This window comes from Planococcus beijingensis (assembly GCF_016820615.1).
GTDB classification, from domain to species: Bacteria; Bacillota; Bacilli; order Bacillales_A; family Planococcaceae; genus Planococcus; species Planococcus notacanthi.
The window spans coordinates 1,146,244-1,261,586 of sequence record NZ_JADHDZ010000001.1; the positions used below are offsets into that span (position 1 = coordinate 1,146,244).

Genomic DNA, 115,343 nt, shown 5'->3' on the forward strand with positions numbered 1-115,343 from the left:
GACGTCACCAAAACCCCTGTTTCAAAGTTAAACCTAAACGCCAAAGTGCTGCAGTTTGATGCACCTGTGCAACGGGAGAAATTTGAAGACTGGCTGCGCGCGTTGCCGGATACGGTATTCCGCATCAAAGGCTATGTGCCGTTGGAAGGTGATAAGTATCCGCATGCGTTTCAGTTTGCTTATGGGATGGCCCAATGGCTTCCTGAGTACATCAAGATGCAGAATCAGATTGTTGTGATCGGTGAAGGATTAGAAGGAGTCGAGCTTCCATGATTGGATCGTACCGGAAACTGTGGCCGCAGCGTGCATCTGCTGAAAACATCACGACGCAGGCAGAGCTTGAAAAGTACATCCTGATCGAACTCAACGACGAATTGACGCATCCGCGTGTCCGGAAATCCAAACAGCAGAAATTGGAACTGGCGTTGGAACGGATCGGACAGTCGGATCTGTCGGAATCAGAAAAAAACGGCTTGGCTGCTTTATATAAAAACCTGGCCGATGAAAAGAGTAAAGCTGTTTTGGAAAAGGACAAAACGAAAGCAGGAAGAGAAAATCTTTAATTTTCTCTTCCTGCTTTTTTGATGTGTATTCATAAGGTTCATCGATTTTGAATCATCGGCGACCGGGCGGCGATTTTTTTCTGGATCAACAGCAGACGGATGGACAACGTGATGGCACCTGCTGTGAGGCCGGCAATAAGGCCGATCCAATAACCGAAAGCACCGAAATCAGTGAAATTGGCAAGCAGGTATCCGACAGGCAAGCCGATTACCCAATAAGAGACCAATGCCATAACGAACGTGATGTTGACGTCTTTGTAGCCGCGAAGAGCTCCTTGCACCGGAGCCTGTATGGCATCTGATAATTGGAACAGTGCGGCAAACAACAAGAATTGGACAGCCAGTTCGACAACTACTGGGTCTGAGGAATACAAGGCCGCAATGTCGCTGCGCAAGAAAAACAGAAGGCAGGCGGACACGAAACTTAAGGTGACGGCAGTGCCGACGCTCAGCCAACTGTACTGTTTGGCATCATGGAAACGCTTGGCTCCGACTTCGTAGCCAACCAATATGGTGGCGCCCATGGAAATGCTGAGCGGCAGCATATATAACAGGGAAGCAAAATTCAAGGCGATTTGGTGGGCTGCAATGGTGACAGTGCCGTAAACGGCCAGCATGAACGTCACCGCAGAGAAAATACTGGTTTCCACAAAAATCGAAATGCCGATCGGGACACCGATGCGGCTGATTTCATTCCAGCGGCTAAAGGATAATTTGGGCCATTTGCGGAAAATGCCATAAGAGTTGAATGGATTTCGTGTATGGATAATCCATATCGCAATCGCTAAAATCAGCCAGTAGGTGATAGCCGATGCCAGTCCGGCACCAGCTCCACCAAGCTCCGGAAAGCCGAACTTGCCGAAAATCAGCAAGTAGTTGAAGAAAATATTGATGGGTGCGGACAATAGTGAAATGACCATTGTGACTCGAGTAGCTCCAAGTGCATCGATATACGAACGCAATGCATTGTAGACGAATAACGGGATCAGCCCTATAGACATCGCAAAAATATAGCGGCTCGCCACATCAGCAACAACCGGTTCAAGGTCCATAAATGTCAACAAGTAGTCGAGTCCGAAATAAAAGAAGGCGAAGACGATCACAGCCAGCAGAATGGCCAAATAAATCCCTTGCTGCACGGCTTCTTTTACCTGTTCTTTTTTCTTAGCGCCCATCAATTGTGCTACAATTGGAGTGATGGACATCAGGATTCCTGCAAGCCCGATATAGACGGGCACCCAAAAGGAAGACCCGATGGACACGCCGGCAAGATCTTCTGTACCATAGCGGGCAGTCATGTAAATATCGAAAAAAGTCACCATATACATCGCAATTTGAGTCACGAGAATCGGAAAAACAATTTTTACTAACAATAATAATTTCTCTTTCATGGTTCTGGTTTGGTGCATATTTCTTTCCTCCCGCAATCAACTTCTGTAAATAAAAAAATGAACGATTACATTTAATGCCGATCAAGCATTGCTTGGTTATCGGCATTGATGGCCAATTCAAGAACAAGTTAATCTACCCGATTACAATTTAGCAAATAAAATCCAGTATAGCATAAATGGGTCTTCTAAAAAGCCTTGCCTGCTATACCAAATTATATAGATGAGAGTAGGACACGCAATGGACAACAAAACGATTTTATTGACCGGGGGCGGAACAGCAGGTCACGTCTCCCTAAACCAGGCATTGATTCCGGAACTGAAGAATTTAGGCTTCAACGTCGAATACATCGGTTCCAAAGATGGGATTGAAAATGAACTCATCCGGGATTCGTTTCCATCAGTTCCCTACCATGCCATTTCCAGCGGCAAGTTAAGACGCTATTTTTCAACGAAAAATTTCTCGGATCCATTCCGTGTGGGTGCAGGCTTGACACAAGCACTCAATATCATCCGCAAAACCAAACCGGTCGCCATTTTTTCAAAAGGCGGATTCGTATCGGTTCCTGTGGTTATGGCAGGCCGCATGATGTCGGTGCCGGTCATCATCCATGAGTCCGATGTGACTCCCGGACTCGCCAATAAATTGGCATTGCCTTTTGCCGACCACATTTTCACGGTCTTTAAAGAAACGTTGGCGCACGTGCCAAGCACTAAATCGACATGTACAGGATCTGTGATCCGCAGTGAATTGATGGAAGGTTCTGCTGAAAAAGGGCAGGAAATCTGCCCATTCAATAATGATTTGCCCGTATTGATGGTTATGGGCGGAAGCCAAGGCTCAGCCATGATCAACTCGGCTGTCCGCAATAACCTGGAGCGACTGCTGGAGCAATTCAACATCATCCATTTGTGCGGAAAAGGCAACAGCATGCCCGAACTGGATGTTCATTTGAATTACCGCCAATTTGAATACGTTACCCATGAATTGCCGCATCTATTGCATATGACCGATTTTGTTGTGTCCCGGGCAGGATCGAATTCCATATTCGAATTCCTGGCATTGAAAAAGCCGATGCTGCTTGTGCCGCTGTCTATCCAAAAAAGCCGCGGCGATCAGATACTGAATGCCAATCTATTCGAAAAACAGGGCTTTGCCCATGTCGTGGAAGAAGAAGAGCTTTCTGCCGACCGTTTTATGGAAGAACTGGAGCGCCTGCAACAAGATAAAGACCAGCTGATCGAAACGATGACTCAAACTGAATCTCCAATTACCGCTGCTGAAATGGCCAAATTGGTCACTTCGTACGCTAAATAATTCCCATTACTTTCAAGAGGTGACGAAAATGGAAATGACATTGATAAAAGTTCATGGTTCAATGAATACCTTCTATATGTTTGAATCGGCTGAGCGTGAAGATTTTGCGCAAATAGCTGTCCAGCTGTCGGAATTAGATCCGGAAATCGACGGAATTCTGGTGATTTTGCCTTCTTCTGTTGCGCATGCGAAAATGCGCGTCTTCAATAATGATGGTTCAGAAGCTTCCATGTGCGGCAATGGCCTTCGCTGTGTCGCGCGTTATGTTTGTGAACGCGACGGGGTGCAGGAGGCGGTCGTAGAGACGATGAAAGCTTCACTGCGCGTGAAAAAAGAAGAAACCTTGAACGAAGGCATCGAAACCTATGCCGTGGAAATATCACCCGTTTCTTTTTCATTGAGCAGTCTGCCGATGAAGCTGGCTAACCATACCGAGTGGATAGCGAAACCTTTGCCATTCGTATCGGAAGAGATTCCGTTTTCTGCAGTAGCGGTACCTAATCCGCATTTGATCGGCATCGTGCCGCCTGAATTGCAGAAAGATACCAGCCACCAGCAGAAGTGGGCGCAGTATTTCAACGGCCCCAATGATTATTTTTCTGATGGCGTCAACGTCAGTTACGTAACGCCTATGGATGATGGTATTTTTGTCCGGACCTATGAACGCGGAGTCGGCTTCACCAATGCCTGCGGAACAGCGATGACAGCTTCGGCGCTGATCAGCTGCATGGCAGGCCTGGTGCCGTATGGCGATGTGGCTGTTTACAATCCTGGAGGAATGGTCAAATGTGCGGTGGCTGTCGAAGGAGATGACATCCGCCTTCAATTGACAGGCAATGCGACTTATTTGTCGACAGCCAAATTCGACTGGCAAGGAGCCGGAACTGACAGTCGAATCCTTTCAAGCGAATCTTTAGAAGAACAGCGACGTTATAATGAATTTATTGAAGAGGTATCAACTGTCTCTAAACAATTCGTATGATGGAAAGCGGTGAAACGGATGCCCAACCCTTTTACAATAGAACAGCTGGATCTGCTCTACAGAAAATCAAAAGATCCGGTCTATTTTATGAAACAGATCGATGAGACGTTTGAGTATGTCTACGTCAATCCGGTATGTTTCAATATTTTCAAGAAAGAATTGGTGGGCACGACGCTGGAAGACAGCATGCCGCCTGAGCTGACAAGGGAGATCAAAAAACAGTACCTGATCGCATTGAAAGCGGGCAAGAACCATATATACCGCGATTACAGTTTATTCAGCGACCGTGAGACCGCGATGGAAACCGAATTGACGCCCATTGATTTCAAAGGGCAGCGATTTGTGCTGGCGGTAACGAGAAATGTAGCAGCGCAGAAGAAAATAGAAGAGGATTATTTATTCTACGAGTCACTGGTTCAAAACTCTGTGGATCCCATGATTATGATATCGGCCGAGTATATGGTCATTGACTTGAATCCGGCTTATGAAAAAGCATTTGGAGTGAAGAAGGATGAATGGGTCAACCGTTATTACGATGAGCTGTCTGATGACCATAAGGAGCTGTTCAGACCCGGCAAACTTTTGCTGGAACAGTTTAAACCGGGCGCAAAAAGCACTTCGCTGATTATGAAACGACGAAAGCAGGATGGTACGGTAGCGAAGTTTTCAGCCAGCTATTCACCCATCAATGAAAATGGCATCATTCGGGCATTTCATGTCGTATTAAGGGAATTGACCAGTGAACTGCTTTTGAGGAATGAACTCAAAAAAACCGAGAATATTCTGGAGAGCTACAAGGATGCACTTAATTACGCAGCACTTGTCGCGATGTGGAGTGTATCTGGTAACATAGAATTCGTTAATGAAAATTTTAGTGAACTCACAGGATACCAGCCGGAAGAATTGATCGGCGTCAACATCTCTACCATAGGAAAAGCGGTCATATCAACGGAAGAATATGAAAATATCCGCGCGGTTGTCTGGAAAGGGCAAATTTGGCGCGGGCAGATCCGCAGCCTGAAGAAAAATGGCGTTCTGTTCTGGGTAGATGCCACAATCATTCCGTTGATTGATGTGGAGGGACAAATTTATCAAGTCTTGTCGATTCTTTTTGACGTGACGGAACGCAAACAGCTGGAAGAGCAACTCCGTTATATGGCCTATCATGACGGCTTGACGAAATTGCCGAACCGGCGAATGATGGTTCAGCAATTTGAAAAGCTGAAACAAGAAGCGGCTGAAAAAGGAGAATACATTGCCCTTCTGTACATTGATGGAGACGATTTTAAATCCATCAATGACCAATTTGGCCATGACGTCGGCGACGATTTCATCTACCATTTCGGCCAGGCGATAAAAAACAGCATCCGCAAAGAAGATTTGGTTGCACGTGTGGGAGGCGATGAATTTCTGGTCGCACTGTTCGGCATGGCACCGGAAGAAAGCCAAGTGCTGATTGAAAAAGTCATCAGCCGCATCAATCACTCACTTTCAGAAGGCTGGAAAATCAATGGCCATTGGTTCACCCCGACTTCATCGGCCGGCATTTCCATTTTTCCGATGCATGGCAATAATTTTGAAGAATTGGTCAAAAAAGCAGATGCCGCCCTCTACTTAGCGAAAAGCAGCGGAAAAGGGAGTTTCTTCCTGTATTCATCCCTTTAACGGCAAGGTTCGGACGCAAAAAGGAACCTATAAAATGGATAAAAACAATTTAAATCAGACTGTGTGAAAATTTTCACGAAAAGCCTTGTTTTTTATTGGGGAAGTAGTAAGATTGATAGGGAATTTTAAACTTTTCTTGCTAAAACGCCTTCTGCTTTATGTCTAGTGGGATGCGTGATAATATAGACAAGACATATACAAATTAAGTGACTGCCGTCAAACAAATAGTTGGAGGTTTTTTTAATGTCTAGCAATTATTCAGATGCAAAATCCCCATGGAGTTCCATTACTGGTCCTAACTTAGGGTACATAATGGAAATGTATGACCTGTATCAAGAATCACCGGAATTACTTGATCCAGAATACGTTGAGCTTTTCAAACAGTATGGGCCACCTGTTGAAGCAACCATAGGTCAACAAACTGCAGTTGCAGAAACTGTTGAACCTAATAATTTCCCAAAAGTCTTGGCTGCTGTTCAATTGGCTGAAGCAATCCGCGCTCATGGCCATCTGGCATCGGATATCTATCCGCTGAAAGATCAGCCCAAAGATACTTCACGTCTGGAGCCTTCTACATACGGCTTGACTGAACAGGATTTAAAAGAAGTACCGGTATCATTACTTCTGACTAATGCACCAAACGGCATTGCAAACGGTCTGGAAGCGGTTAATTATTTGAAATCGCTTTATACGGATAAAGTCGCTTTTGAATTTTCCCATGTAATCCAGCCGCAGGAACGCAGCTGGCTGCAAGAAAAAATTGAAGCTGGGGAAGTCAAACCCAAGTTGGATGCAGACAAAAAGAAACAAGTCTTGGACTTGTTGACGCGTGTAGAAGGCTTCGAGAAGTTTGTACATCGCACGTTTGTCGGCCAAAAACGCTTTTCTATTGAGGGCGTGGATTCACTTGTTGTGTTGATGGATGAACTGGTCCGACTTTCTGAGTCTGCGGGCACTCAAGACATCATGATCGGAATGGCGCATCGCGGCCGTTTAAATGTGCTTACGCATATCTTGAACAAACCGTATGAAATGATGTTTGCTGGTTTTGCGCATGTTGGAGATGACGCATTCCTTCCAGAAGACGGCTCACTTCAAATCACCAAAGGCTGGTTTGGGGATGTAAAATACCATATGGGCGCAGCCTTTAAATCGGAAAAAGGGACAAGTATCAAACTTGCCTATAATCCTTCACACCTTGAAATCGTCAGCCCGATCGTTGCAGGACAGACACGTGCGGCGCAAGAGCTTACGGATAAACCTGGTGTAGCAGCTATGGATCCTAATAAATCCTACTCGATTCTTGTTCACGGGGATGCGGCATTCCCTGGCCAAGGCATCGTGACTGAAACGTTGAACTTCAGCCGTGTTAAAGGCTACCAGACAGGTGGATCAATCCACATCATCGCCAATAACCTGATCGGCTTTACGACAGAGCAGTTTGATTCAAGATCGACGCATTATTCTTCAGATCCTGCAAAAGGCTATGAAGTTCCTGTTATCCACGTCAATGCAGATGAGCCTGAAGCGGTTGTCGCTGTGGCACGGTTGGCGTTTGAATACCGTGAGAAGTTCGGCAAAGACATTCTGATTGATTTGATCGGTTACCGCCGTTATGGCCATAACGAAATGGATGAGCCGTTGGTGACAAACCCAACGATGTACCATGGCATCCACCAGCATGATACAGTCCGTGAACTTTACGGAAAACAGCTGTCAGCAGAAAACGTATTAGCTGAAGACGATGTTAAACAGCTTGATGCAGATATACAGAAAGAAATGCAGGAAGCTTACGATAGAGTCAAAGAAAATAAATCTGCGGATTTCCCGAAAGTCGAGATTCCTGACGGCGTCTTGAATGGCTATCCTGAAGTTCCGACAGGCATCGACAAAGATGTTCTGACGAAGATGAACGAAGAATTGCTGTCTTGGCCAAGTGATTTCTCTGCATTCGGCAAGTTGGCGCGCATTCTGAAACGCCGTGAAGATCCGTTCAACGGCAAAGGCAAGATTGACTGGGCACATGCTGAAACGCTTGCATTCGGTACGATCCTGCAAGAAGGCAATCCGATTCGTTTGACTGGCCAGGATGCGCAGCGCGGAACATTCGCTCATCGCCATCTTGTACTGCATGATGAAAAGAACGGCAATGAACTTGTGCCGTTGCATCACATCTCAGATGCTAAAGCATCGTTTGTCGTCTACAACAGCCCGTTGAGTGAAGCATCTGTACTTGGCTTCGAATATGGCTACAATGTTGAAAACGACAAAGCGCTTGTCATCTGGGAAGCCCAATACGGCGATTTCGCCAACATGGCACAGATGATGTTCGATCAGTTCATTTCAGCGGGACGCGCAAAATGGGGACAAAAATCCGGATTGGTCATGCTATTGCCGCACGGCTATGAAGGACAAGGACCTGAGCACTCGAGTGCCCGCTTGGAAAGACACCTCCAAATGGCTGCTGAAAACAACTGGACGGTTGCAAACCTTTCAAGTGCAGCAAACTATTTCCACATTTTACGCCGTCAGGCTAAAATGCTTGGAGAAGAGTCGATTCGCCCATTAATCATCGTTTCACCGAAATCGTTGCTTCGCCACCCTCTAGTTGGTGCGGATGTAGCTGATTTGACAGAAGGCAACTTCCAGACAATCATCGAACAACCGAACATGGGCAAAGATGCTAAAAAAGTGAAACGTATTCTATTTGCGAGCGGGAAAATGGCGATTGATTTAGCAGAACGGGTAAAAGATGGAAAAGGCTACGAGTGGGCGCATATTGTCCGCGTCGAGCAGCTGTATCCATTCCCATCCGAAAAAATCAAAGCCATCGTTGACCGTTACCCGAATGCCAAGGAATTGGCTTGGGTACAGGAAGAGCCTCAAAACATGGGTTCATGGACATTTGCGGATCCATACCTGCGTGAAGCGGCAGACGGCAAAGAAGTGAAATATTACGGACGTATTCAGCGCCAAAGCCCTGCAGAAGGCGATGGAGAAGCGCATAAAGTTGAACAAGCACGCATCATTGATGAAGCATTAGCTAAATTGTAAGGATAATCTAAGGAGGAATTTTTTGTGGCAGAGATCAAAGTACCAGAATTAGCAGAATCGATTACAGAAGGAACAATCGCTCAGTGGCTTAAACAGCCGGGCGAAACAGTTGAAAAAGGAGAATTCATCGTTGAGTTGGAAACAGATAAAGTCAACGTTGAAGTTATTTCCGAAGAAGCTGGAGTCGTTCAAGAACATTTAGCGCAAGAAGGCGATACAGTTGAAGTTGGACAAGTAATCGCAATCGTTGGCGAAGGTTCTGGCGAAGCTGCAGCACCTAAAGCTGAAGAAGCTCCACAAAAATCCGAAGAACCAGCTAAAACAGAAGCTCCTGCAACTCAAGAGCCTGTTGAAAAAGATCCAGCAGCTGAAGAGCAATCTTCTTCTGACCGGACAATCGCAAGCCCTGCTGCACGCAAATTAGCACGCGAAAAAGGAATCGACCTGGCTGCTATCACGCCAGTTGACCCAATGGGCCGTGTACGCGTTCAGGACGTAGAAGCTCACGGATCAAAACCGGCTGCAAGCGCTCCTGCTGCAAAAGCGGAAGCACCAAAAGCTGCAGCTCCTTCTTCTGATGAAGAAAATGGCCGCATCATCCGTGAAAAAATGACAAGACGCCGTCAAACGATTGCAAAACGTCTGCTTGAAGTAAGACAATCAACTGCCATGTTGACTACATTCAACGAAATTGACATGACAAACGTTATGGCATTGCGCAGCCGCAAAAAAGACCAATTCCTTAAAAACAACGACGTGAAACTTGGCTTCATGTCATTCTTCACTAAAGCCGTTACAGCTGCATTGAAAAAATACCCATATGTCAACGCTGAATTGGACGGGACAGATGTCCTTCTAAAACAGTTCTATGATGTCGGGATTGCTGTTTCAACTGAAGAAGGCCTTGTTGTACCGATCGTTCGCGACACGGACAAAAAGAACTTCGCTGAAATTGAAGCAACTATCGGTGAACTTGCGACTAAAGCACGCGATAAAAAGCTTTCAATTGCTGATATGTCAGGTGGTTCATTCACGATCACTAATGGTGGGGTATTCGGATCATTGATGTCTACACCAATTTTGAACGGAACACAGGTTGGTATTCTTGGAATGCACACAATCCAAAAACGTCCTGTTGCTATCGGCGACGAAGTCCAAATCCGTCCGATGATGTACGTTGCACTTTCTTATGATCACCGTGTCATTGACGGAAGCGATTCTGTAGGCTTCTTGAAAATGGTTAAAGATATGATCGAAAACCCTGAAGATTTGTTGCTTGAATCTTAAGAATTGATCACTCTGATAGTCCTGCATTGCAGGACTATCTTTTTTTTGTCATCATAAGGATAAGAACAGCCTAAAGGCGGTAGAAATCCATGGATATCTCATTTTTTATTGAATTAGTGAAGGAATACGGTTATTTCAGCATGTTCGTCTTTAATTGGCTGTTGCTGTTCGGACTGCCGATTCCCAATGAAGTGGCTGCGGCATTTTCAGGCGTGTTGACGGAAATCAGTTATTTTAAGCCGGTCTATGCTTTTCTCTCCGCTTATTTGGGATTGGTCACCAGTAATACGTTTGCCTACTTTATCGGCCGCAGTTTGGGGCACCGGCTGTTGAACCGGTTGAACAAGACGCCCCTGAATGGCCCAATCAGCCGCTTTAGTGCCTTTCTTGAAAAGAATGGGGAATGGGCGATCGCTTTCAGTTTTTTCCTGCCGGGAATCCGTTGGGCTATGCCATATGTCGTCGGAGCCAACCGCTTTCCTTTTATGCGCTATTTGATGTTTGCTTATACAGCCGGCTTTGTCTGGATGTTCATCTACTTTAATATTGGCAGGATGTTCCCTTATGCTTATCAGACCATTCTTGAACACCTCCAGGGTTTTCTGGTCTTGGTATCGGTCCTTATTGTAGCAGCGGCCCTGCTGCGCTATTTGTATAGCGCAAAGTTTACGAAAAAGTGAAACGTCTCGAAAATTAAGGTGTTTTATCTTTTAGGTATATCGGTGGTGCAGGAACAATAGATTTTCAGGAGCCGGTTTGAAATTAACCGGGGTTTTCCTTATACTGAAGGATAGACAGATAGAAAAGGATGAGGACGATGATTCACAACGAATGGCTGGAAAAAGAAACAATCAAAACGGTCACATGCAAACATACCGACGCAGCTAAGTTTTTGGTTTCCAATGTGCTGACTGTAGGCAAAGAATACGAAGTGAAAAACGAAACCGAAGAATTCATTTTTGTCGTGGATAACACGGGCAAAATTGGCGGATTCTACAAAACATATTTCGAGTGATCAAAAGAAATCTTCAGCAATAGAGAGGATTTTTTCCATTGCTGCCCGTTAATGCGGGACAACCGAATAGCGGCGACTTTTGCCGGTACAATTGGCTGCTGCCAGCCATAAAGAATGTCAAAAAGCCGATGGATTCACATCGGCTTTTTCTGTGGAAAGAAGGAATAGGAATGTCATTGATTGAACAGGATATCACGAAGCGTAAAGAACGGAGACATGAAGATTACACTAAATTAATCGGAAAGCCGGGTTATATTGCTCCCGATAACCATCTCTGGCAGGATATTCTATCAGCAGTGGTATTGCGCAAGCCTGTATTGCTGAAAGGACCGACCGGAGCAGGCAAGACCAAGCTGGCTGAAAGCATATCGGCTCTTTTCGGCCAGCCGATGCAAAGCATCAACTGTTCGGTTGACCTCGATGCTGAAGCGCTATTGGGCTTTAAGACTTTGGTGCAGCGGGATGGCCAAAGCGTCATCGAGTTTGTAGAAGGTCCTGTCGTAACTGCCATGAAAAAAGGCCATTTCCTATATATTGATGAAATCAATATGGCCAAAGCCGAAACGCTGCCGATTCTGCACAGCGCGCTGGATCATCGCCGCATGATGACCAATCCGTTTACCGGAGAAGTGATTGAAGCCCATCCGGATTTCGGCGTCATTTCAGCGATCAATGAAGGCTATATCGGCACGGCACCGATGAACGAAGCGTTGAAGAACCGCTTCATTGCGTATCCGATTCCTTATTTGACCGGCCAGCAGCTTGCAGAGCTTTGGAACCGTGAATTCCCGGATGCAGACGGAACTCTGAAATCGTTTATGCTGAATCTGGCGGAAGACTTGATGAAGCAAGTGAAGAATGGTTTGTTGTCGGAAGAAGCCGCTTCGATCCGCAGTTTGCTGGATGCTACGGCGCTGGCCCAATACATGGATCCGCTGCGCGCCGTGCGATACGCGATTGCCGAAAAGTTGGAAGATGAAAGTGAACGCGATTTGTTCATGGACTTGGCTCATACTTGGAAAAAGTAGGTGGAAAAGATGGCATCAGTCAATCGCTTTATCCAATTCAATAACGAAACCATCGATACGAAAATGCTTCATCAAATGGAGTTGCTTGCCGGTGCGTTGGCGGATGCCCCTTATTTGAAGGTGACGACACGCAAATTGGTGGAACTGCGGCCATCTGAATCCGCCATGTCCATCAGTGTGTTTTGGCGGCATCGCACAAAACGGATCGAGCGCAACGGTTACTTGTCGGATATCTATTTGATGGCAGCAGGCTATTGGCGCGATTTCAGCTTGGCTGCATGGCGCCGTTTCAAACAAGTGGATACCGCTTTGCCGAGTTTAAGGGAACAATTATTATTATGTGCAGAAGAGTTTCGGCTGTCCGAGAAGATAAAAGCGGCACGTCCTGGTACGGCTGCAGCTTTCGATACGCGGGAAGCTGTTTACACCGATTACCACGAAGATCAATTCCAGCAGAATCTGAAAAAAGGCTTTACAAGCGATTTGTTGATCAATGCGGCTTATTTGAGTTTGCGCGGTGTCGAAGTGAATGCTGGAGAGCGTTTTAATGCTTTATCATTCATCTGGACCGAGTTATTTGATGCAAGAACGACGATGGACTCCGTAAAAGTAGTGAATCGGATTATGGACCGGATTGAATTTCTGCTGGAGTCGGATGCTTTGCATACGTACTACACATTTGGCGAAGCAGTCGATAAAGCTCCGCCGTTTCATTATCACGAAGGCATTGATGCCGAAGAGTCAGATGAACCTGAAGAAATTGAGACCATTGAGGAATGGTTCCAAGCCTGGCACAGGGAAACTGAAAAGAGCGAGGCGCCAGCAATGGAGTTTGAGCTCGAACGTGGAGATTCCCAATTGGCAGAAGGCGGCAGGGAAGAAGAAGGCACAGCAGACGTCCAACAGACCGCCAAAGGAGATTCAAGCGGAGAACATTTGGAAGACAGTGATGCAGAAGATCGGCAGATGGCAAGCAAGCCGAAAAAAGCGGAAGGTCGATTCGGATCTGCCAATGATCAGGTCGTATACCACGAGTCCAGGTTGCTGGCAGAAAGGGACCATCGTCTGGAAATCGAAGCCTGGCGAAACAAACAAGCACCGTATGTGCGGGCTTTGCTGAAAGAATTGAAAAAGCGCATGACGCAAAGGCAGGAAGGCGTCCGCAGCAATTTGAACGCAGGCCGGCTGTCGAAAAAACTGATGCCGTTGGTGATTGAAGAACGGCCTAAACCTTTCTACCGGAAAACAGCGCCTTCCAAAGAACTGGATGCGGTTTTCTGTCTCTTGATTGATGGCTCGGCTTCCATGATCGACAAGCTGGATGAGACCAAGCAGGCTGTCCTGCTTTTCCACGATGTGTTACGAGGCTTGGATGTGCCTCATGAAATCGTCCTATTCTATGAAGATGCGTACGAGGCAAGTGATACTGAACAGCCGAATTATTTTCAGTGGATGCATAAATTCGAAGACCGGGGCAGAGACCATGCACAGGAAATTGCCTCATTGGATGCGCATGAAGACAATCGGGACGGTTTTGCCATACGCTGGATGAACAGCCGGCTGAAACGGCGGACCGAAAAACACCGCTTTTTACTGGTCTTTTCCGATGGGGAGCCATCTGCCTACAACTACGCTGAAAACGGCGTAGTAGATACGGCAAACGCTGTTTCGGAGGCGAAAAAGCAAGGCATTGAAGTGTTGCATCTGTTTTTGAGCGGAGATTCCATTACAGAAGAACAAGCGGCGTTTTACCGGATGATGTATGGCAATAAATCCGTCAGTGCCGATTCTCTCGAGCAGTTTGTCGAACAGACGCTGCGCCTGTTGAAAAGGAGTTTGCATCTGGTGATCCAGGCGGGATGATTTTTCATTATGTGCGGCTAATACGGGCCTTTTCGAAGATTGACTTCCAATATAAGGATTTACTTTCCGGCAAGCATAAAATACTTTCCAAAATGGCCGGAATACTTTCCATTGGCCCTCAAATACTTGCTGAAGCCGATGAAATACTTTCCATACAAATAAAACACAGAAAAAAATCCCCGGAAGCGATGGAGCTTCCGGGGATTTGCTGTTATTGATTGTTTTCATTGCCATCGTGGATCGCCAGAAGGCGCTGTTTCAAGTCTTCTTCCATGCGGCCGATTTCGAGCTCGGCGGCTTTGCGGTTTCTGCGGCCTTCCGCTTGGATCTTCAGTGTTTCTTCGATGGTTTCGAGCAGGTTTTCCTGCGTTTTCTTCAACGTATCGATTTCAACGATGCCGCGCTCATTTTCACGTGCAGTTTCAATCGAATTCATCTTCAGCATCTCAGAGTTTTTCAAAAGCAGGTCATTGGTGGTAGACGTAACTTGTTTTTGCGCTTCGACAGCTTTCATCTGTTTATTCAATGTCAACGCGATGGCAATCTGGTTTTTCCATAATGGAATCGATGTCATGATGGATGACTGGATCTTTTCCGCCAAGGTTTGGTTGGTCTGTTGAATCATGCGGATCTGCGGTGCGCTTTGGATGGTGATTTGGCGCGACAGCTGCAGGTCATACAGCCGTTTTTCCAGACGGTCGACATATTGCATCATGTCGTTGACTTCCTGATAAACCATTTGATCCTGTGAACTCTCTGCTTTTTTGCGGAGGGCGGGGATTGTTTCGCTCATAATTTCATCGCGCTTCAATTCAGCGGCAGCGATATAGACATTCAATGCCTGAAAATACGTTTTGTTCTGGTCATAAAGTTGCTCAAGCATCTGGACATCATCAAGCAGTCCGCGTTTGGAATGGTCGAGCTGGATGCTGATGCGGTCGACTTGTGTGCTGAGCTTCTGGTATTTGGTCATCATTTCCTGGACTGAATACTTGGCTTTCGAAAAAAGCTTGCGGATGCCTGATTTTTTCCCTTGCGTCAATTCTTCAGGATTCAGTTCTTCCAGTTTCTTCATTAGATCGTGGAGCACGTCACCGACAGGGCCGATGTCTTTGCGCTGCACATGATCGAGCATTTTATGCGAAAACTGGCTCAGCTGATTTTGGGCATTGGCACCGTATGTGAGAATCGCTTCGTTATTGCCGACGGGAATTTGCTTGGCGAGCTCACGTGCTTTCGCTTGCTCATCTTTCGTTAAGCGATCCATTAAAGCGACAGGGCGCCCTTCTGCCTGTTCAGCTACAGACTGCTCCTGCTTTTCCAATTGCATGCCAAAAGGCGATTCCAATAAATCATCCAATTCACTTCGAGTTGATGGTTTTTCTGTCATCTTCCACGTCTCCCTCGTGTTCAGGCTCTGGCTGAACGAGTAATTTCTGTTGCTTGTTATTATGCTTATCGACAGCCAATTGGGCGTAATCCAATTCCATCCGGAGTCTTTCGACATCGCTGGATAGCACTTGCTTCAGATCTTGTTCCATCACTTTATTGAGCGACAAAAGCATTTCCCGGGTGTCCTGCAAAGCGACGCGCATGTCGCGGTCTTTGACAGGCTGCCCAACCAATAATGTGTATTTCTCCGTCAATTCAATCGCTGAATCCAGATGGGAATAGAAGAACGGCTCAGCCAAGTAGAATTTTCTGGGGTTTTGTTGGACTACTGTAATGATTTTATTCGCAATCTTTGTCATATCCATCAATTGCTTGAAAGATGAAATGGAACGGACTTTATAATAATTGCTTTGAAGCTGTTTGATTTTATCTTTGCCTTCTTTTATCTGGTTTCTGACATTTTTAAATTCACTGCGGGTCATCCCGAGATTTTTGGAGTCTGATGAAAGTTGAACTTGCTTGATGGTCGTGTTGCTGGCAAGATAGGTTCCAGCTGCCACAGCTCCAGATGCGATCAATCCGATCTCTGCACCCAAATAAAGGACCGGAAACATCACAGTCATGAGAGGCAGGCTGACGGATTGCCTTTTGATGAAATTTTCAATCGGCTTTAAGGGCTTCATGCAATGGACCTCCTTTATTGCTACTTAACTATACGTCCTGGACACCGAAAAGTTTCGTTTCGATGCTTGCTCTACCTTATATTTTACGTGAAACTGCATGTCAATACAAACTTTCGAATCTCTTGAAAATATCATGCAAAACGCTTTACAAGCTGTAAAATATTTGGCAAAATGCTAATTAGGAAGAAATGGGGCTGGAACTATGCATGAAATCGTCTACACTCGAGCAGATTATGAACCTTGGTGGATGTTCGATGATTGGGAAGAAAAAATCGTTTCTCTTCAACAATTCTCTTCTGACGAGGAAGCACAGCGTTATTTAGAAGAACAGAAGCAGGCTTTCGGTCTGCAATTTGCCAATCATGAAAAACGGGATTTAGCTTTTGATGCTTACTGGAATGAGGAGGAAATGGAATATTGCGAAAAGTGCGAAGAGGATCTGCAGATTTTTCATAGTCTTATATGGCTAGTTGATGGGGTTCCAAAGATAAGTTTTTAGATTTATTTGACTTTTGTAGTCAATTTGCTATACTGATAGTAACAACATGAAATCTTGACCAATTACCGCTATTCACGCATTCCCAAAAGTGATCAGCAAGTGATGGTACTTTTGGGAATATGTGAATTTTTTTATTTGAAAAGATTCCATATTGAAAATTTTTTTACCACAGGAGGTAATTTACATGCAAGAAGGAACAGTAAAATGGTTTAACTCAGAAAAAGGCTTCGGGTTTATCGAAGTTGAAGGCGGAGACGATGTATTCGTACACTTCTCAGCTATCCAAGGCGAAGGCTTTAAAACGCTTGACGAAGGACAACGCGTTGAATTCGAAGTTGAAGAAGGAAACCGCGGACCACAAGCTACTAACGTAACTAAAGTCTAATGTCCAAGAACCACTCTCTCCAGAGTGGTTCTTTTTTTGCATCAATTCAGCGAAAATCCTGTATGCTTTTCCTGCTCCCGGTTCTATATTTCATTCTACTCCTTTCTTTAAAGAAGTGAGAGACGTCCATTTGTTCCGGCTTCTTGCCGTGAAGGTTTTTATTCAGACTTGTCAGGGTATAAATAAAAGACTGGATAACGAGAATATGGGAGGTTTTAAGTATGGAAGGCAAAGTAAAATCGTTTGATGAAACCAAAGGTGTAGGCATGATTACTGGAGACAACGGCGAAGATTTCTTTTTCGAAGAGATCAATATCAATGTAGATGGCCTCCGGAAACTGAATCCTGGGCAACCGGTGAAATTCACCGTCTATCAAGGCGTAGCCGATAAAGAGCGTGTAGCGACAAATGTAACATTAGTATTCTGATGGTCAAGCCAAAAGTGATAGTTGCATAGAAGTAAGATGGAGGGGGGACATTCAAATGACGAATGAATACTTAAAAAAACCGATGCCAAGCGAAGAAAAACAACAGGATTTCTACCAGAAGCTCCGGGCGAAAGTCCAGAAATGGGTAGACAATAAACCCGGAGTGGTTGGAACAGTCAGCGGATATGTTCTTTTCGCTCCAGACCTTTTTCACTTGCTGACGAAGATGATGCTGGACGGACGGATTGATGCGAAGAGCAAAGCGGCAGTTGGTGCCGGTATTATGTATTTTATCGCACCGATTGATTTTATGCCGGAAATTCTTGTAGGGCCAGGCGGATTCCTCGACGATGTTGTCGTGGCCGTATTTGTCATCAATACGCTTTTAAATAAATTCCCGACAGAAGTCATCACCGAGCATTGGGCAGGAGATGAAGATTTATTGGCGCTTGTCAAAAAAGTCTCCAACTCAGGAAATAAATACGTTTCCAAATTGCCTGCAGGCCGTTTAGTGAAACGTTTCACCAAATAAAACCAACAGGCAAAGCCAGGGATGTGAAGACATCCGCGGCTTTGCCTGTTTTTCTGTATTAAAAAAGCAACAGCCCTGCTCGTTTAACCGAGCGGGCTGTTGCGGGTAGTTGGATTAGTTGGTGATGCCTTGTGTATCTTTCCATTCCAAAAATTCATCATAAGTCAATTGCTTGTCGAGGATCGTTCCGTCTTCACGGATTTCAATCACGCGGTTTGCAACTGTCTGGATAAACTGATGGTCATGGGAAGTGAAGACCATGGCGCCTTTGAAGGCGATCATGCCATTGTTCAATGCCTGGATCGATTCAAGATCCAAGTGGTTGGTCGGTTCATCCAATAACAGGACGTTAGCGTGCGACAGCATCATTTTTGAAAGCATGCAGCGTACTTTTTCGCCACCGGATAAAACAGAAGGTTTCTTTTTCACTTCTTCGCCGGAGAACAGCATTCTGCCGAGGAAGCCGCGAAGGAAGGTTTCGCTTTCGTCTTCTGGTGAGTACTGGCGAAGCCAGTCGACCAATGACGTTTCGCTTCCTTCAAAATAGGACGTGTTGTCGATCGGCAAGTAAGCGCGTGAAGTCGTAACTCCCCAGCGAGCCGAACCGGATTCCGGTTGGTCTTCTTCTGCGAGAATACGCAGAAGCGCTGATTTTGCAAGCGGATCACCGATCAAGACGATTTTGTCGTCTTTGTTTAAGTTAAAGCTGATATTGTTCAATAATTTATTGCCGTCAACAGTTTGGCTGACATCTTTGACAGTCAACACATCGTTGCCGATTTCGCGGCCGATGGTGAAGTTGACGAACGGATATTTACGTGAAGAAGGGCGGATATCATCCAGCTCGATTTTATCAAGCATTTTCTTCCGTGACGTCGCTTGCTTCGATTTCGAAGCGTTTGCGGAGAAGCGGGCGATAAAGGCCTGAAGCTCTTTGATCTTCTCCTCTTTCTTAGAGTTTTGATCCGATGCTAAACGTGTTGCCAATTGGCTTGATTCGTACCAGAAGTCGTAGTTTCCTACATACAATTGAATTTTTCCGAAGTCAAGGTCGGCAATATGCGTACATACTTTGTTGAGGAAGTGACGGTCATGCGAGACAACGATGACGGTGTTGTCAAAGTTGATCAGGAATTCTTCCAGCCATTGGATGGCTTTCAAGTCCAGATGGTTGGTAGGCTCATCCAGCAAGAGAACATCAGGTTTGCCGAACAAAGCTTGTGCCAAAAGCACTTTCACTTTATCGGAACCGGAAAGTTCGGACATTTTCTTGTCGTGGAGGTCTTCAGAAATGCCAAGGCCCTGCAACAAAATAGCCGCTTCAGATTCAGCTTCCCAACCGTTCAATTCAGCGAATTCGCCTTCGAGCTCGGCTGCACGCATCCCATCTTCATCAGAGAAATCCTCTTTCATGTAGATGGCGTTTTTCTCGGACATGACTTCATATAATTTCTTATGTCCCATAATGACGGTTTCCAGAACCGCGTACTCTTCGTATTCGAAATGGTTTTGCTTTAGAACAGCAAGGCGTTCGCCTGATCCCATATAGACATTTCCGGATTGCGCTTCAAGATCACCTGACAGAATTTTGATGAACGTCGATTTGCCGGCACCATTGGCACCAATCAATCCGTAGCAATTGCCGGGGTTGAATTGAATATTTACATCTTCGAATAGTTTGCGGTCACCAAAGCGAAGACTCACATCATTTACAGCTATCATTTATACGTACCTCCTAAATTTCACAATAAGAAGAGTATACCACGAAATCCACGGAAATCGATAGCAATCGCCCGTGGTCTCGGATAAACTAAAAATATAAGCTTATTTTACCTCGTTTTGCGTTCCAAATAAGCTTCCAACAAGCCAAGTTCCTTGTTAAGCAAATACTCCATCCGAACATATTCGCGCCGCCCGGGAATATGTTCGGGGGTTAGGCCTTTCATCGAATAGATAAAGTAGTAGCCGCCGATTTGGCGGAACAGGACAACGACATGCGGAAACTCATCGAAAATCGCTTTTATGTTATAGCGTTTTGCGTAACTCCAGTTTACGAGCTTCATTGACTACCCGCCTTTCACACCTCCATTTTAAATGATGCGAGGGTGAGAACACAAGTTTGGCGTAAGGCATTAATTTGAAAACCATTTAAACAGTAATATGCCCGTTTAGTATAGTTAGTTGAGCTAAAGGAATAATATTTGAGACACCGCCTCGCGCTGAGAAAAAACGCTAGAGATACAGAGCCAAACAGCGGAGACTCCTTAGACAAAGCTAGCGCTGCGATGCAGGAGCACCGGTTTTTACGTAGCAGGCGAGAGGATTGGGCGCGAGCCCGCTGGGGGAAGAAGGAGTGGAAGGCAGCGGCCTGCTCCATGGAACAAGCTATACATATTTGAGTTAGTTAACAGGAGGAAAAAACGTGGTTGAAAAGCAAAAGAAATCAACATTGGGATTGATGATAGTGGCCATATTGTTCGTTGCCTTGAACCTGCGGCCAGCCATTTCGTCCATCGGCCCGATGCTCGAGCCTATACGTGCAGATTTAAATCTAAGCAATAGCGAAGTCAGTTTGCTGACGGCGATTCCGGTTTTTTGCATGGGGTTATTTGCGCCACTGGCTGTATGTTTTGGCCGGAAGTTCGGCTTAAAGCGTTCAATCGCATTATTATTAATGGCAATCGGACTGTTTACGCTAGTCAGAGGCTTTTGGCCAACTTATCCGGTTCTGCTTGGCACCGCTTTTATCATTGGTTTGGCGATTGCTATTATTGGACCTTTGCTGTCTGCCATGATTAAACGTGATTTTCCATTGCGTACTGCTGCATTGATTGGAGTCTATTCGTTCGGAATGGGACTCGGGGCGACTTTGTCCGCGGGTTTGACCGGTGTCTTTTACACGATTGCTGATTGGCCGCTGGCAATTGCAAGTTGGAGCCTTTTGTCGATAGCTGCTATCATCGTTTGGCTGCAAGTGAAACAGCCGATTGAAGTGAAAGTGGAGAGTATAGCAGGGGACAGCGCTGTCGCTTTATCGCCATGGAAAAATAAACGGGCTTGGTATATGCTGATCTTTTTCGGCTGCCAATCGGCATTATTCTTTTCTATGCTGACCTGGCTAGCGCCGATTGCCATTGAAAAAGGAATGTCGATCCTGGCAGCCGGTGGTGTACTGACATTAATGACTGCCGTCCAGATTGCAGGAAGCATCAGCATTCCGCAATTTTTCAATCGATTTCCTAATCGTTTCATGTGGACGGTAATTATATTGGCTTCCGGCACAATCGGGATACTGCTGCTGCTGTTCGGAAGTCTCGCCACGATTTGGATCGCGGCTGCTTTTATCGGTGTTGCGCTGGGGGGGCTATTCCCGATTGCCTTATTGATGCCTCTTGATGAGACCGCTTCTGCTGATGAAGCCAATCGCTGGACGGCTATGACGCAATCAGGCGGCTATATCATTTCGGCTTTCATGCCGTTGACGATTGGCATCGTTTATGACCAGACAGGCAATCACACGATTACGTTGTTGATGCTGCTTAGTTTTATTGTGCTGATGTTCATTTTTGCTTTCCTGCTCACAAATAAGAAAGAGGCTATTTCTTGATATCCGGGAGGAAGAACTCTTTGATCGCTTTCGGCTGCAGGATAAAGAGCCAGGAAAGATACAGCGAGATCAACGGGAAAATGATGCACCAGGAAGAAACCATAGTGAATGACAGTTTTGAATTCGGAAAAAATGAAGAGAAATACCAAAAATTATAACTTAAGATCAATAACATCGTAGTAATCGGACCGACATAAATTCTTTTGGTCAAGATAGCGAGCACAATGCCGATTCCTATAACCATTGTCGGTAAAATCACTAATTGCATCACAATCGGGTCGATGGATTCTATAAGCTTCAATCGAGTTCCTCCCTAATTCGAATGTAAATAGGCGATTTGACGGAATAATCCGTTAATAAATGAGGGGAAAAAAAGTTGACGCTTCAAGCGTCAACTTTTTCCCAGGCATTGGACAGAAATGCATCCCGTCCGGATTCTTCACGGTCTTTTTTGTAATGCTCGGCATTTTTCTTATAAAAATCCTGATGGTACTCTTCCGCTCTGTAGAAAGGGACGGCATCCATGATTTCTGTCACAACAGGTTTGTCGAAACGCCCACTGGCATCAAGGTCCTGCTTTGTTTTTTCAGCCAGCGCCCGCTGCTGATCGTTGTGGACAAAAATAGCAGCCCGGTAGGAGGAGCCGCGATCCTGGAATTGGCCCTCGTTGTCAGTCGGGTCGATCTGCTGCCAAAAGATATCCAGCAATTGTTCATACGGGAAGATATCCGGTTGGAACGTGATTTCCACGGCTTCCATATGTCCGGTAGTACCCGATTTCACCTGTTCGTATGTAGGGTTTTCGATATGCCCGCCAATATAGCCGGAAACTACCTGCTCAATGCCGTCAAACTGATCAAACGGTTTGACCATGCACCAAAAGCAGCCGCCTGCGAATGTCGCTTTTTCTGTCATAATTATGTCTCCTCTCGAATTAGTGATAACCTGTTTTATACTTTGCGGATGAGATTTTGGGCTTTTCGGCATCTTGCTGTTTATATAGGAAGAAAAGCTAATTTCTACATCATCTTTTAGTAGGTAAGAAAAATCTTACCACTCCGCTTGATTCACGACAATTAAAATGTTTTATTTACAATGAATTTACCATTGGAAATCAAAAGGTGGGCTTTTAAACGGCAATGGGCATTAATTTTTTTGTGAATTCAATGGTTTCATATGAGAAAAAGCCTATATTCCTGATTCTTTTCATTTATTTAAAGAAAATCTTGAAACTTAATGCATACCCGCGCGTCATATTGACGTAAAAGTTTAGAAAGGAGTAGATCTGTTATGGAAGAAGAATTACAACCTGTCAGAAGAAAAAGACGCAGAAAAAGAAGAGTACGGCTGCGCGGCATCATCTTCCTGCTAATGGTCGCTCTTATTGCAGTTGGTGCTTATGCATTCATACAATTTAAAAGTGGAGTAAGTTTAGCAGAAGACAATACCGAGCAAGAACCAGTAGCATTTGATGGAGATGAAGCAAACGGTGATTACGAGAATATCCTGGTATTGGGTGTCGATTCCCGTGGAGAAGAATTTTCACGCACAGATACAATGATGCTCGCTACACATGATAAAGTAAATGGGGAAATCAAGCTGACGTCATTCATGCGCGACATATATGCGGATATTCCCGGTTATCAATCCTATAAATTAAATACGGCCTATTATTTAGGAGAAAAACACGGTGAAGGCGGTGTGGATCTGCTGGCGGATACGCTGAGAAACATGTTCGGTGTGGAAATTCATCATTACGCAGTGATTGATTTTGAGAGCTTTGAAAGTCTGGTTGATGTGGCAGCTCCAAACGGCGTAGAAATCGATGTGGAAAAAGCGATGTCGAAACGGATTGGGGTCTCATTGGAGCCAGGTGTCCAGAACCTGAACGGCAAAGAGCTTTTAGGGTATGCGCGTTTCCGCGCAGACGATGAAGGCGACTTTGGCCGTGTGCGCCGCCAACAACAAGTGATTGCGGGCATGAAAGACGAATTGATCAGCATTTCTGCGATTCCGAAATACCCGAAAATGGCAGGAGCTTTGCAAGGCTATGTCCAAACGGATATGCCTTTGACCGATCAAGTGAAACTGGCGACACAGTTGGCAACCGGCGGAAGCGGGGAAGTGGGCCGTCTGACTTTGCCTGTTGAAAACAGCTATAGTTACGGGAATTACTCCCATGCAGGATCGGTTCTCGATATTGATGTAGAACAGAATAAACAGGCCTTAAGTGAATATTTGTCACAACCCTTAGACTAAATTATCAGATGATATGATAATATGAAGGTATATAGTCTATTAAGAAAAGGGGAAGCTTATGCAGCCAGAGGACAAGCCATCGTTTTTTGCTACAAATTACATTCGATTTTTAGGCGGAAGAAATACCATATTCACGCTGATTACGCTATTGCTGCTTGGCTTGGTGGTTTTCATTTTCAAAGAGGTTTCGTTTATTTTCCACCCGCTTAGCGTATTCATGAAAACCGTAGTCTTACCGATTGTGTTGGCATTGATCTTCTTCTACTTGCTGCGGCCGGTGTTGCGCATGCTGGAGAATTTTAAAATCCCGCGCATTTGGGGGATCCTTATCATCTTTCTTGGCGTGGTCGGACTGATCACATTATTGATCGTCTTGGTATTTCCATTTTTAAAATCACAATTCCAAACACTCATTGAAGAGTTTCCGACGTATTTTATGCAATTGCTGACGGATGTGGATGCCTTTTTAAGAACCTCGTATATCGGTGATTACTACAGTGAATCCAACTTTACAATCGACACCTTGCTTGCAACGTTGCCTGGCAATATTGCAGATACACTGCAAAATACCGTGACCAGCATCATTACAGGGGTGACTGGTTTAATTTCCACGATTACTGGCGTTATTTTATCGGTGGTCATCGTTCCGTTTATCCTGTTTTACCTGTTGAAGGACGGCGAGAAATTGCCGGAGTATTTCCTCAAACTCTTGCCGCCCAGATTCCGCGACGATACGCGTGAAGTATTCACGGAAGCGGATAAGCAATTGGGGGCTTACATACAAGGGCAGCTGATTGTAGCATTTTGCATTGGTGTCATGGTTTATATCGGATTCCTGATCATTGGCATGGATTATGCCTTGCTGCTGGGGGTTTTAGCCATGGTGACCAGCATTGTGCCCTATATAGGGCCTGCTATTGCCATCACTCCTGCCGCCATTATTGCACTTGTTACATCCCCATTCATGCTGGTTAAGCTGGCAATTGTCTGGACGGTTGTGCAATTGGTGGAAGGAAATTTGATTTCTCCTCAAGTTATGGGAAAAACATTATTTATCCATCCGGTGACGATCATCTTTGTGCTTTTGACAGCGGGATCGCTATTCGGTGTTGTCGGCGTCATTTTAGGGATTCCGATGTATGCGTTGCTTCGGGTCTTGATTTCCCATTTTTATAGGCTCTTTAAACGCCGTTACAACAAACATGAAACCAATTTGGAAAATCAATACGATTATACAGAACTATAAGATTGTTTTAAAACAGCATAATAGTGGTATATAAGGATTAACAAAAGTTGGGGGTTTCTACGTTATGAAGTTCAAAGATTTTTTATCATCAATCGGCATCGGGTCTTTAAAAGTCGAAACGGTAGTTGAAATGCCGCATCTCGAAGAAGGCGAAACATTGAACGGCACCGTGTATCTGGATGGTGGGGATGGCGATCAAACGATTGATTTCATCGAGTTGAACGTCATTAAACTAGTCGAAGATACACGGGACGACAGCGATTTCGATTTTTATGAAACGGTCATCGGAAAACAATCGATGGAGTTTGCAGGATCGGTCAAATCAAAAGAAACGGTCATGCAGCAGTTTGAAATCGTCCCGGATGAACGCTGGATGCTCGACAATCCAAAAGCAAAATTGATTTTGCGTACTGTCGTCCACGTCAAAAATGGCGTCAATGCACAAGATGAAGACGAAATCACATATGGAACATTTGAGAGCTGAAATCAGCTCTCTTTTTTTATGCTTGCAGATGAGGGCGAAACTGGAATTAATTAAATGAATAGATACGATGCTGAGATTAGTGGAAATTTTTTCAACAAAGCGGCATTAGTGTGCGCCAACGAAAATTTAGAAAACTTTGTTCTATATTCATTGATGATATTGATAATCATTCTCACCTGTGGTAAGGTATGTGAGAACACGAATTAGAAATTAAACAAGGAGCACAAGCCATCGGAAAAAAGCGAAGCTTGTGCTTGGGTGTTGCAATAGCCAGCTGGTTAACCTGCAGCAACAGGCCGTGACCCTGTATTTGTGGAAGGAACCGGTTAGGAAAAACGGGAGAATGCTGACATGATCGCTTTCGTCCTTTGTTCGGAATAGTTTTCAGACATTCCGTCTGGACGTGAAATTATCGGTTAGCAGAAGTGTAGAAGAGGCTCAGGCGCAATTATTGTTCAAAGGTGCTCTGCTCAGCATCTGTGGAACAGCAAATGCTGCCAGGAAGCCTCTATTATTTTTTTTCCTGCTAATGGTGCATTGCAGCTGGAGAACAAAGGAGTCCAGCTTACGGCTGATAGGAGCGGAGGCAGATGAAGAAAGCAATGTTGTTGCTGTGCTTGAGCCTGTTTCTATCCAGTGATGTTCAGGCTCATGTGACGGGTGGACAACTGGAAAATCGCAATCATGTGAAAGGTGATGTACAAACGGCTATTCTGCTCGAGGCTGTGCCGGATGCTTACCCACAAAAAGCACATTTGCCGGCAATTCAATATACAAGGCTCGAAATAAAGCTCGCTGATATGTCGTCAGCCGAAATGAAACGAGAACTGGTGAAGGCAGACTTGGATGAAGAAGCAGGACAAGTCGATTGGAAAACAGCCATCATTGTATTATGCGTCGCTTTTCTGGTTTACTGGATCAACAAGAGCAAGCGGCAGGATATCGATTAGAGCCGAGTGGAGCAAGCAGATACTGATGTCCAGTCCCTACTCGTCAAAATAAAATACATAAATACCCATTGCCTAAGCTTGCCTTTTAAGGACAAGTGTAAACAATGGGTTTTTTATAATCAGTTGAAAGTGCAGTGGCTGATTATGGAAGTGGTCACTTCAAAGGGATATCGTAGATCATCTTGGCGCCGAGGGCTTTAATTTCGATGTTGGGGGATGCTGTTTTCAGGCTGGCTATTTGCTCGGTTGCTGCCTTTTGGGCATCTTCGAAGTTCCGATGATTCTCAATGCTTCGGGTAGGCTGAAGTTCAAAGGGAGCAGAAGGCGATTCTTTAATAAATAATAATATTATGTAACCTTCTTGTATAGAAGTATCCATAAATGTATTGGGCTCAATCAATAATTCATTGTCAGGGAAGTAGCTGATTTTATCTTCACAGATGATCGCAATTTTTTTCAAGATCCATATTTTCGAGTAGCCGGAAGAAATGGTGGATTCGACTCGCTCAAGTACGGTTTCCAGATGCTGTTCAAACAACGGAAACAAATGCGGATGGTGAGGGACAAAGGTAAAGTAAATCCGGCTGTCTTGTTCATCGAGCAGTTGAAAGCGATTCACAGTAATTCCTCCCCGTCGATTCGAAATATGTAACTGCTTTCATTATAATCGATAGCAGCCTCGGGAACAAATGGCTGTTATCCGTAATACATGTAAAAAACTACATAAGGTTATCTTAAAAAGTTCAAAACACGCAATAAGAAGAAAAAATAAAAAGCGAATAAAAGACAGAAGCAAAACAAAAAGACGATTCTCGAATTAGCAATCGTCTTTTTATCAATCAGCTCATTATACAGGAGGATTTTCCACACCAAGTTTAATCCAATCTTCTTTTGGGGGACCGTAAACACCAAAAGGCTTGAGGCCAGCTTGGCGAATCAGCACCGTCATCTGCCCGCGGTGATGGACCAAATGTTTAATGAATCCCATCAGAATTTGAGCGTTCGTTTCCTGACGGCCAAAAGCGTTTTGCACTTGCTTTAAGGTTTCATCCGTCCATTGTTCTTGAAGTGCTTTCGAAGCTTTTTGGCTGAGGTGTTTGAATGTCTCAGCAATTTCCTTAGCAGATGACGGAACGGTTTCATTGTTGTCGACCTGTTCGATCTCTAAACCGAAATGAGCCAAGTAGTCGGGAATGCCAGTCGTGATGTGCCAGGCGATTCGGCCCAAAGACCGTCCTTCAGGATAGACTTTTTGTTCCAGCGATTGATCTGTTAAACCTTCCAGGACCTGTTGAGTCAATTCGGCTTCTTTTTGCCATTCATTGATGAAATCCGTTAATGTCACGTACATGCTGAATCCCTCCATTAGCGATAAATTAGCAATCACTGCTTCCACTTAAATTAACATAGCCGGCAGCATAATGGAAATACGTTGCCGGCAAAGTGCTAGCAGTCAATCACCATTTTGAAGGATGGATTTTATCAAAGATGTTCAATGATACTGAAAACAGCTTGAACATTTCAGCTCAGCCAGCTGCCGCCAATGCAACTGGCGAGCAGAATGACCAAAAAAACTCCGGACATCCATATATCGGTGCGACCGACCCTGACCGGCCGATAATAGGCACTTCTTGGCTCTCCGGTGAAGCCTCTTGCTTCCATGGCAAATGCAGAACGTTCCGCTTTTCGGACAGCGCCTGCAAGCATTGGAATCAAGATGCGGCGCATCTCGAGCAAACGCTGCCAACTGTATTTTTTCATTTCGGCACCTCGCAGTCGTTGTGCCTGCTGAATCTGGGTAAATTCGTCTTTCATGACCGGCAGAAACTGATAGCCGACCATGATGCCATATGCCATTTTAGGCGACAGCTTTAGCTGCTGCATCAGGCTCATGATGAATTTCACGGGATCGGTGGTGAATGCAAACAGCAACGACAAAGTGGAAAACGCCATGACACGTAAAGCCAATGACAGCGCACGAGCCCATTGTTCATCCGTCACGTCAATTCCGGCAAATGACCAGATGACAGTCCCGCCTGTGTCTGCACCGAATACCACAGTGGTCCATAAATAGCCGAAAGCGCCGATTGAAAAGGGCAGCATGAACAACAGCCAGAGTTTCCATTTTGTGCGGCTCATCGTCAGCTGCAGGAGGAGAATACCTAACCAAAACAGCAGCGGCGTCCAAGGGTTAAAGAAGAATGCCAGTGCGAGCATCGACACGGTAACAAGGACAAACTTGACGGACGGATTCATGTCATGCAAAAGATTCCGCAAGACGGGACACTCCTTTCGGCGCCAGCAAATGATGCTGTTCCAGCAGCTTATCATTTTGCCAAACATCTTTTGCAGCAAATTTGCCGGTCATTTTGCCGTCTTTAATAAGCAGCACCGAATCAGCCAAGCTCGCTGCAAATCCCATATCATGCGTGATGATCAAAAAAGTTGCCCCTTCTTTTGAGCGCTGGTCAATCAAAGCAAATAGCTCAAGCAACGCAGCTGTATCCTGTCCGGAGGTCGGTTCATCCATCAACAGCACTGGCCGTTTATCCGCGAGCATGGCAGCTATCGCTACGCGCCGTTTTTGCCCATGGCTGATGGCAAATGGATGGGCTTTCTGTATTTCCTCAAGACGCAGACTATCCATCAATTGGGTTAACTCGAACGGAGTGGAGGCCCCAGAAAAAGCGACTTCCTGTTGGACACTTTGGGTCAGAAACAGGTACTCCGGCGATTGCGGCACATAGCCGATGCCATCCGATTCTACCTTTCCGCTCGTCCGTTTATAGATGCCGCACAGCGATTTTGCCAATGTCGATTTGCCGCAGCCGTTCGGTCCGGCAATGACCACCACTTCACCACGGCTGACGGAAAAAGACACCGGTGCAAGCAGTTGCCGATCTTTGATTGTGACAGAAAGCTTTTCTGTCTGTAAGGCCACTTCCGACTGGCAACTGGACTGCCGTTCAGGAAATGAAACCGGCTGCCGCGGGATGAATGGGAGGTCTGCGTGAATCGTGCCGTTCCCGCCCAATTGGATTTCCCGCCCGAAAAACGAGCCCCAACTGTCGAGTCGGTGTTCGACTGCCAGGATGGTCAAATTGGAACTTTGCTGAAGCTGTTCCAGCCAATGGACGAATTGCTTAGCGGTATAAGGGTCAAGGTGAGATAAAGGTTCATCGAGCAATAAAACCTCCGGATCCATGATCAGTGCACAAGCGGTTGCCACGCGCTGTTTCATTCCTCCAGACAGCGACTGGATGACCGTATGGCGAATATCCACCAATCCTGTCAATTCCAAAACACCCTCGATCCGCGCTTCCATATCAGCAATAGGAACATGCAGATTTTCCAGCGTGAATGCCAGTTCTTCTTCAACGGTCGGCATGCAGAACTGGGAATCAGGATCCTGAAAAACAGTCGCGATGCGGTGATTGATTTCACCTGCCGCATATTCAACCGCAGGTTTCCCGAACAAACGGATTTCTCCCCCTACCAGACCATCGCAGTTATCGGGATAGAGGCGATTGAGCAAATACAGCAATGTGCTTTTGCCGCAGCCGCTTGGACCGGTTAGGACCAGCCGTTCGCCTTGCTCAACTGAAAAGGAGATGGCGGTTAAGGTTTTTTCGTCATCTTCCGGAAATTGGAAAGAAAGGTCCGTTAAAGAAAAAATTTCTTCAGGCATTCACATCACCTTTTTTCGTGCGTGCAATGGCATAGCCGCGGAGCGAACCGGTCGCAAGCAAAGCGTCGCCGATATACTTGCCGCCGATTCCGGCGATAATAGCCCCGCTGAGGACACGGATGGTGAACATCAACGCGACGAATGATGGATCCAGTGCCGCATAGCCCGATACGAAATAACCGTAGACAAAGCTGAAGACAGCTGATCCGATGCCTGCAAGCATAAGGATAAGGATGTTAAAATGCTTATAGCCGGTCAATGCAAACGCGGCCTCAGCCCCAAGCCCTTGGATAACGCCTGATAAGATCAGACGGGGACCAACAGCATTGCCGATCAGCACTTCAATGGCAGCTGCCATGGTTTCGGACAAAACTGCAGCACCGGGTTTCCGGATGATGTACATGCAGATAATCGAGACGATGAACCAGATGCCGAACATCCATTCATAGGCGAGCGGCCCGATGATTGCTGCCCAAATATTCGCAGCGTGGACAAACAGCAAGTAAACGATGCCAAAAACTACCGCAAACAGGGACATCAAGACCACTTCTTTTAATTTCCATGATTTCAGCACCTTACGCACCTCCATGGGACGGACTGTTGATGCTCATCGATACCGTCATCACCAGATGGCGATGTTCGTCTGAGCGGGAATTGGTGAATGCTTCCTCGTAAAAAGCGAAGACATCATGGATATCGCCGTGTATGCCGCTTGCGTAATGCATGGAATCGTTGAAGACCCCTTGTTTTTTGGCACGGTCGACTTCCCGGTAGATGACGGCCATATAATCCGGATTGTTCATCGGATACAGCGCAAACTGGGAAGACACGTATTGTTTGGTGGCATCGGTGTTCAACAATTCATCGTCTTTTTCCAAGTAGACGTCCCCTGATGAATCGCCTGGGCAGCCGATCGAGAAGGTGCCGGACAATGCGACATGTTTACCAGTTTTTGCAGCATGCAAAGCTAATGCCTTTGCGACATTGAATACGTGATTCTGTTTGCCGCGAATGACTGTCGAAACGTCATCGGTGTGCATCCAGACGTTTGAAGTGTCCGTTTCGTTCAATGCTCCTTTAATGACTTTGATGAAATCGCCGGTCATCGGATGAAGCGAAAAGCGAAATCCGACAATCGGGCTGGTACCGCATTGCCATGGTTCCATATCAACATTCCTCCTAAAAATTTGCACAAAAAAGACCGCATCCGTGAAGATGCAGCCATAATCTACAAATAACCAAAAGGAATTATTTCAGAAATGCGCCGCACTTCCTCACGCAGGTATTATCCTGATCGAGTTATAAGGGATCGAAGCTTGCGCTTGCATCTCAGCCATAATGGGCACCCCTAGTGCAGTAAACGGTATGCGGTTTTTGTGTTCGGGTTGTTCCCGATGGGTTCAGTGTAGAGGAAGTGGTGGAGGATGTAAAGGGGAGATTAGAAAGATGTGCTCATTAGTCATTTATGTTGGGATTCTGAAATCGCTTCGGTCGCTTTGGGCATGGCTCCCGCGTTGAACCAGGAAGAGCACCTGTTTCATCGCTCCACCCATGGACGCGCCGGCGCTTGGAGAGTTTGTGCAATTGAACGTCCTACAGATTTTGGTGGAGTTGTTTTCCTAGCTTCCGAGTTTAAGTGATAAGTAGATTTGAACTATATAAGATGAACTAATGATTTGGAGTAGCCGATATTCCGCAAAACAGCTACGCTTTCCAGCGGGCTCGCGCCCAATCCTCCTCGTCCGCTGCGCTCCCTGCGGTGTATCGGTCGTCTCGCTAAGCCGCAGGAGTCTTCGCTGTTTTGCTCCATACCTTTAGCGTTTTCTCTCAGAGTCGAAGTGGTATATAAAATGCTATTTCTTTAGTTCAACTTAATATAGAGTCTTTTCGAGAATTTCATTTCCAATATTTTCTTTTTAAGTTTATGGATTTTCGTTATACTGGAGTCATTATGACTAGAGGAGGCCAATTGATGAGTACCATTTCCCTTAAAAAGAAAACAGCGAGCATTGTGCTGGAGAAAAAACAATTGATCGGTGTTACAGCTAAAGTCGGCATTGTCTTGGACATTACAGGATCGATGCGGAAGCTGTATCGTGACGGCATTGTGCAGGAAGTTGTGGAGCGGGTGCTGGCAGTAGCGAGCCAGTTTGATGATGACGGCGAGCTGGATGTCTGGGTGTATGACAACGAATTTTCCCGTTTGCCGGCAGCGACAGAAGAGATTTTCATGGGCTACGTAGAAAAAAACATCCTGTCCAATGACAGTGTCTACAAGTTCGGGCGAAACGACGAACCGAAAGTCATGAAAGATGTGATTCAGAAATACACGAAAGAAGAGCCAAGCGATGTGCCGGTTTTTCTGGTCTTCATCAACGATGGCGGATGCAAAGCCGGCATTAAGAAATTCATTGTGGAATCGTCCACTCAGCCGATCTTTTGGCAATTTATCGGAATCGGGGATTCGAACTTCGATGTGTTGAGAAAACTGGATACGATGGAAGGCCGCTTCGTGGATAACGCGAATTTTTTCCATGTCCCGGACATCGACCAAGTGACGGATGAAGAACTGTACAATCAAATGCTGAATGAATTTCCCGAGTGGCTGAAAGAAGCGAAGGAAAAAGGCATCTTGCGTAAAAAGCGAAAATCGCCTTTGGACTTTATTTTCCCGAATCGAAACAAATGAGTGAAGCAAAAAGATCCCCGGTGAAATCATTTGATTTCACCGGGGATCTTAGTTACTTAAGTTAATTTTGCTCATAACTGGCATTGAGTTTCCGGTTGTCAGCTTTTTTTGCATTGCGGTTGATTGCCGGGCGCGTAAGCGAAAAGACGGCACAGGCAAGGGCAATCAAGACGATCACAGCGCCAACCCAAGCGGTGCTTGAGACGGAGCCGGTTTGCGTCAAGGTGACGCCGCCGATGGCAGAACCCAACGCAATTCCGATCTGTAAGGCGGAGTTATTGAAGCTTTGCTGAATATCTGATGTGGCAGGGTCGGTTTCAATCAAATAGCTTTGTTGAGGCGGAGCCAAACTCCAGCTCAGTGCTGCCCAAATGACCATCACCGGCAGGAAAATGATGAGCGAGAACGTTGTCAGCGGAAGCAGAAATAAGACAACCGCAAACGCTGAAATAACGATGATGATGCTTTTCTTTGAGCCGATCGAATCGGACATGGTACCACCGATCGCACCGCCGCTCACAGCTGCGATTCCGAACAGCAAGTAGCAAAGGCTGACCCAGAACGAACCGAGCTGCAGGTTGGTCTCCAAAAACGGTGTGAAGTAGGCATAAACGGTATAATGTCCGGCAAGCATGAACATAGTCGCGAGATGAGCGGAGCCGATTTTAGCGCTCGCCACTGCTTTTAACTGCTGTTTGAGCGGGATGGCTGTGCCGCCAGGAATTGGCTGGATATAGCGGGCGATGAGCACCATCGAGCCGACGGACAATGCCGCGATGCCGAGGAAAATCACACGCCAGCCGAAGGCATCTGAAACAAGGATGCCGAGCGGAACCCCAAGAACGAGCGAAGAGCTGATGCCCATGAAAATCAGGCCGATTGCTTTTGCGCGGTAAGGCGGTTCAACGATTTTAGCCGCAATGGTCAACGACAAGACGACAATGAGTGCCGTACTTGCTGCAGTCAACACGCGCGCAATCATCATCCACGTAAAGTCTGGACTGAAAAACGTCAGGATATTTCCAAGGAAAAAGATGAACAAGGAAATCAAATAAACTTTCTTCCGTTCGAATCGGCTGGTCGCCACCAGCAAGACGGGACCAGCAATGGCATAGATTAATGCAAATAAGGTGATCAACTGTCCGGCTGAACTCAGCGAGACGCCGAACTCTTCGGCGATTGTCGGCAAGATGCCTCCGACAATCAGTTCCACGAGTCCGACTGCAACTGTGGATAATGCTAGGATGTATACTTTCAAATTCATAGGTTCGTACGCTTCCTTTCAAAAATAAAATAGAATAAAAAAATGGCTTAAAGGTCCCATTCAGAAAACACAAAAAAATCCTGATTACAAAAAACGAACAGATCGTTTTCTGTAATCAGGATTTTGCGGTTCCTGGTAGAGACCCTTAAGCCATATTCTTAAGGTTATACAGACGCTTATGAAGTATTTACTTTGAAAATCTTACTACAGACTGCAGGATTCCGCAAGCCATCCGGATAGAAAATCAAATCACAGACTTAAAATCCAAACGGAAAGCGGTTCTGTCTTTCTGCAAATTTCAGCCAGTCGCTAGTCATGGAATGCAAAAGCCTGTATCGTAGATTCGGAAGGATTTTTTTCATCCCGTGGATATAAAAACAATGAAAATCAGATGATAAGGGGAAAGCCTATGAACATTTTAGTGGTCGAAGACGATCGCACCATCGCATCTGGATTAACGTATTCCCTTCAGCAAGAAGGCTACGGGACCATCCTATGCCATACAGCGGCAGACGCAGAGAAGAAAATCAGAGAACAGCATGATGCCATTGGTTTGTGTTTGCTTGATTTGTCGTTGCCGGACGGCAGCGGCTATGATTTATGCGCACTCGTAAAAGAACAGGGCGACATACCGGTCATTTTTCTGACAGCGTTCGATGACGAAGTGAATGTGGTGATGGGGTTGGATATGGGGGCGGATGATTACATCACCAAGCCGTTCCGCGTTCGTGAACTTCAGTCACGCATCAATTCGGTGCTGCGCCGTTACCAGCGGGACAGCCAGCCGAAAACGGCCATTCGAATCGGAGACGTTCAAGTGGACACGGCAAATGGAAAAGTCCATAAAGGACCCGATGAAATATTATTAACGGCTTTGGAATACCGGTTATTGCTGATCTTCGCCAATCATCTCGGGCAGGTACTCACGAGAGCGCAGCTGCTGGACCGGATATGGGATGTCGGTGGGGATTTTGTCAACGACAATACCTTGACTGTCTACATCAAACGATTGCGTGAAAAACTGGAAGACGATCCCCAACAGCCAACCTTGATTAAGACAGTACGCGGCATGGGCTATAAGGCGGGTGACTGACGGTGCTGCGCAACCGGGAAATCCAATTATTCTTGACAGCACTCCTTGCCATCAGTATGGCCGCCGTGATTGTTGCTGCTGTTTTCATTTCCGAAGCGACAGCTTGGAGCATCGCAGCTGTGTCTTTTTTATTGGTGGTGACCGCCCTGGGTTTTACGTGGTGGCGCTACCGGGAAATCGACAAGCTGTCGGGCTACCTGCAGAAAATCAGCAACGGCGATTTTCAGCTGGACGTCCGTGACAATACGGAAGGCGAATTGAGCCTGCTGAAAAGCCAAATCTACAAAGTGACGAATATGCTCTCTGAGCACGGCATGCTTCTTCGTGAAGATAAAGAAAAACTGACAGACGCCATTTCGGATATTTCCCATCAATTGAAGACGCCGCTGACATCGATGACGGTCATGGCGGATTTATTGCGTGACAGCCGTCTCGATGAAGCCAAGCGCAGTGAATTCACCCGCAGCCTTCGTGTTCAGCTGGAACGGATGGACTGGCTGGTGTCGTCGCTGCTCAAGCTGTCGAAAATCGATGCCGGTACGATTGCGTTTAAAAAAGAACCCGTTTCCGTGCCGGTTCTGATCGATAAAGCGGTTGAACCGCTGTTGGTGCCGTTGGATATCAAAGAGCTGCAGCTGGAGATTGAAGGAGATTCCCAAGCCGCTTTTTCAGGAGACCTGAACTGGACCGCCGAAGCGCTGATCAATGTCCTCAAAAACTGTGTCGAACATACTCCAGAGGGAGGCCGGCTGTCGATCGGCTTTACAGAAAACGCACTTTATACCGAAATTCTCATTGCCGACAACGGCAGCGGCATCCTGAAACAAGACTTGCCCCATATTTTCAAACGCTTTTATAAAGGCCAGAATGCGGGAGACGACAGTGTCGGAATCGGACTTGCGATGGCCTACAGCATCATCACCAGCCAGCAAGGTGACATCGAAGTGAAAAGCGAGCCTGGCATGGGGACCTCATTCCACATCAAATTCTACAAGCAGGTGATTTAATCCGTCGCCTGCTTTTTCACCTGTTTTCTTAAGTGACTGGATTGTCACTTGCCAGTCACTGGGCAGTCATGTGGCTTATCTATACTAAGCTTAGACATCGAATTTACGGAGGTTATCCCATGACAATTGTTGAAGTGAAAAATTTATCAAAAGTATACGGAACAGACGAGACAGCAGTGACAGCGCTGGACAATGTCTCGTTTACGGTGAACAAAGGCGAATTCGTCTGCATCATCGGCCCGTCCGGTTCCGGCAAATCGACTTTGCTCCATATGCTGGGCGGCGTGGACCGGCCAACAACCGGAAGCGTCTCGATCGACCAAACGGACATTTATAAGTTGAATGAAACCCAGCTGGCCATTTTCAGGCGCCGGCAAATCGGCTTGATCTACCAATTCTATAATTTGATACCGATTTTGACGGTTGAAGAAAATGTCACTTTGCCGATGCTGTTGGACGAACAACAAGTGGATCCGGCCCATTTCAACAGAATCATCGGTGTGTTGGGTCTCGACAAGCGGCTGTCCCATTTGCCCAATCAGCTTTCCGGCGGACAACAACAACGTGTCTCGATTGGGCGTGCACTTATCAGCAACCCAGCAATTATGCTGGCAGACGAGCCGACCGGCAACCTCGACAGCAAAAACAGTGAAGAAATCATGGAATTGCTGAAGCTGTTCAATAAAATGCATAAGCAGACTTTGATTGTCATCACCCATGATGAACGCATCGCGTTGCAGGCAGATCGCATCATTTCCATAGAAGATGGAAAAATTGCAAAAGATGAGGTCATCCGGCCATGAATATCATCAACAAAGTAACCATCCGTCATCTCCGGCAGAACAAACGCCGCTCATTGGTAACCATCATCGGCGTCATCATTTCTGTGGCCATGATTACAGCAGTAATGACACTCAGCGTATCGTTTCTTGATCTCATGGTCAGGCAGGAAATTTCAAAAAACGGGGAGTGGCATGTCCAATATGAAAATGTGACAAAACAACAAGTCCAGGACATCGAACAGGATGAACAAACCGAGAAGATGATGCTTTCAAGCGGCGGCTATGCCTACTTGGAAGGTTCACAGAATGATTACAAGCCCTATCTGTATTTCCAAAGCTACGACGAACAGGGCCTAGCGCAATTTCCCATGACGGTTTCGGAAGGACGATTGCCCGCTTCTGAAGAAGAAGTCGCCATTTCTGCGGTAATTCAGGACAATATTGAAACACCTTTTCAAATCGGCGATCAATTGACGGTTGCGATAGGGCAGCGGATTCATGAAATTGACGAGAAGGTGTTAATGCAAACCGACTCCCTGCAGATCAGCGACGGCCAGTCCTTGGAAAAACTCGACAACCTGAAAACAAAAACGGTGACGATTACAGGCATACTCGATCGCCCGGATTGGGAACCGGCCTGGTCGCCAGGTTATACGGTTGTTGGTTTTATAGACAAAGATAAGCTTGAAACAAGCGAGACGTTGGACGCTTTCGTTGTCGTCTCCAAGCTCGAAACCGAACTGTTCGACCATGCAAAAAGCTTTGCAGACCGTAATGGCATTGAAAAGGTCGACTTCAATTCGGATCTGCTGCGCTACTATGGCATGACCGGCAATGACCGTTTGCGGCTAACGCTGTTTTCATTGGCAACGATTATTATGGCAGTTATTCTCATCGGTTCGGTGGCATTGATCTATAATGCTTTCGCCATCAGTGTTTCTGAGCGGGCAAGGCATCTGGGCATGCTGTCGAGTGTTGGGGCAACGAAAAAACAAAAACGCAATTCCGTCTTTTTTGAAGGAGCGGTGATTGGAGCTATCAGTATACCCATCGGATTGTTGGCTGGGTTTGGTGGCATTAGCCTGACTTTTGTCTTCATCAATACGTTCATTGAAGACGCACTCAATATCTCTGAAAAGCTCGAGTTGGTCGTCACGCCATCTTCAGTGCTGCTGGCTTGCGGCATTTCGATTCTGACCATTTTCATATCGACTTATGTCCCTGCAAAAAAGGCTTCCAAAATCTCCGCCATCGATGCCATCCGCCAAACGGAAGACATCAAATTATCCGGGAAAAATCTTAAAACATCCAAATGGGTGCGGAAAATTTTTGGTTTGGAAGCGGAAATCGGCTTGAAGAATGCCAAACGAAATCGCAAACGCTATTTAGCTCTTGTGTTTTCATTGGTCATCAGCATCGTTTTGTTTCTATCGGTGACCTATTTTACCGACGGATTGAAAAAATCCATGGAAATGGTTCAAAACAGCTCCCAGTTCGATTTGCAAATCAATGGCACTGGCGTGGGAGAAAATGATCTGCCCAAATATCGCCAATTGCCGCATGTTACCGAAGCCACAATGATCAAAAGCACATGGGCAGAAGCGTTGATTGAACCAGAACAGCTGCCTGAACGCTTAGCTAAGCAATTGGAAACCGGCGAGGTGGCACTTGAAGATGGAAAGTTCCGATACTACGTCGATATCCACGGTCTGGACGATGCAAGTTTTGAAGCTTACACAAAAAAGCTCGGGTTAAATGCGGAATCTTTCAGCCAGGGCAGCCTGAAAGCGATCGTCATTGATCAAGTGTCTTATGAAGATGCCGCTTCCGGCCAGTTCGTTCAAACCAAAACGATCCTGAGTGATCTCGGGGATGCAATTGACTTGTATAACCAACCTTCTGATGAAACAGGAGAGCCGGCTGAAAAAGAGCCGTTAGGCACTGTTGAAATCGCAGCCTTGACCGATGAAGTGCCGATGGGTGTAGAGACGGCGGTTCTAGGAGGGCTGAATATCATCTTCCCTGAAAAAGCCTTAAATCAATTAGAGCTCACGGAAGATCAATTCATGCATTCGATTTATGCGATGAGCACAGATCCAATCGCTACACAAGATGCGATTGAAAAGCAGAACGACATGACGATCCAAGTTCAAAACGTTTACCGGCAGCGCCAGCAGGAAGAGCAGATGATATTATTGATGTCCGTTTTCACCTACGGCTTTATCACGTTGATTTCGCTCATCTCCATCGCCAATATCTTTAATACCATCTCCACGAGCATTTCGCTCCGGAGAAGGGAATTTGCCATGTTGCGGTCGGTCGGGATGACGCCGAAAGGATTCACAAAGATGATCCGCTATGAAAGCCTTTTTTATGGGGTGAAAGCCTTGGCGATTGGATTGCCTGTCAGCGTCGTCGTCATGTTTGCCATGCACCGGTCACTCGGCTATACGTTCCAGTATGGCTTTACACTTCCTTGGATGAGCATTCTTTTTGTTGTCTTCATGATTTTCCTGATTGTTGGAGCAGCGATGCTTTATTCAACCGCCAAAATTAAGAACGACAACATCATCGAAAACTTAAAGCAGGAAAATGTTTAGCTAATGTGAGATAAGTTCGTCCACGAAACACGAAAACCCCTTTCAAGTCTGAAAGGGGTTTTCAGCTTTTCCAGCCTGTCACACGACAGTAAATTTGCTGAAGAAATAAATCAGATAATTAATGAAATACATCAACTATTACTGGGTACGATGTGCTATTATATGTAAGATATTCCAAAATGAGAGGGAGTAAATGATGGACAAGAGCATGATTCAATCGAAAAGGGAAAACGTCTATTTTTTCATCAGTTTGTTATTGAGCATTTTTATCTACGCGGCAGCCATTGTGTCCATTATCGGGATTGCAATTGCCATTACGATTTTCATCATCCTGCTTTTCACCAATGCCATCATGCTCGGTTCAATCCGCGGCAATGGCGTCCGGATTCACGAGCGGCAGTTTCCGGATGTCTATGAACGCGTTCAGGTGTTGGCAAAGGAAATGGAACTGAAGAAAGTACCGGATGTCTTTGTCATCCAATCTGAAGGGGCGCTGAATGCGTTCGCCACTCGTTTCTTCGGCCGCGATATGGTCGTTTTGTATTCGGAAGTGTTTGAAATGGCGCGCGAGCAGGGACAGGAAGAACTGGACTTTATCATTGCCCACGAACTGGCTCATGTGAAGCGCCGCCATATCTGGAAAAACCTTTTGATCTTGCCTGCTGGGTTTATTCCGTTTCTCAGCGAAGCATACAGCCGGTCGTGTGAATACACATGTGACCGCCACGCGGCCTACACGATTCAAAATGCACCAGCCGCAAAACGCGCATTGACGCTTCTTGGAATCGGCAAGAAGACGTATTTGGAAGTGAACGAAGATGCATACCGCGAACAGATCGCCACGGAAACCAACGCCGTTGTCTGGTTGAGTGAAGTACTGTCGACGCATCCGCGTCTGCCAAAACGCATCCAATCCATCGAACAATTCGCTCAAGGGGATTCGAAGTTTTACGAACCGGACCACGGGAAAATCGTGCTCGGCGCGACATTGATGGTCGGAGTTATAGGAGCTGCCTACTTCCTGACCGTTGCTCTTTTTGCAGGAGGGGCATTGGCGTTTTCTCAGTTCCTGCCGGATGTAAATGAAACCTTTATTGAAGACGATTATTCGATTCAAGATGACTTTTCAATTGAAGGCGAGACGCCATTGATGGCTGCGGCATCGATGGGCGACCTCGCGGGTGTCCAAGAAGCGCTTGTGGATGGGGAAGATGTACTCGCCAAGGACTCTGAAGGCACAGATGCTTTGATGTACGCCGTCTATTCAGGTGACACGGCCATCATCAACGCTTTGATCGATGCAGGGGCTGATGTGAACTCGTCCGATAATTACTCAACGGCATTAGGTTCAGCCGTGATGTACGGGGAACATGAATCGGCCTTGCTGTTGCTTGAAAAAGGAGCGGATCCTGCCTTGCCGGGTCCCGATGGTCTGAGTGCAATGGATCATATGGGAGCAGAAAGTGAAGCGGAGTTAGTGGAGATGCTGGAATAAAGAAACCCGCCTTTGCGTGTCTCACGAAAAAGCGTCGATTACTTTAGTGGATCGACGCTTTTTAGCTGAATCCAACTAGATCAAAGGAGTGTTCCGATGTTCACAGTTCAAAATCTATTCATCGCTGTTTGGGTGATCGGGGGCATCTTATCAGTCATCGGTAACTTTCGAAAAGGCATTATATGGGTCGTTCCGACCTTGGTTTTAACCTTATTCATGCTATTCGGTTTCTGGTACGACTCGCAAGGGGACAGCCATTTCGCGCCAATCACCATGTTGGTCATCCTGTCTGTCAGCTTGTTGGATGATATCGTCTATTTCGCACTTGGCCGGATGCCTGCCGGGCTATTCAACCGGCCCGAGCCTGCAGAGCCGATTAAAGAATTGATCCGGAGGTTTCTGTCTTTTGCGGTGACCCTGGGACTCATTTTCCTCATCAGCTCATATTTAATGTAATTTCATCAAAAATGCCACCTTCGAAATCAAATGATTTCATAGAAGGTGGCGTTTTTTCGTAACGGGCCAATTGCCGATAATTATTTATAGAGTGTTGAACAGTTCCATCCGAATCCGTGATATATGCTTCTCCATCAGCTGCTTCGCTAAGTCGCTGTTGCCGTCGGCGATGGCAAGGTAGATTTCTTCGTGTTCTTTGAGTGTATCCTGATGCCGGTTTTTATCGGTGAACCGTTGGCTGCGGGTAGCCCTTATATTTTCTTCCATCCGTTTGGCGAGTGTTTCCATCAAATCGATCAAAAGTTGGTTCTTTGCAGCATAAGCGACCTGAAAGTGGAAATCCAAGTCTGCCTGGACGCCCATTTCCGGATCGTCTACGGCGTCAGCCATTTGCGACAGCACATGCCGAATGGCTTTTAGGTTCTGAGAAGTTGCCCGTTGTGCTGCCAGAGAAACCGCTTCCACTTCAAAAGCTCGGCGAAGTTCGAGCATGTCGTCGATCAATTGAGCTTGTGTCTCCTCTATGTGCGTGCGGAGTTCTTTGCCGAGCGTATCGCGTTTGGAAGCAGCGAGGAAACTTCCGCCCCCTTGGCGTATTTCGATAAATCCTTTGCTTTCCAGTCCCTTCAATGCTTCTCTCACTGAATTTCGGCTCACGCCGAACAGAACGGCGAGATCCCGTTCGGAAGGAAGCCGGTCACCGGGATGTAAATTTTGTTCCAAGCAGAGCATGTTTATCTGTTCGACAATCAATTCATAGGTTCGTTTCTTAGGATTCAAAAAGATTCTCTCCCCGCCAGCTTTATTCTACTTTTCATCATCATACAGAATATTTTTGTAAATGTCTGAACATTTCATTGTGATTTTCAGAGTATTATGTATAATTAGGTTAATTGGTTGGACCAATTCTTAAAGAAAGTATAAACCTTTCTTTTATTATAGTGAATTTTACTAAAGGAGCGATACAACATGGCAATCGACAATCAGGAAAAGATCCTTGAAAGCTTGAAGGAGCACTTGACACCAGAGCAGATCAGCGTCAATGAAACGGTAAAAGAATTACATGGAAAAGATGAATCCTATCACAAAATGGAATTGCCGGACATCGTCGTTTTCCCTGAAAACAAGGAGCAGGTTTCGGAAATTATGAAAATCTCGTCGCGGTACCGGATTCCCGTCATCCCGTTCGGACTCGGCTCCAGTTTAGAGGGCCATGTCATTCCGCAAAGCGGCGGCATCACCATCGATTTTTCATTGATGAACAAGGTCTTGGAAGTGTTTGAAGAGGATTTTCTTGTGACCGTACAGCCCGGCGTAACACGGACTCAGCTGAATAAGGAACTGAAGAAATACGGCTTGTTTTTCACAGTAGATCCAGGAGCGGATGCGACGCTTGGCGGTATGGCCGCCACCAACGCCAGCGGCACTACATCAGTGAAGTACGGAGTTATGCGTGATCAAGTAAGGGATTTGGAAGTGGTATTGGCGGATGGAACCTTTATCCATACCGGCAACAAAGCAGCAAAATCTTCCTCAGGCCTTCACTTGAATGGATTGTTTGTCGGTTCAGAAGGGACGCTCGGCTGCTTTACTGAAATGACGCTTCGTGTATACGGCATCCCGGAACACATCACAGCAGCCCGCGCGTCGTTCCCGACGGTTAAAGACGCCGTGGAAGCCGTCGTATCCATTTTACAGGCAGGCATCCCGATTGCCCGCGTCGAACTGGTGGATGAGCAATCCATGGTACAAGTCAACAAATACAACGAAACCGCTTATACAGAGGGGCCGACACTGTTTTTAGAGTTTCATGGCAATGAAGCGGGACTGCGTCAGGACGTGGAATTCATGCAGGAAATCGTCCAAGGGCATGCCTGCATCGAAGTGGCGTTTGAAACGGATACCGCAGCGCGCAACCGCTTATGGGAGGCACGCCATACCTTGGCTTATGCCTATATCCACGGGCATCCAGGCAAAAAAATGATGGTGACGGATGTCTGCCTGCCGATTTCTGAACTGGCAGGAGCGGTCAGCCATGCACGGGAAAATCTGATGGCACTTGAATTGCCAGGGGGCATCGTGGGGCACGTCGGCGACGGCAACTTCCATGCACTCATCATGATGGACATGGACAACCCGGAAGAAGTGGCCAAAGCGCAGGAATTCAATGAACGCATCGTCTTGTATGCACTTGAACGCGGCGGCACATGCACGGGAGAACACGGTGTCGGCATCGGCAAGAAAAAATACCAGCAACAAGAACACGGAGCTGCACTGGACGTCATGGCAAAAATCAAAGCAGCCCTGGATCCGAATAATTTGCTGAACCCTGGAAAAAATATCAATGTCGATCATAAGGAGCTGACCCAATGAAAGTTTTGCAGTCCATTAGTGCAGTCGCCGGAAAATACTTTGCCGTCTGGGTCATCCTGATTGCGTTGCTGGCCTTTTTCTTCCCAGCCGCGTTCCTGGGCTTCGGCAGCTACATCACCATTTTGCTGGGAGTCGTCATGTTCGGAATGGGCTTGACGCTGAAGCCAGTCGATTTCAAAATCATCTTCAAAAGTCCGCTCCCTGTCGTCATCGGAGTAGCGGCACAATTTTTAATCATGCCGTTTGCAGCATTCGCCATCGCTTATGTATTGAAATTGCCGCCTGAACTGGCTGCGGGACTCGTGCTCCTCGGCTGCGTTCCTGGAGGGACGGCATCGAATGTCATGGTCTACCTGGCTAAAGGAAATCTGGCGCTGTCCGTTGCGATGACGTCATTATCAACCTTGCTGGCACCGGTCATGACGCCACTGTTGTTATTGCTGCTGGCGGGCCAATGGCTTCCGGTAGATCCGTTATCGATGTTCCTGTCGATTGTTCAAGTAATCATTATCCCGATTGCGCTGGGCATTCTGGTTCAACGGTTTTTCCCGAAAGTAGTCGCAAAAAGCGTTACCATCGTACCGCTCATTTCCGTTGCCGCTATTTTGATCATTGTGTCAGCCGTCACAGCGGCCAATGCGCAGAATGTCATCAGCTCAGGTTTCATCGTGTTCCTGGCCGTCTTTTTGCATAACGGCTTTGGCTTACTGCTGGGCTATTTGACCGCTATGGCAATGGGGCTCAACGAAACAGACCGACGTGCCATTTCACTCGAAGTGGGCATGCAGAATTCCGGCTTGGGCGTCGCCTTGGCGACAGCGCATTTCAGTCCGCTTGCTGCACTTCCGAGTGTATGGGGTGCGATCTGGCATAATATTTCCGGACCGATTCTTGCGACGATTTGGTCGAAGAAATCGGCTGATAAGAAGGAAGTAGTTGGGGTGGATAGAGGGGTAGAGGTTAAGCCTTGGAAAGCTTGAGTCATATAGAAGTAATTTTTTTCTATAGGAATAAGTTGAACTAGTGTTTATGAATAAAAGTATTAGGGAGTGTCCATACTATCCTAAAATAAAACAGACGGAGAAAAAGGTCCTCTTTTTCTCCATCTGTTTTTTTCGTTTTAAGATGTTTTTTGAAAGCAACTACTGGAGGCAGGTTACTTTCAAGAGATTGTAAGCCGATGCTACAATCTCGAATTCCTTGAACACTTTTTCAAAAACCTGAAGATGAAATCTCAGATACAACCGAGTGCCATTGAGATGATCGAACGCACTTTCTACCTCAATTTTACAAAGCCGCTTTTACTGAAAGAATTCTGCGCAGAAAAAGAACCGACGAAATTAAAAAAAAATAAAAAATTGAATATTCTGTGTTATTATAATGAATACTTCGTAATACGTAATAAGTACGGTGTTAACGAATAATTCTAGATGCTTATTGAGTAGAATGAACACTAAGAAATCGGTATAAATTTATTGATTTACCTTACAAGATAGGTAGTTATTAAAGGAGGAGGTGAGGAAAGGAAAGAATTTTCCGAAGTGCAGGAAGGTAATCATATGATTTGTAATTCAGTCTGGAGGGAATTGAATGGACAAGAAGCCCGTGAATAGTTCTGAAGAAAAAGTAGTAGAATCGAAGGGGATAAATGCCTTTGTTCTCATTTTTGTTGTTATTATTATTGCTGCTATTTTAACTTATATTATGCCAGCAGGAACATATGAGAGATCAGAAATTGATGGAAGAACCGTTGTGGACCCTACAAGTTTCACTTTTACTGAATCATCACCTGTAAGTTTTATGGGAATTTTTAATAGTGTCCACTTGGGGATGATTGAAGGTGCGGGCATTATATTCTTTGTCTTTATGGTAGGCGGGGCATTTGGAATATTGAAAGCTACCGGAGCACTGGATGCCTTAGTAACATTTTTAACAATTAAACTGGCTAATAAAGCAGGTCTTTTAATTCCAATACTCATGTTGTTCTTTGCAGCTGCAGGTACCTTAATGGGGATGGCGGAAGAAACCTTAGTCTATATAGGTATTTTGGTTCCATTAGCGATTGCTTTGAGGTTTGATGCTATTACGGGATTTGCTATCGTATCTCTTGGTGCATCAGTAGGGTTTTCAGCAGCAGTTATGAATCCATTTACAGTCGGTGTAGCACAAGGAATAGCCGAATTGCCGACATTTTCAGGAATCGGTTTAAGGTTGGCACTTTTAGCTACTTTGTATATTACTGCTGTTTGGTATGTATGGCGATATGCGAAAAAAGTGAGAAATAATCCGAGTATCGGTTTCTATGGGAGTCATGATTCAAACACAAAAGTAGAAATGGATTCAACATACAAGATGCAAACTCACCATAAATTTGTATTGATTGTTTTTTTGATTAACTTTATCGTCCTCATCTTTGGAGTCTTAAATTATGGTTGGTATATTACAGAGATTGCTGGATTATTCTTGCTTTTCGGCATTTTAATAGGATTTATTGGAAAATTATCACCAAGTGAAATCGCAGATAGCTTTATAGAGGGAGCTAAACTTCTCGTTCCTGGAGCTTTAGTGATCGGATTCGCTCAAGCGATATTAGTTATTTTTCAAAGTGGAATGCTCATGGATACAATTTTATATTATGCCTCTGGAGTATTAGAGAACTTACCGGCAGCTTTAAGTGCTATTGGAATGTTTATTTTCCAGTTGTTTTTTAATTTCTTAATTCCTTCTGGCAGCGGTCAAGCAGCTCTGACGATGCCGATTATGGCTCCTTTGGGCGACTTAATCGGGGTTACTCGACAAACGACTGTATTAGCTTACCAATTAGGGGATGGAATCTCGAATATATTATTTCCGACCGTAGGTTTCTTTATGGCGGGTTTAGCCTTAGCGGGAATTCCGTGGGGCAAGTGGATAAAATGGGTATTTCCTTTTGCTTTAATGCAAGTGGGAATTGCTATCGTATTTTTACTAATTGCTCATTTCATTCAGTATGGACCATTTTAAGGAGGTGGCCTAATGAAATTGAATCAGCTCCGATCACTTTCAGAATGGAGTATCGTCCATAGACGGCTTCTTCACCAACAACCAGAAATATCAGGGAAAGAATATAAAACCCATGAATACATTAAAAAAATTATTAAAGATTTAAATTTGAAAATATTGGATTATCCTTATCCAAGTTTGATAGCGTATCTTCCGGGAACAGTTGGGAATAAAACTATCGCATTGCGTGCAGATATTGATGCTCTCCCTATTCAAGAAGAAGGGGATAAAGATGGGTATATGTCTCAAATTCCTGGAGTTTCTCATGTATGTGGTCATGACGGCCATATTGCGATTTTGCTGGCAGCAGCTAAATGGATGTCGGAGAATCGCGGCTTAATCGAACCTAACGTAAAATTCATCTTCCAGTCAGCTGAAGAAATTACGCCAAGCGGTGCGCAAGAGCTGATTCAGGCAGGAATTTTGAATGATGTAGATGCAATTTTCGGTATTCACCTGTGGCAAGGGTTGGAAAAAGGGAAGATTGGATTGAATTACGGACCAATGATGGCTTCAGTGGATGATTTTGAAGTAACAATCGAAGCGAATGGCGGGCACGGATCAATGCCTCACGAAACTATAGATCCAATCTATATTGCCTCTCATATAATCCAGTCGTTCCAGGCGATTACAAGCAGGCAAATCAATCCTATGGAACCTGCAGTTATTTCGATTGGAAAGATTATCGGTGGAACCAACTACAATATCATTCCTTCAACCGTGAAGATGTTGGGAACCATGCGAACAGTGACTCCTGAAACCCATAGGTTTATCCAAGAACGTATTGAGCAACAGGTTGCTGGAATATGTTCAACTTTTTCTGCTACACACAAAGTTGACATCATCAAAGGAACACCACCGCTAATCAATGATGAAGAGCAGAGCCGATATGTAGAGCAGGTCATAAAAAGCTATATGGGAGAGGAAGCTTTTGCGTTAATGGGAATTACTATGGCCGCAGAAGATTTTTCCTTTTATCTGCAAGAAAAGCCAGGAGCTTTCATTTTTGTTGGGATAAAAGGAGAGAAAAGCAGATTTCCTCACCATCATGCAAAATTTGATTTGGATGAAGAAGTTTTTGAATCTGCGATTCAATTATTCATCAACATTGTTTTAGACTATCCATCTAATTAACTTTTGAAATTAGGAGGAAACAGATGTTAAAAGCGACTTTTCAAGATGTATTGATGGCAGCCACCAGGCTGAAAGGCCGGATCAACGAGACTCCGCTTATTTATTCTGATCAACTTTCTAAAGACACGGGTGCAGATATTTTTATCAAAATGGAAGCTTTGCAAAAAACAGGTTCCTTTAAAGTTCGTGGCGCATTAAATAAAATGGATGCATTAACTGAAGAAGAACAGAAACGGGGTGTCGTAACTGCTTCAGCCGGAAACCATGCACAAGCTGTTGCATACGCCACTAAGCTCAAAGGGATTTCAGCAAAAATCGTTGTGCCGATGTCAACACCCGAGACAAAATTAGAAGGCATCAAACGCTATGGTGGAGATTTGGTGATTCATGGCGATCTATACGATGAGGCAGAAGAACATGCACTACAACTTGCTGAAGAAACTGGAAGAGTGTTTGTCAATGCATTTGAAGATGATTTAGTAGTGGCCGGACAGGGAACTGCAGGATTGGAAGCTCTGTTGGAGCAGCCTGACGCGGATATTTTATTGATTCCAGCAGGTGGGGGTGGCTTATTGTGTGGAGTAGCGCTGGTAGCTAAAGCCATTAATCCGAACATTAAAGTTATTGGTATTCAAACAGATACTTCCCCGCCCTGGTATTATTCCTTTCAAGCAGGGGAGTTGGTGGATGTCGAGTATTCGCCCTCTTATGCAGAAGGGTTGCACGGAGGTATTACCGAAGGGAACTTCAATCTTGCGAAAGGAATCGTTGATGATTTCGTGTTGGTTACAGAAGATGATGTCGCAAAAGCCATGTATTGGATGGCCAAACAGCATCATTATATGTTAGAAGGATCAGCGGTGGTGGGAATAGCAGCTTTGCAGAGAGGGCTCATACCGGATATTGCCGGCAAGAAAATTATCACTATCGCTACAGGCGGAAATGTGGATATCGGCAGGCTTGCACAATTTCATACTAAGTTTAAAGATCTTAGTATATAAAAAGGAAGAAAACAGAAAGTTGAAATCACCTTCTTTAACTCTACTAGCTTGTTAATTCAAGATAAGCCACCAGCTAAGCAAGTGGTCTGCGTATTAAAAGAAAATAGCGGAGAAATATCTATAAACTTAAGTTAAAGGAGTTGTGTTATGAAAATCGATAAAGTCGAATTATTTGGAATCAGATTGCCCTTACATGAACCGTTTATCGTTTCCTATGACAAATACGATGATATGCCTGCCATTTTAGTGAAAATAGAATTAGAGAATGGTGTCGTTGGGTGGGGAGAGGCAGTACCGGATCAACATGTGACGGGGGAGACATGGCATTCTGCTTTACAAGTTTTAGAACATGAGTTAGCCCCCTTACTTTCAGACTTAAGCCCTTTTCAGATTGAATTGATTCATCAAAAAATGAATAAAAAAATCCTGGGGAATCCCTCTGCTAAAGCAGCAATAGACTGTGCACTATACGATTTGATGGGGAAAATCACAGAGCAGCCGGTCTATCAGCTTATAGGGGGAAAAACCCATGATTTTCTCGTGATGCCTCAAGTCATCAGCATTAAATCTCCGGATGAAATGGCGTCTGATGCTCGACGGATGGTCAGGGAAGGTTTCAGGAATCTAAAGATAAAAGTAGGAACGGATATGGAGACGGATATTGAACGAATTCGTGCCGTTCGAAATGCTATTCCACCAGAAGTTAAGTTGCGTGTGGATGCCAACCAAGGATGGGATCGGACATCCGCCATCACTGTGATTGATCAGACAAAGGATTGTTTAGTAGAGTGGTACGAACAACCAGTTTTAGCAGATGATATTCTGTCACTTCAGGAGATTCGAAAGGTGTCCCCTGCAAAAATTATGATTGATGAAGGTATTCACAGCACTCATGATTTACTGAATGTCATAAAAACTCGTTCAGCAGATATGGTCAACATCAAATTGATGAAAGCAGGAGGGATTTATCCCTCATTGGCAATAGCAAATATGGCAGAAGCAGCTGGACTGCCATGCCAAGTGGGGTCAATGGTAGAGTCTGCAGTAGGAACAATGGCGGGGGCTCATCTCGCTATTTCCAGAGATATTATTCAATCCAATGAACTTGTGGGGCCGTTTATGATTTCAAAGGATATTGGGAAGGTCTCATTTGAGGGCGACGTATTGAAATTCCCTGAATTGCCAGGACTAGGTGTTGTAGTGGACGAATCGCTTGTGAAAGAGTTGTCTGAAGTCCATATTATTATTTCGTGAAGGAGCATATCTATGAAAATAAAACCGTTTGCGATAGAAGAGTGGATGAATGAGTATGAAAATGATGCTGTATATAACCTTGCAGAGACGTGTGTGGATTCCCTGAGTATTGAAGAATTAGTGACAATCGGAGGCCAGGATTACGATGCCTTCTTCCGAACAATTGCAGATAAGAAAATGACGTATGGCCATATCACCGGGTCTCCAAAGTTCAAGAAGAACGTAGCGAAATTATATGAAAAAATGGAACCCGAAAATATCCTTTCCATGAATGGAGCGATCGGCGCTAATTTTCTTGTACTTTATACATTGGTGGAACCGGGCGATGAAGTTATTTGTGTTGACCCAACGTACCAGCAACTGCATTCAGTGCCGGAATCTTTTGGAGCTGAAGTAAAACGATTACGTCTTACTCCGGAAAATAATTACTTGCCGGATTTGGGGGAGTTAAAGTCGCTGGTAAATCCTAAAACGAAATTGATTATCATCAACAACCCCAATAATCCTTCAGGCTCTGTTATGGATGCTGCTTATCTTTCTAAAATCGTGGAAATCGCACGCAAGCATGATGCTTATCTGTTATGCGACGAGGTATATAGAGGCTTGTGGCAAAATCCGGAGACGGACATTCCGGCGATGGCGGATCTATATGAAAAAGGCATCAGTACAGGCAGTATGTCCAAGGCACTTTCCTTGGCCGGTTTACGCCTAGGCTGGATTGCGGGACCGAAAGAGTTGATTGAGAGATGTTTGATTCGTCGTGACTACACAACCATCAGCAATGGACGTATCGATGATCTGTTAGCGGCTCATGCATTGGAAAACTACGATGCCATCATGTCACGTAATTTGAAAATCATTCGCGATAATCTGCAGATTTTGGATGAATGGGTGGAAACAGAAGAAAAAATCACATATTTTAAGCCGCAGGGCGGAACAACTGCAATTCTTCAATACAGTGTTGATATTCCTTCTGAGCAATTCTGCATCGATTTATTTAAAGCAAATGGCGTTTTTTTAGCTCCAGGGGATTGTTTTGATTTACCAGGTAGCGTACGTATCGGATATGCCTGTTCAACGAAAGTGCTACAGAACGGATTGGAGAAACTTTCGGAGTATTTAAAGACTATAAATTAAGCGAAAAAGCAGTGGGGCGGAAATTTGCCCCACTGCTTTTTATTTTTGTGATTCCAGATAAGTAGCTGCAAAAACCTTTGCGATCATTTCCATAGCCGGTTCGTGAAAGTCAAACTTTTCATGGTGGTGCGGAAACGAATTTTCACCGTTTGCTGGGTTTGCGCCAACAAAGAAAAAGGCGCCGGGAATTTTCTGAAGGTAATAAGAAAAATCTTCTACCGGCATGATGGGGGCGATGTCTTTAAAACTCTCTTCGCCAAAAGAATCATTGACGGCCTGTCGGACGATTTCCACTTGTTCCGCATGGTTCCATAGCGAGTCATATCCTTTGTCTATTTGAACATCGACTGTGCATCCGAGTGCTTGTCCAACTCCTGTGGCAACTTCTTTAATGCGTTTACCCGCTTTTATGCGCAAATTCTCATCGAATACCCGGATAGTTCCTTCCAATACTGCTTTTTCAGGAATGACATTGTCCGCGTCTCCAGCATGAAATTTGCCGATTGAGATGACGAGTTCCTTTAAAGGGTCCGCGTTGCGGCTCACAATCGACTGCAAAGCGACCATAATGTGGCTGGCAGCTAATATGGGGTCGATACCTGTATGTGGTTCAGCGCCATGAGTACCTGATCCATTTACGACGATTTTAATCGCATCTTCAGAAGCTTGGAGGTAACCTTCACGTCCGTATACATAACCACTGTCCATTTTCGATTGAAGATGAGCGCCATAAATAAAATCTACGCCTTCTAAACAATCGTCTTCTATCATAGCGGTGGCGCCGCCTGGTGATAGTTCTTCTCCAAATTGGTGGATCAGCACGATATTTCCTGCAAGTTCGTCTTTTATTTCATTCATGGCTTTTGCAAAGGCCAGCAATGCGGCGGTATGGCCATCGTGGCCACAGGCATGCATCACGCCGGGAACAGTGGACTTATAAGGTACGTCTTTGGCATCCTGGATGGGAAGAGCATCGAAATCGGCTCTGAAAGCGATGGTTTTACCAGGCTTGCCTCCTTCGATTTTCCCGACAACGCCTCGCCCACCGACGCCTCGACGAACCGGAATGTTTAGTTGTTCCAAATAATTTGCAATGAACTCAGGTGTTTCAACTTCTTGATGCGATAATTCGGGATGCATATGGAGATGGCGCCTTATATTTGTTATTTCAGATGAATCATTAGCAATGCTATTGAAAATTCGGTCTTTTAATGTCATTTCGGCATCTCCTTTTTACAAATTGTACTATAAAAAATTGTGAGATTGATATGGTTTTTCCAAATTAGTGATTAATGATGAAATTTTCTATTGGCCTTCGATACACTGATCGAATTCAGCTATAGTCTGGAACCAACTTGAAAGAAAAAATACAAAAAGGCTAGGAGAAGGATGTGAAATAAATAGAGTTTTGTGTTGTAGTTACTTTGATTTTAATTATTTTATAGTGATCTTGACAACGTCTCCATTTAAAAGTAGAGAAGCTGCATGTGATGCAAAGCACGGTGAAGTTTAGAACTCTTATTCAGTGGAGTTATTAGAGGCAGTAATAAATAAGTTAGATATGAATCTGTTCACTCCAATTTCCTCACTTTCAATAAACTAGCCGTAGCCTAATAAAAGTGTCATATTTGTGAGGAAATTGGTCAATCTTATTTGTGGAAACCTGCTCTGTCCTAATTGTGATAAATTGTTCTCTCTAGATTAGCGTTTACAAATAGCCATGCTATACGACTATAAGTATAAAATTATTTATAAAAGTAAAAAAGAACTTGATTTAGCAATCAAGCCAATTATTAGTGACAAACTTTTCGAAGTATTATACTTTGTTATTCCTGATGTCGAGGACGATAAAAGATAGTGTGGATTTATTAATGAAAGGGTGCGATTGAAGATATGAGAGATTTATTCTCGTGTCTTTTTTTATGTATAAAGGAAGAAAAAGAGGGCAATGTCAGCAGCAGTTAAATTGGTTAAATTAACATGCCATTAGATTACAATATTCTTTTACGAGTGTTTTCCATAAATATATCAATTGGTTATAATAATAGAGGATTGTCTAAACTTAAGAATCTAAACTAGCAAAGAAAATGATTTATGTTTTAAAAGTCTAGAAGTTTAAATTGCATTTAAAATTGTGTGATAAAAGATATAACACTTTCTCTACTAATTTATTTAAACCTTTGCGTAGAGAAATTGCTCGGGTAAGGTTAGTTCTCGAAGAATATTAAATTTTTTGTTCTTTAGCTTAACTGATAAAATCCCATTTTTATTTTCAGGTTCTACTGAAGTAGTATTAATGCAGTAAGATCTCAATTTTCTCAGACTTTCTCCCCTGTTGTGTATTTTATTTTCTAGCTGTTCAACTTAATATGAGAATCTACATAATAATTCTCTATAAATTTCTCGGTCATGCTTTCATCTCCCTAAATATAATAAATAGAAGATATACTATATAATTAATATAATGGAAAAAGATTCAAGTTATATAATGTTGGACGAGCTCCGTTTTATAGACTAAGAAGTAGAGGGAATCGATAATTGAAAAAGAAAGTAGGAGCTGTTATGAAACAAAAACTTTTTGATTTGAGTTATCAATTTAGATCTTCGATTGAACAAATGGGCATTGAAAAATTCCCTCAATCCTTATTTTTTGAGAGGTTTCCACAGGGCTGTTGTGGAGATACATCAGATTTGCTAGCTAAGTATTTAACAGAACATAATATTTATGCTGAATATGTGTGGGGTATTAACAGTAAAGGTCTATCACATGGTTGGTTAGAATATCAAGGTTGGATTGTCGATATAACAGCAGACCAATTTAATGAAATTCAACAATCAGTATTAGTTACAACAGATAAAACTTGGCATTCTAAATTCAAAGAAAGAGGTAGGGGAATAAGAGATTTTGAGCAATTCAATGAATACAATAAAGGGCGGCTATCTTTAATCTATAACTATATAAAAGAAAGTATGAGTACCGAAAATAGCTAGAAAACCAAGTAGATTCTTTTTAACACTTTACATTTCAAAATTTCTACTTGGTAATAGAAAGCTTTTTTTAAAAAAAAGAATAATTAATAAGACCATATTAATAAGAAAAACCATTTTAAAAGGTTAAAAAATATAATATACATCAAAGTTTGACTTTGTTGGATGAAGTGGAAAAGTAATTCAAAATGACAGAGTAGTAGGAGGAATACAATGACGACACCGGGTGGCGGAGATCCTTACTGGTATGAGTGGTATGTAGGTTTAGAACAATTGATAAGAATGATTAATCCAGATAACGAAATAACTTATGTAGTATTTCAATCTGATGTACATATTACTATAGATGATGTTGTAGTAGGTTACGGAGATAAGAAAGAAATATGTTACCAAGTAAAACATGAAGTTGGTGATAGCGGAAAAGGTAATCTAACTTTTTCAAAGTTAATTGAAACAACAACAAGAGCCAGCGGCAGTAAAAAAATGAGTCTGATTAGAGCATTAGCTTTAGGGTGGGAAGAAGCTAAAAAAAGAGACGAAAAGGTAATAACTCCGATTTTATATACTAATAGGAATTTAGGAAAGAACAAAACAACAAGAGATTTCGAAGGTGAAAATTATAAAGCTTTACCTTTAGACCAGTTTGTAGAAAAGATACAAAGCTATATTAAAAAATCAACTTCTGTTGAAAGTATTGAAAGTTTAATAGAAGACAAAGATTTAATGAATCAGTGGCAGGAATTAAAAGGAGCGATTGGGAATGATTCTATAGTAATTGATTTTCTAAAGGCTATTCAAATCAGAGCTAATGAAGGTTCTCTGGAAAATCTAGAAGATAGTATGATTCAATCTTTGCAAGATACTTTTAAATGTAATCAAATCGTCGCAAAAGGTTTATTTGATAAGCTTTGTTCAAGTTTAAGAATTTGGACCACAACTAGAAGAGGGAAATCAGCTAAAGTAGAAATTGAAGATGTGTTCGATGCCTTATCAATAAATAATGACAAAGAGCATGGCGAACATGAATTGCCCTATCCAATGCCTTTTTTTGAAAGCCGTCAAAAGTTTGCTGAGGACTTAATAATCGATATTAAAGAGAAAAATCAAAAAGTAATATGGATTTCAGGTGAGCCAGGGAGTGGGAAAACCAGTCTTATAAGTTATCTGCAGTTAAACTATGATTTTTTTTCTGCTAGATATCATACTTTCAAACCTATTTCGCCTATCCAAAGATTTTACAATTCAGATACAGGTCTATGTAAACAAGAATCATTGTGGAATGATTTGTTAATACAGTTAAGAAGGAAGTTCAGGGGAGAATTAAATAAATATGGAATACCTATAACTAATGCTTTATGCACAGTTGAACAAATGCGAAATGAAGTTCTCCGTTTAGCAAAGATACTTAATAAGAAAACGGGACAAAAAACGATTGTTTGTATAGATGGAATTGATCATGCTGCTAGAGCTAACAATGAAATTACGTTTTTAGGAAGTTTATTTAGTCCTGAAGAAATTCCGGAAGGTGTGGTTTTTGTAATTGTTGGACAGCCTGCGCAATTTTATGAACAATATCCTCTTTGGATAAAAACTCATACTGAATACGTGGAACATTTGCAAATGCCTTCCCTTTTAAAAAAAGATATTAGAGAACTACTTAGTCAGCAAGTGATTGATATAGATATAGAAGTATTAGTTGAATTTATTTTCGAAAAAACAAGTGGAAATAATTTATCAGTGGTCTTTTCAGTTGAAGAAGCTAAACAATGTAAAAATATTGAAGACCTTAAGAGGATTTTAGATAGTAAATATGTGAGTGCAGATATAACAAATTACTATAGTCATATATGGAGATATGTTTCAGAATATTTGAACCAAAAAGGTTTAGGTATTTCTTTCCCAGATAAGGTTATTGCAAGTGTGATTATTTTATTAAATGGAAGATTAAATACTGAAATGCTAAGTAAGGCAGTGAAAATAAATCTAATGAAAGAAGATTGGGATGAGGTATTGGAATTACTTTATCCACTAGTTCAAAAAATTCCTAATGAAAATGAATATACGCTGTTTCATAATGATTTTAGAGTTTTTCTAATTGCAAACAATAGCGAAAGTGCTAAATATAAGAGTATAGCTTTTCAATTAGCTAATTATTATATGGAAAATGAGTATAACTTAGAGAGTCTAACTAACTTAATACCACTATTGATAAGTGCCGATAAAAAAGATCTAATATCAAAATTTTTTAATGGAAGCTATATATTAAGTTCCTTAGCGCATGGAATATCTTTAAGAAATCTACAGGATTATGCAAAATTAGCTTACCAAGCTGCTCTTGAATCAAAAGATTGGAAACAATATCATAGTGTTTATTTTGCAATAAATACATTGCATCAACATCATCGTTATTATGAATATTATGAAAAAGAATATAAAACCCAGGACAAAACATATGCGAAAATGCTGAACAAGTTCGAATTAAGAGTAGAAGAATTGACTACAATCAATATAGGAATTTATTTAGATATGATAAATTTTTGCTTGGACTTACTGTCTTATGGAGATTCTATATCGATTCTACGAGCTCGTTCTACTTATATGCTGTGGATGAAAGACTTATCTCCATGTTCATTTATTAATACAATAATTTCTAAGGAAGGCAATACTATTCATGACCAGAATATGACTGATGAAATACTAAAAAAATGGGGAAGACTAGCAGCTATATTTGGAGAGCAATTTGTAGTAGTAGGTGATTCGGAATATTCGGATGAAGTTATTCGCGCAATATTGATATTTAATGATACTTATTTTGAGTATCTTCTAAAAGAAAATAAATCAGAAAAAGCTCTTGAAGTAGTCCATAACGGCGGGGTGTCGTATAGTTGTATTGAAAAAAATGTGCTGGAGATTTTATATAAGAAGCAAATTGATAAATATTACGATATATTAGAAAAAATAACTATTGAGAGAGAAATTTCAAATGACACGTTATTAGCAAATGTTTGTTTAATTTATGAAAAGAAAAAAATTTCAGATATTGAACTAGACAAAATAGAAAAGATTACTTACATAACAAGTGAAACTAGTCTACGAGCTATACTTTTTTCAATCATTATTGGATTTCAATATACTAACAAAGATTTTCTGATCGGTTTGAATGTAGTTAATGGATTTATAAATAAAATTGAAAGACAAGACAAAGATTTTCTATACTTAAAAAGTTTGGTGAAAAATGGATTCGTAATTGGAAGAACCATAGGAGAGCTAAACAATGGATTAGTAGATGGTAAGACTTCATATGGGTTGCCTAGTACTTATAAGGATTTGTTTACTTACAAAACTGCCGGAGTAAGAACCTATAATTTTCATGAGGGATTTAAAGTTCTTCTATTTCTATCATTAAATCAAAATGATCTTCTTAAGCAAGTTGATAATGAATTTATATCTGAGTTGTTAGAAATTCATTTATTTGAAAGAAGTCAATTAGGGATGCATTATAAAACGCATATTTTAGATTTTTTAGTAAAAAATCAGAAAGAGAATATATTAAACAAGTATTTGATTGAATTATATGGAGAAAATGGAAAAAAGCTTTTTTTAGAAAGTAACTACGAAGAAACCCATGAAATTTTTAAAAAATATGGAAAGCTAACAATACCGGAACTCATGGATGAAATTGACGAAAAAATGAAATGGGATGTTGTTAGCTATGTAGATCACAAGGAATATGCATTGTGGCCGCTACTAAATCACTTTAAAACTATAGGTAAGCAAGAACCAGGTGAATGGAAAACTAGAGGTTTAGACCTTTATAAATTATCAACATTGGTAAGTATAAAAGGTAGCAATAGAGCATCGAGTGAGATTCAAAGAGAAATTGGTACTGCTGCAATAAATAGTGGTATTCCAGACGTTTGGTTATTAAGGGAGCAAGACGAGGAGTTCCGTTTCTCATTAGATATACTGTATAGTCAGTTATTTGTTTTGATAGAAATTGCCAAAGATATAGAAGAAATTGTATCTATGTGGATATTTAGCTGTGGTGTATTATCTTGGTATCATAAAGACGATAGAGAAGGATTAAAGAATATCTACAATAAATGTGTAGAAAAAGGCAAAGAGATAGGAAACATAGAAATTGAAAGTCTTTTAGTAACACTAACTCCAGAGCATGCTAAGATTGCAATTCATAAGAGATCTAATGAATATTCAGAGTCACAACAAAATGAATTTACTCTCAAAAGAAAATCAGAAGAAACTGAATTGCAAATAGTCTTAAGTGAAATTGATACAAGAGAAATAGTTGAATTTTTAAAGTACGAACAGAATTTGATAATGAGATGGACCTCAGTGAATATTGCATGGGATATTATAGATAATCGAAATGAAATTTCAAATGATATTGCAAAAGAATTTAGTCAAATTGTATTAAAAAGGTTAGAGGACTATTCTTGGAATAATTCAGGATGCGAAAAAGTTATTGAAAAAATTTTAAATGTATTAGAAATAGACTTTTTGTGGGAATTAGCTGAATATAATTCAAAAAACATTAATCAACTTGATAATTATTATACTTTTAGCTCAAATATGGAATTTATACTACAATACGTAGGAAATTCACATTCTTTAGATTTCGTAAAAACTATGTTCGATGAAGAATTAAATGGTCACTATGGATGGATAACAGGAAATGGTCATCTGAAATTTGAATTTGAGGTTAGTCCATCGAGGAGTAATTTGATTAGTCCGAAGAATATTCAAGAGTTCATTTTTAATGTGTTAATGGAACAGATTTCTACTAGAAACATACACAGAATTGAAGTATCTCTACAAGGGCTAATGATATTTGTCAAAAAGTACCCTGAGATGTTTAATTTTATATCGGATTCATGGGAATTTTACAATATTGATCAGAAGGAATATTTGATTAAACTGTCTGAAAGATGGGCTCGCGAAAATACTCAAAACTTCAATACAATTTTTCCTCATATTTTAAAAGAATATGAAATAACCAATGAGTTAGATAAAAAATTTCAATTGTTTACAATTATAAAGACATACGAATATTTTTTAACAACCAAAAAGGAAAGACAAATTGAATATTCGGCTAAAGAAATAGAATATAACTTGTCAAAACACTACCCACCAATATTTGATAAATCAAAAATAACTTCTGTAACGAAAAATTTCTTGAGACTCATGGAGCGTTTAACTATGGAGACTCAGGATGATCTTGCCTATTATATTCAGAATGAGAAGTTAATTAAAAAAGATGAAACCTTGAAGAATACCTCAAGACCAGGGGATTCGATGCTGTATCCGAGGTCATATGCGGATTTAGAAATGCAAGTTTTGTATGGAGAAGAGAAAAAGAATAGATGGGATGACATTCCTCTGGCTTTAAAAGCGCAGTTTTTATTACAAACAGATGATGCTTGGATATTCACCAATGTACCTAAAGTAAGTTTTGAAAAAGAATGGCATATAGAAGAAGAGCTTAAATCTCATTTTGAAGAAAAGTCTTTGTTAAAATGTAAACCCTATTTAAAAACATTATTAGAAAAAGATGTGCCTGAAAACATGTATATAATAGGGGGAGGAATTTGGTATCCTATTGGCTCTAAAGATGGGATAGTATACACCGAAAGCTCTAAATTAATACAAGATGATGTATTAGTAAAAGATTTGGATATTAGCAGTTCAGTGAACCCGGGTATTATCGCGTCAAACTTATTAGAAGAAGATGAAGATATATTTATAATAAGTGAGGAATATCTTGATGAGAATGGAGTTTGTCTAACTAATGAGATAGTAGGAACATCAGTGTTTATTTACGGAAATACTCTAGTATATCCATCACTTTTCTTAAAAGAGGCTTTGAACCTTCATCCTTCTAAAGAAAATCCGTTAGTATGGTTAGATAATAAAGATAATGAAATTATGTATTTCGAAAGGTTTGTTAGTCCTTTTAGAGAAACTATTCAGGAAAATTACTTTAGACAGCCGTTAATGGGAAGATGGCTATGTAAAAAAACGGTTATAGATAAGTTAGTAGAAGAAGGCAGTTTTACATTTTATAAAGCAGATAAAATAGAAAAGATGCCAGTACTAGGATAATAATGGATAATATACTTTGTGCTACTGATGAAATTAAGATAACTTAACTTAGCTTAGTGCAGCAATAGATGTTTCTGGGTCAGAATATGCAACGGAGATAGGACGAGATATAAAACAAATTATTATTTGAATGATTGTCATTTAATGTCGAAAAAATAATGCGCGATTAATAGGAAAAACATTTAAATTAAAGAAACTCAATCTGAAGATACATGTTCTTCGGTTTGAGTTTCTTCTATTATATAGTCTTAACTGTTTCTTCTTCGAGCGCTTTTACTAATTTATAAAAACTGGTCTTTTTTACTCCAGCTTCCTGCATGGCTTCCACTGCTGTTAGTTCTTTAGCTTTCCATTTTCTATAAACCACTTTAAATTCCTCTGAAACAAAAACAGGGGTCCTGCCAAACTGAACGCCATTTTGCAATGCTAGGTCGATTCCTTCACGCTGCCGTTTCCGGATGCGTTCCCGTTCCTCTTCAGCCATCCAGGATAGAATCTGCAAAACCAAATCCGCAATAAAGGTCCCCATACTGTCTTTATATTGCGTCGTATCGAGTAACGGCATGTCCAGCACCACGATATCGGCTTCAATATTTTTGATGAGATCATTCCATTCCTGGAGAATCTCTTCTTTGTTCCGGCCAAACCGATCCAAGGAGTGGATATACAAAATGTCTCCTTTTCGGATAACCCGTTTCAATAATTGATAGTTTGCGCGCTCGAAATTCTTGCCGCTTTGCTTATCCAGATAAATGTCTCGTTCATTGATTCCCATTTTTCTCATGGCATCCAATTGCCGACCTTCATTTTGATCTTTGCTGCTGACGCGTATGTAACCAAATTTGCGATGTTCCATAATTCACCTCTATAAATGATTCTTTTCCTCTCATTATACCTAAAAAGCGTTCGTAAAAGTGTATGTAATTTTGCGAACGTTCGTAAAGTCGTTTGACACGTTTACGAACGCTCTTTTTGGCCATTTTTGGCCCTTTTTAAAGCGTTCGTAAAAGTGTACTTTTACGAACGCTTAAATTTAAACTGAATCGAGTGATTTTATATTGCTGTAAGAATATGTATTTTTAGAAATGAAAGTTCTTAGATTTATATGTGTATTAAAAAGACTATCAAAAATCTAAAAAACCAGTAACCTTAATTTCAGGCTATTGGTTCTTTAGATTCTGTATAAAATAAAGTTATAATTACTATTATTTTATCTCTGATAGGGATATAACTACCGGTAGTTATTTATTGGTTCATTAAAATTTAATCAATAAGGTACTGTTCAGTTCAAAACGTTCAGGTTAACTAGTGTGGACTCACTTATTATATTCTTATTTCTAAATATTCGCCTCAATATAATGAGCTACAAATTATAAAAATAAATGATTAGGTTTTTCAACCAATCTTACTTCTTGATTCTTTAGCAAATTGATATATTTTGCAATCGTCTTTATACCAAAAACTATTTGTGCTTCATCTACTTGTGAAATGCAGAGTCTGATCAAATTCTCTTTCTGAAATTCTGGCAAATACATTCGAGTTGCATCATCGACAAAGACATTTTCTTGCTGCAATGCAACCACTAATCGATTGGCTTGCACTTCTTTTGGCAAATAAATGCATAAATAGAAGCCCGTATCAGGCTTAGTGTAATTATAGCTTTGTGGCGAAAGATATAATTCACATGCAAGCTGCACCTTTTCCATTTTTGTGCTATATAATTTTCTAATTCTTTCTATGTGACCGTTAAACATGCCATTTTTCAGATAAAGTTCTAGCGCACCTTGAGAGATCGTTGCACTAAACAAATCACTGCTAAACTTATGACGAAGAAAGTTGTTTATTAACAATTCAGGTAACACGGTTACTCCGATTCTCAAACCAGGAAGCATAATTTTTGAGAAGCTTTTTATGTATATCACTCTTCCAGTTGGTTCATAGGTAAATATAGGGTCGGATTTGAAATTCGTATCTAGGTCGCCTAATATATCATCTTCCACAATATATACGTCGTACTTTATAGCTAATTCAACTATTTTCCTTTTTTCTTCATTAGAGTAACTATGGCCAAGGGGATTTTGAAATCTCGGTACTACGTAAAAAAATTTAATATCGTTATGACGGAATATGTATTCTAGTCGTTCCAAATTTATACCTTTCATAGTGAGCTCAATACCAAATGCTTTTACATTATGTAATCGAATGGATTCTACGATACCAAAGTAAGTAGGTTGTTCGATTAAAATATTCGATTTTCCATTAGGGAAAGGAAGAGGTACAAGTAAATGGATTGCTTGTTGCGATCCCGATAAGACAAATAATCTTTCTGGCGTAGTAAATACTTGCCTGTCTTGCAAGTGTTTTACAAGTTGCTTTCGTAATGAAAGAAAGCCTTGTTGGTGGGAATAAGAAAAAAGTTCTCCCTTATATAAATCTATTGCTTGATTTACGCAATGCTGAAAATCTTCATAAGGCATCGCTTCTTTATCTGGTCCTGCAGAATGAAAATCAACTCGTTGAGTAGTGGGGATATCTTGTGACGGAGTAACATCATTTACCACAAAAAATCCACTCTTTGGAATGGAATAGATGTAATGTTGTTTTTCTAATTCGTTATAAGCTTTAATTATTGTATTTTTACTGCAAGCGTATTTCTCTGATAAGTACCTAATTGAAGGAATTTTGGTTCCGGCTCTTAGTGTACCGTTCGTAATTTCCTCTTTTATCTCGTTCATTATTTGGCTGTACTTAGTATCCATTATTGCGAACCCTCCAGTTCTGTACCTATACAGATTACAAAAAAAGAAATTTATAAAAAGTAAAAATCCTTTATACTTTCACTATATCATGATTGTTCATAAACAGGAGGGTTATTAATGGAGTGGTACAGAGAAGGATATACGGTAAGTGATAACAAACTTAAAATGGATACAGATGTAATTTTTCAACTTTTATCAACTTGTTATTGGGCACAAGATCGCTCAAAAGAAATCATCGTAAAAAGTATGGATAATGCTATTTGTTTTGCTGTTTTTGAAGGAAAGCAACAGATTGGTTTTGCAAGAGTGATAACAGACAATATTACATTTTCGTGGATCTGTGATGTTATTATTAATCCAGATTATCGAGGTGAAGGAATAGGCACATGGTTGTTGCAATGCATAATGGAGCACCCTGATAATCAGGTACGGACACTTGGTCTGTCTACAAAAGATTCTCACCATCTTTACAGAAAATTTGGTTTTTCTGATGTAGAAACTATGCGGTGTAGGATAGATAATCCGGCTAGTTGGTGAGGAAAAACCTTAGTAATGCTGAGAAGTATCATGAATCTTTATTAAACTTCATTGTTCGAACAGTCAAAAGGCAATACTGCAATTCTAGTATCCAACTTTGGACAGTATATGTGACTCCAAGTTATCGGGCAAACAACGAATAGTATATTATATTGGACCTAACCAGTCAGAAGATACGTATAGAAATAAGGAAGAGAAGAGTCTGTAAGCAGAACCTCTTTTCTCCTTTTTTGTGCGGTAAACTGTATCTTTATTCTTCCAACTATGGTTTGTTCGTACCCTAAAAGAAGGTGCGAATAAATAAATCTTAATTACAGAAGTTTAGCTGAATCAAATATGTTCAATATCTTGAACTAATTAAACAGAAATTTGAATGCAATAGGGTACAACAGATTAGAGAGAATGAGGAAAAGACGATGAAAATCAAAGACTGGAACAGAAGTTTGAAAGTGCGCCTGGTAGGCGAGTTCTTTATGAATACAAGCTATTGGATGGTTTTTCCTTTCCTGGCCATCTATTTTGCCGAAGAATTCGGAAAAGGAATGGCGGGGTTGCTGCTTGTCATTTCGCAGGTATTTTCCGTAGCAGCCAATTTGGTGGGAGGCTATTTGGCCGACCGATATGGTAGAAGGCGTATGCTGATCATTGCCTCAATAGGACAGGGGTTTGCATTCCTCTTGTTTGCACTGGCTAATTCTCCGTGGTTTCAATCCCCAGAACTTGGATTTTTCGCCTTTACACTGGCGGGGATGGGCAGTTCACTGTATAAACCGGCGAGTCAAGCGATGATTGCAGACGTGGTTCCGGAAGAATACAGAAGCGATGTTTTTGCTATTTTCTATACGAACCTGAATATTGCTGTAGTAGTGGGTCCGCTGATTGGAGCAGTTCTATTCTTCTCCTTCCGTTTTGAATTATTGCTGGTCGTAGCGGTAATTTCCTTATTGCTTAGTTTGGTTCTTCGTCTGTTTACAGACGAAACGTTATCTCAAAAAATGGTCGATAAATGGGCTACTGCCGAAGCAACAGGCTGGGTGGGAGCAGTTTTAAAGCAATTTAAGGAATACGGCATCATTTTTAAAGACCGTGTCTTTTTATTGTTTATAATTGCTGGTGTTTTAGGTTCACTAGCATTATTGCAGATTAATTTATTATTTCCAATCTATCTTAAGGAAACAATCGACAGCCAAACTATTGCTGCATTTTTTGGCAATGTATGGGAAGTGACAGGTGAAACTTCATACGGCCTTTTGCTGGCTGAGAATGGCTTGTTGGTTGCCTTGTTTACCGTGTTTGTTGCACGCTGGATGAAAAGATATCCGGAGAAATGGGTGTTCTTTACTTCGTCCATGTTGTACGGAGTAATTATGCTGCTGTTTCCTTTAACTTCTTTTTTCTGGGTATTTGTCGCAGCAATGGGCATCTTTACTTTAGCGGAAATAATGGTTGTCGGCATACAACAAAGTTTCATTTCTAAGTTGGCACCGGAAGATATGCGCGGGCAGTATTTTGCTGCAGCTAGTATCCGTTATACAATTGGACGGATGATTGCGCCAGTGGCAATTCCAATGACTGCCTGGTTCGGATTTTCTTGGACCTTCACAATCCTTGGAATCTTGGTAATGCTGAGTGGCATTGTATACCTAGTCATGTTTCGGTTATTTGAAAAACAGTCGAGAACTTAAGGGTTGTTAGTTACAGATACCTTACTATTTTTCATTTGCTTTCAGTATCGAATCCATAACTTCATAAAGGACATGAATCACATAGAAAAATAAGAGATTAGAAAATAAAATATGATTAGTTTACATATCCGGAATTATCAGAAGCTGTGTGAATTGAAAGGGCGAGAAGCTAATGAACGAACACATCTTTTCTCCCCTTTGTCTGTAAAAATGTATTTTTACGAACGCTTTAAAAATAAATACAAAAGAATATATTAGAACTTTCCAAGTATCAGAAATATTATTTTGATTTATGCTAAAATTTGAGCAATAGATAAGCTTGAAAGGCGGTTGAGAATGAATAAAAAAGAGGCAAATACGACAAAGGTCTATAACACTTCGGTAGAAGCCACGTTGGAAGTGATCGGTGGCAAGTGGAAGCCGGTTATCTTATTTTATTTAACCTTTGGCAAGAAGAGGAACAATGAATTCAAGCGAATGCTGCCTCAGATAACGCAAAAAGTATTAACAGAACAATTGAGGGAATTAGAGGAGGCAGGAGTCATCTTGCGGATTGCCTACAATCAAGTGCCGCCAAAAGTTGAGTATGAACTAACCGACTATGGGTGGACACTTAAGGAAATTCTGCATTTAATGTGCCGTTGGGGTGACGACCATATTTCAAAGACTTATGGAGAAAATGCAAAAGTGCTTGATTATCCCCTGATCGAAGAAAAGAGAAGAGCTGAGTATTGATTCAGCATCTTCTCTTTAAATGATTAGTAGGGAAGAATCTTCCGTTCTTTAAAATCATCAAAAATTGTATAAAACATTTTCTCGGTATCTACGTATTCATGAAAACCCAGTCTGCGAGCTTTGGAGCTGTCCGCAAAGAAATCATAGTCCCACGCGAATACAAAGTCACCAAATTTCCAAGAAGACACATCAGAGTAGGGAAGCTCTTCCAATCCATGCTTCTTCACCATAGCGTTCCAAAGCTCCTCTTTATCGCTCATGACGACATCAAGCGACATAGGCAATGGCGGCGCTGTTCCCAAGCCGAAATAGTCAGCGATTTTCGGCCAAAGCTCTTCCCATCGGAACAAATCCCCGTTGGTAATATTGAAGGCTTGATTTTCGCATTGCTCACTAGTTGCTGCCCAAACAGTCGCTTTTGCCAGTAGACCGGCATCCGTCATTTCAAGAAGGCTGGAATAAGCACCGGGTTTCCCAGGGAAGCGCAAAGGAAGACCTAATTCTTTGGAAATAGACGCATAGATTCCAATCACCATTGCCAAGTTCATAGGATTTCCTAATGCAAAACCGCAAACGACCGAAGGACGGAGTGCAGACCAGGTCCAGGTTTTGCCTTTCTGGTGTTGCTCCAAAAAGTCCTGCTGATCAATGTTGAATTCCGGCGGCATATGATTCGCATCCGTTTCCCGGGCAGGTGTCTTGAAGGGGCCAAGGTGCGCACCGTACACCTTATATCCTTGCATCAGGGAGACATGTGTTAATTGTGGAGCGATGCTTTCCATGGCTTCTACCACATTCACCAGCATAGACAAGTTCGGTTCAACAAGCTCCGCCCAAGTCGGTCGATCCTGGAAAGCGGCATAGAATATATGGGTCACTTCCGTATAGTCCTGCAGCTTGTCACGTGTATTGGCTGCATCCAGTAGATCAACCGCTACATAGCGAACCTTTTCTGTATTTTCTCCCCCCCTTCGTGAAATGCCGATAACGTCCCAGTCCTCAAGCGTGACTAGATGATTAATCAAGTTGCTTCCAATCACTCCATTTGCGCCGACAACTAACGCAACTTTCCGGTTTTCTATAGGTTGATTGTTCAAAGTGCTTCAACTCCTCTAGGATTCTGTGTGCATTCCTAGTCTGCATCCGGAAATGACATTTGAGAAGTACGCACTTTGAAGTACCTAAGTCACTTTGAGGTAATACAACACTCGGTTACTCCATGCTATTTGGAATAATACTTGCCAATTGAATGCTTTCTTTCTCCTTATGATGACTACAGATTTTTCCATTCAACTCTAATCCTCTAGTAACGGCATACGTGTTTCCCCAATCACACATCACATTCAGCACAGGGATAAAAGATTCTCCTAATTCAGTTAAACGATACTCAACGCGTGGCGGGACTTCCCTAAACACTTCTCTCTGTACAATTCCGTCCTTTTCCAATTGCTTTAATTGTTCCGTTAATACTTTTTGTGTAATGGTCGGTATGGATAGATAAAATTCTTTTGTTCTCATCTTTTTCTGGCTAAGAAGAAACAGAATTAAGCATTTCCACTTTCCGCCCAAAGTATTCATGAAAATATTAATTCCAGTGTTTTGACTGCTCACTTTATACTCCTCCTCGATAGGCACTAAAAGGTGGCTATACCACATTAAAGTGCGTTATTTTTTCTTTTGTTAAAGACACTTATACTTTCATAGGTAAGAGTAAATGAAGAACTGGAGTGAAAAAGATGAGTGTAAAAGAAACACTGCTGAAAAGACGATCTGTCCGGCACTACGATGTGAACTACAAAGTGAGTATCGAAACGTTATCTGCTTTGATTGAATCCGCTGCGAAGTCCCCTAATGGAAATAATATTCAAGCGACGCGTTATTTAGTCATCGATGATTTCGATTTGCGGAAACAGGTGCTGCCCGTAGCTTTCAACCAGCAACAAGTAACAGAAGCTTCTGCCTTAGTTCTTATCTTGGGTGATTACAAAGCATTTGAAAAAGAAAATATCGTTCTGATACATGAGCAAGGATATCAGGCAGGCTACTTTACCGAACAGCTGAGGGATCAATTGGTAGGCGCTGCCATCAATTACTATGCCAATAAATCGCTGGAAGAATTGAAACTTGAACTGGTACGTGACGCCAGTTTAGCTGCGATGTCTTTTATTCTATTGGCAAATGAAGTAGGTCTTGAAACCATTACCATGTCCGGCTACGAGTCAGACCGTTTAAAGAAAGTATTAGAGATTCCTGACCGATTCCTGGATATCATGCTGATTGCCGTTGGAAAAGGCATTAAATCAGGTCATCAAACAGTTCGACATGAAGTGAATGAGATCATTTATTTAAATACTATTGAATATAAGCTGAAAGCTGGAGAGATGTCGCTTTAAGAATAATTTCTAACTCCATGTATACAGAGAAGAGCGAAGACCAATTCAAGCGAATTGTCTTGGCTCTTTTTCTATTCTATTCTCCATTCGAGAGATAAGGGATGATCGGCCGGTTCTCCATAGGTGTAGACAAGACCACCAATGTTGTCGAATCTCCAAAACGGCCTAAATCATTGATTTTTACCTCCAGCACTTCCAATGTCTCCGCCACCACTTTGACTAAAAAGTTATATTGGCCGCTGATACGGTGGATTTCCAGGACATCTTCGACAGTTTCACAATAGGATACAAAGTCCTCGCAATGGCGGGCTTGGAACAACAGGAAAGCAGAAACCGACTTGTTCACTTTTTTTCGGTCAATGAGCGCTTGGTAGCCAGTGATTACTCCCTTTTCCTCTAACTTTTTCACGCGCTCTGTTACAGCTGGCTGCGACAGGGAAATTTGCTTTCCCAACTTCGTCATAGAAGATTTACTGTCCTGCTGAAGGGCAAGCAAGAGTTGTTGGTCAATTTTATCCATTTGATAGCTCCTTATGATTTATTTGTTTTTTTACTAAACAACAAATGATTCCAAATTAATATGGTGTTTTTTAGAATGAAATGCCATTCTTTCACCTTCTTATTCCTATTAAACTAAACATACCAACAAAAAGGAAGAGGGATGGCAATGAAACTTTTAGAAACGGTAAAAATCAATCAATGGAATTTACAGTCAAGAGTGGTGATGGCGCCGATGACCCGTAGTTTTGCGGATCTGGAAACAGGTGTGATTCATCCAGATACAGTAGCCTATTACGCCAAGCGGGCAAAACATGGCGTTGGCATGATTATCACCGAAGGCATTGCAGTTAGTCCGGAAGCCCGCGGGACCATTGGAATTCCTGGGCTTTATACGGAAGACCAGACTGAAGCATGGAAAGAAGTGACGGCACAAGTCCATCAAGAAGGCGGCATTATCATTGCCCAGTTGTGGCATGTTGGCCGTCTCAGCCATTCAGCGATTACGGGCGGTCTGCAGCCGGTTGCTCCATCTGCTGTCCAAGCGAACGGCTTGACCCATCGGGTGGGACTTCCTTATGAAACGCCCAAGGCCATGAGCGAGGAGGATATTCAAAAAGTGATTCAGGATTTTACAAAGGCAGCAATCAATGCGCAGCTTGCTGGATTCGATGGCGTCGAAATCCATGCGGCGCATGGTTATTTGATCGATCAATTTCAATTTCCCTGGTGAACTTCAGAAAAGACGCGTATGGCCGGAATAAGTATCTCTTTCTCGAAGAGATTCTGCAGGCAGTCGCCAACTCGATAGGCGCTGAACGGGTCATCGTCCGATTTTCCGAGCATAAAGACGATACGCCCTTGTTTTTTTGGGAACAACCAGAAAAAGAAGTCATAGAAATCTTAGATGTGTTCCGACGTACAGGGATTCAGGTTATCCATCCTTCCGCTCAAACCTACCGTAAACCTTTGGCAGGACATGAACTGACCCTTCATGCGTTGGTCCGGAAACACTGGGAAGGAGTCGTAATTGGGGTGGGAGAGCTGACACCCGAAATTGCGGAAGAGTCGTTAGCGAAAGGGGAAATTCAATTGGCTGCCTTTGGTCGGTTATTGCTTTCAAATGCAGATCTCGTAAAACGGCTAAAGGAAGACAAAAGTATAAAAGATTACAATCCGAAATCAGACTTGCAACATTTAAGGTAAAAACAGTCCATGATCAAACGAACGTGTTGTTTACTGATTACATTTCGAATCATAAATGAAAGGTTCCGTCTTTGAGATTGATAATAATTATTTATACTTTGACAATTAAAGGTGATGAAATTATGGAAAAAAAAGCCGTGTTCCTTGTGCTTTTCGTAGGGTTCTTCATTCTAGCCACATCGTCTCTAACTCTTCAGAATATAGTCTAAAGAAATGGTTTCCTGTAGGATCTATAGAAAGAATAGAAATTGACCAGCAGTCTCTTAAAAAAACACCGACCATCACTTCCTCTAGTTTACAAATTAAACTCCGCATTGCTGGTGCAGAACCACAGAATCGCTACTGGGGAAGGTTATACGAAGTAGATGGTTCAGAGGAACGAGCGCTCTCTCATAGTGAGAAATGGGGGATGGGTGAGGATGAAATCACTTGGGATATATCTAATTATATAGATAGGAGCAACCCGAAATTGGAAAGAGAAATTTTTGCTAGGATTGGTTATGCTTCGTCTAATGATTCAATAAACATGCAATTCTACGAACAGGATTGGAGGTAAATAGGATAGCGTTTATTGAAAGAAAGCAAGTGGCAGAGTGGAAATCAAAAAAGGTAAAAGCAATAGAACCACCCTTTAGATAAACTCATAATAATTTAAATTTCTCTTTATACAAGTTTACATATCATTTGTTATCGGTAGGGAAGAAGCTAAATAAGCTTTTTCCCTTTTTTTGGGGGTGTGTAAGTATATTTTTAGGAACGGATTGAAAAGGTCAAAAACATTTGAATACAATAATACAAAAAACGCTACCTAAAGGCAGCGTCAATAAATATCTTCATTCATAGCTGTAAGCAAGTCATCCTTATCCAGAAATTGCAGCTTCTCAATTTTTCCTTCTTCAGAAGCCATGGCTTCACCTTCGAACAAATACGGTTGGATTTCGCCGTTTGCGTTTTTATAGTCCACTTGGAAAGTAAATTGATACATTTTCAGATTGTTTTCGTTCTGGCTGATCTTAATATCCGACGCTGTCAGGTCATAGTCGCCATCAAAACCACTGTACATAAAAGCAGGTGTGGCATTTAAAAAATTGTCATAGCCATTTTCTGTGAAAGATGCAGCATAGGTCTCCGCCATATAGTTCATGTAATTTTGCCATACCGGTGTTTGCTGTAAGGCATCGAACTCTTCTTGAGTTGTCACATTGTTTTGGGCTTCCATGGCAGCTTCCCATACTTCTTTGTACTTCTCGTCTGGCCCGTTGAATTCTTCTTCAATGACAGCTTGAATGGTTTCTTTGCTTTTTTCAGCATCTACCTCTTCGCTTCCTGACAAGGTAGGTTCTTCCTCTGTGGTATTTCCTGTTCCTGTTGTTAACCCACTATCTTCTTGAAGGATGTTTTGCGAAAGGAAAATAATTCCGGCTACTAAAAGGAGCGAGCACAGCACTAAACTGGAGGTGAATTTAAAGCCATTAAAAAACCGGGTTTTGGATTCCTGTTTATCCAATTTCGATAAAATCCGAGAGTGCAGCCTTGCTTTATGGTTCTGGCTCCAAATGATATCCTGATCCAATTGTTTCAACTGATTATCTAATGCCGTATGAGTACCATCAGTTTTTTTCATGGATAATTCCCTCCTTGTTTAACTGTTTCTCCAATGCGGAAAGGGCTCGGGAAAGGGTGTTTTTCACTTTGCTATCGGACCAACTTAAAATTTCACCGGTTTCTTGAATACTAAACTCCCTTATTTTCCTCAAAACAATGACTTCACGATATGAACCTTTTAGCTGGCTTAATGCCTGGTAAAGTTCTGTGGAATTCTCTCTAATCTCCACTATTCCTTCAGGTACACTGCTTGTACTTTTTCCGAGTAATACCAGTTCCTTTAACAGCTCCAGGGGCTTTTGCTTACGAATAAAATCAATGGTGAGATTGTGGGCAATGCGAAAAAGCCAGGTTTTCGGATTTGCCTTTCGTTCAAAGCTGTCATAATACCGGAATGCTTTAATAAACGTCTCTTGTGTTAAATCCTCCGCTTGTTGATGATCACGGACCATCAGCAATATGTATCTGAAGATCGAATCACCATGCTGGTGATACCACTCAGTGATTTCGCTTTTTCTCTCGCTGGTCAAGGAATCTCGCCCCCTAATTTATGGTTTCTACTTGTTAGACGTAATCAAAAAACAAAAGTCGTGTTTTTTGGAATTTATTTTCATTTTTCTCGCCTGTAAGAAAAGTATACAAGAAGAATAGGTTTACATATGAGGGGTTATCGGGAGGGAAGCGACTTAATAACAAGTTACTTCCTTTTTTCGTTCGTGAAATTGTACTTTTACGAACGCTTTGAAAAACTATCTTTAGTTTGAGAAAAATCTGTTACCTCAAAAAATGTAAAATGATACACTTACTTATGAATAATTAGAAGGTTTTGTTTTCTTCGCCTTACTGAATAGGCAAGAGAAGACAAAAAAACTTAGCAGAAGGGAACTATGGACATATGAAGACAGATGTAATATTAGATGGGAATGCAGTTTGCCTTTTTCCTCTTGAAATCTCACATACCGAAACTTTATATGAGGCTTTAAAAAGTCCAGAAGTCTGGGAATATACATGGCGAAAAGTTGAATCTCTAGAAGATATTAAAGAAATTGTAAGTGCAGCTATTTCGAGTAAAAAGAAGGGGCTGCATCTGCCATTCTTAATAAAAGATAAGATTACTGGAAAGGTCGTCGGTTCTACTCGAATTGGCGATATTGATCATGTAAATAAAAATGTTGAAATTGGTTGGACTTGGATCGCTCCTGAATATTGGGGAACTAAAGCCAACACGGAATGTAAATTCCTTTTGCTTCAATATTGTTTTGAAGAGATGAAAGTAAATCGTGTTCAATTTTCTGTCAGTGGACAAAATTTCCGATCGCAAAAAGCGGTAGAGAGAATAGGCGCAGTAAAAGAAGGGACATTTCGTAAGCATCGGGTAAAGGCAGATGGAACTATACATGATAATGTGTTTTACAGCATCATCGATACAGAGTGGAGTACTGTAAAACAGCAATTAATTTGTTTGCTGGAGAAGAAATACTAATTTCTTTTACATTGATAAAATTTTAAAGAGAAGAATTAAAAGTGAAACGTTATATTAAATAATTTAGTTTACATATCATAATTTATCAGAGGCTATTCAAATACAGAAGGAGAGTAAAGATGCATTGACTAGCATCCACCTCTCATTTTGTCTTTAAAAGTGTAATTTTACGAATGGTTGTGCTTAATTCTCTAGGTATACCTTAAGAAAGAGAAAGGAATTATGATTTTAATATACCAAGAGAGTTATGAGAAGCAAATGAAATATGAGTTTGAATATTGGTTGAAAAAACTAAACAAAAAAGACATTCTTTGCAGAATGCCCAGCTTTTAAAAAAATATTTTTTATAGGTTTTAAAAATATTAACTTTTATGTTTTCTTGTTTTTTGAATATGATAGGAGACTCTAAGACTCAATTATGCCATCATATCGATTCTTTTAATTTCATTTAGTTTGTGAAATTGTATTAATAAGTTGGTTCAATGATTCATTGATCGGCAGTGTGCGACCAAGAATTTTCTCGAAATCGTTGCTTTCCACTTCAAGTGAACCGTTCCGGATGCTTTCTTGGATTCCTACAACAATCGGAATCACAAAATCGGGTAAACCTAAGCCTTTCATGATCTCTGCATATTTTTCGTCACTCACTTGTTGTACAGGCACTTCTTTACCCAGTATATCCCCAAGAGCAGATGCCAATTCTTCTTGAGTTAAAAGAGGGCCAGAAAGTTCGTACACTGTATTTTCGTGGCCGTTCCCAACCAGAACCGCTGCCGCTGCATCTGCGTAATCTTGTTGCAATGCCCAACCAACTTTTCCTTCACCGGCAGAAGTAACCCATGGTGCTCCTGCTAGGACACCTTGAATGCTTCCGATTTCGTTTTCAAAATACCAGTTGTTGCGCAAGAAAGAGTAGGGGATACCAGTCTTCATAATGGATTCTTCTGTCGCGACATGAGGGGGCGCCATAAGATTTTCGCTTTCTTTAGCATTGGCTAAGCTTGTGTAGGCAATGAATTTTACTCCTGCACGTTCCGCTGCTTGGACAGCATTAGTATGTTGGTGGATTCTCGTTTCATTGTCGCCATCCGCAGAGATGATCAATAAGCGGTCAATTCCTTCAAATGCTTTATCCAAAGTTTCTGGATGGTCAAAATCTGCTTGACGAACTTCCACTCCACGAGCACGAAGCCCTTCTGCTTTCTCGGCGTTCCGGACACTCACCGCCAGCTTACTTGCAGGCAGGGTTTTCAATAATGCTTCTACAACCTTCGAACCTAATTTTCCTGTTGCCCCTGTAACTAATATTTTCATTTTCCAATCCCCCTAGTTCGCTTTTGATGTAACAATAGTGATTACATGTATTCATATTAGTTACTTGTAACTGTATTGTCAACAGGGATAGCGATATTTGTTTTTTGTTTGCTATTTGATACAATAAACTTGTAACTAAATTAATTACATGATATTAGATATAGAAATAGAAATTTATAAAGGGGTGAAGGTAAATGTCCATTAGCAGCCGATTTGCTGTCGGAATTCATATATTAACTCTAATTGAATTTAATAAAGATGGAATAACATCTTCTGAGTTTTTAGCTTCGAGCGTTAACACAAATCCAGCAGTGATACGGAAACTTATGGGCATGCTTAAAAAAGCTGGTTTGATCGAAGTACACCCAGGTATTGCAGGAGCAAAACTTACAATGAAACTATCTGATATTACCTTGTTCGATGTCTATAAAGCGGTAAATGTTGTTCAAGATAAAGAATTATTCAGTATACACGAAAATCCACAGCTTAATTGTCCCGTTGGCCGGAATATCCAAAATACTATAGAACCAATATTTGCGACCGCACAGGGGGCAATGGAGAAAGTTTTAAAAAATGTAACATTAGAAGATGTGATGAATGATATTGTTGCTGGAGAAAATATTGGATAGATAGGATTTCTTAAAGAAATGTTCTATACTCGTTTATTTAAGTATATTTTTATTAAAATAATCGTTTATTTTATGATGTGTAAAATTATTAGTTAACATATGAGGGATTATCGGAAGGAATGAAGAGGAGCTTTTGTTTCTTTCCTTCCTTTTTTTTTTCGTATAAATGTACTTTTACGAAAGGTAATAATTAATTAACAATATTTAGAATGAACTGGATAAATCACGCGAGAGGTGATACGCTTACTTTAGATATTCCGAAAACTGAATATAAAAACACTAGGGGAGTCTTTTAAGACTGAGATGGAGCAATCCGGACCCTTTGAACCTGATCTAGTTGAAACTAGCGTAGGGAAGTGGTTGCTATGTATTTTATCTATTCCTAAAATATGATCAAAACCACTCCATCGCTGGAGTGGTTTTTTTATTTGGCAGGTATTTTTTATGCACTAGGGAGGGAGTGAAGGAAAAAAACATGAAAACTAAAAAGTTGCATATTATCTCTACAGGAAGTCAAGAGCCGGAACAATTAGCAGATATCATCGGCAGGATTCATTTTGACATCGATTTCATCCATCTTCGTGAAAAAACGAAAACAGCAAAAGAAGTATATGAAATGGTGGAGCTTTTAAAAAACAAAAAAGTTCCTCTTTCAAAAATAATAATTAATGACCGGGCGGATGTTGCCTGTGTTTCAAATGTGAAAGGAGTTCACTTAGCCTATCATTCGCTGCCTGTTGAAATTGTAAAACGAAAATTTGAGGATTTGACAGTTGGCTGTTCCGTCCATTCCCTTGAAGAAGCTCAAATTGCCGAGCAGCAAGGTGCTGATTATGTGATATTCGGCCATGTATATTCAACTCAATCAAAACCAGGACTCATTCCGAAAGGGTTAGAACAGTTGAGGTTCATTTCTGAATCAATTTCTATCCCAGTTATCGCGATTGGGGGGATAAAACCGGCAAATAGTAGGGATGTTATCGAAGCGGGAGCACAAGGAGTCGCTGTAATGTCAGGGATATTGGAAGCAGAAGACCCTTTGCAGGCGGTACAGCAATATCGTTCCTATTTATCTATATAATATTTTCTTGCAATGATAAGGAGGGATTCAATGAATAAAACGTATGATGCCATAATAGTCGGCGGCGGAGTCAACGGCGGGGCAATAGCTTTTAATTTGGCGAAAAGAGGAATGAAGGTTTTGTTGCTGGAAAAAGACCGGCTTGCAAGTAAAGCATCTGGAGCGGCAGCTGGGATGCTGGGCGCCCAAGCCGAGTTGGATGGAGAAGGTCCGCTTTTTCAATTAGCCAGGACCAGCAGGGCGTTATTTAGCGACTTAGCAGATGAACTGAAAATGACCAGCGGAGTTGATATTGAACTTGTGAATAAGGGAATGCTAAGGCTTGCCTTAACTGATCGGGAGCAGCAGGAACACCATCGAATCAGTGAAATCCATAAACAGAACGGGGAACTAGCCGAGTTGCTTACAGGTAAAGAAGCGAGAAGAAGAGAGCCGGCATTGTCCAATAAGGTAATTGGCGCCATGTATCTTGAAAAAGATGGACAAGTAGCAGCTCCACAGCTGGCTTTAGGATTTTTAAAATCTGCCTCAGCACTTGGCTGCGTGATTAAAGAATATATAGAAGTTCATTCCTTTCATTTCTCAAATGGAAAAGTCACAGGCGTTACTACGAATGAAGGAGATTATATGAGCAGCAACGTTGTAGTAACAGGAGGGGCTTGGAGCGAGAAGCTGTTGATGAAGATAGGCTTACAGCTCAAAATGTATCCTGTGAAAGGCGAGTGTTTTTCTGTACGGACAGAGTTTCCCTTATTATCAAGCACAATTTTCACGCCAGGCTGCTATCTTGTTCCGAAAAAAGACGGAAGAATCATTATAGGAGCAACCCTCATACCGAATACATTTAATCAGCAAGTCACTTTAGAGGGAATTTTTTCGTTAATGGAGAATGCAAAAAGATTGGTGCCTTCCATATTACAGGGCGAGTGGGAAAGAGCATGGACTGGAATTCGTCCGCAAACCGCTGATGGCTTGCCTTATTTAGGTGAACATCCCGATTACAAAGGGCTGTTTATAGCAACTGGCCATTTTAGAAATGGCATTTTATTGTCACCGATTACTGGGGAGGTGATGGCTGATTTGATTGAAGGAAAATCTCCTTCAATTGATATCTCCTCTTTTCGTATTGATCGGTCAACCAGAAAAAACAATCCAATAATGAGGTGAAGAAATTGATATTGACGGTAAATGGAGATCAAATAGAAGTACCCAACACAGTGAAAACGATAGCCGGACTGCTGCAGCATTTTGAATTGCATCAAAAAGTGGTCATTGTCGAAAAAAATGCTGAAATACTGGAAAAAGCAGAACATGCAGAAACCTCAATTTCTGATAAAGATAAAATTGAGTTAGTGCATTTTGTAGGAGGCGGATGAACATGTTGAAAATAGGAAATCATGAATTCTCTTCAAGATTGTTATTGGGTACTGGTAAATATCCAGATTTTGATATCCAAAAAGAAGCGGTAGATGTGTCAGGTACGGAGATTCTAACGTTCTCAGTCCGACGGATGGATATATTTGAAGCAAGCCAGCCGAATTTCCTTGAAAATCTGGATGTTTCAAAGTACACCCTACTCCCGAATACAGCCGGTGCCAAGACTGCCGAAGAAGCGGTACGGATTGCAAGACTTGCTAAGTCATCGGGGCTTTGTGACATGATTAAAGTGGAAGTGATCGGTTGCCCCAAAACCTTGCTGCCTGATCCAATTGAAACATTGAAAGCATCAGAAGAGCTATTAAAAGAAGGCTTTACCGTCTTGCCGTATACTTCAGACGATGTTCTGCTGGCAAGACGCCTCGAAGAATTAGGTTGCCACGCTATTATGCCCGGAGCCTCTCCCATAGGCTCTGGCCAAGGAATCATTAACCCATTGAATCTTTCTTTCATCATTGAACAGACAAGTGTTCCTGTTATTGTCGATGCTGGAATCGGAACACCTTCTGATGCTGTTATGGCAATGGAAATGGGAGCTGCTGGAGTCTTGCTGAATACAGCTGTAGCTGGAGCGAAAAATCCGGTGAAAATGGCCAGAGCTATGAGGCTAGCCATCGAAGCAGGAAGACTTGGGTTTGAAGCAGGGCGAATTCCCAAAAAACGGTATGCCACTGCCAGCAGTCCGCTTGAAGGGATGAGTATCGGTTGAATGGACGATACTCACGACAGGAGCTTTTTGCGCCAATCGGGATAGAGGGACAAGAGAAATTGCAGAACAAGCATGTCTTGATAATCGGTGCTGGGGCATTGGGGACTGGAAGTGCCGAAATGTTAGTGCGGGCAGGGATAGGCAAAATCACCATCGCAGATCGGGACTATGTGGAGTGGAGCAATCTTCAGCGCCAGCAGCTTTATACAGAAGAGGAGGCGGAACAGCGGATTCCAAAAGCAGTGGCGGCTAAAAAACGACTAACGGCTATTAATTCTGAAGTGGAAATTTGCTGTCATGTCATGGATGTCTCTGTCGAAGAAATGGAGCAATTGGTGGAAGGCGTTGATCTGATTCTTGATGCCAGCGATAATTTCGATATTCGGATGATTATCAATGATATTTCCCAAAAATATCGGATCCCTTGGATTTACAGTGCGTGTGTTGGAAGTTATGGAATCAGTTATACAATTCTTCCTGGTGAAACTCCGTGTCTGAATTGCTTGTTAGAGAAGATGCCAATGGAAGGCATTACCTGTGATACGGTCGGGATCATCAGCCCTGCTGTCCAAATGGTCCTGTCTTTCCAAATTTCCGAGGCATTAAAAATTCTAGTCGAAGATAGACTTCATTTAAGGAATAAGCTGGTCTCCTTCGATTTATGGGAAAATCAACAATCATCGATCAACGTCGATAAGATGAAAAAAGAGGATTGCCCTTCTTGTGGAGTGGAGCGTTCTTATCCGTACCTTTCTTTCTCAAACCAAACAAAAACTGCCGTTTTATGCGGTAGGGATACGGTTCAGATCCGTCCCTCTCAACCGATAGAAAGAGACTTGGAAAGCTTGGATAAAACCTTGTCCAGACAGCCAGGAAAGATTGCACGTAATCCATTTCTACTTTCTTTCTCAACTGCAGCACATCGTCTTGTTATTTTTAGGGATGGCCGTGTTTTGATTCATGGAACGAAAAGCATTTCTGAAGCTAAAACTTTATACCACCGGTATTTAGGTTAAGGTGCTTTTATCGTACTGTTGATTGAGCCGTGTATTTTTTTATCTATCAGTTTATTATTCCAGTTTAGGAAAATTAAAAATGAGGAGTGGTTGCAATGAACAGAATCGTATTGGTCACAGGTAGCAGCAGAGGGCTGGGAGCCTCTATTGTAAAAACATTAGTACAACGAGGTTTTAAAGTGGTCATCAATTATTACAAGAGCAAAGATGCAGCTGAAGAGCTTGTTTTTGAGCTAGGGAAGAATAATGCGATTGCGATTTGTGCTGATGTTACAAATCGTCAGGAAGTCGAGGCGATGGTAAAAATAGCAACAGAGTATTTTGGTCAAATAGATGTTGTCGTGAATAATGCATTGGTAGATTTTAAATTTGATCCCAACAAACAAAAACCCTTTACTGAACTTGCTTGGGAGGATTATCAAAAACAGTTGGATGGCACTTTAAAGGCGGCATTTAATATAGTACAAAGCGTTATGCCGCAATTTATGGAGCGGCGAAATGGAAGTATTATCAGTATCGGCACCAATTTATATCAAAATCCGGTCGTACCTTACCATGAATATACAACAGCTAAAGCTGGATTGATCGGTTTTACACGCAATATCGCTTCGGAACTGGGACAATACGGCATAAAAGCGAATGTCGTTTCAGGGGGCTTATTGAAAACGACGGATGCCAGTTCTGTCACAACCCCGGAAGTATTCGATTTGATTGCTCAATCAACGCCATTGAAGAAAGTGACGACGCCTGAAGATGTAGCCAATATGGTCGCTTATTTATCTTCAGAAAATGCTGACGGAATTACAGGTCAAAACTTCACAGTAGATGGTGGTTTGACGATGAACTGATAACTTCATATGCACTAGTTAGTTTTGTGAAAAAGACTATTTACATAGTCATTTATGATATAGGAAGGGAAGTGACTAGTTGAAAAAAACTCAAAGGAAACAACTTCATTTAGGTGTTTTATTATATGGATGCGGACACCATCAGGCTGCTTGGTTAATGCCAGATTCAAGTGTTGAACGCATTGGGGACATTTCTTATTACCAATCTCTAGCGCAATTAGCCGAAAAAGGCTGCTTTGATGCCGTGTTCTTTGCTGACAACCATTCATTCCAGGCCAGCGATCCAAATGAAATGCCAGCCTTTTGGCTGGATCCAGTGGTGAATCTAACTGCTATTTCTCAAGTAACACATTATGTGGGATTGGTTTCAACGATTTCAAGCACCTTTTCAAATCCTTTCACTGCTTCAAGGCAATTGTTGAGCCTGGACCATATTACGAAGGGACGGGTTGGATGGAATCTCGTTACCTCGATGAGGGATGAGGAAGCGTTAAACCACAGTATGAGCGAATTGCCTCCCCATGATGAACGGTATGAAAGAGCTGACGAATTCGCCGCTGTCATGCATAAGCTATTTTTATCATGGGACAGTCACGAGGTTTTATACAATCGGGCAGATAAACAATTGATCAATCCTGTAAATATAAATCCTATTAATTTCAAGGGCACCTATTTTAAAGTAAAAGGTCCTTCCACGACACCGAAAAGCCCTCAAGGCAGGCCAGTTGCCATGCAAGCAGGAGCATCTAAACAAGGCATTGCATTGGCTGCGAAATATGCAGATGCCGTCTATTCCGTGTCATGGAACTTAAACCAAGCAAAAAAGTACCGTAAAAAGCTAGATGAACAAATTAAGCAAAACGGAGCCTGTGATCGGCACATTAAGGTATTCCCCGGCTTAGTCACTTATGTAGGGCGTACTCACGAGGAAGCACTGGCCAAAAAAGCTGCGTTAGATGAAAAATTACCTGTAGAAACAGCTTTGAAACAGCTAAGTTTCTTTCTTCAGCAAGATTGTTCACATTGGGAAATTGATCTAAAAGTGCCTGCATTGCCTTCTATAGCAGAATTTAAGGGTCCGGTTGGCCGATACGAAACGGTACTTGAAATCATTAAGGATACCCGGCCTACCGTAAAAGAACTATTAGGATACCTTAATGCAGGCGGCGGCCATTTTACACTGATTGGCACTCCTGAAGAAATTGTTGATCAGATGGAGGTTTGGTTCGAGACAGGTGTGGCTGATGGGTTCAATTTGATGCCTCCTACATTACCAGGCAGTTTAAAAGATTTTGTTGAACTCATTGTTCCTGAAATGCAAAAAAGAGAGATTTTCAGAAAGCAATATAAAGGGCATACCTTACGCGACCATTTAGGATTATCATAGTTAACAGAGCTTAAAAACAAATGGGAGGCCAATTATGGAAGTAATCTATTTAGCAGGTGGATGTTTATGGGGAGTTGAGGCTTTTATAAAAACTATACCTGGCGTCAACTAAGACTTTATAATTGGGAACCAGCAGGAATCTCAGTGGGATTTTTTCAAAAAATAGAAGGGGCTATCAATATTGAAAATGCTATTGAATGTGGCATTCCAATTGTGCGCAGGCAAACGGGGGGGGGGAAGGCAGTTCTTCATGATAAAGAACTTACCTACAGTATCCTTATCTCAGAAGCACATCCAGCCATGTCGAAATCGGTAAAAGATGCTTATTTAACCCTTTCTCAAGGATTACTTGAAGGATACCGCAATTTAGGGATCGAAGCGAAATTCGCGTTACCGAAAAGCAAGAGTATTTCTAAATCAGCCGTTTGTTTTGAAGAGCCATCCTGGTATGAACTAACGGTAGATGAGAAGAAAGCAGCTGGTAGTGTTCAAATGCGAAAAAGGGGTGTAATTCTCCAACATGGTTCAGTTCCGTTAACTATAGACAAAGAATTGCTATTTGATTTATTTGTCTACCCAAATGAACACTCAAAAGAAAAGGCTCGCAATGCATTTCAAAACAGAGCTATCGCCATTAACGACATATTACCAAATCCGATTGGTATGGAAAAGGCGAAAACTGCTTTCCAAGCTGGTTTTGAAAAGGGATTGGACATTCATTTAGAGAAGTTTGATCCGCCGAGTGACCTTTTGAATGAAGTCTTTGAATTGGAGAAAAAATACACGAGCAAGGAATGGAATTTCCTGCGAGAAGAAAAGAGAGGATTTTTACTATGACGAAATCGAAAGAGCATATTCGAAAACCTGAATGGTTAAAGGTTAAGCTGAATACTAATAAGACCTATAATGATTTAAAAAAGTTAATGCGAGAGAAAAAACTGAATACTGTTTGTGAGGAAGCGAAGTGTCCTAATATACATGAATGCTGGAGCGAACGACGGACCGCTACTTTTATGATTTTAGGCGATACTTGTACACGAGCGTGTCGCTTCTGTGCAGTAAAAACAGGACTTCCAAATGAACTCGATTGGGGAGAGCCGGAACGAGTTGCAGAGTCGACCGAAATTATGGAATTAAAGCATGTAGTTGTAACAGCCGTTGCACGAGATGATTTAAATGACGGCGGGGCAGCTGTATTTGCAGAAACAGTACGAGCTATTCGAAGAAGAATGCCTGGCACAACCATTGAGGTCTTGCCTTCAGATATGAAAGGGGACTATGAGAGTTTACATACACTGATGGATAGTCAACCTGATATTTTTAATCATAATATTGAAACTGTACGTCGGCTTACCAAACGTGTACGAGCCAAAGCTACTTATGACCGTTCATTAGAGTTATTGGCCCGGGTAAAAGAAATCGCTCCACATGTACCAACCAAATCTAGCTTGATGGTTGGCCTGGGAGAAACAAAAGAAGAAATTTTACAAGCAATGGATGATCTTTTAAAGCACAATGTGGATATAATGACAATCGGCCAATATCTACAACCCACTCGAAAACATTTGAATGTAGAGCGGTACTATCATCCGGATGAATTCGAAGAATTAAAGAAAGTTGCGCTTGATAAAGGCTTTAAACACTGTGAAGCTGGTCCCATGGTACGTTCATCTTACCATGCAGATGAACAAGTCAGTGAAACTGCTATACAACGCCGGATTAAGTATTTAAAAGGTTATGAGTCGCAAGGGGACAAGCTTGAATACGTAAAGTTCTAATCTTTACCGTAACAAGAGGAGAATATTCAGATTTTGTCAATCATGAATTGTTTAAAGAATTTGATTCCCCATTTGATTAGTCAGTAAATATTTATTTTGTATTTATATTAGGTAGGGGTAATAGAAAATCCTAAACCATAAATAATAAGTAAAGGCTCACTATAGACTATAGTGAGCCTTTACAGTTGCCAAGAACCAATCTCCGCGATGTAAAATATTTTGGGAATGCTACCAAGGACTCGAGTATGCCAGTTAGATTGCATTATAAGGGCGTATGTCAAAGAAGTTTATAGGAAGACAATCAGGCAATTAAAAGCAAAATAACCACTAAGTAAACACTGCTTAGTGGTTAGAAGTCAATTTTGTTCAAGTCTAGATTTATCCTTTAATCCTATCAATACTATAGCCAATAACGGCAGACAGTAATGAGGGGATAGCCCAACCTAGTCCCAGATCAAAAAATGGAGATACCTCAAGCAACCTAGCTAAAAATTCAAGTTGATAGCCGAGGCTGGTTAAGACTTGATATAACGCATAAACGGAGGTCGCGGCTACCGAAAGCCGGAACATCATCTGGCTTTTTCCTGCAATATATTCGAATAAAGAAAGAATGATCAGGACAATGGCAATTGGATAGATAAAAACCAATAAAGGAATTGCCAATTCCAAAATCATATTCAATCCCAAATTAGATACCAGCAAGCCGATCAAAACGAAAATAGCAACGTAGGAAGAATAAGATAACTTCGGATAAATCTCGTTGAAGAATCTCGAACAGGCATTGATCAAACCGACACAGGTCGTGAAACATGCGAGGATGACAATCGAACCGAACAGAAAACCGCCGCCGGTTGCGAACAAGAGGCTAGCTGCTGAAGTTAAAATCTCGGCGCCATTTTCGAAGCCGTTCTCGTTTGGAATGACCCGTCCAATCCAGCCCAGAGAAAAGTAAACCACGGCCAGCCCAAGACCAGCGATGAGAGCAGCTCCAAATGTGCCTTTTACAAGTTCCCTTTTGGAAGTTGCTCCTTTATCTTTCAGGGCATTGATTACGACGATTCCAAACGCCAGAGCTGCGACCGCATCCATCGTGAAATATCCTTCCAGGATTCCAGTGATCAAGGGAGATGATGCATACTTTCCAGCAGCGGACGAAGCGACATTATCGAATGTAAAGAAAGCTCGGATGACAAGCACAGCTAAAACAAGCAATAAAAGTGGCGTCAGATATTGTCCAATGCGGTCCACGATTTTTTTTGGATTTAAACTGATTAAATAAGTAATACCGAAAAATACCAGAGAGAATGCAGCGAGCGCAAATCCGCCATCAACATGAAAGACTTGTTTGAAGCCCAATTCATAAGCGACGCTGGCAGCTCGAGGTATCCCGTAGAAAGCGCCAATCGAGAGATAGATGATAATGGCAAAGACCATTCCGAAGACAGGATGCACCCGGTTCCCCATGGAGATTAATCCATTATCAGACAAGGCCACGGCCATAATGGCCATAAATGGCAGTAGGACACCTGTAATGATAAAGCCCATAATTGCTGGTCCAAAGCTGCTTCCGGATTCCAAACCGAGAAGAGGGGGGAAGATCAGATTTCCAGCCCCGAAAAATAAAGAAAAAAGCATAAATCCTGCAAATACGACATTGGTTCGATTCATCATAATTCCTCCTGAATTTTAGTTGCATATTTGTAGCTGTTACAGCCTCAAAACAACTGTGACTGCTGCTTTTTTATCGCCATACTCAATTTTTCGCATAAAAAAACCCGTCCCTTAAAAAAGGGACGAGTCTAGCTCGCGATACCACCCATATTCCGCAAGTTCCATACAAAAGAAACATTCCGGCGCTTAGTCGACGTACAATCATACGTCTTCCCGATAACGGAGGAAATCCGGCAAATCTTACTGTTTTCAGCTTTGCATCTCGGAGATGATTTTCGGATAAGGTCTGTCCATCGGTTTTCACCAAGCGCCGACTCTCTGAGGAACAGTTATCTTTTCTTACTCTTTCTCGTCATTGATTCTTATTTATACAACTTAACTTAACAAATGCTAATCGGAAAAGTCAATCTACTTTATTGGTTCGAGATGGATTAGTTTCTAATCTTTTGGTTCTCCTACTATACTGTTGCAACTGCTTAAGTGGGAAATTAAAAGAATAGCGCTTCACGTCACTCGGCCAAACCATCTTTCATTGTAATGACGTGGTCGGCATACGCCAGCATCTCCTCGTCATGCGTTACCATCAACGTGGTGATGTTCAAGGTTTTCGTTAAATTGCGGATCAGTTCCATGACATCTTTTGACCGTTTTGAATCCAGGCTGGCCGTCGGTTCGTCCGCAAAAAGCATTTGAGGCTTGTGGATGATGGCCCGGGCAATCGCTACCCGTTGTCTTTCACCGCCGGATAAGGACGCGGGATACGCCGATTGTCGGTGTTCCATGCCGATCAGTTTCAGGATATCGGCAATTTCCTTTTTTTGCTGCACTTTTTTTAATGTCGATTCCGATACTTCGAGCATCAGAGCCAGCTGTTCTTCTACAGTAAGAAAAGGGACGAGGTGCGCTGACTGAAAGACAAAGCCAAAGTCATGAGCCCTGATTCTTCGAATTTGCTCCTGGTTCATACCAGTCATATTCTGTCCATTGAACAAAATCTTCCCGTCTGAAGCCGGCTGGAGCCCAGCTGCGATTGTCAACAACGTGCTTTTACCGGATCCGGAAGCGCCGACAAGTGCGGTAATCTCGCCTTGCTGCAACGTCAGGTCAATCCCTTTTAATATTTCTTCTTCCACTTCTCCGGTTGTAAATGTTTTTCTCAGCTTATTGATCGTGAAAATGGTCATGTTACACCTCTCCTTGTTGAATCGCCTGAAGCGGTTCGACTTTTTTAATTTGGATGCCTGACAGGGTAGCGCCGACAAAGCCGATGACGAGGAATACGATGGACAATTGGACCGTGGTCACTGCGGTTAAGCTGAACGGCATGCCGTCCGGTGCGATAAAGTTGAAACTTTGGCTGAGCGCAATCGACAACGCCAGTGCAATGACGGTGATAAAGAGCATCTGCGTCCACATCATTTGGAACAAGGTACTCGTCTTCACGCCGATTGCTTTAAGAATTCCATACAAGCCGATTTTTTGGACGTTCATCATGTAGAAGAATATGGCGAACAACAATCCGCTGATCACAACGAGAAACCAGACAATCATGTTGAGAGATAATTGTTCTGCACTGTAGCTGGGAATCGTATTGAGGAACTCGCTGTTGGAAAACGATTGCAGCTCTTCGATGACTGGAGGTTCGTCTCCATCTGGAATAAATATCAATTGCATTTCATTTACCCGGTACATCTCTTTGTAGTTTTCCATATTGATGAAAGCGACTGGGGCGTGGCTGTACTTTTGCTGATCGACGAATCCCTTCACGACAAATTCGCCGCTGAATTGATTGTTGGTCAACGTATCACCGACTTTTAATCCTTCATCTTCCAAAGAACGGTCCAGGATAATTTCGCCTGCTTGGACGTTTTCAAACAACTCCGAGTCCGTTGAAGTGACAAACGCGACACTGCGCTGTTTGTCTGCTTCGTCATTCAAGAACCCCATTTGAATGGACAGCGCTGCAGCACCCTCCTGTTCCTTTAAGACCGCTTCCTGGGTATTAGGGTCGATCAGCGAAAGATTATACGTTTCTTCCGCGTCTTTATCCATATAGAATTGCCCTTCCGGCAAATCTTTGATTAATGCGGCATTGTCCTGGGACAACCCGTTCGCAAGACCCGAAATAATGAATGTCAAAAAACTGACGAGGAATACGATTGAGCCCAGAATCATAAATTTTACTTTGCTTTTTTTAATTTCTTTCCATGCAATGTTCATCTGTAAGCCTCCAATTTCTTTAATAACCTCAGTTTAAAGGGCTTAGATGAACGGAAGATGAACGAGCGGTTACAATTCGAAAAAAATCAAAAAAGAAAACGGCTCATGACTGGAAAACGATAGAAGTGATAGACAAAAGAAACCAACCGCACATGATTTCTGCGCGGTTGGCTTCTACTTAGTTTTCTTCTTTTGTTTGTATCCAGAATGTCGTAAAGAAAAACAGGATGAAACTGAGCAGCAAGATGGAACCGCCGATAATGTAAACCAGCAAAGTCACCATGTCAGGCAAAGGGAAGGGCTTCAAAAACTCCAACCACATGCCACTGGTCAACCCGATTGTTCCAATAAGTGCCGTGTACATATGAAGCGCGGCCAGTTTCTGGGCGCGGATGTAGAAGAGGCGATAATAAACACCCCAAGAAAATAAGCTGAGCCAACCCACCACTAAAATATGTGCGTGAATCGGACGCTGGTGATAAGAACCGGCACCTGCCATGTGTGCACCCATGGCAGCACCGATCAAACAGAATATGGCAGCTGCCCGGATCAGCCACAAACTCCAGGTCAATTGTTGTTTCATCATTCATCCCCCTAACTGAAATCTATTCGTATGTTTTCAGTTTAGGGGGACTGCATGAACAGAAGGTGAACGGCATATTACAAGAGAGGGAGATGTACCTGTACGGTTGTGCCAATTTTAGGCGTGCTTTTAATGTCAATTGTTCCTTTGTGCAATTCGACAATCTCCTTTACGATGGCCAATCCCAAACCCGATCCTTTTAGTGAACGCACCCGTGCCTGATCTGCCCGGTAAAAGCGATCAAATACAAGGGCCGCTTCGTCCGCAGTCATGCCGATCCCTTCATCGCGTATTTCCAGTGTCATTTCGCATTGGGTAGAACTTAAACGGATTTCAATGGCGCCTCCCGGCTCGCTGTATTTGATCGCATTGGTCATTAAATTCTCCCAGACTGTTTGAAGAAGGACGGCATTTCCCTTCACCTTTACAGATGCCAATTGGGCTGAAATACCAAGCTCTTTTTCGTCAAACGCGTAGCGCAAATGGGACAGGATGTCCCGTACTTGCTGGTCGATGGAAATCTCTTCAGTGAGCTCCTGCACTTCTTTATCAAAGGATGCCAACGTGAGCAGTTGATTGGTCAATAGCGATAAATGCGTCGTTTCTTCCTGGATGATTTCCGCATATTTCTTCTTCTCTTCTTCGCTGTTTCCGCTCTGTTGGAGAAGGGATAAATAGCTTTGAATGGTATGAAGAGGGGATTGGATGTCATGTGACACATTGTGCACGAACTCTTTGCGTTTTAATATGGATTGTTCAACTCGCATACGCATGGTAACAAACTGATCGGCCAACCGCCCAATTTCATCTTTTCGATGGATGGAAAGGGGGACGTCAAAGGTTTCCGTGCCCATCTTTTCCGTTGCTTCCGTTAATTTGGTAATCGGCTGGATCAATAAGCGTGCCACCAGCAGCATGCCGATAAAACTCAAAATAATGATGCCGACGGCCAATCCGCCGAATAAGAGATGAAGTTCCTGAAAAAGAAGCTTTATATCCGGACGCAAAAAGAGTGCATGGTTTTCGCCATTCAATTCCAACGGCATACCGATGGAATTTTCCAGCTCGTTGGCGAAGAATCCGGTGACGAAAGTTTCCCGTGGGAAATCTCGTATCCCGTTAAAGACATTTCCCTGAAGAACATTCTGAATGTCCGCTTCATCAATCGTTTCGTCCCGGAACTCCCCGCCATAACGATTCACAGTGTTGCCATCTGTGATATACAGCTGGTAACCGGCATCGCCCAACATCTTAAATGTGGCTTCGATTTGATCCGGTGGTACACCTTCGACGTACTCGATAATCGAAGACGCGATGACCAGGTTTTTGTCGTTATTCTCTGTTTTCAAGTACTGGTGGTAATAGGTGTTCATCGCAAAGAAGGAGATGATGCTGCTGACAAGCATCGTCGCAAAAGTGAACCAGATGAATTTGACATAAAGGCTCATGGATTCACCTCGAGTTTATAGCCCACGCCGCGTACCGTGACAATCTGTACATCCGGAGCAAAACGCTCTAGACGCTGACGAAGCCGTTTGATGTGAACGTTTATGGTCTGTTCATCCCCTTGGAAATCAATGCCCCAAACACGCTCAATTATCAGGTCTCGACTCAATACTTGTCTTGGTTTGGAGGCGAGCAATGTCAGCAATTCAAATTCCTTGAGTGGAATGAGTAAAATCCCTTGATCCGATCGGACTTCGTAACTTTTGAAATCAATGGTCAAAGAACCTATGGTCAATGTGTCTTCCGCGGGATGTTCGTATCTCCGCAAGATAGCTTTGACCCGGTACAGCAGCTCTTTCGATTCAAAAGGTTTAACCAAATAATCGTCAGAACCGGCTAAGAATCCGCGCTCTTTATCTTCAATATGATGCCGAGCTGTTAGCAAGATGACTGGAAGATCAAAGTCTTTCCGCAATATTTGTGTGAGTTCAAATCCGTCAATGCCCGGCATCATGACATCCACCACCGCTAAATCTACGCTCGTGGATTTTAAGCAGGATAAAGCTTGTTCTCCTGAATCGGCTTCAATTACTTCATAACCAATTTGGCGAAGTTCGGCTGAAACGAAATTCAGCATATGTAAATCGTCATCTACCGCGAGTATCCGTATCATGTAAGTCCTCCTCATGCACATTCCATAAATAGACTATAAAGCTTACCAAACAAAGAGGCAATCAATGAGTGGATAAGTAACTGCCTCAACAGTATTCCAAGAAAGACTACCTCCACTTCCATTTAGTTAACACATGGGCAATTATCGGAAGTCCCTTGCTTCAAAGGGGCAGAAAAAGTTATGCTTTCTCAAAGAGCAGGTTCTCTCCTGCATAAACAACTGCATGATTCCTTTTAGTTTGTTATTTATAAATAAACCTCCACTTTTGAACAATTTTACTATTATGGATGACAATGGATTCCTTAAGATAAGTGGTTTGCAAAAAAATTTAAACATCTATATTGTTAGTGCGCAGAAGGATTAGGAGCAGTGGGCAGCGCTTCGCTGATTGAGGGTAGAGCATATCCCAGACCTGGAGTCTTCTGAAATACTGGGGCAGGTACAATTTTGAAAAGAAATAGAGCATCTCTGTAAAGGATAGGCCCATGAAATACCCTCTTTTTTAAGTGGCCTGAGTGTGCCGACAGAGGTAAAAGTAGAAACCCCAGTAAGCTAGAAGATAGGACAAATGCGAACATCATGAAGAGGACCGGTTCAGCAAGACTGATAAAATCGCTGCTAATAAGAAGAAAGCAGAGCTATCTCCGTCTAAAAAGACACGAAAAAGCAGCCATGAGGGCTGCTTTTTAGCATTCTATAGCTATGAATAAGTTGTTAGATCATTCATTTATATATGCTTAACAACTTCTTTAAAGAATCTCCAGAAATTTTGGACAGAAGAAATAGAGAGGTGTTCTCCTGGCATATGTAAATTTTTGGATGTCGGTCCAGCTGCAATCATATCCATCGGGCGGTTTGTTTTTTTGGCAAACACACCACATTCAAGACCGGCATGCAAAATGAAGAATTCAGGTGCTTTGCCGAACATTTCCTGGTAGACCTTGTGAAAGACTTTTTTCACCTCTGAAGAAGGGTTGTATTCCCACTCGGGACAATCCGACATTATATGGACGGTCCCGCCCACACATTCAGCCAAATAGGCGATCTGATTGTACATCTCTCTGTAAGCACTTTCCAAAGAACTTCTTGTCATCATCTGGATGACCGCAGTCTCTTTCTCTAAGTGGATTGTGCCCAAGTTGACCGAACTCTCAACAGCACCAGCGATTTCCGCATCCATTCGGACTATTCCACTGTAACAGAGATAAAGAAAGTCCAAGAGTCTTTTCTTAGATAAATCAGATAGCAAATTGTCCGAGCCGTCCAGGCATTCTTGAACTGTGATTTCCATATCGGGTTCTGTCACCCTGTATTCGTTTTTATAGGTTGTTCGGTAGGACAGAACTGTCTCGATTACTTTTTGTTTCTCTTGAGCGTTCACGAAAATTACCGCTTCTGTTTCCCGCGGGATTGCATTATAATGAATGCCGCCGCTTATGTCTCCAAGCATGTAGTTTAATTCATGGTTGAGTGACACCAAGGTTCTCACCATCAGCTTGTTGGAATTGACCCGTCCCCGGTGTATGTCCTCTCCGGAATGACCGCCTGTCAACCCGCGGATGCTTATATTCAATGCTGTCATTCCGTTTGGAACAATGGTTGTTCTCTCCAACGGGATCTCGATTCTGACGACTGGGCCTCCTGCACAGCCAACAACAAATTTCCCTTCCTCATTGGCATCCAAGTTAATCAGCACATCGCCTTCCATCGTTGCCATGTCAAAGTGTTCGGCGCCGACGAGTCCCCTTTCTTCATCACTAGTGCATATTAATTCCACATTCGGATGCTTTGCATCTTTATCAGCCAAGAGGGCCAATGCAAGTGCAACTCCTATTCCATCGTCTGCGCCCAGCGTTGTTTCCTTTGCGATAATTCGGTCTTCCTCGATTTCGATTTTTATCGGGTCGGTGTCAAAATCGTGCACAGTCTCTTTATCCTTTTCGCACACCATATCTGTATGAGCTTGCAATATGATGGTTGGTCTTGATTCGTATCCTTTTGTAGCAGGTTTTTTAATGACGATGTTCAATTTTTCGTCCTTCCACCAATCAAATCCGTGTTGCTCGGCAAAACTAATCAAGTAAGCTACCACATTTTCTTCTTTTCCAGAACAACGCGGGATTCTGGTCAAGTCTTCGAAGTACCGAAAAACTTCTTTAGGTTCTATGCTTTCTAATAATCTGTTACTCATGAAATAACTCCTCCTTCTTTTAACCAATCAAAATGATCACTCCAAATAAAACTATTATAATCCCAATAAAAAAGGAAGAAGTTCCAGGCGAACTCTATCCAAATGGGGTAGGAGGCTTGTCGTTATTAGTTCCCTAATAAATATGGAAATTTCTAGGGAAATTAAGGATAATAGGGCATTAGATGCGCACTGGTTGCATTTTTACATTCTTCTCTTGGTACACTAACCACTGGCCTATAATTCTCATGGGTATAGAGGCGAGATACGAACTGGACGAGAAGAACAGAAAAATTAAAATGAAAAACCAGAAAAATATTTAAGCTTGATTAAGGAAATAGTGGGTGGACGAATTCTCCGACACTGTCTAGGCAACGCCAGTCATGCACTCATTTGGCTCTCAAATTAAATTTGCGAAATGCAAGATTTTCTCATGCCTGCTGAAGTTTAACAGCTACTGTTGTTTTCTCACATGAATCGTAGCATATGCAAGGGAGTTTCGCAAAATTGCTTTTTCAAAAATAGATTCATTGAGTCCTGTTGTTTTTCCAAGAAAATTAAGAAGAACTATAGACTGATATAAGGAAAATTTAATAGGAATCTCTGTTGGTAATCATTATAAGGTGATGAAGAAATATTAGATCTGATGTGCTAATGCGTCGTTGAGGTAGCAGTACTAATAAATGTATGTAATAGTTTAAGGTGAGAAGGTTAACTTCGTAATAATTTTTAGTCATAAGTAACTGAAAAAGGGAGCCCACTGTGGCAGAAGAGCTGGGCTATCACGTTATAGATTACAACATAATAAAAGGCAAAAATTAATTCAATAAAAAGGAGCACTACATCCATGGCAATCGCTAAATATGCAAAGTTTCAGCAGTACAAAAAATTGATTCAATCCATGCCATCGACCTATACAGAAGAGGCATTGATCGACGAGAAATTTCTTCTTGAACGAGACGATAAGAAAAAGCTGGAGATTTACTACGCTCCTTTTGAATATGTAAACGAAGGGGCGAAAGTCGTCATTGTTGGCATTACGCCTGGCATGCATCAGATGAAAAAGTCCTTTTCGACTGTAATTGAGGCGGCTGGAACAGAAAGTGATAACGAAGAAATTCTTCGCCAAGTGAAGAATAACTCCAGTTTTGAAGGGACCATGAGAAAGAACCTGGTCAAGATGTTGGATGAACTCGGCTTAAATGAGCATCTTGGCTTATTCTCAAGCATTGAGTTGTTTGAAGAGTCTAGCCACCTGGTTCATACGACTTCGGTTCTCGCTTATCCTGTATTTTATAACGGAAAAAATTACAGCGGATCGACGCCGAACCTGCTGAAAAATGATATGTTGAAGAAATACATTACGGAAAACTTTGCGACAGAATTGGAAAACCTGCAGGATGCGTTAATCATTCCATTAGGCGTCAACGTTTCGAATGCTCTTCAATATCTGTCGGAACAAGGGATGGTTGCACCGGGAAATATCCTTTCGGGCTTCCCGCATCCATCGGGCGGCAATGGCCATCGCCATAGACAATTTGCTGAAAACAAAGCTGCCATGGAAGAAAAGCTGAACGATCATTTTATTCGTGAAAAGCAGTGAAATAGCCAGCTGAACTATTTATAGGTAAAGGAAAAGGACTTATGCAAGTCCTTTTTTTTTTGGCTAAAAAATATTTCCGTTAATTTACATTTACTTAACCTTTCTTAATGCTCTATTCATACCTGCAATACATTCACTGCTTATGCTTGAGTTATCCAATACATAAGGAGTGGTTGAATGAAACGAATCGTTACCCTATTGGCAGCAAGCTTGGCGTTGACAGCATTTACAGGATCAGCACTTGGTGCCGAACAGGGAGAAGCAGGCAAGGTGTTAACCAAACAGCAGCAGCAAAAGATGGTGAATATTGCGCATCGTGGAGCTTCAGGACATGCACCTGAGAATACGATGGAAGCTTTTCAAAAAGGCGTTGAAATGAAATCGGACTATATTGAAATTGATGTCCAGATGACAAAGGATGGGGAGCTCATTGTCATTCACGATACGACTGTAGATCGTACAACCGATGGAACGGGCAAAGTCGGCGACTTAACGTTGGAGGAATTTGAGCAGTTGGATGCCGGCAGCTGGTTCAGTGAAGCTTATGCGGGTGAAGAGGTTCCGACTTTTGAAGAAGTGTTGGATGCATTCCGCGGGAAAACGGGCATTTTAATCGAATTGAAGGCACCGGAACTTTATCCGGGAGTGGAAGAGAAAATTGCGGATGCATTGATCGAACGAAATATGAGTAAGCCGAATAACAACAAAATCATCATCCAATCCTTCAATCACGAATCCATGAAAAAATCGAAAGAGCTGTTGCCGAATCTCTCCCATGGCGTTTTGACAGGAGGCAGTTGGGCGAATGTAACCGAAGAGCAATTAGCTCAATTTGCGGCTTACGCTGATTACTTTAATCCAACAATGAACATCGTCACGCACGAATTGGTGAGTGATGTCCATGAAGCGGGGATGGATATTTTTCCGTACACTTCAAGAACGCAAGAACAAGCATGGCGGCTATTCGATTTGAATGTCGATGGAATCATTACTGATTTTCCGGAGCATGTTTATTCTCATCCCGTGAAAAACTCATAATTTAATAAATACACAAAGCACCCCAATCCATAAGAAGCTCAGCTGCCACTTTGAACTTCTTCGACTGGGGTGTTTATTATTGTTGTTAAGGCTTTTCCTTGTTTGCGTATTTCCCTATAAGAAGTAAGCATGTGAATGATCTTCTCATATTTTATAAAATAGTATAGGATATGAGCTCTTGGGAGAATAGTCTGTAAATTGTGAATTCTTAGATGTATAATTGAGTATACAGAATGAAATCGGGTAATCGTTCAATAGATGATTAAAAATTACTGAAAAAAGAATGTTGTACAAAATTCAGAGGGGTAACTCTCAACGGAAAGAAGGGAGAAAATTATGATTAAAATCCGGCTTGAAAGAGATTTTAATGTCGCTCCAGAATTGCTTTGGGAACTTGTGGTTGATCCGGATCATTATCGTTTTTGGACAGAAGCCTTCTCTGAAGGCTCCACCTTTTACGGGGAATGGACAAAGGGCAGCAAGATTCGTTTTGTGGGGGAAGATGAAAATGGGCTGGAAAGTGGAATGATATCGGAAATTGCAGAAAGCCGATGGCCAGAGTTTATTTCAATCAAGCACGCGGGCTTGGTGATGGGGGGTGTCGATGACTATGATTCTCCTGCGGCTCGGGAATGGACGCCAGCCCTCGAGAATTATACATTCACCTCAAAGGAAGACGGTACGTGTACTTTTGAAGTAGAGCAGGATGTGCCGGAAGAAGAGGCTGAAGAGTTTAAAGCTAACTGGGAAAATTCTTTTGACCGCATGGCGATTCGGCTCCAAACCAGTGGAGATGTAGGAAAAGTGATCACCCTTCGTGAAAAGTCGAGCCAACGTCCCGAGGAGATTTGGGAAAAGCTTGTCACGCCTGAAAAAGTAAAGTCGTGGAATTACGCCAGCGAGGATTGGCATTGTCCGAACGCTGAAAATACATTAGCGATTGGAGGCGAATTCCACTACGAAATGGCTGCTAAGGACGGCAGTGAATCTTTTGATTTTGGGGGCACCTACACAGACATTGAACCTCCTGAAAAATTGTATTTTGCGTTGGGTGACGGGCGCAAGGTACGGATCGATATCTTTGAGAAGCCTGATGGCTGTTTGATCGAAGAACGCTTTGAAGCCGAACAGCAAAACAATTTGCATCTTCAGCGCCAAGGATGGCAAAGCATTCTGAAGAACTTGGCCGGCTAATATAAAGCAGATGCACCTAAAAAAAGATCAGTGAACTTTTGGAATGGACCTTGTAAAGCAAAAGCTACAGGGTCCATTTTAACTGGTGAATTGCTACAGCATTGTCCCAGTTTATCCAATTTCCAGACGGGTAGATACTTATAGATGCATTCACAAAATCTATCTATTAAAGAGGTGCTCACTCATGAAAAACGAAATCATCATAAAAAACAAATTGGGTCTAGGTACAGCGCCGCTCGGCAATATGTTCAGAGCGGTACCGGAAGATGAAGCGATGAAGACAATCCAGTCCGCCTGGGAAGAAGGCATCCGGTATTTTGATACGGCGCCGTTTTACGGAGCTGGATTGGCTGAGCTTAGACTTGGAGAAGTGTTGTCTTCCTATAAACGGGATGACTTCCTGCTGAGTTCAAAAGTCGGCCGGATTATACTGGACGAAGAGGAAGAAAAAGAAGGGTTGTTCGAACATGGCCGCAAGAACAAAATACAAACGGATTATACAGAACAAGGGACGCTCCGGTCGATTGAAGACAGCCTGAAACGCCTGAAAACAGATCGCTTGGACATGGTCTTTGTGCATGACCTGTCACCGGATTTTCTTGGGGATGAATGGATTACAAAATTTGATGAAGCACGGAAAGGTGCCTTTAAAGTGCTGGACCGCCTCAGAGACGAAGGGATCATCAAGGCGTGGGGCCTCGGTGTCAACACGACAACACCGATCGAAGTGGCGCTTGAGTTGGAGGAGGCCCATCCGGATTTGAGCTTGTCCGCAACGCAGTACACACTGCTTCAGCATGAACGTGCACTTGAGCGAATGATGCGGCTGGCGCTTGAAAAAGAAGGCGGACTTGTCATCGGATCGGCCTTCAACTCCGGTGCCTTGCTCGGAGGAGACTATTTTGATTACCAGGAAATTTCGCCTGACATCCAGAAGAGAGTCAACCACTTTAATGATGTGGCCAATAATCATAATGTGAACTTAAAAGATGCAGCACTTCAATTTTCGACAGCGCATCCGGCAGTGAAGGCGGTAGTAACAGGTTCAACACGGCCAGATCGCATCAAAGAAGACCTGCAAGCTATGAAGGCGGAGATTCCAGCTGCTTTTTGGGAAGAACTTATGGAAACCGGACTCGTTTCTTCTAAAGCGGTTTTGCCGGGAAGTAAGATGTAAATTAAGTGGAAGTAGCAGCAGCAAAAAGGTTTCGGTTTAATAGCCGGAACTTTTTTTGTGCTTATTTTTAAATGTGTACACCATATTATTTTTCGGGAAGAGCGAAACTGCGCTTTTTAGAATTTACTATCTAAGAAATAAAATGAATAGTGTTCGATAAATTAGAAAATACTGGATTCTAATATAATGAATGTTAAAATATAAATAAATAATTTCAAATAATCTGTCTTTCAAACTCATACTTTTAAATAAAGGAGGTAAGCACTACCATGATGCTATTGGAATTAATATTAGTTTTGCTTATGATTACATTGGCGCTTTTTATACATGAAATGGGTCATGCACTGGCTTTAATAATGAGCGTTAAGAAAGCAAAAGCGGAAGTTTATGTGGGTTCGTCCAGCAAAGAGAAAAAACTGAGGTTTCGGATCGGGAGAATTACTTGTTATGTAAACATTGCCATTTCAGGAGTCTGTTACTCAGTGGTTCCGGAAGAGCTACCGCCAACTACTTTTAAACAACAAGCTATTTTTCTTGTAGGTGGACCGATTGCTTCAATCCTTAGTTTTATAGCCTTGTATTTAGTCTCAACTTTAATATCTGGTGTAATAGGCGCTATCATAACTGGAATTGCGTTCATTTGTTTAATTGCATTCATCATGACGTTAATGCCTATCACTTATCCTGCATTTTTAGGTGGACTTCCAAGTGATGGATTGCAGCTTTTAACTATCTTTAAAGAGAATAGAAAACAACGTAAAGCGGTTTTGTAAGATGTAGTCTTTAGTATACATAGCAGTGCATAATCCATATAAACTGATTTTAGAGGGGCACGGTTTAATCTAAAGGGCATTTAAATGAAGATAATTCAAAGTGGATGTTTTTTCTTTTGAGTTTATTCGCCCTTCGGCTCGACTGCTTTTCGGGTAAGGTATCCACAAGTAATTCCGCCGATGAAGAGGGCCATTCCACCGAAATCCATATCTTGAATAATCGCGCCGATAATAGACCAGGTAAGCATGACTGCAAGAATTAAAATGATCAGGTATTTCATTTTCACAACTCCTATTCATATTTAAATTACCATTTTTTTATCATATCATACTTTCAAAACCAATTATTGTAATATAAAATAATTTTAGTAATGATGGACCGAGTTATGAGAATAGAATATAGGATATACATAGTTCCAGCTTCAGTATGTTACTGAGAAGTTGGCATTTAATCTTTATGAACATTAAAAGAAGACAACTTTCATCTTTATCCCTTTGAAGTCTGAAAGCAACCATTGATTAAGTGAATTAAGTTTTCGGACTCCATTCAGAAGGCAGCTGAAATATAAAATAATCTCTATCTCTTTTCAGTTATATTACCAGTACATATAGAGGGGGTTCTTTTTCAGGAACGTCTGAGAGAACATTGTAGCAATGGTGCTCATTTATATGGCGCTGAGAGTTAATCATCTTATAAAAAAGTTAGAAGACAGAAGATAAAATTTGCTGGAAAATAAAATGATTTAAAGGCCGTACTCGATAAATGAGTACGGCCTTTTATTAAATTTAAATAAGTTATTTCTCTGGTTAAGTTAAATTAAGACCGAAGAAAATATCGATTACGAGTGGAAAAGAAGAATCTTTAAACAAGCCTGTTTTCCACTATTGGTATTTTCGTACTATTCAGTCTATATTTTCAAGAGTTTAAATTTAACGTTTCTGTTACTATATAACTCTTTTGAGGATGATGGCTGAAAACTTAGTTTATATAACGTACAAACTAACTGAATATTGCTATAATCATTTTGGGCTTGCAAAGCGGAATATGTAAACGCTTTCTTATAAGTGCTTTGCAGACTTAAAACTTCAGACAGGAGGTAGGATTGGAGATTTCTGATGACCTTTTTTAAAAATTTGATTTTAAAAGGAGAGAAAGAAATGCTGAAATTTCTACGTAAACCGATGATCACTGGCTTGGCTTTAGCCCTTTTATTACCTGCAGGATTGAACGGTTCCGCTAATGCTGAAGATTCCCTAAAGGCTTTGGACGTTGATCCAATTTATGAACGATACGCCGATTCCTTTGCAATTGGAGCTGCGGTCGAGCCTTTTCAGCTTGAAGGTGAAAGCGGGGAAGTGCTGAAGCATCATTACAACAGCATTGTGGCTGAAAACGTCATGAAGCCCATTTCAATTCAACCTGAAGAAGGCAAATTCAACTTTGAAGAAGCAGATAAAATCGTCAAATTCGCGAAAGAAAATAATATGGAGCTCCGTTTCCATACACTGATCTGGCATAGCCAAGTTCCTGAATGGTTCTTCCTTGATGAGAAAGGCAAGCCGATGGTTGATGAAACGGATGTAAAGAAACGTGAGAAGAATAAAAAGGTCGTTCTTAAGCGTGTCGAAAAGCACGTGAAAGAAATCGTTAAACGCTATAAAAATGATATCGATTCGTGGGATGTGGTCAATGAAACCATTGATGATGGCGGCGGCCTTCGAGAATCTCAATGGTACCAATTGACAGGAACGGATTATATCAAAGTCGCTTTTGAGACTGCCAGAAGATTTGCCGGCAAAGACGCTAAACTTTATATCAACGATTACAATACTGAAGTAGAACCGAAACGGACAGATTTGTATAACCTGGTGAAAGACTTGTTGGCAGATGGAGTGCCGATCGATGGCGTAGGGCATCAGGGACACATTCAATTAGGCTGGCCTTCCCTTCAGGAAACTGAGGATTCCATCAACATGTTTGCAAGCCTCGGGCTGGACAATCAAATCACGGAATTGGATATCAGCCTTTACGGCTGGCCGCCAAGACCGGCTTATCCGACTTACAAAGACATTCCGGAAGAACGTTTCCAAGCGCAGGCAGAACGCTACAATGACTTGTTCGAACTTTATGAAAAACTGGATGACAAAATCAGCAGTGTCACATTCTGGGGCATCGCTGATAATCACACGTGGTTGAATGATCGCGCCGAAGAATACAATGACGGCGTCGGTGTGGACGCGCCATTTGTTTTTGGACGCGATTATAAAGTGAAACCCGCTTACTGGGCTATAATGGATTAATAAAAAATTGGCTAAATGAGATTTATAACTGTTTCTAATTTTGAACTGCCTTCCCGTTGTTTAGTACTACAAACAACGGGAAGGCAGTTTTTTATAGTATAAAAATGGGATGCTAAATAGAGAGATACACACCAAGCGGAGTGAAAAGAATAAAACAAATTCGACAGCCTATATCAAATCGTTGGAATTGAGAATGGTCAAGCTGAAGCAACAATTAGAAATTTCCAGAATCATCCAATCATTTGTAAAATTGTTCGCAAAAGTGTACGTTTATAAACGGTTTAGAAATTCCAAATTTAATAAATGGAAGAGACTAATTGACAGCCGCAATAGCAAGAGACTTAGCTTTAAATAAAAGGAGAGTTAAGTTACATTAGAAAACATTTATTATTTCAAAGCAACCTAAAAGTGCAGCAAGTGAAAAATAGAGGGGGTGAATGAAGTGGAAAGTGCTTTTCTTTTCATTGGTATATACCTTATCCCGATTTTGAGTATTATTTTCTGTCTTAACCTTGTGATTATAATCAAAAAGGTAAAAAGGGATGAGAAAACAACCGCAAATACAATTTGGCTTACAACTTCATTTGTATTAATTACATGGAGTATCGCCATTATAGCTTCTGTAGGAGTTTAATAAAATAATTAGAAACGAATGTAACATAATGGTAATTATGACACGTTTGCTTCTGAAATTCATAGGTCCATCTAGCATGTAAATAATTGAACGAGAAGGGAGGTTGAAATATGAGCAAATATTACTTAAATCATGCTTTGATTGTAATCTTTTTTACTGCTATTTTATTTAATGATCTTTTAACAAGCGGATTTATTTTAACGTTAATTGCAGGTGTTTTTGGCACCGCTTTAATCATCATAAATTATAAAAAGAACAGAGGATCAAATAGAACCAAATATAACTAAACAACTACCGGCAGTTAAATAAACATAAAATTCATTAGGCTATCGGTAGCCGTTTTATTAAATTGAATGTAACCATTCTGCATTGTACTAAGGACAGTTTTACATGATCGGAACAGCAGAGGTCTAGTAGCTAGTCTATCTCTGATTTTTTTATGTTTCTTGACTTCCTTTTTGTGTATAAAACATAAATAGCATTTAGAATGAACAACACTATAGCGGATATTAAGAAGCCAAGTATTCCAGGTATATTAGGACCCGTTATTAAATAGAAAATAGTAGCTAACACAAAAGCTGTAAAACCAGCCATACTAAGTTTCCATTGAGAATTTTCTATTTTCTCCATACCAGTGTTCACCCTTTCTTATGCAAATAATAGTTATCTCACAAATGAAGAGCTTTGAATCGTTGAGATAGACCAGCTTGGGGCAATACAGGTTATTATTAAAATTATTTATTTCAATATTACCAAACTAATAATTTTTAACAAACTTTAAGTAATTATTGTAATTAAACATTTCGCATATCATTGAGTGTACAGGAAGCGAGTAATACCCTCGGTCAATAAAAAAAGAACTGTAGCATGGTAACTACAGTCCTCAAGGAATGTTCAATGATCCTAAATTTTATACATAAACAATTTATAATCTATAAGTTATTCACCAGTATCAATGCCCAGTAAACACGGGCATTGGTTATTTTAAAACTCTTTCTCATCTGAAATCATTAATTAATCCACTGCACAATTTCTTTCATGTCTTTTCTTACTCTCGGGAATTTAGGCTCGTCTTCTCGGTAACCGAACGCAACCATAGCCGATACAGCTAAATGGCCATCCTCCAATAAGTTTTCTTCCTCCAGAAGCTTTTGTACTTTATCGTAATGAAACCCTTCAATTGGACAAGAGTCAATTCCTAGGAAAGCGGCGACAGTCATCATGTTGGCGAAAGGAATATAAGTTGATTTTCCAGCCCAATCCAACATTGTACGCTCATTTACCAGGAGATTTTGTTGGTTTTCTTGGAATTCTTTATACGCTTCTTTGATTTGATCATACATTTCAGCAGGAAGCCCGGCATTAAGCGATTGATTTTTCGCATATTCGGAGTCGTACTTGGTATCCTTGATGGTTCTTGCCAGAATGATCACGAAATGACTTGCAGTGGGAAGAGTGCCTCGTGCACCTGGAGTAATTTCTTTCAGCTTTTCTCTGAATTCCTGGTTTTGAATAATGAGGAATTTCCAAGGCTCATAGCCAACTGAGCTTGGTGAAAGTCGGGCTGCTTCCAAGATTAGACTAAAGTCTTCTTCTGAGATTTTTTTTGATGGGTCAAAGGATTTTATAGCACGTCTAAATTGAAACGCATCCAGAATTTCTTGTCTTTTTATTCCTTTTTGTGTCATGTTCAAAAACTTCCTTCTTCGTTGTATTTAGGCAAGCTCGCTTTTATTAGACTTAACATCAATAAAAAATAGGTTGATATTTCCCTTGTTTTGATGAGCTTAGCCTAGTCATCCAGTAATGAAGTATAAAAAATGGAAATGTAACATCTTACACTTAATCAACTGGTGTTGTAGGTTAGACACTATAGGAAAGTTCAGTTGTTATCAAACATCGTGTTTATGCATTTTTATGTGAATCTGTTAATATCATCAATTGAACTTTTATTTGAAAGTTTCGTCTTTACTAAAAGGATGAAATGCCAGGAGCGGGAAGTGAACTAATGAAAAATCATCGGAATTTATTGATATCCATAGGCATCGTGGCAATTCTTTTTGTGGCGGCCATTATCTATACTCTTGTGAGTAACCAAGATCCATATAAATTTCATTCGGGAATGGGCTCCGGTCTTTCTGTCTCTCCAGATGATGAAATGATTGTGTTTTCTTATTATGAACATGGAGCAGAAGCAATATTCAAAGGCCGCTTGTCAGACGGGAAAGTAGAGAAAGTGACAGAACCGGTAGACGAGGACCACCGCATGCCGCAATTCTCCCCTAATGGAGAAGACATTCTCTATTTGTCTGCTGGGAATGAAGGTGTTCAGTCTCTTCAGTATATGAGTATTGAATCTGGAAGTGAGCCTTTACAATTAACTGGAATGGATGTGCATGTATCCACCGCTGCTTTTTCACCGGACGGGAAAACCATTTATTATGTAGCGACTCCAGCAGAGGATTTTTTAAAGCCAGAAGGTGAAAAGGAAAACGGAGCTGACTTGTTTTCTGTAAATACCGCGTATGGAGAATTTCTTAAATTAACCGATAAAGACGCTTTTGACATGTCTAAACTCTCGGTTTCAGCCGACGGAACCACGCTTTATTACACGGAATTTGACGGGATTCAACAGCTGATAGCCTATCCAATCGATAAGAAGGTTGAAAGTCCTTATTTGCCTCAATATCTTAAAGAGGACCTATACGAACCTTATTTCTCGGAAGATCAAGAGATATTGGCTTACACTGCTGCATCGGAAGAATCCAAAAAGTCCGGCTCGTTATTTGAATACGAACTTTTTTTGATGGAGACTTCAAGCGGAGAAAAGAGGAGACTGACGGACTTTCATGCATCGGTGACATCGCCATCATTTTTTCATCATGAAAATCGGATCGCCTTTTTAATGCAACCGAATTGGCCAGATCAGCTGGAGGTTTATGAAGCAATGACCGTTGATTTTGACAGCGGTGAAATAGCGCCGCTGACTTTGGAATTTCCTGAATCAAATAACACGTTTCAGCCAGCCGCTATCGCACGATTATTCGTAAACCCGCTAACGGTACCGGGACTTTATATTCTGCTGTTCGGTTTGTTGAGCGTTTACTTTCATTCAGCATTAGACAAAAGATATTTGCCAACTAAAATAAGTGCGGTTCTTACGGCCATTGTTTTCATAGTCAGTTGTTTAATCCTCTTTATGAACCCATGGGCTGCTATCGGACTATTTGGATTAGCTGCAGTTTTGGCCTTCTGTACAGTACTCGTCTTAGCTTTTGCATATATTTATACTGGATTAACAAGTTCAGAGGATGGGGATAATGAAGATGAAGAAAGTGAAATCTTGAAGCGGTGAAATCAGGGGCGGGATATCAAAAACTACGGAGAAGCATATTTTAAAAGTTCGCTGTCTACCGAAGCTGCCCTTAATCATTGGATGTTATAGCAAGTAAAAAGGAAATGGTATATTACAAAAAGTTCCTTTTATGGTAAAGTGAATAGATCCTGTACTAGAAGCGGAGGAGTGACATGACAACTTTAGTCAAGCGGCTCGTGATTTCAATTTTCGTTGTGCTGCTTGTTTTGCTAAGTGCCTGCACAAATGCCGATACTCAAAAAACACTGATGATTGACCATCCAACTGGGTATGAGGGAGTTCTGGTCTCCGGTGCTACTTCATTAATTGATATAAGTGGTTATGAAGAAGTGCTAGTCAATGGAGAAGACAAAGCGAATGAGTTGATTGATGCATTGAACGGAAGTGAACTTGTCGAAGCAAGTGAAGATGAACTTGAAAGCAGAACAGCTGACCTGGAAGCACCAGGAAGTTACCGAATGCTGCTTTACAACAAACCAAGCGTCAACAGTGCTGGCGAGGATATTTATCCGATCCTATTCTATAAAGATGGAACGATTCAAGTGAACCAAGAAGGAACCTCTTATTTTATCGCCGAACCACCCAAAGGTTTGCTGACTAAATTGAAATCGGATTGGGATATTGTTTTTTAAGAGGAAAAGATTTTTGCAACCAAAATATTCACAGCCCCTTTTTAGTCGGCGTGCCTCCAGATGGGAGGTGCTGTTCATTTAGGGGAAGGGGCATGGATGTATAAGAATATACATAACTTATCTAAGCTCTATAGATGGTTCTAATTCCATCGGTTAAATCAGAAAATTATACATAAAATTTTCCGAAGGAAGGAGGGGGTACCTATTCTAAAAATAAGCAGAATCATCTTCCAAATTGTTGGAGTCGGATTAGCAGCTTATGTGCTATGGAGCCAAAACTTCGAGTTGATGCCATATGTAATGCTGACGTTGGGAATTTTGATGTTGGCAGCGGGATTTGAAAGAATTCAAAAGGATAAAAAAGAGTTTTTTGGATACATGTTTGTCGTGATTTCTTTATTTATTTTCTTTGTATCGGCCCAAGGATTCAACGTAAACTATTAAGAATTTCTCTACAGCAAGAAAGACGCGGGTTGGTATTCTTTATTTCTAAATTTTAATTTGAAAAGTTGCTTTCGACTATGATCTTTAATTAAAAAAGGTATAAGTGATTAGAGTGAAAATATCTCTGGATACCAAATAGAGAAGCGTTACAACTACAGAGACCGGAACCGCAAACAAAATCAGTTTTAGAAATGAAACTTCGTTGAATTTTGTTTTGATTCTTTCAACGGCAGATGAATATTTGTTCTTCATCCTATCACCTCCAATCTGCATTCATATGTCTAAGTTTTGATGGTAACTACCGGTAATCTTTTAGTTGTTGTTAAGAGAAGAACAGAAAGGAAGATTATTTTGCTTAAGAGAATGTACTCCGTTCTGTCGGCAATTTGTTTCGCTTTAATAATCTTACCGCTTGCACTTCCTTCTTCTCCAGGAGGCTTTGATCCACTAGTCTTTATCCTAGAGATAAATTTCTACTTGCCGCTGGTATTAAGTGTAGCAGGGATTATACTGGGACTAATCGGACTTAAAGGAAACGTGAGTCTTTACTTGGTTTCGTTTAATGCTTGCGGTCTTGCAATATATATCTTCCTTACTTTTATAGCTTTTTTTGGTTTCAAAGAACCTTAATCTGTCAATAAAATTTACTTATTATCAGTAAAATTTGGTTCTAAAAAAAGTTATAAGAGGGGGAATATATAGTGTCAAAAATTAAAATTACTATAGAAGCTTTAAAAAGCCGGTTGGATTCGAACGGCCTTCTGGAAGTTCAACAGGAAGAGGGCTATGTAGACAAAATGAAAGTGGTTTTCAATCCGCCAGCAACCAAAGAGGAACTACAGAAATTGACGTTTGCTGTACCAAAAGACTATGAAGAATTTCTACGGCTGCACAATGGTGGGCTTCTGATTACCCATCCTGAATATGGTGGGGGATTTGAACTTTTTACTGTAGATGAAGTTTTAGAACACAGAGCTATCCCTGGCTATGACGATCCTGATAACTGGTTTCCAATAGCTTATGGATATGATGGCTGTTATTTGATCGTGACGGACAAAATGTTAGGCAATGGCTATCTTTACGTAATGGATACCGGCTACAACTTCGAAGATAATATGTTTATCGGTATGACCTTTGAGGACTGGCTTGAGAAAATTATCATTGCACAGGGAGCAAAATTCTGGGAATGGGGATTCATCATTCCATAACCAATGGATCAAATAGGCTCTGAACTACTACCGGTAGTTAAATTAAAACTGAAATTTATTTTAATCTTTGTTGGGATAAGTAGTTGAAATCAGCTTCTTCTAAAAGAGGAAGCTTTTTATCGGTATGTACTTTGACTAATAATTGTTGAACATATTCCTGTATGGCAAGCATATGATAAGGGAAATCAAAGTGGAATTCCTCTTCTACTGGCAAGACCTCCATGACATACGAACAATTGTATTTCATCCCTAGAAGGTCATCATTAAAACTTAAGACGTCCTCATAAGAAGATGCAGACAACTCAAAATCAGAAACTAAATAGATGGAAATTTTATTGCCTTCTTTCGAATTTGCTGATTTTCTTTCATCAATGTATAACAAAAAAGCTGTTCTTTCAGTGTCATTCATTTCAACCTGAAAGAATTCTACTTCGTTCAATCTGAGCAGCCTAATAAATCTGGTATGTAATACTCTCAATTTGCTGCCAACTCCTTCTTATTAACCTGATCAACTTTTTATATAAGTTTTTATAAAATGGATTTAGATTTTCAATTAAAAGATGCTGTCCCTAAAAGTCATTGTTCAAGACTTTCTTGGGACAGCTCTTTTTGTGTTGATTCTCTTCAAACTTCTTTAACCACGGTTTCTGCGTATACATCATGAGGAAATTTCGCTCCGGTAGTATTGTATTTTTTCGGGTTTTTCAAATAGATCAGTGAACTTAAGGTATCACGGTGAACCATTCGTTTCATGATCTGTTTCGGTGTCAGTTCTTCACCGGTTTCACTGTGAATTTTGATGCCTGCTGCTTTTTGTCCAATTGTTTGTCCACTTTTCCGCAACTGTACATATTCCAATCCATATAGGACCAATGCCGGCGCCACTGCCGTTTGGAAAAAACTATTTTTCACTTTCTTTTTTACTGCCTGTTCTACAGCTACAGAAACTGCTGTGGAAATTGCTGTATCAATCAAAATGCCTTTCACTCTCTTTTTCATTAGCTTGTCCATTCAATTCCTCCTTTCTTATCTTTCATTGTCGGATGTGAGATATTGGGGAATCATCCTTGCGGCATTGTATAAACTTCCTCAAAAGGCTGCACCACAACAAAACCATTACCCGAAAACTTCATCTGAACGGATTCACCGCTGCCTCTGCCAAACAGGCTTTTCAGCTGAATGTCTGTGACAAATTCAGGTTCTAGGTTCCCTGACCACGCAACTGTGGCATTCGGATCTGTGAATACGGGTCTGTCAGGCGTCACGAGCAAGGTGAGCGGCTCGTAGTGGGAGGTGAAAGCGACAAGTCCTTTGCCTTCCAGCCGTACATTGAACAGCCCACCAGCCATCATTCCAGCGACTCGGCGCATGAGTTTGATGTCCCAATCCAATCCGTCTTGAAAAGCGAGCAGATCATTTCCGTTGATGAAGATGCTTTCGCCTTCCAAATCCAATATGGTGATTTTTTTGCCGCGATCGGCTAGATAAAGTTTGCCGTTTCCATTTGCCTTCATTAGCTGTGCACCTTCTCCAGTGAAAGCTTTTTTAACAAATTTACCTAGCCCATGCTCGAGCATGCCTTCTCGTTCGAATTTGATGTTTCCTTCATAAGAAATCATTGATCCTGCTTTTGCCCAGACCAGTCCGTTCAGGTTCACTTCCAATAAGCGATCCGTCTCCAGCTCAAAAAATTCACGAGCGCTTTCATCTTGCTGTGTGGTTTGTACAAATTGATGGATGGAGTACTTCGACATGACAATTTCTCCTTTCAGTGATTACTAGTATGTACGTTTGAAAAAGAAAATGGTTCCAGCGTGAAGAATGACCGATTGGAATGCTGGAACATATTATGTGAGTTATGCAATAGAATCTAATGCCTTTGAAGCTGAATTTGGGTGTCATCGCTCGTTGTTGCTTTTATAAATAAAGGACTTTATTCGTCTGGAAAAGAATTAGTAGTAGATCAGTAAACCAGAAGAGGAGGTCTGAATAGATGGAAAACGTTAAAGAAGGATTTATCCCGGTTACGGGAGGGAATGTCTGGTACCAGATCAGCGGCAATGGCCCCGGCATCCCGTTATTGGTACTTCACGGGGGACCGGGATCGAAAAGCAGTGACAGTGATCCGCTCCGGCAATTGGGGACAGACCGTCCGATAATCCATTATGATCAGCTGGGATGCGGCAAATCGGATCGCCCTGATGACGTGGCTTTATGGACGGTAGAGCGCTATGTGGAAGAGTTGGAACAAGTCATCCAGGAACTTGAACTGGAAGAGTTTCATATACTGGGTCATTCCTGGGAACCATGCTTTTGGCTGCTTATTTGTTCAAAAAGCCAGAAGGGGTCCGAAGCGTTATTTTTTCTGGACCGGCACTAGACGCGCAAAGATGGGAACGGGACCAGCGGGATTATTTAAAGCAATTTCCAAAAGAAGTTCAGGAGACAATTGAAATATGTGAACGGAAACAAACGACCGATTCTCCAGAATATAAGCAGGCGGTAAAGGCATTTTATAAACGCCATATGTGCCGCGTTGAACCATGGCCAAAAGAGATGGAAGAAGAAATGAAAGAGTTGAACCATCAAATTTACAACTTCATGTGGGGAGCGTCTGAGTTCACAGTTACCGGAACGTTAAAAAACTTCGACGCGACTGGGCGCCTGAAGGAGATTGAAATGCCGGCTTTGTTCACATGCGGCCGGTTTGATGAAGCGACGCCTGAAGCAACGGAGCATTATGCCGGGCTGGTTCAAGATGGGGAATTCCATGTGTTTGAAAACAGTTCCCATATGCCGGGAATAGAAGAACCGGAAGCCTATGTAGAGACTGTCCGCGAGTGGCTGAACCGTCAGGAATTGCGGCCGGGAGCGTAAAGAAAAAATCACCCAGCAGAGAGATTCCTGTTGGGTGATTTTTGAATTTACAGACTCACAGACCCTTGCTGGATGCTAGATTTTTGTGAAAAACCGGCGTATAATTCGAGGTGAAAAATAGCTTATACATAGAAGTGGTTGCCGGATTTTACTGGTTGAAAGATACTCTTATTTTTTATTCGTATGATTTGCCGCAGGATCCATGGCTTCGTAGTAGCGGAATCGCCATATGCTTTATGTCCATGGAAAAAGTTCCTTGGTTGGTAATGTGCAGAACTTGCCGCATGCTTTATTTTCCCCTAAAACCGGGAGGTAATGAAAGTGGTACAGCAAATGAATAATGCTTTTTCGTTTGCGCATGGAGAAGGTGATGCCTATGGGTTCAATGGTACTTTGATGGAAGTAAAAGCAACCGGTCAAGAAACAAATGGCGTTTTCAGTTTGATTGAAGGGCTGCTTCCGACTGGATATGAAACGCCGTTGCATGTCAAAAGCAAGGAAGAAGACATGTATTATGTCCTGGAAGGCGAATTGACATTCACAGTTGGAGACAAAATAATCCAGGGAAAAGCAGGAACGTTCATATTTGTTCCGCGCCACATCAAGCATAAATTCAAAGTGGAAGGGTCTTCCCCCGCGAAAGTGCTGTTCATGTTTACGCCTGCTGGGGTGGAACAGTTTTTCATCGAAATGGGCGTACCGGCCGATAACTATGAATTGCCATCGGGATCGGTAAATTTTGATATGGATAAATTTATGGCAACCGCTCAAAAATACGGCATTGAAGTTATAGGATAAAACAAGGCAAGGCGGTAAGTTCTGCACATTGTCTATAAAGAGAATAGCTTGTGAAATCAAGTAAATACAACCAGTTTTTACGACAGTAACGATCTGGTGCTGAAGATTCGTGAAGTTGGTTCTGATCGTAAAAAATGCATACCGGATAACTCGTTGTTGAAATGAAAAAGGACCTCGAAGGGTCCTTTTTCATTTCAACGGATGATCGTTTTGACAACTGACATTTCTTTGCCAAACCGGACACCCTCATCTACAAATCCTAAACTGGCGTATAGACTATGTGCGCCTTGATTTGCAGGATGGTAACCGACGGCAATCTTTTGCGCCTGCAAGGAACTTACCATGTGGTCAATCATTAAACTGCTTGCCGTTTTGCCGATTCCTTTGTATTGAAACTGCTTATCGATCATAATGCGATAAATCCAATAAGCATCCAGTTCTTCTGGAACGGAATTGTACATCAGAAAGCCAACCATGGTATCGCCATCATAGATAGCTAAGGGCTTTAGTGTGGGCTCGAACTTTGATTGCACAATAGAGACTGCATTGGGCTCCATGAATTGCTTTTGCTCTTCTGTTACTTTCAATTCGCAACAGGTATACCAATTTTCTGCGTCCAGTTGTTTAAGGCTGATAGTTGAGATGCTCATTATTTTCCCCTTTCGGAAAGACGGCAATCGCTTTTTTCTTTACTCAGGAATACAGATATGCATTCATTTTATAGAATACTGCCGGTATCTATTCAAACGAGAGGAAATTGCGTATGGATCTATTGTAGCATGCAGACGTTTTTCAACTCTGTCGTTTATTGCCTTATTTCAATGTGCTATGCTGAAGTCAATATGAACAAAAGTGAGGGACTCGAGTGGAAAAATCATTGGTCTGCATTACAGCTTACTCCAATAAATTCTGGAAAATAAAAGCTCAAGGCAATTTCTTTATCGTTTCTTATGGAAGAATCGGGACCCGTGGCTCGATCAATACAAAAGAATTTCCTTCAGAAACGCTATGTCTGAAAGAAGCGAACAGACTGATCGAATCGAAGCTTAAAAAAGGCTACCGGGAAAGCGAACAACAGGCAGAAGAAGTTTTGGAGGGTTCAATGACAGAAGACCAATTTTGGACCCTGTTGGAAACAGCTCACCGTAAAGGAGATGACCCGGAAGAACAGCTCGAGTGGCTCATTGGAAAATTGGCCAAAAAGCCGGTGCATGAGATTGTCGGCTTTGATTTCCATTTTAATCAGCAATATGCTAAATCCTACACATCTGATTTATGGGCAGCAGCCTATATCATCATGGGAGGCTGCTCTGATGATTCCTTTGATTATTTCCGTGCATGGCTGATGTTTCTTGGAAAAGAACCGTATGAGGGAGCTCTTCAAAATCCCGAAAGCATCCTTCCTTACTTGGAAAGGATGGAAGAGGATGTGCCGGAATTTGAAGATTTCCTGTACTGCGCCAGTGCGGCGTTTGAGGAAAAAACCGGAATGGATCAAGACGACTACCTCGATTTGTATTAGAAGGTGTCGGGAGACGTATACGTGCAGCCCGAAATGGAGTTTGATTGGAGTGAAGATGACGGGGAAGGTTTGTTCAAAAAATTTCCGTTGTTGTGGAATGCCTATGGAGAAACTCCTTTAGGTTAAAGAATAGAAGTGATTAAAAACCTTTTCTCGCATTCTAAACGACAAGATTTGGCGGCTAAACAGCATAACCAGCTGCTTGAATTGGAAGAAAGAGGGCAAATTTTAAGAAAAAATTTAGCTTTTTACTTATTTTAGTAAAACATTCTAGAAAGAGTGGTCTTATTGCCAGAAAGCACTCCTGTTTTTAAATGATAACCCGATGGCTCAATAAGAAGCAGAGAAGATGCAGAAATTAATGCGTCTTCTTTTCTTGTTGATTTAAAAAATCCTTATGGATAAAGGATTTTCGATTCAACAAGATGAGGTGGCTTGGTTAGTGGAACGGAAAATGTAGATAAATGAACGGATGAAAAACATGATCCATTTTTATTGAAATACAATTACAGAAAATAAAGAAAGTATATAAAAAAAGCTTTAATGTTTTCTGAATTAAAAGAATTTTCTATAATACTTTACATATTTTATGCTATAGACTAGTCTTAATGTATCGGTAAGGCAAATAAATAACAGGAAATAAGGTGATATTTAGGCAGAAAGTACAATTTTGAATTATACAAAATAATATCAAATTATCTGAATAATGATATTTTTATATTTCAATTTAAGAGTTACGAAAGCATCATAGGGGATGTAAAGGAGTAGTTAGTATGATTATAACAGAGGAACTGGCTGGAACAGCAGAAGCGGTAAGTAAAATTTTGGGTAGCGAAGTGGAGTGCCAAGATGGAACTTACCAACTGAAAACTAAACGGTCGGTTTACGTGAAAAATAGCAAAGTATTGGATGTCAGTTTGTCCTTGGATTTGGATATTTCATTCAACTTAAGTGATGAAGGACCGGATGGCAGTAACGAAGCGCGTGTTTGTCTGATGCCGGAAGAACTCGCGGCTTTTACGCAAGCGCTGATTGCACATCCCTTATATTTCCCCATCAGCTATTCGCAGCACATGACAATGGAATGCGGAATGTATTGTATCCGCTTGACTTCACAAGAGCCTCCGGAAGTATTTGCGGAACGCCTTGTTGCTGCACTTGATGCACTGGGATAAAAAAGCATTTGCACAGATAAAAATGGATTAAAGGGGAGAAATGGTCATGGAACAGATCGAACAATTTCCTGAACAATCGGTTGGTTATTTTTTTCTGAAATCTAAAGACGTGCACGATGAAAACGGTTGTTCTTTCATTACATTCTTTGCCCGTTTGGCGAAAGAAATCAGATACGAGAAAGAAGGGAAGATACAGGAACAGGTACAGACAGTATGGGTGGATATAGAGGAAGTCATGCTGGAAAAAGCATCGCCGAAAGCAAAAGCATTGCCGAATGGCATGCAGCGCTATGAACTCACACCAACTGTCTTCCATAGCCTATATCAAGTATCCCAGCAATGCCCTGAAGAGTTATTTACCATCACACCTTATCACCGGGAATCCAGCAGTGAGAGATATATCCCTTGAGTTTAAACGGGGAAACCTCAGAGCGGTTAGTATTTTATTTTAGCTTATCCGTAGTCGAATAATGCCCTTTTTGCCCCGTATTAAACAGCTTTGCACACAATTATTATGTGGAACCATACCAAGGAGGATGAATAGGATGACTGTAATGATAAAGGAAGTAAAAAGAATGGGTAACCCAAATAAATCGTATTTGGAAATTTATAAGGAGCATGTGATGGGCTATAAGCAATACAAAATGGAGAAAGCCCTTCAATCTTCCAAAAAAGAATTGGCTAAAACCGCTTCAAATTAATTCAAGTTCAGCATGTGCATGCAAAAAATACAACCTGAAACCAGACCGGTTTCGGGTTGTATTTGTGTATGAAAAAAACGCCCCGAAGGACGTTTTCTATTATCTGCTTCGTATTTTGGACAGCAAGCGCAGTATTTCCAAGTACAGCCAGACCAATGTCACAAGCAAACCGAAAGCACCATACCATTCAAAATATTTCGGAACCCCTTTATCAGCTGCATTTTCGATAAAGTCAAAATCCAACACCAGGTTCAGCGCGGCGATGATGACGATGACCACGCTGATCGCAATGCCGAGCGGCGTCGCTTCGTGGAGATGAGGGATTTGAAAACCGAAAAACCCGCCGATGAACGAAATCAGGTAAACCAGGAAAATGGCACCCGTGGCAGCGGCAATGCCGAGACGGAAATTCTGTGTCACTTTGATGAGTCCCGATTTATAAACAAGCAATAAACTGAACAGCACTCCAATTGTGATCAGGACAGCCTGGAAGACGATGCCGCCGTATTGAGCTTCGTATTGGGCAGACACTGCCCCCAGGAATAATCCTTCCAGCAAAGCGTAAACAGGTGCTGTAAAAGGAGAAATTTTAGGTATGAAGATTGTCACCAATCCAACGATCAAGCCACCGATGGCTCCAACCAGAATCAACGGCAATACACTGTTCGGGCTATTGACGAACTGATTCCAGGAATAGACGAACGTTACCAGCAACAGCAATAATAAAATGAATGTTTTATTGACCGTTCCTTGAATGGTCATTTTTCGGCCAATGTTCGTGTCGTTGAAATTATCGAACGAATCGGCTTTTAAACTCGGGTTTCCACTTCTCAACTCTCTCACCTCGCATATTTTTCGTAGCAGCATTTATTATATCCTTTTCATAAACAGAAATACACGATAAAGAGAAGCGCTAATCAATGATAATTTCTTCAACGCCTCTAACCGTTAAATGGGATAAAACCGATTAGTCAGGCTATAAAATATTCCCGATATGTGAAGAAGGTGAATCCTACTACAAAAATCAAGTACAGGATTGAGCCGATGAAAATATAGGATTTTTCCGGCACATAAGCTTTCTGTTCCATTCGAATGCCCGTTTGCCCTTGAATCGACATATCCAAACGGCGGCTGGCCATGCCTCCTTTGGATTTGAAAAAATAAATGAGGGCAAGCGCCAGGCCTGCGAAGGGGATAGCCACATCCAGGAAAGCGACGTCAAGCGCAATAGCTGCCAGCAATCACAAAGATGGTGAAA

107 protein-coding genes, 3 pseudogenes, 3 riboswitches and 1 other annotated feature (1 of these 114 running past the window's edge) are annotated in these 115,343 nt (G+C 42.0%); of the genes and pseudogenes, 71 read left to right on the forward strand and 39 right to left on the reverse strand.

Translation table 11 applies throughout. The features are described 5' to 3' along the window. On the forward strand, positions 1-273 hold the 3' portion of the coding sequence (locus IRE19_RS05500; RefSeq protein ID WP_191714352.1) for a CobW family GTP-binding protein. Its footprint begins 609 nt before the window's first position; only the last 273 of its 882 coding nucleotides appear in the window; the start codon falls outside the window, past its left edge; its stop codon occupies positions 271-273. Further along, positions 270-563 carry a hypothetical protein gene (locus IRE19_RS05505; protein ID WP_203339570.1) on the forward strand — a complete coding sequence of 98 codons (294 nt, stop codon included), beginning with the start codon at positions 270-272 and terminating at the stop codon, positions 561-563. Before IRE19_RS05500 ends, IRE19_RS05505 begins: the two co-directional genes overlap by 4 nt. 38 nt (positions 564-601) lie before the next feature. On the opposite strand, the gene IRE19_RS05510 is transcribed toward IRE19_RS05505, so the two are convergent. Continuing rightward, complete coding sequence (locus IRE19_RS05510) at positions 602-1,972, reverse strand: MATE family efflux transporter (RefSeq protein ID WP_191714354.1); 1,371 nt, start codon at positions 1,970-1,972, stop codon at positions 602-604. 220 nt (positions 1,973-2,192) lie between these two features. On the opposite strand from IRE19_RS05510, the gene murG reads away from it, so the two are divergent. The 9 genes from murG (at position 2,193) to IRE19_RS05555 (ending at position 14,163) form a co-directional block, all read left to right on the forward strand. After that, positions 2,193-3,269, forward strand: coding sequence for an undecaprenyldiphospho-muramoylpentapeptide beta-N-acetylglucosaminyltransferase (murG, locus tag IRE19_RS05515; protein ID WP_191714355.1), 1,077 nt, complete (start codon positions 2,193-2,195; stop codon positions 3,267-3,269). A gap of 28 nt (positions 3,270-3,297) precedes the next feature. Continuing rightward, positions 3,298-4,251: a diaminopimelate epimerase gene (gene dapF, locus IRE19_RS05520; protein WP_203339571.1), complete on the forward strand. Its 954-nt coding sequence runs from the start codon at positions 3,298-3,300 to the stop codon at positions 4,249-4,251. Positions 4,252-4,269: 18 nt separating this feature from the next. After that, positions 4,270-5,916: a diguanylate cyclase domain-containing protein gene (locus IRE19_RS05525; RefSeq protein ID WP_203339572.1), complete on the forward strand. Its 1,647-nt coding sequence runs from the start codon at positions 4,270-4,272 to the stop codon at positions 5,914-5,916. Positions 5,917-6,159: 243 nt separating this feature from the next. Further along, positions 6,160-8,970 carry a 2-oxoglutarate dehydrogenase E1 component gene (locus IRE19_RS05530; protein WP_203339573.1) on the forward strand — a complete coding sequence of 937 codons (2,811 nt, stop codon included), beginning with the start codon at positions 6,160-6,162 and terminating at the stop codon, positions 8,968-8,970. Positions 8,971-8,994: 24 nt separating this feature from the next. Beyond that, entirely contained in the window at positions 8,995-10,257 is a 1,263-nt protein-coding gene (gene odhB, locus IRE19_RS05535) for a 2-oxoglutarate dehydrogenase complex dihydrolipoyllysine-residue succinyltransferase (protein ID WP_191714359.1), read from the forward strand. 89 nt (positions 10,258-10,346) lie between these two features. Then, positions 10,347-10,937: a DedA family protein gene (locus IRE19_RS05540; protein WP_203339574.1), complete on the forward strand. Its 591-nt coding sequence runs from the start codon at positions 10,347-10,349 to the stop codon at positions 10,935-10,937. Positions 10,938-11,074: 137 nt separating this feature from the next. Next, positions 11,075-11,272 (forward strand): DUF6501 family protein, encoded by a 198-nt coding sequence (locus IRE19_RS05545; RefSeq protein ID WP_203339575.1) that lies wholly within the window; start codon positions 11,075-11,077, stop codon positions 11,270-11,272. A gap of 170 nt (positions 11,273-11,442) precedes the next feature. Beyond that, on the forward strand, positions 11,443-12,300 hold the full coding sequence (locus IRE19_RS05550) for an AAA family ATPase (protein ID WP_203339576.1): 858 nt from the start codon (positions 11,443-11,445) through the stop codon (positions 12,298-12,300). A 9-nt stretch (positions 12,301-12,309) separates the two neighbouring features. Continuing rightward, positions 12,310-14,163 (forward strand): vWA domain-containing protein, encoded by a 1,854-nt coding sequence (locus IRE19_RS05555; protein ID WP_203339577.1) that lies wholly within the window; start codon positions 12,310-12,312, stop codon positions 14,161-14,163. Positions 14,164-14,374: 211 nt separating this feature from the next. Here the strand turns inward: IRE19_RS05555 and IRE19_RS05560 are convergent, their stop codons facing one another. Both IRE19_RS05560 and IRE19_RS05565 read right to left on the reverse strand, forming a co-directional pair. Beyond that, positions 14,375-15,553 carry a toxic anion resistance protein gene (locus IRE19_RS05560; RefSeq protein WP_203339578.1) on the reverse strand — a complete coding sequence of 393 codons (1,179 nt, stop codon included), beginning with the start codon at positions 15,551-15,553 and terminating at the stop codon, positions 14,375-14,377. After that, positions 15,525-16,238 (reverse strand): 5-bromo-4-chloroindolyl phosphate hydrolysis family protein, encoded by a 714-nt coding sequence (locus IRE19_RS05565; protein WP_203339579.1) that lies wholly within the window; start codon positions 16,236-16,238, stop codon positions 15,525-15,527. Before IRE19_RS05565 ends, IRE19_RS05560 begins: the two co-directional genes overlap by 29 nt. Before the next feature lie 202 nt (positions 16,239-16,440). On the opposite strand from IRE19_RS05565, the gene IRE19_RS05570 reads away from it, so the two are divergent. The 4 genes from IRE19_RS05570 to IRE19_RS05585 all read left to right on the forward strand — a co-directional run bounded on the left by IRE19_RS05570 (position 16,441) and on the right by IRE19_RS05585 (position 18,082). Continuing rightward, complete coding sequence (locus IRE19_RS05570) at positions 16,441-16,737, forward strand: DUF1033 family protein (RefSeq protein WP_203339580.1); 297 nt, start codon at positions 16,441-16,443, stop codon at positions 16,735-16,737. A gap of 184 nt (positions 16,738-16,921) precedes the next feature. Then, a complete protein-coding gene (locus IRE19_RS05575; protein WP_008428384.1) occupies positions 16,922-17,122 on the forward strand; it encodes a cold-shock protein in 201 nt (66 codons plus the stop codon). A gap of 221 nt (positions 17,123-17,343) precedes the next feature. Beyond that, positions 17,344-17,550: a cold-shock protein gene (locus tag IRE19_RS05580; protein ID WP_191714367.1), complete on the forward strand. Its 207-nt coding sequence runs from the start codon at positions 17,344-17,346 to the stop codon at positions 17,548-17,550. Positions 17,551-17,605: 55 nt separating this feature from the next. Then, positions 17,606-18,082 carry a YkvA family protein gene (locus IRE19_RS05585; RefSeq protein ID WP_191714368.1) on the forward strand — a complete coding sequence of 159 codons (477 nt, stop codon included), beginning with the start codon at positions 17,606-17,608 and terminating at the stop codon, positions 18,080-18,082. Between the two features lie 114 nt (positions 18,083-18,196). On the opposite strand, the gene IRE19_RS05590 is transcribed toward IRE19_RS05585, so the two are convergent. Together IRE19_RS05590 and IRE19_RS05595 are read right to left on the reverse strand one after the other, a co-directional pair. After that, a complete protein-coding gene (locus IRE19_RS05590; RefSeq protein ID WP_191714369.1) occupies positions 18,197-19,804 on the reverse strand; it encodes an ABC-F family ATP-binding cassette domain-containing protein in 1,608 nt (535 codons plus the stop codon). A 107-nt stretch (positions 19,805-19,911) separates the two neighbouring features. Beyond that, positions 19,912-20,145, reverse strand: a complete 234-nt coding sequence (locus IRE19_RS05595; protein WP_191714370.1) for a hypothetical protein — start codon at positions 20,143-20,145, stop codon at positions 19,912-19,914. A gap of 359 nt (positions 20,146-20,504) precedes the next feature. On the opposite strand from IRE19_RS05595, the gene IRE19_RS05600 reads away from it, so the two are divergent. Then, positions 20,505-21,689, forward strand: a complete 1,185-nt coding sequence (locus IRE19_RS05600; protein WP_203339581.1) for an MFS transporter — start codon at positions 20,505-20,507, stop codon at positions 21,687-21,689. On the opposite strand, the gene IRE19_RS05605 is transcribed toward IRE19_RS05600, so the two are convergent. Together IRE19_RS05605 and msrA are read right to left on the reverse strand one after the other, a co-directional pair. Then, entirely contained in the window at positions 21,679-21,990 is a 312-nt protein-coding gene (locus tag IRE19_RS05605) for a DUF2651 family protein (protein WP_203339582.1), read from the reverse strand. The two genes, IRE19_RS05600 and IRE19_RS05605, sit on opposite strands and share 11 nt — an antisense overlap. Before the next feature lie 83 nt (positions 21,991-22,073). After that, positions 22,074-22,604 carry a peptide-methionine (S)-S-oxide reductase MsrA gene (gene msrA, locus IRE19_RS05610; RefSeq protein WP_203339583.1) on the reverse strand — a complete coding sequence of 177 codons (531 nt, stop codon included), beginning with the start codon at positions 22,602-22,604 and terminating at the stop codon, positions 22,074-22,076. Positions 22,605-22,979: 375 nt separating this feature from the next. Between msrA and IRE19_RS05615 the strand changes: the two genes are divergently transcribed. The 4 genes from IRE19_RS05615 (at position 22,980) to IRE19_RS05630 (ending at position 26,628) form a co-directional block, all read left to right on the forward strand. Beyond that, positions 22,980-23,948, forward strand: coding sequence for an LCP family protein (locus IRE19_RS05615; RefSeq protein ID WP_191714374.1), 969 nt, complete (start codon positions 22,980-22,982; stop codon positions 23,946-23,948). Between the two features lie 58 nt (positions 23,949-24,006). Further along, positions 24,007-25,194, forward strand: coding sequence for an AI-2E family transporter (locus tag IRE19_RS05620; protein WP_203339584.1), 1,188 nt, complete (start codon positions 24,007-24,009; stop codon positions 25,192-25,194). A 64-nt stretch (positions 25,195-25,258) separates the two neighbouring features. Then, positions 25,259-25,678, forward strand: coding sequence for a sporulation protein (locus tag IRE19_RS05625; RefSeq protein WP_203339585.1), 420 nt, complete (start codon positions 25,259-25,261; stop codon positions 25,676-25,678). 590 nt (positions 25,679-26,268) lie between these two features. Continuing rightward, positions 26,269-26,628, forward strand: coding sequence for a hypothetical protein (locus IRE19_RS05630; protein ID WP_203339586.1), 360 nt, complete (start codon positions 26,269-26,271; stop codon positions 26,626-26,628). A gap of 154 nt (positions 26,629-26,782) precedes the next feature. On the opposite strand, the gene IRE19_RS05635 is transcribed toward IRE19_RS05630, so the two are convergent. The 6 genes from IRE19_RS05635 to IRE19_RS05660 form a co-directional block, all read right to left on the reverse strand. Continuing rightward, positions 26,783-27,247: a hypothetical protein gene (locus IRE19_RS05635; RefSeq protein ID WP_203339587.1), complete on the reverse strand. Its 465-nt coding sequence runs from the start codon at positions 27,245-27,247 to the stop codon at positions 26,783-26,785. A gap of 228 nt (positions 27,248-27,475) precedes the next feature. After that, positions 27,476-27,979, reverse strand: coding sequence for a DinB family protein (locus IRE19_RS05640; RefSeq protein WP_203339588.1), 504 nt, complete (start codon positions 27,977-27,979; stop codon positions 27,476-27,478). Positions 27,980-28,149: 170 nt separating this feature from the next. Then, complete coding sequence (locus IRE19_RS05645) at positions 28,150-28,905, reverse strand: energy-coupling factor transporter transmembrane component T family protein (RefSeq protein ID WP_203339589.1); 756 nt, start codon at positions 28,903-28,905, stop codon at positions 28,150-28,152. Beyond that, on the reverse strand, positions 28,886-30,316 hold the full coding sequence (locus tag IRE19_RS05650) for an ABC transporter ATP-binding protein (protein ID WP_203339590.1): 1,431 nt from the start codon (positions 30,314-30,316) through the stop codon (positions 28,886-28,888). Before IRE19_RS05650 ends, IRE19_RS05645 begins: the two co-directional genes overlap by 20 nt. Beyond that, the gene (locus IRE19_RS05655) at positions 30,309-30,890 is read right to left on the reverse strand and encodes an ECF transporter S component (RefSeq protein ID WP_203339591.1); all 582 of its coding nucleotides are present in this window, start codon (positions 30,888-30,890) and stop codon (positions 30,309-30,311) included. Before IRE19_RS05655 ends, IRE19_RS05650 begins: the two co-directional genes overlap by 8 nt. 1 nt (position 30,891) lies before the next feature. Beyond that, positions 30,892-31,482, reverse strand: a complete 591-nt coding sequence (locus tag IRE19_RS05660; RefSeq protein WP_203339592.1) for a YkoF family thiamine/hydroxymethylpyrimidine-binding protein — start codon at positions 31,480-31,482, stop codon at positions 30,892-30,894. A gap of 88 nt (positions 31,483-31,570) precedes the next feature. Continuing rightward, positions 31,571-31,676: riboswitch (TPP riboswitch) on the reverse strand. 612 nt (positions 31,677-32,288) lie between these two features. Between IRE19_RS05660 and IRE19_RS05665 the strand changes: the two genes are divergently transcribed. Then, entirely contained in the window at positions 32,289-33,005 is a 717-nt protein-coding gene (locus IRE19_RS05665; protein ID WP_203339593.1) for a vWA domain-containing protein, read from the forward strand. 61 nt (positions 33,006-33,066) lie between these two features. Here IRE19_RS05665 and IRE19_RS05670 read toward each other — a convergent pair whose 3' ends face one another. Then, positions 33,067-34,269 carry an MFS transporter gene (locus IRE19_RS05670; RefSeq protein WP_203339594.1) on the reverse strand — a complete coding sequence of 401 codons (1,203 nt, stop codon included), beginning with the start codon at positions 34,267-34,269 and terminating at the stop codon, positions 33,067-33,069. Positions 34,270-34,361: 92 nt separating this feature from the next. Further along, a riboswitch (purine riboswitch) is annotated at positions 34,362-34,461 on the reverse strand. Between the two features lie 217 nt (positions 34,462-34,678). On the opposite strand from IRE19_RS05670, the gene IRE19_RS05675 reads away from it, so the two are divergent. From IRE19_RS05675 to IRE19_RS05700, 6 genes are all read left to right on the forward strand, one after another. Then, complete coding sequence (locus tag IRE19_RS05675; RefSeq protein WP_203339595.1) at positions 34,679-35,362, forward strand: response regulator transcription factor; 684 nt, start codon at positions 34,679-34,681, stop codon at positions 35,360-35,362. Between the two features lie 2 nt (positions 35,363-35,364). Continuing rightward, positions 35,365-36,369, forward strand: a complete 1,005-nt coding sequence (locus tag IRE19_RS05680; RefSeq protein WP_203339596.1) for an ATP-binding protein — start codon at positions 35,365-35,367, stop codon at positions 36,367-36,369. A 119-nt stretch (positions 36,370-36,488) separates the two neighbouring features. Further along, complete coding sequence (locus tag IRE19_RS05685; protein ID WP_203339597.1) at positions 36,489-37,172, forward strand: ABC transporter ATP-binding protein; 684 nt, start codon at positions 36,489-36,491, stop codon at positions 37,170-37,172. Continuing rightward, positions 37,169-39,751: an ABC transporter permease gene (locus tag IRE19_RS05690; RefSeq protein WP_203339598.1), complete on the forward strand. Its 2,583-nt coding sequence runs from the start codon at positions 37,169-37,171 to the stop codon at positions 39,749-39,751. Before IRE19_RS05685 ends, IRE19_RS05690 begins: the two co-directional genes overlap by 4 nt. Before the next feature lie 193 nt (positions 39,752-39,944). Further along, entirely contained in the window at positions 39,945-41,246 is a 1,302-nt protein-coding gene (locus tag IRE19_RS05695) for a M48 family metallopeptidase (RefSeq protein ID WP_349291251.1), read from the forward strand. 96 nt (positions 41,247-41,342) lie between these two features. Further along, the gene (locus tag IRE19_RS05700) at positions 41,343-41,702 is read left to right on the forward strand and encodes a hypothetical protein (protein ID WP_203339599.1); all 360 of its coding nucleotides are present in this window, start codon (positions 41,343-41,345) and stop codon (positions 41,700-41,702) included. Positions 41,703-41,786: 84 nt separating this feature from the next. On the opposite strand, the gene IRE19_RS05705 is transcribed toward IRE19_RS05700, so the two are convergent. Continuing rightward, a complete protein-coding gene (locus IRE19_RS05705; RefSeq protein WP_203339600.1) occupies positions 41,787-42,482 on the reverse strand; it encodes a FadR/GntR family transcriptional regulator in 696 nt (231 codons plus the stop codon). 189 nt (positions 42,483-42,671) lie between these two features. Between IRE19_RS05705 and IRE19_RS05710 the strand changes: the two genes are divergently transcribed. From IRE19_RS05710 to IRE19_RS05740, 7 genes are all read left to right on the forward strand, one after another. Beyond that, entirely contained in the window at positions 42,672-44,075 is a 1,404-nt protein-coding gene (locus IRE19_RS05710) for an FAD-binding oxidoreductase (protein WP_203339601.1), read from the forward strand. Continuing rightward, complete coding sequence (locus IRE19_RS05715) at positions 44,072-45,055, forward strand: bile acid:sodium symporter family protein (protein ID WP_203339602.1); 984 nt, start codon at positions 44,072-44,074, stop codon at positions 45,053-45,055. Before IRE19_RS05710 ends, IRE19_RS05715 begins: the two co-directional genes overlap by 4 nt. A 610-nt stretch (positions 45,056-45,665) precedes the next feature. Next, entirely contained in the window at positions 45,666-47,078 is a 1,413-nt protein-coding gene (locus tag IRE19_RS05720; RefSeq protein WP_203339603.1) for a YfcC family protein, read from the forward strand. 12 nt (positions 47,079-47,090) lie between these two features. Beyond that, positions 47,091-48,251, forward strand: a complete 1,161-nt coding sequence (locus tag IRE19_RS05725; RefSeq protein WP_203339604.1) for a M20 metallopeptidase family protein — start codon at positions 47,091-47,093, stop codon at positions 48,249-48,251. A gap of 23 nt (positions 48,252-48,274) precedes the next feature. Continuing rightward, on the forward strand, positions 48,275-49,252 hold the full coding sequence (locus IRE19_RS05730; protein ID WP_203339605.1) for a threonine ammonia-lyase: 978 nt from the start codon (positions 48,275-48,277) through the stop codon (positions 49,250-49,252). A gap of 147 nt (positions 49,253-49,399) precedes the next feature. Beyond that, on the forward strand, positions 49,400-50,506 hold the full coding sequence (locus IRE19_RS05735) for a mandelate racemase/muconate lactonizing enzyme family protein (RefSeq protein ID WP_203339606.1): 1,107 nt from the start codon (positions 49,400-49,402) through the stop codon (positions 50,504-50,506). A gap of 12 nt (positions 50,507-50,518) precedes the next feature. After that, entirely contained in the window at positions 50,519-51,643 is a 1,125-nt protein-coding gene (locus IRE19_RS05740; RefSeq protein ID WP_203339607.1) for an aminotransferase, read from the forward strand. A 39-nt stretch (positions 51,644-51,682) separates the two neighbouring features. On the opposite strand, the gene IRE19_RS05745 is transcribed toward IRE19_RS05740, so the two are convergent. Then, complete coding sequence (locus IRE19_RS05745) at positions 51,683-52,861, reverse strand: M20 metallopeptidase family protein (RefSeq protein WP_203339608.1); 1,179 nt, start codon at positions 52,859-52,861, stop codon at positions 51,683-51,685. Positions 52,862-54,181: 1,320 nt separating this feature from the next. Here IRE19_RS05745 and IRE19_RS05750 point away from each other — a divergent pair. Together IRE19_RS05750 and IRE19_RS05755 are read left to right on the forward strand one after the other, a co-directional pair. After that, on the forward strand, positions 54,182-54,634 hold the full coding sequence (locus IRE19_RS05750) for a hypothetical protein (protein ID WP_203339609.1): 453 nt from the start codon (positions 54,182-54,184) through the stop codon (positions 54,632-54,634). Between the two features lie 210 nt (positions 54,635-54,844). Further along, entirely contained in the window at positions 54,845-60,751 is a 5,907-nt protein-coding gene (locus IRE19_RS05755) for an ATP-binding protein (RefSeq protein ID WP_203339610.1), read from the forward strand. 238 nt (positions 60,752-60,989) lie between these two features. Here IRE19_RS05755 and IRE19_RS05760 read toward each other — a convergent pair whose 3' ends face one another. Together IRE19_RS05760 and IRE19_RS05765 are read right to left on the reverse strand one after the other, a co-directional pair. Beyond that, entirely contained in the window at positions 60,990-61,607 is a 618-nt protein-coding gene (locus IRE19_RS05760; protein WP_203339611.1) for a recombinase family protein, read from the reverse strand. A 514-nt stretch (positions 61,608-62,121) separates the two neighbouring features. After that, the gene (locus IRE19_RS05765; protein WP_135503691.1) at positions 62,122-63,510 is read right to left on the reverse strand and encodes an aminotransferase-like domain-containing protein; all 1,389 of its coding nucleotides are present in this window, start codon (positions 63,508-63,510) and stop codon (positions 62,122-62,124) included. A 117-nt stretch (positions 63,511-63,627) separates the two neighbouring features. On the opposite strand from IRE19_RS05765, the gene IRE19_RS05770 reads away from it, so the two are divergent. From IRE19_RS05770 to IRE19_RS05780, 3 genes are all read left to right on the forward strand, one after another. Then, a complete protein-coding gene (locus tag IRE19_RS05770) occupies positions 63,628-64,047 on the forward strand; it encodes a GNAT family N-acetyltransferase (protein ID WP_135503693.1) in 420 nt (139 codons plus the stop codon). Positions 64,048-64,463: 416 nt separating this feature from the next. Continuing rightward, positions 64,464-65,732 (forward strand): MDR family MFS transporter, encoded by a 1,269-nt coding sequence (locus IRE19_RS05775; RefSeq protein WP_175580302.1) that lies wholly within the window; start codon positions 64,464-64,466, stop codon positions 65,730-65,732. 336 nt (positions 65,733-66,068) lie between these two features. Beyond that, on the forward strand, positions 66,069-66,467 hold the full coding sequence (locus IRE19_RS05780; protein WP_135503695.1) for a winged helix-turn-helix transcriptional regulator: 399 nt from the start codon (positions 66,069-66,071) through the stop codon (positions 66,465-66,467). Positions 66,468-66,490: 23 nt separating this feature from the next. Here the strand turns inward: IRE19_RS05780 and IRE19_RS05785 are convergent, their stop codons facing one another. Beyond that, positions 66,491-67,564 (reverse strand): SDR family oxidoreductase, encoded by a 1,074-nt coding sequence (locus IRE19_RS05785; protein ID WP_135503697.1) that lies wholly within the window; start codon positions 67,562-67,564, stop codon positions 66,491-66,493. 115 nt (positions 67,565-67,679) lie between these two features. Continuing rightward, on the reverse strand, positions 67,680-68,078 hold the full coding sequence (locus tag IRE19_RS05790) for a winged helix-turn-helix transcriptional regulator (protein ID WP_135503698.1): 399 nt from the start codon (positions 68,076-68,078) through the stop codon (positions 67,680-67,682). 125 nt (positions 68,079-68,203) lie between these two features. Between IRE19_RS05790 and IRE19_RS05795 the strand changes: the two genes are divergently transcribed. Next, entirely contained in the window at positions 68,204-68,860 is a 657-nt protein-coding gene (locus IRE19_RS05795; RefSeq protein WP_203339612.1) for a nitroreductase family protein, read from the forward strand. Positions 68,861-68,936: 76 nt separating this feature from the next. Here the strand turns inward: IRE19_RS05795 and IRE19_RS05800 are convergent, their stop codons facing one another. Next, on the reverse strand, positions 68,937-69,380 hold the full coding sequence (locus tag IRE19_RS05800; protein WP_135503702.1) for an Lrp/AsnC family transcriptional regulator: 444 nt from the start codon (positions 69,378-69,380) through the stop codon (positions 68,937-68,939). Positions 69,381-69,527: 147 nt separating this feature from the next. On the opposite strand from IRE19_RS05800, the gene IRE19_RS18490 reads away from it, so the two are divergent. Next, complete coding sequence (locus tag IRE19_RS18490) at positions 69,528-70,091, forward strand: oxidoreductase (RefSeq protein ID WP_255548232.1); 564 nt, start codon at positions 69,528-69,530, stop codon at positions 70,089-70,091. Beyond that, on the forward strand, positions 70,088-70,564 hold the full coding sequence (locus IRE19_RS18495) for an oxidoreductase (protein ID WP_349291252.1): 477 nt from the start codon (positions 70,088-70,090) through the stop codon (positions 70,562-70,564). Before IRE19_RS18490 ends, IRE19_RS18495 begins: the two co-directional genes overlap by 4 nt. An 820-nt stretch (positions 70,565-71,384) precedes the next feature. Here IRE19_RS18495 and IRE19_RS05810 read toward each other — a convergent pair. Beyond that, the gene (locus tag IRE19_RS05810; protein ID WP_135503706.1) at positions 71,385-72,188 is read right to left on the reverse strand and encodes a hypothetical protein; all 804 of its coding nucleotides are present in this window, start codon (positions 72,186-72,188) and stop codon (positions 71,385-71,387) included. Further along, the gene (locus IRE19_RS05815; protein ID WP_135503708.1) at positions 72,175-72,699 is read right to left on the reverse strand and encodes an RNA polymerase sigma factor; all 525 of its coding nucleotides are present in this window, start codon (positions 72,697-72,699) and stop codon (positions 72,175-72,177) included. The genes IRE19_RS05810 and IRE19_RS05815 overlap by 14 nt, the downstream gene beginning before the upstream one ends. A gap of 365 nt (positions 72,700-73,064) precedes the next feature. Between IRE19_RS05815 and IRE19_RS05820 the strand changes: the two genes are divergently transcribed. Next, complete coding sequence (locus tag IRE19_RS05820) at positions 73,065-73,652, forward strand: GNAT family N-acetyltransferase (RefSeq protein ID WP_135503710.1); 588 nt, start codon at positions 73,065-73,067, stop codon at positions 73,650-73,652. Positions 73,653-74,096: 444 nt separating this feature from the next. Here the strand turns inward: IRE19_RS05820 and IRE19_RS05825 are convergent, their stop codons facing one another. Then, complete coding sequence (locus tag IRE19_RS05825) at positions 74,097-74,966, reverse strand: SDR family oxidoreductase (RefSeq protein WP_135503711.1); 870 nt, start codon at positions 74,964-74,966, stop codon at positions 74,097-74,099. A 194-nt stretch (positions 74,967-75,160) separates the two neighbouring features. Here IRE19_RS05825 and IRE19_RS05830 point away from each other — a divergent pair, with 194 nt between their 5' ends. The 11 genes and pseudogenes from IRE19_RS05830 (at position 75,161) to lipA (ending at position 83,851) form a co-directional block, all read left to right on the forward strand. After that, a complete protein-coding gene (locus IRE19_RS05830) occupies positions 75,161-75,595 on the forward strand; it encodes an Rrf2 family transcriptional regulator (protein ID WP_101802319.1) in 435 nt (144 codons plus the stop codon). Positions 75,596-75,866: 271 nt separating this feature from the next. Next, positions 75,867-75,967, forward strand: a riboswitch (TPP riboswitch). 103 nt (positions 75,968-76,070) lie between these two features. Further along, positions 76,071-76,676: a thiazole tautomerase TenI gene (gene tenI, locus IRE19_RS05835; RefSeq protein WP_203339613.1), complete on the forward strand. Its 606-nt coding sequence runs from the start codon at positions 76,071-76,073 to the stop codon at positions 76,674-76,676. A 30-nt stretch (positions 76,677-76,706) separates the two neighbouring features. After that, positions 76,707-77,843 carry a glycine oxidase ThiO gene (thiO, locus tag IRE19_RS05840; protein WP_203339614.1) on the forward strand — a complete coding sequence of 379 codons (1,137 nt, stop codon included), beginning with the start codon at positions 76,707-76,709 and terminating at the stop codon, positions 77,841-77,843. Between the two features lie 5 nt (positions 77,844-77,848). Further along, on the forward strand, positions 77,849-78,052 hold the full coding sequence (gene thiS, locus IRE19_RS05845) for a sulfur carrier protein ThiS (RefSeq protein WP_203339615.1): 204 nt from the start codon (positions 77,849-77,851) through the stop codon (positions 78,050-78,052). Positions 78,053-78,054: 2 nt separating this feature from the next. Further along, positions 78,055-78,822: a thiazole synthase gene (locus IRE19_RS05850; protein ID WP_203339616.1), complete on the forward strand. Its 768-nt coding sequence runs from the start codon at positions 78,055-78,057 to the stop codon at positions 78,820-78,822. Continuing rightward, positions 78,819-79,838, forward strand: a complete 1,020-nt coding sequence (locus IRE19_RS05855) for a thiazole biosynthesis adenylyltransferase ThiF (RefSeq protein ID WP_203339617.1) — start codon at positions 78,819-78,821, stop codon at positions 79,836-79,838. Before IRE19_RS05850 ends, IRE19_RS05855 begins: the two co-directional genes overlap by 4 nt. A 95-nt stretch (positions 79,839-79,933) precedes the next feature. Next, the gene (locus tag IRE19_RS05860) at positions 79,934-80,686 is read left to right on the forward strand and encodes a 3-oxoacyl-ACP reductase (RefSeq protein WP_203339618.1); all 753 of its coding nucleotides are present in this window, start codon (positions 79,934-79,936) and stop codon (positions 80,684-80,686) included. Between the two features lie 79 nt (positions 80,687-80,765). Then, entirely contained in the window at positions 80,766-82,073 is a 1,308-nt protein-coding gene (locus IRE19_RS05865) for an LLM class flavin-dependent oxidoreductase (RefSeq protein WP_203339619.1), read from the forward strand. Positions 82,074-82,107: 34 nt separating this feature from the next. Beyond that, positions 82,108-82,179 (forward strand): annotated as a pseudogene (locus IRE19_RS05870) (peptide-methionine (S)-S-oxide reductase); the annotation flags it as partial. A gap of 38 nt (positions 82,180-82,217) precedes the next feature. After that, positions 82,218-82,910 carry a lipoate--protein ligase family protein gene (locus IRE19_RS05875; RefSeq protein ID WP_349291253.1) on the forward strand — a complete coding sequence of 231 codons (693 nt, stop codon included), beginning with the start codon at positions 82,218-82,220 and terminating at the stop codon, positions 82,908-82,910. Beyond that, entirely contained in the window at positions 82,907-83,851 is a 945-nt protein-coding gene (gene lipA / locus IRE19_RS05880; RefSeq protein WP_203339620.1) for a lipoyl synthase, read from the forward strand. The genes IRE19_RS05875 and lipA overlap by 4 nt, the downstream gene beginning before the upstream one ends. Before the next feature lie 378 nt (positions 83,852-84,229). Here the strand turns inward: lipA and brnQ are convergent, their stop codons facing one another. From brnQ to pepD, 7 genes are all read right to left on the reverse strand, one after another. After that, positions 84,230-85,519 carry a branched-chain amino acid transport system II carrier protein gene (brnQ, locus tag IRE19_RS05885; protein WP_203339621.1) on the reverse strand — a complete coding sequence of 430 codons (1,290 nt, stop codon included), beginning with the start codon at positions 85,517-85,519 and terminating at the stop codon, positions 84,230-84,232. Between the two features lie 118 nt (positions 85,520-85,637). Next, positions 85,638-85,887 (reverse strand) — a binding site (T-box leader). Between the two features lie 144 nt (positions 85,888-86,031). Further along, the gene (locus tag IRE19_RS05890) at positions 86,032-86,706 is read right to left on the reverse strand and encodes an ABC transporter ATP-binding protein (protein WP_203339622.1); all 675 of its coding nucleotides are present in this window, start codon (positions 86,704-86,706) and stop codon (positions 86,032-86,034) included. Position 86,707: 1 nt separating this feature from the next. Further along, the gene (locus tag IRE19_RS05895; protein WP_203339623.1) at positions 86,708-87,742 is read right to left on the reverse strand and encodes an ABC transporter permease; all 1,035 of its coding nucleotides are present in this window, start codon (positions 87,740-87,742) and stop codon (positions 86,708-86,710) included. Between the two features lie 178 nt (positions 87,743-87,920). Then, a complete protein-coding gene (locus tag IRE19_RS05900; RefSeq protein ID WP_349291254.1) occupies positions 87,921-88,328 on the reverse strand; it encodes a hypothetical protein in 408 nt (135 codons plus the stop codon). Between the two features lie 74 nt (positions 88,329-88,402). Beyond that, a complete protein-coding gene (locus tag IRE19_RS05905) occupies positions 88,403-89,773 on the reverse strand; it encodes a sensor histidine kinase (protein ID WP_203339624.1) in 1,371 nt (456 codons plus the stop codon). After that, positions 89,770-90,444 (reverse strand): response regulator transcription factor, encoded by a 675-nt coding sequence (locus IRE19_RS05910; RefSeq protein ID WP_203339625.1) that lies wholly within the window; start codon positions 90,442-90,444, stop codon positions 89,770-89,772. The genes IRE19_RS05905 and IRE19_RS05910 overlap by 4 nt, the downstream gene beginning before the upstream one ends. 727 nt (positions 90,445-91,171) lie before the next feature. Beyond that, on the reverse strand, positions 91,172-92,635 hold the full coding sequence (gene pepD / locus IRE19_RS05915; RefSeq protein WP_203339626.1) for a beta-Ala-His dipeptidase: 1,464 nt from the start codon (positions 92,633-92,635) through the stop codon (positions 91,172-91,174). An 844-nt stretch (positions 92,636-93,479) separates the two neighbouring features. Between pepD and IRE19_RS05920 the strand changes: the two genes are divergently transcribed. From IRE19_RS05920 to IRE19_RS05940, 5 genes are all read left to right on the forward strand, one after another. Further along, positions 93,480-94,235, forward strand: a complete 756-nt coding sequence (locus IRE19_RS05920; protein ID WP_203339627.1) for a uracil-DNA glycosylase family protein — start codon at positions 93,480-93,482, stop codon at positions 94,233-94,235. A gap of 177 nt (positions 94,236-94,412) precedes the next feature. Next, entirely contained in the window at positions 94,413-95,273 is an 861-nt protein-coding gene (locus IRE19_RS05925; protein WP_203339628.1) for a glycerophosphodiester phosphodiesterase, read from the forward strand. Positions 95,274-95,609: 336 nt separating this feature from the next. Next, positions 95,610-96,467, forward strand: coding sequence for an SRPBCC family protein (locus tag IRE19_RS05930; protein WP_203339629.1), 858 nt, complete (start codon positions 95,610-95,612; stop codon positions 96,465-96,467). A gap of 184 nt (positions 96,468-96,651) precedes the next feature. Continuing rightward, entirely contained in the window at positions 96,652-97,644 is a 993-nt protein-coding gene (locus IRE19_RS05935; RefSeq protein ID WP_203339630.1) for an aldo/keto reductase, read from the forward strand. Between the two features lie 269 nt (positions 97,645-97,913). Further along, positions 97,914-98,417 (forward strand): hypothetical protein, encoded by a 504-nt coding sequence (locus IRE19_RS05940; RefSeq protein ID WP_238943049.1) that lies wholly within the window; start codon positions 97,914-97,916, stop codon positions 98,415-98,417. Between the two features lie 122 nt (positions 98,418-98,539). Here the strand turns inward: IRE19_RS05940 and IRE19_RS05945 are convergent, their stop codons facing one another. After that, positions 98,540-98,698 carry a hypothetical protein gene (locus IRE19_RS05945; protein ID WP_203339631.1) on the reverse strand — a complete coding sequence of 53 codons (159 nt, stop codon included), beginning with the start codon at positions 98,696-98,698 and terminating at the stop codon, positions 98,540-98,542. Between the two features lie 877 nt (positions 98,699-99,575). Here IRE19_RS05945 and IRE19_RS05950 point away from each other — a divergent pair. Both IRE19_RS05950 and IRE19_RS05955 read left to right on the forward strand, forming a co-directional pair. Next, on the forward strand, positions 99,576-100,718 hold the full coding sequence (locus IRE19_RS05950; protein WP_203339632.1) for an endo-1,4-beta-xylanase: 1,143 nt from the start codon (positions 99,576-99,578) through the stop codon (positions 100,716-100,718). A 744-nt stretch (positions 100,719-101,462) separates the two neighbouring features. Beyond that, positions 101,463-101,639, forward strand: coding sequence for a hypothetical protein (locus IRE19_RS05955; protein ID WP_203339633.1), 177 nt, complete (start codon positions 101,463-101,465; stop codon positions 101,637-101,639). A 723-nt stretch (positions 101,640-102,362) separates the two neighbouring features. Here the strand turns inward: IRE19_RS05955 and IRE19_RS05960 are convergent. Further along, a complete protein-coding gene (locus tag IRE19_RS05960) occupies positions 102,363-103,040 on the reverse strand; it encodes an NAD(P)H-dependent oxidoreductase (protein ID WP_203339634.1) in 678 nt (225 codons plus the stop codon). 320 nt (positions 103,041-103,360) lie between these two features. Between IRE19_RS05960 and IRE19_RS05965 the strand changes: the two genes are divergently transcribed. From IRE19_RS05965 to IRE19_RS05980, 4 genes are all read left to right on the forward strand, one after another. Continuing rightward, on the forward strand, positions 103,361-104,707 hold the full coding sequence (locus IRE19_RS05965; protein ID WP_203339635.1) for a DPP IV N-terminal domain-containing protein: 1,347 nt from the start codon (positions 103,361-103,363) through the stop codon (positions 104,705-104,707). Between the two features lie 173 nt (positions 104,708-104,880). Then, positions 104,881-105,360: a hypothetical protein gene (locus IRE19_RS05970; RefSeq protein WP_203339636.1), complete on the forward strand. Its 480-nt coding sequence runs from the start codon at positions 104,881-104,883 to the stop codon at positions 105,358-105,360. Between the two features lie 300 nt (positions 105,361-105,660). Beyond that, positions 105,661-105,804 carry a DUF3953 domain-containing protein gene (locus tag IRE19_RS18395; RefSeq protein WP_225218402.1) on the forward strand — a complete coding sequence of 48 codons (144 nt, stop codon included), beginning with the start codon at positions 105,661-105,663 and terminating at the stop codon, positions 105,802-105,804. Positions 105,805-106,505: 701 nt separating this feature from the next. Continuing rightward, on the forward strand, positions 106,506-107,012 hold the full coding sequence (locus IRE19_RS05980) for an SMI1/KNR4 family protein (protein WP_203339637.1): 507 nt from the start codon (positions 106,506-106,508) through the stop codon (positions 107,010-107,012). A 55-nt stretch (positions 107,013-107,067) separates the two neighbouring features. On the opposite strand, the gene IRE19_RS05985 is transcribed toward IRE19_RS05980, so the two are convergent. The 3 genes from IRE19_RS05985 to IRE19_RS05995 form a co-directional block, all read right to left on the reverse strand. Beyond that, complete coding sequence (locus IRE19_RS05985) at positions 107,068-107,421, reverse strand: hypothetical protein (RefSeq protein ID WP_238943105.1); 354 nt, start codon at positions 107,419-107,421, stop codon at positions 107,068-107,070. A gap of 215 nt (positions 107,422-107,636) precedes the next feature. After that, positions 107,637-108,023 (reverse strand): RDD family protein, encoded by a 387-nt coding sequence (locus tag IRE19_RS05990; protein ID WP_203339639.1) that lies wholly within the window; start codon positions 108,021-108,023, stop codon positions 107,637-107,639. Between the two features lie 50 nt (positions 108,024-108,073). Continuing rightward, complete coding sequence (locus tag IRE19_RS05995) at positions 108,074-108,766, reverse strand: AIM24 family protein (protein WP_191714416.1); 693 nt, start codon at positions 108,764-108,766, stop codon at positions 108,074-108,076. 239 nt (positions 108,767-109,005) lie between these two features. Between IRE19_RS05995 and IRE19_RS06000 the strand changes: the two are divergent. Both IRE19_RS06000 and IRE19_RS18400 read left to right on the forward strand, forming a co-directional pair. Then, positions 109,006-109,889, forward strand: a pseudogene (locus tag IRE19_RS06000) (proline iminopeptidase-family hydrolase). A gap of 321 nt (positions 109,890-110,210) precedes the next feature. Then, positions 110,211-110,687 carry a cupin domain-containing protein gene (locus tag IRE19_RS18400; RefSeq protein ID WP_203339640.1) on the forward strand — a complete coding sequence of 159 codons (477 nt, stop codon included), beginning with the start codon at positions 110,211-110,213 and terminating at the stop codon, positions 110,685-110,687. Between the two features lie 194 nt (positions 110,688-110,881). On the opposite strand, the gene IRE19_RS06010 is transcribed toward IRE19_RS18400, so the two are convergent. Further along, a complete protein-coding gene (locus IRE19_RS06010; protein ID WP_203339641.1) occupies positions 110,882-111,337 on the reverse strand; it encodes a GNAT family N-acetyltransferase in 456 nt (151 codons plus the stop codon). A 215-nt stretch (positions 111,338-111,552) separates the two neighbouring features. On the opposite strand from IRE19_RS06010, the pseudogene IRE19_RS06015 reads away from it, so the two are divergent. The 4 genes and pseudogenes from IRE19_RS06015 (at position 111,553) to IRE19_RS06030 (ending at position 114,085) form a co-directional block, all read left to right on the forward strand. Continuing rightward, positions 111,553-112,335, forward strand: a pseudogene (locus tag IRE19_RS06015) (DUF4240 domain-containing protein). A 647-nt stretch (positions 112,336-112,982) separates the two neighbouring features. Further along, complete coding sequence (locus IRE19_RS06020; RefSeq protein ID WP_203339642.1) at positions 112,983-113,384, forward strand: hypothetical protein; 402 nt, start codon at positions 112,983-112,985, stop codon at positions 113,382-113,384. A 46-nt stretch (positions 113,385-113,430) separates the two neighbouring features. After that, positions 113,431-113,793, forward strand: a complete 363-nt coding sequence (locus IRE19_RS06025) for a hypothetical protein (RefSeq protein WP_191714421.1) — start codon at positions 113,431-113,433, stop codon at positions 113,791-113,793. Between the two features lie 136 nt (positions 113,794-113,929). Then, a complete protein-coding gene (locus tag IRE19_RS06030) occupies positions 113,930-114,085 on the forward strand; it encodes a hypothetical protein (protein WP_203339643.1) in 156 nt (51 codons plus the stop codon). Between the two features lie 99 nt (positions 114,086-114,184). Here the strand turns inward: IRE19_RS06030 and IRE19_RS06035 are convergent, their stop codons facing one another. Beyond that, positions 114,185-114,919, reverse strand: a complete 735-nt coding sequence (locus tag IRE19_RS06035) for a Bax inhibitor-1/YccA family protein (protein WP_191714423.1) — start codon at positions 114,917-114,919, stop codon at positions 114,185-114,187. A 137-nt stretch (positions 114,920-115,056) separates the two neighbouring features. Beyond that, on the reverse strand, positions 115,057-115,224 hold the full coding sequence (locus IRE19_RS06040; RefSeq protein ID WP_203339645.1) for a hypothetical protein: 168 nt from the start codon (positions 115,222-115,224) through the stop codon (positions 115,057-115,059). Positions 115,225-115,343 lie beyond the last annotated feature (119 nt).

Coding starts and splice junctions, on each gene's coding strand:
- IRE19_RS05505 (WP_203339570.1), top strand. CDS start 270: ATGATTGGATCGTACCGGAAACTGTGGCCGCAGCGTGCATCTGCTGAA.
- IRE19_RS05510 (WP_191714354.1), bottom strand. CDS start 1,972: ATGCACCAAACCAGAACCATGAAAGAGAAATTATTATTGTTAGTAAAA.
- murG (WP_191714355.1), top strand. CDS start 2,193: ATGGACAACAAAACGATTTTATTGACCGGGGGCGGAACAGCAGGTCAC.
- dapF (WP_203339571.1), top strand. CDS start 3,298: ATGGAAATGACATTGATAAAAGTTCATGGTTCAATGAATACCTTCTAT.
- IRE19_RS05525 (WP_203339572.1), top strand. CDS start 4,270: ATGCCCAACCCTTTTACAATAGAACAGCTGGATCTGCTCTACAGAAAA.
- IRE19_RS05530 (WP_203339573.1), top strand. CDS start 6,160: ATGTCTAGCAATTATTCAGATGCAAAATCCCCATGGAGTTCCATTACT.
- IRE19_RS05540 (WP_203339574.1), top strand. CDS start 10,347: ATGGATATCTCATTTTTTATTGAATTAGTGAAGGAATACGGTTATTTC.
- IRE19_RS05545 (WP_203339575.1), top strand. CDS start 11,075: ATGATTCACAACGAATGGCTGGAAAAAGAAACAATCAAAACGGTCACA.
- IRE19_RS05550 (WP_203339576.1), top strand. CDS start 11,443: ATGTCATTGATTGAACAGGATATCACGAAGCGTAAAGAACGGAGACAT.
- IRE19_RS05555 (WP_203339577.1), top strand. CDS start 12,310: ATGGCATCAGTCAATCGCTTTATCCAATTCAATAACGAAACCATCGAT.
- IRE19_RS05560 (WP_203339578.1), bottom strand. CDS start 15,553: ATGACAGAAAAACCATCAACTCGAAGTGAATTGGATGATTTATTGGAA.
- IRE19_RS05565 (WP_203339579.1), bottom strand. CDS start 16,238: ATGAAGCCCTTAAAGCCGATTGAAAATTTCATCAAAAGGCAATCCGTC.
- IRE19_RS05570 (WP_203339580.1), top strand. CDS start 16,441: ATGCATGAAATCGTCTACACTCGAGCAGATTATGAACCTTGGTGGATG.
- IRE19_RS05575 (WP_008428384.1), top strand. CDS start 16,922: ATGCAAGAAGGAACAGTAAAATGGTTTAACTCAGAAAAAGGCTTCGGG.
- IRE19_RS05580 (WP_191714367.1), top strand. CDS start 17,344: ATGGAAGGCAAAGTAAAATCGTTTGATGAAACCAAAGGTGTAGGCATG.
- IRE19_RS05585 (WP_191714368.1), top strand. CDS start 17,606: ATGACGAATGAATACTTAAAAAAACCGATGCCAAGCGAAGAAAAACAA.
- IRE19_RS05590 (WP_191714369.1), bottom strand. CDS start 19,804: ATGATAGCTGTAAATGATGTGAGTCTTCGCTTTGGTGACCGCAAACTA.
- IRE19_RS05595 (WP_191714370.1), bottom strand. CDS start 20,145: ATGAAGCTCGTAAACTGGAGTTACGCAAAACGCTATAACATAAAAGCG.
- msrA (WP_203339583.1), bottom strand. CDS start 22,604: ATGACAGAAAAAGCGACATTCGCAGGCGGCTGCTTTTGGTGCATGGTC.
- IRE19_RS05615 (WP_191714374.1), top strand. CDS start 22,980: ATGGAAGAAGAATTACAACCTGTCAGAAGAAAAAGACGCAGAAAAAGA.
- IRE19_RS05620 (WP_203339584.1), top strand. CDS start 24,007: ATGCAGCCAGAGGACAAGCCATCGTTTTTTGCTACAAATTACATTCGA.
- IRE19_RS05625 (WP_203339585.1), top strand. CDS start 25,259: ATGAAGTTCAAAGATTTTTTATCATCAATCGGCATCGGGTCTTTAAAA.
- IRE19_RS05630 (WP_203339586.1), top strand. CDS start 26,269: ATGAAGAAAGCAATGTTGTTGCTGTGCTTGAGCCTGTTTCTATCCAGT.
- IRE19_RS05640 (WP_203339588.1), bottom strand. CDS start 27,979: ATGTACGTGACATTAACGGATTTCATCAATGAATGGCAAAAAGAAGCC.
- IRE19_RS05650 (WP_203339590.1), bottom strand. CDS start 30,316: ATGCCTGAAGAAATTTTTTCTTTAACGGACCTTTCTTTCCAATTTCCG.
- IRE19_RS05660 (WP_203339592.1), bottom strand. CDS start 31,482: ATGGAACCATGGCAATGCGGTACCAGCCCGATTGTCGGATTTCGCTTT.
- IRE19_RS05665 (WP_203339593.1), top strand. CDS start 32,289: ATGAGTACCATTTCCCTTAAAAAGAAAACAGCGAGCATTGTGCTGGAG.
- IRE19_RS05670 (WP_203339594.1), bottom strand. CDS start 34,269: ATGAATTTGAAAGTATACATCCTAGCATTATCCACAGTTGCAGTCGGA.
- IRE19_RS05675 (WP_203339595.1), top strand. CDS start 34,679: ATGAACATTTTAGTGGTCGAAGACGATCGCACCATCGCATCTGGATTA.
- IRE19_RS05685 (WP_203339597.1), top strand. CDS start 36,489: ATGACAATTGTTGAAGTGAAAAATTTATCAAAAGTATACGGAACAGAC.
- IRE19_RS05690 (WP_203339598.1), top strand. CDS start 37,169: ATGAATATCATCAACAAAGTAACCATCCGTCATCTCCGGCAGAACAAA.
- IRE19_RS05695 (WP_349291251.1), top strand. CDS start 39,945: ATGATGGACAAGAGCATGATTCAATCGAAAAGGGAAAACGTCTATTTT.
- IRE19_RS05700 (WP_203339599.1), top strand. CDS start 41,343: ATGTTCACAGTTCAAAATCTATTCATCGCTGTTTGGGTGATCGGGGGC.
- IRE19_RS05710 (WP_203339601.1), top strand. CDS start 42,672: ATGGCAATCGACAATCAGGAAAAGATCCTTGAAAGCTTGAAGGAGCAC.
- IRE19_RS05715 (WP_203339602.1), top strand. CDS start 44,072: ATGAAAGTTTTGCAGTCCATTAGTGCAGTCGCCGGAAAATACTTTGCC.
- IRE19_RS05720 (WP_203339603.1), top strand. CDS start 45,666: ATGGACAAGAAGCCCGTGAATAGTTCTGAAGAAAAAGTAGTAGAATCG.
- IRE19_RS05725 (WP_203339604.1), top strand. CDS start 47,091: ATGAAATTGAATCAGCTCCGATCACTTTCAGAATGGAGTATCGTCCAT.
- IRE19_RS05730 (WP_203339605.1), top strand. CDS start 48,275: ATGTTAAAAGCGACTTTTCAAGATGTATTGATGGCAGCCACCAGGCTG.
- IRE19_RS05735 (WP_203339606.1), top strand. CDS start 49,400: ATGAAAATCGATAAAGTCGAATTATTTGGAATCAGATTGCCCTTACAT.
- IRE19_RS05740 (WP_203339607.1), top strand. CDS start 50,519: ATGAAAATAAAACCGTTTGCGATAGAAGAGTGGATGAATGAGTATGAA.
- IRE19_RS05745 (WP_203339608.1), bottom strand. CDS start 52,861: ATGACATTAAAAGACCGAATTTTCAATAGCATTGCTAATGATTCATCT.
- IRE19_RS05755 (WP_203339610.1), top strand. CDS start 54,845: ATGACGACACCGGGTGGCGGAGATCCTTACTGGTATGAGTGGTATGTA.
- IRE19_RS05760 (WP_203339611.1), bottom strand. CDS start 61,607: ATGGAACATCGCAAATTTGGTTACATACGCGTCAGCAGCAAAGATCAA.
- IRE19_RS05765 (WP_135503691.1), bottom strand. CDS start 63,510: ATGGATACTAAGTACAGCCAAATAATGAACGAGATAAAAGAGGAAATT.
- IRE19_RS05770 (WP_135503693.1), top strand. CDS start 63,628: ATGGAGTGGTACAGAGAAGGATATACGGTAAGTGATAACAAACTTAAA.
- IRE19_RS05775 (WP_175580302.1), top strand. CDS start 64,464: ATGAAAATCAAAGACTGGAACAGAAGTTTGAAAGTGCGCCTGGTAGGC.
- IRE19_RS05780 (WP_135503695.1), top strand. CDS start 66,069: ATGAATAAAAAAGAGGCAAATACGACAAAGGTCTATAACACTTCGGTA.
- IRE19_RS05795 (WP_203339612.1), top strand. CDS start 68,204: ATGAGTGTAAAAGAAACACTGCTGAAAAGACGATCTGTCCGGCACTAC.
- IRE19_RS05800 (WP_135503702.1), bottom strand. CDS start 69,380: ATGGATAAAATTGACCAACAACTCTTGCTTGCCCTTCAGCAGGACAGT.
- IRE19_RS18490 (WP_255548232.1), top strand. CDS start 69,528: ATGAAACTTTTAGAAACGGTAAAAATCAATCAATGGAATTTACAGTCA.
- IRE19_RS05810 (WP_135503706.1), bottom strand. CDS start 72,188: ATGAAAAAAACTGATGGTACTCATACGGCATTAGATAATCAGTTGAAA.
- IRE19_RS05820 (WP_135503710.1), top strand. CDS start 73,065: ATGAAGACAGATGTAATATTAGATGGGAATGCAGTTTGCCTTTTTCCT.
- IRE19_RS05825 (WP_135503711.1), bottom strand. CDS start 74,966: ATGAAAATATTAGTTACAGGGGCAACAGGAAAATTAGGTTCGAAGGTT.
- IRE19_RS05830 (WP_101802319.1), top strand. CDS start 75,161: ATGTCCATTAGCAGCCGATTTGCTGTCGGAATTCATATATTAACTCTA.
- tenI (WP_203339613.1), top strand. CDS start 76,071: ATGAAAACTAAAAAGTTGCATATTATCTCTACAGGAAGTCAAGAGCCG.
- thiO (WP_203339614.1), top strand. CDS start 76,707: ATGAATAAAACGTATGATGCCATAATAGTCGGCGGCGGAGTCAACGGC.
- IRE19_RS05850 (WP_203339616.1), top strand. CDS start 78,055: ATGTTGAAAATAGGAAATCATGAATTCTCTTCAAGATTGTTATTGGGT.
- IRE19_RS05860 (WP_203339618.1), top strand. CDS start 79,934: ATGAACAGAATCGTATTGGTCACAGGTAGCAGCAGAGGGCTGGGAGCC.
- lipA (WP_203339620.1), top strand. CDS start 82,907: ATGACGAAATCGAAAGAGCATATTCGAAAACCTGAATGGTTAAAGGTT.
- brnQ (WP_203339621.1), bottom strand. CDS start 85,519: ATGAATCGAACCAATGTCGTATTTGCAGGATTTATGCTTTTTTCTTTA.
- IRE19_RS05890 (WP_203339622.1), bottom strand. CDS start 86,706: ATGACCATTTTCACGATCAATAAGCTGAGAAAAACATTTACAACCGGA.
- IRE19_RS05895 (WP_203339623.1), bottom strand. CDS start 87,742: ATGAACATTGCATGGAAAGAAATTAAAAAAAGCAAAGTAAAATTTATG.
- IRE19_RS05900 (WP_349291254.1), bottom strand. CDS start 88,328: ATGATGAAACAACAATTGACCTGGAGTTTGTGGCTGATCCGGGCAGCT.
- IRE19_RS05905 (WP_203339624.1), bottom strand. CDS start 89,773: ATGAGCCTTTATGTCAAATTCATCTGGTTCACTTTTGCGACGATGCTT.
- IRE19_RS05910 (WP_203339625.1), bottom strand. CDS start 90,444: ATGATACGGATACTCGCGGTAGATGACGATTTACATATGCTGAATTTC.
- pepD (WP_203339626.1), bottom strand. CDS start 92,635: ATGAGTAACAGATTATTAGAAAGCATAGAACCTAAAGAAGTTTTTCGG.
- IRE19_RS05920 (WP_203339627.1), top strand. CDS start 93,480: ATGGCAATCGCTAAATATGCAAAGTTTCAGCAGTACAAAAAATTGATT.
- IRE19_RS05925 (WP_203339628.1), top strand. CDS start 94,413: ATGAAACGAATCGTTACCCTATTGGCAGCAAGCTTGGCGTTGACAGCA.
- IRE19_RS05930 (WP_203339629.1), top strand. CDS start 95,610: ATGATTAAAATCCGGCTTGAAAGAGATTTTAATGTCGCTCCAGAATTG.
- IRE19_RS05935 (WP_203339630.1), top strand. CDS start 96,652: ATGAAAAACGAAATCATCATAAAAAACAAATTGGGTCTAGGTACAGCG.
- IRE19_RS05940 (WP_238943049.1), top strand. CDS start 97,914: ATGATGCTATTGGAATTAATATTAGTTTTGCTTATGATTACATTGGCG.
- IRE19_RS05945 (WP_203339631.1), bottom strand. CDS start 98,698: ATGAAATACCTGATCATTTTAATTCTTGCAGTCATGCTTACCTGGTCT.
- IRE19_RS05950 (WP_203339632.1), top strand. CDS start 99,576: ATGCTGAAATTTCTACGTAAACCGATGATCACTGGCTTGGCTTTAGCC.
- IRE19_RS05955 (WP_203339633.1), top strand. CDS start 101,463: ATGAGCAAATATTACTTAAATCATGCTTTGATTGTAATCTTTTTTACT.
- IRE19_RS05960 (WP_203339634.1), bottom strand. CDS start 103,040: ATGACACAAAAAGGAATAAAAAGACAAGAAATTCTGGATGCGTTTCAA.
- IRE19_RS05965 (WP_203339635.1), top strand. CDS start 103,361: ATGAAAAATCATCGGAATTTATTGATATCCATAGGCATCGTGGCAATT.
- IRE19_RS05970 (WP_203339636.1), top strand. CDS start 104,881: ATGACAACTTTAGTCAAGCGGCTCGTGATTTCAATTTTCGTTGTGCTG.
- IRE19_RS18395 (WP_225218402.1), top strand. CDS start 105,661: ATGCTGACGTTGGGAATTTTGATGTTGGCAGCGGGATTTGAAAGAATT.
- IRE19_RS05985 (WP_238943105.1), bottom strand. CDS start 107,421: ATGAATGACACTGAAAGAACAGCTTTTTTGTTATACATTGATGAAAGA.
- IRE19_RS05990 (WP_203339639.1), bottom strand. CDS start 108,023: ATGGACAAGCTAATGAAAAAGAGAGTGAAAGGCATTTTGATTGATACA.
- IRE19_RS05995 (WP_191714416.1), bottom strand. CDS start 108,766: ATGTCGAAGTACTCCATCCATCAATTTGTACAAACCACACAGCAAGAT.
- IRE19_RS06010 (WP_203339641.1), bottom strand. CDS start 111,337: ATGAGCATCTCAACTATCAGCCTTAAACAACTGGACGCAGAAAATTGG.
- IRE19_RS06020 (WP_203339642.1), top strand. CDS start 112,983: ATGATTATAACAGAGGAACTGGCTGGAACAGCAGAAGCGGTAAGTAAA.
- IRE19_RS06025 (WP_191714421.1), top strand. CDS start 113,431: ATGGAACAGATCGAACAATTTCCTGAACAATCGGTTGGTTATTTTTTT.
- IRE19_RS06030 (WP_203339643.1), top strand. CDS start 113,930: ATGACTGTAATGATAAAGGAAGTAAAAAGAATGGGTAACCCAAATAAA.
- IRE19_RS06040 (WP_203339645.1), bottom strand. CDS start 115,224: ATGGCCAGCCGCCGTTTGGATATGTCGATTCAAGGGCAAACGGGCATT.